Genomic DNA, 115,343 nt, shown 5'->3' on the forward strand with positions numbered 1-115,343 from the left:
CCCGCGGGCGGGCGCCGGGCCGGTCCGCGGGCCGGGGGGGGGGGGGGCCCCCGGGCCCCCCCCCCGCGGGGGGCCGCGGGGGCCCCCCCCGCGTCCGTACCACTCGGCGTCCGCCGTGCCGGCGGGCCGCGCACTGTCGCTCGGCGTCCCGTCGTGCCGGGCGGGTCCGTCCGCGGGCGGGCGTCCATCACGTGCCCGCGGGCGCTCCGCGCCGCCGGGCCGCGGGCGGCACTCGCGTGCCGCTTCCTGTCGTGCCCGTGCCCGTGCCCGTGCCCGTGCCCGTGCCCGTGCCCGTGCCCGTGCCCGTGCCCGTGCCCGTGTCCGTGCTCGTGCCCGGCATCGGTGCGTCAGGGCCGGGGCCGTACGGTGCGCGGCCCCGTGACCTCCGCGCCCAGGTCGCCGACCCGTCGACGCAGTTCGCGGTCGGCCGTGACCACGAGGCACGGGCGGCCCCCGGCCCCGGCCACCAGTTCCACCATGCGGTCGTCGCCGCTGCCCGGTGCCTCGTCCACCCGTACCCCCGGAACGGAGCCGACCCCGCGCGCCGCGCCCTCGACCACCAGGACGATCTCCAGCGGGCCGGGCCGGCCGGGCAGACCACGCCCGGCGAACTCCGCCAACCGGTCCCTGAGCCGTTCGGCGGCACCGCGGCGGTCCCGCCACCAGCCGTCCGGTACGGACCCCACCACGTTGGCCCCGTCCACGACGAGCAGCGTCGGCACGTCCTGCGGAGCGGTCACGTCCTGTGGAGCGGTCACGTCCTGCGGAGCCGGTGTGTCCCCGGGGTCCGTCATGTCCTGCGGGTCCGTCATGCCCTCATCCTGCCGGAGCGCCGTCGGCCCAGCCCCGGGTGACGACCGAGACGGCCTCCGTCACCCGGGCCGCGCGCCGGGCGTCCGACCGAGGCCCCGGGGCGAACTCCACGTGCAGGAAGGGAACCCCCGCGGCGGCGGCCTCCCGCCCCTGCACGTTCTCGCGTCCGGCGAGCGGGCAGGCGCGGTCCCAGGCCCGGCACACGGCGAAGTGCCGCTCCCGCAGCGCGTCGGCGAGCCGGCGGCCGACGGGCTCGCCGGCCGTTCCGGCACCCGGCGAGGCGATCACGTCGTAGCGCGGAGCGGACTTCTGCGCGAACCCGTGCAGCTGGATGCCCGGTATCCGACGCTCGACGAGTTCGGAGCAGATCGCGGCGAAGACCGTGTCCCGGCGGTGCGCCACGTCCGAGGCGTTCCCGTCACCGGATTTGCGATGTGCTCCAGCGATGATCATGAAGCCGCCCGGGGCGCCTCGCATAACCCGTACGCCGAGCAGTTCCGTGTTCTCGTCCGCCACCGGATGGGGCACTTGCGCCGACCATCGGACGGGGTGGTCCAGGTCGATGAAGACACGGCCCCAGCCTCGTGGCGAGGGCCCTTGGTCGACGCGGTCGTAGACCTCGGTGAAACGGCGGCCGGTGGCGCTGTCGACGACGGTGCGTACGGCGAAATCGACTTCGGCGAGACGGCGTTCCGCCTGTTCGCGGTGGTTGTCGAGGAGTAGCCCTACCCCGTCCGCGACGGTCTGCCGTTCGGTGCGGGAGGGCGGCCGGAAGGCGCCGTCCGGCGAGAAGCGGGCGGTGTAGGCCGTGACGGAGCGGGCCAGATCCACGACCGGCGGAGCGGCCCCGTGGTGGTCGGCGGCCGTCTCTCCGGCGGTGTCGTGGGTGCCGCGTACGACCACCGCTCCCCATCCGGCCAGGACGGTGAGGAGCGAGAGAAGTATTGCGATCGTTATCGCTCTGGAGCGGTTTGCTCTCATGGTTGTATCAAGATATATCGGTGAACAGACGCCGTAGCCGCCCCACCCTTCCCACTCGCCTGGCCCCCGTCGCCCTCGTCGCGGCACTGGCGGGATGCGGCGTTGTCGGCGGAGTCCCGGGTTCGGCGCCGAAGGGGGGCGGGCGCTCGTTCACCGTGGCCGCGGCGGGCGACATCCTGATGCATCCTCAGCTGATCGACCAGGCGAGAGCGGATGCCCGGGAGACGGGCAGGGGAACCGCCGGCCTGGACTTCGGTCCGCTCATGGCCGGGATAAAGCCGGTGATCAGCAAGGCGGACCTGGCGATCTGCCACATGGAGCCGGTGATCGGCAAGCCGAACGGCCCCTTCGAGACCTACCCCGACTTCCTCGTGCCGCCCCAGATAGCCGGGACCGTCAAGGACATCGGCTACGACACCTGCTCGACGGCCTCCAACCACTCGCTCGACCACGGGTACACGGGCGTGAAGCGGACCCTGGACACGCTGGACGCCGCAGGCCTCGAGCACACCGGCTCCTTCCGCACGAAGAAGGACTCCCTCACCCCGCTGATCATGGACGTCAAGGGCGTCAAGGTCGCGCAGCTCTCCTTCGCCTTCGGCTTCAACGCCCACGAGCTGCCCAGGGACAAGCCCTGGCTGGTCAACCAGAACGACCTGGGCCGGATCGAGGCGGCCGAGAAGCGGGCCCGCGCGGCCGGTGCCGAGGTGGTGATCCTCTCCATCCACTGGGGCCGTGAACACCGCCCGAACCCCACGGTCCCGCAACTCGAGTTCGCCCGCCGGCTGGCGAGGGAGACCGACATCGACCTGGTGATCGGACATCACGGACATGTCGTGCAGCCGATGGAGAAGGTCGACGGCACCTGGATCGCGTACAGCCTCGGCAACCAGGTCGCGCGCCACGCCGTGCCGACGGGACTCACCGAGGAGGGCGTGATCGGCTGGTTCACCTTCACCGAGCGCGGCGGCACGTGGGATGTCGAGGCCCGGTACGAGCCGACCCTCCTGGAGATGCCGCCGGAAGCCCGGTCCGATGCGGACGGCGCCCCTGCCGAACCGGCGAAGGGGCAGGTCAAGGACTACCGGGTGGTGGACGTGGCCGCCGAGCTCGAGCGGGACGACCTGAGTGACCTGCAGCGCTCCCGTCTCCGGCTGGCCTTCGACCGGACGGAGGGCACCATGCTCAACCGCGGCGCGGCGAAGGACGGGCTGAAGCCCCTCGTGGAGCGGCCTGGATGAGGCCGTCCGGCACCCGGGCCGACGCCCGGGCCGGGCGCGGCACCTCGTCCGGGCCGGGCCGGGCCGGTCCGGAGCGGCGAAGAGCCCGCCCGGAGCGAGGAGCGCCGAAGTCGTGAAGGGCCCGCCCGGAGCTGAAATGCACCAAACGGTAATGAAAGTGGCCATCTTGGCCGTGCTGTTGTCCAGATCACTCTGAATCTGCACAACTTCTTACCGTTCTTGCCGGTCTCACACGCGCGGAGACTCACATTTCCCTTCTGTGACCCTGCGTCGCATCCACACCGTATGCACTCCGAGAGCAGATCGCCCTGCACTCGCTCGCCCGTACAACCGCTTGAGAGGACCGGTCCGTTGGCGTCATCGCCCCCGGCGCGGCAACACCGTGCTCGCCGCAGAGCTGATATGTCGCTGCTTGGCGGCATACGACCGCCGATAGCGGTCCTGTCGGCGCTGCTCCTCTCCCTCGCGGCCGTCACGGCACTCGTGCTCGGCCCGGGCGGTGACACAGGGCTGCCCAAGGCCGTGCAGACCTCGCAGCAGCACTTCGCGGAGGACGGCGCGATCGCCCTGAGGGCATCCATCGACGAGTCGATGACCGACCTCGACCGCTCCGCCGCCCTGTTCAGCGCCGGTGCGCCCGTGTCCGGCGACACCGTTCTCGACAAACTGGGCAACACGTACCAGAAGTGGATGGGTACGGCGGTCATCGAGATCCGGTCGGGCAAGCTCGTCGCGGCCCGGGGCGAGACCGTCCCGCTGACCTTCCTCAGCCGGTCCACGCTGAGCGACGAAGGCGGCCTCGCACCGCGCATGGTGCGCCTGGAGAACGGCGAGGTCCGGCTGCTGTCGCTCGCGCTGCTGTCCTGGCCGGGCAAGCCCCAGCTGCTTCTCGTGGCCTCCAACAGCCTCAAGTTCCCCGGCATCAGCCTCGGCCGGTTCCGCTCCGTCGCGGTCGTGGACCGCTCCGGGGCGATTCTCAGCAGCGACGGCATCCCCGATCCGGACCGGGACCTCACCGATCTCCAGCGCAGGGAAGCGGCCGCGTCGAAGGAGCAGCTCAAGTCCTTCGCGAAGACGGTGGCGGCCAAGGCCGGGAGCCACCCGCTCAGCACCAAGGAGCCTGGCTCCGGCGGCTACCCGGGTGTGAGCGGCAGTCTGCTCGGCGGCAGCTCCCTCGGCAACCGCTCGGTCGCCGGATACGCCACGCTCGCCGCGGCGCAGCCCGGCGAGACCACCACCGCGACCAGCCTCGGCCTCAGCGTGGTCGCTCTGGTGAACGTCGCCGAGGACCCCACCCGCTCCACCTCGCCCGCCTTCGGACTGCTCGCGGCCGGTGCCCTCCTGCTCATCGGCGGCATCGCCGTCGCCGTCCTCCTCGGCACCGTGCAGCGGCCGCTCATCCGGCTCTTCCTGGAGTCGCGCCGCCTCACCCGCGGTGACCTGATGCGCCCGGTGAACGTCCCCGGCTACGGCGAGGCCCGGCGCATCGGCACGGCCCTGGAGCGGCTGCGCGGCCAGCTGCTCGGCGAACCCGCCGAGCAGACCGGCACCCCCGCCCGGCCGCGCGGCCTGCGCCGCATCGGCACCCGGGGGCTCCTCTCCGTCTGCGCGGTCCTGCTGCTCGCCTGGTCGGCCCCGCTGCTGCTCCTCCTCAACCGCGCCGACGGCACCGTCGTCGTACCGCAGCAGCTCGTGAACGACCAGCGCGAACGCACCCACACACTGAGCGACCGGGTCCGCCGCGCGGTCAACGAAGGCGAGGCCGACCTCCAGTCCGTGGCCACGCTGATCGGCGACCGCACCACGCCCGCCGACATGACGAAGGTGCTGAACCGCACCCTCGAGCAGAACCCCCGGTACCAGTCGCTCTACGTCGTGGACGCCTCCGGTGGCGTCGTCGCCCGGGTCGGCGACGAGCCCCGTGAGGCCCGGCCCAAGCCGGCCACTGCCGACCCGGTCCGGCTCCTCGGCCAGGGCGGCAAGAAGCCGATCGTCGTCGGCACCGCCGAGATCCCCGGGCGCGACGGATCGGCGCTGGTGGGCGAGTTCCGGATCGACTTCCTCAACTCGGTTCTCAAGCGGCCCGGCCTCGGCGTCGTACGCCTCGTCGACGACAAGGGCGGCGTCATCGCGGGCAACACCGGCTACCTCGCCTTCCAGTCGCTGCCCGACGACCGTCTGAAGGACCTGGTCTCCGCGTCCGGCCAGAAGGCCGGCAAGTTCGCGCACGCCGCCGGTGTCCTCTACCGCAAGGACGGGGTGCAGATCGCCGCCGCGGCTCCCTTCGTGGGCGGCGGTCCGGCCAAGAAGCTCGGCTGGACCGTCGTCAGCTGGCAGCCCGCGGACCGGCTCGAGATCCCCGAGTACGACGTGCAGCACCGCACCGTGCTCGCCGGACTGCTCGGCGCCGCGGCGGCCGCCGCCTGCCTCGGCTGGATGCACATCGTCGTGGCCCGGTCGCTGCGCGCCCTGGCCGGACAGGCCGAGGCACTGGCCGACGGGGACCGCAAGACCGTCCTGTTCCCGCGCAACCACGACGAGGTCGGCGCGGTCACCCGCTCCCTGGAACTCGTCCGCCAGCAGCTCCAGGAACAGCGCAGACAGCAGCCGTCCGGGCGCCGGAACGCGCCGGGCACCGCTCACCAGCAGCACGTTAGGAACTGATCGGCAGTGCTCTTCCTCTACACCGTCCTGATGGTGGGCTGCGCGGTCCTGCTGGTGGCGGGCATCGTCGAACAGCGGCGGCACTTCACCAACCTGGACAACATCCCGACCCGGGTGCTGGTCAACGGCATCCGCGGCAAGTCGTCCATCACCCGGCTCTGCGCGGGCGCGCTGCGCGGCGGCGGGCTGACCACGGTCGCCAAGACCACCGGTACGGCGGCCCGGTTCATCCACCCCGACGCGACCGAGGAGCCGGTCTACCGCAAGTTCGGCATCGCCAACGTCGTCGAGCAGATCGGCATCGTCCGGCGGGCGGCCGCGTACAACCCGCACGCCATGGTCATCGAGTGCATGGCCGTCATGCCGGCCCTCCAGGAGATCAACCAGTCCAAGCTGATCCGCTCCACGATCGGCGTCCTGTGCAACGTCCGTGAGGACCACCTCGCCGAGATGGGCCCCACCCTGGACGACGTGGCCCGCTCCCTGTCCCGCTCCATGCCGGAGGGCGGCATCTGCGTCACCGCCGAGAAGGACCGGTTCGACATCCTCCAGGAGGAGGCCGACTCCCGTGACTGCGAGCTGATCTACGCCGACCCCGAGACCGTCACGGACGAGGAACTGCGCGGCTTCAGCTGGTTCACCTTCAAGGAGAACGTGGCGATCGCGCTGAAGGTCGCCGAACTCCTCGGAGTGGAGCGGCACACGGCCCTCCAGGGCATGTACGACGCGCCGCCGGACCCCGGTGTCCTGTCCGTCGAGCGGTATGTCACCGAGGAGGGCAAGAAGCTCCGCTTCGCCAATGTCTTCGCGGCCAACGACCCCGAGTCGACGCTGATGAACATCAACCAGCTGCTCGACCTCGGCGCGATCCACCGCCCGCTCAACGTGGTCATCAACTGCCGTCCCGACCGTGTCGAGCGCAACGGCCAGATGGGCGAGATCATCCCCGAGCTGGACCCCGACAAGGTGTTCGTGATCGGCCACCCGGCCAAGAGCGCCATCGACGCGATCCCCGCGGAGTACCGCTCCCGCGCGGTCGACCTCGGCGGCGACCGCCGTGACCCCGAGGAGTTCATGGGCCTGCTGCTCGCGGAACTCGGCGCGGACACCTCGCTGGTGGCCATCGGCAACATCCACGGCCAGGGCGAGCACCTGCTGGAGCACCTCGCCGAACTCTCCGCGGACGACAGCGAGGACGACGCGTACGTGCCCGGCGGAGACACCCGCGACGCCGGTGTCACGCCGGCCGAGGAGCCGCGGCGGGCGGCCGTGCGCGAACACGTCGAGACCGTCCAGCTGTACGCCCCGCGGATCGACCCCTACCAGCGGTACTCGGAGGCGTACGAGACGCGGTACGCGCCCCGGCCCGACGTCCCGGTGCAGCGCACGGCGGACGACCCGTACCCGCAGCAGGACCCCACGCGGCGGCCCAGCCCCGAGCAGCCGCAGCAGTCCCGGCAGCCCCGCCGACAGCAACCGCAACAGCCGCACCAGCACGCGTACCGGCCGGAGCAGCCGCACACGAACGTCATGCCGGAACAGCCGTACCGGCGCGTCACGCCGGAGCAGCCGTACCAGGGCGTCATGCCCGAGCAGCCGGGCACGAGCCACGTGCCGGAGCAGCCGCACACGAGCGGCCGGGCGGAGCAGGCGTACCGGACCGAGCCGGCCCGTGATCCCTGGCCGGACCTGCCGCGGGACTTCGCCGACACCCGTCCGCAGCCGCCCGAGCCCGGTGAACAGCCCATGACCCGGGGCCTGTTCGAACCCCGCGCCCCCTTCGCACAGCCCACCGACGACACCCAGCAGTGGCACAGCCCAGGAGAGCCCCGTTGATCCCCTCCGTCCTCACCCCCGAGATCGCCGCGATCGGCATCGGCCTGGGCCTGATGTTCTCGCTGATCTGCTACCTCACGACCAACCTCTCGCCCGGCGGCATGATCACCCCGGGCTGGCTGGCACTGACCCTGATCGAGGACCTCCAGCGCGCCGCGCTCGTCGTCGGCGTGACCGTGCTGACGTACGTCACCACGCTGCTGCTCCAGCGCTTCGTGATCCTCTACGGCAAGCGGCTGTTCGCGGCCGTCGTGCTGAGCGGCGTGCTGATCCAGGCCACCGTGATCATCGTGCTCCAGATGGAGTTCCCGCTGCTCTACGCCAACCAGACCCTGGGCTTCATCGTCCCCGGTCTCGTCGGCTACCAGCTGGTGCGTCAGCCCAAGGGGGCCACGCTGCTGTCGACCGGCACGGTCACGCTCGCCACCTACGTCGTGCTGACCGCCGGAATCCTCCTCGGCGCCATGCCCTCCGCCTGACTCCCCGTTCTTCCCGCACCCCTGGAGCCGTCACCATGCCGAAGCGCAAAGGCCGTCCCGTCCTCCACGCTGCCACGGTCATCGCGCTGCTCGCGGGCAGCGCGTACTTCACCTTCGAACTCCGCAAGGACGAGGACGCGAAGGTCCCGGCCGTGCAGGCCGTCACCGACAAGCCCGACCTCGAGAACTCCGGCAAGGCCACCGGCAAGCGGACCTGGGAGCGTCTGAACAACCCGACGCGCTCCGTGCTGCGCGGCGAGAACGGCGACATCCTCGCCACGTTCACGGACGGCGCCCGCACCGCGACCCTCCGGGGCCCCTCCCGCACCTTCACCGAGCCGGCCAACACCCAGACCCGTGTGATGACACAGGACTGGGTACGGCTGATGCCGGAGCCCTGGCGCCAGGGAGCCGAGAAGGAGAAGTGGTTCAAGGACTGGTTCAAGGAGTTCTACGGCAGCCAGGCCGACGACGTCTTCGCCATCGCCTTCCAGTACGTCGACGGCGCACCGGTGAAGAAGGACGACGAGGGTGTCCCCTACGCGGGCGACGCGGTCTTCGGCCCGTTCAAGGAGGACGGCGTCGACCGCCTCGAACAGAACGACTTCTACGACTACCTGGGCATCAACTACACCTTCCGCGACGGCACCACGATGGTGGCGCGCAAGGAGCGCTACCGCGCCCTGGACTGCTCCGGGTTCATGCGGATGGTCTGGGGCTACCGGACCCGCTATCCGCTGATGGCGACGAACACCTCCGGCGACGGGCTTCCGCGCAGCGCCGACGGCATGGCCCGCTCGAAGATCGGCGTCGACATCCTGAAGCTCTCCGGTCCGGCGCCCTGGTACACGCGCCCCAAGAACATCGACGTGGTCCAGCCCGGTGACCTCCTCTTCTTCAAGATGGACCACCGCACCGGCAACCACATCGACCACGTCGCCATGTACCTGGGAGTGGACACCGACGGCCACCGCGTCTTCATCTCCAGCCGCAAGGAGGTCAACGGGCCGACCATGGGCGACAAGGGCGGCGCCTCCCGCATCGACGGCAACGGCTTCTACGCCGGCCTGCTGCGCAGCGCCAAGCGCCTGTGAACGGCTGACGGGCGGGGCGGGGACGAGCTCCGGCGAACGGCCCGCCCCGGATCACCGCGAGAGCGGCCCGCCCCGGATCACCGGGAGAGCCGCCCGCGATTAAGGTGAAGCGGTGAACGTCGACTGGCTGATACGCGGCCGCGACGGCAGGCTCAGCGTGTACCTGCTGTCGGAGGCCACCGTCCACTGCCGGGCGGAGCGCGGACCCGGCGGCCCCTGGGACCCGCCACGCACCGTGGGAGGCGACCAGCGCCTGCACTCCGTACTGGCCCTGGGGCAGGGCCCCGACCGTTACACCCATCTGGTCTCCTGGCGCCCGACGGTCAAGGGCCAGTCGGGCCTCGTCCACTCGACCCACTTCCGGCCGGACCTCGCCGCCCTCGACTGGAACCCGATCGGTCACCCGAACCGCACCGGGGACCGGACGGGCAACCCCGTCGTCGCGGTCGACGCGCAGGGGCGCGCCCATGTCTTCGTGTGCAACGAGGGCGGTGGGGTCAGCATGATCGCCCAGAAGGAGAAGGGCGGCTGGGGGGCCTGGCACGACCTCAAGGGGCATGACGTCCGGGGGGACCTGGCGGCCGTGACCGGGACGTCCGGCCGTATCGAGCTGTACGCGGCCGTGGAGGGCGGCGTTCTGCACTGGCGCCAGGAGGAGGCGGGCGCGGTCCCCGCCCTGGACGAGGCGCTGGAGGCACCGGTCCGTCCGGACACCCTGCAGGCGCTCGCGACCTCCGCCGGCTCCACCACGCTCTTCTTCACCGACGACGCGGGCGACGTGTGCGCCTGGCGCCCCGGAACCAGGCCCGTGGCCCTGCTGGCCTCGGCCGGCCCGGGTCCCGTCCGCGTCATCCGCTGTGAACTCGACGGCCACGACTGCACGTTGCTCGCTCAGCGCGCGGCGAGCGGCCGGGTGGCCTTCGCCGCCTATCCGACCGAGGACGAGTCGGCGGGCGCCTGGTGGACGGAGTCGGGCCCCGAACTCCCCGCCGACGCCCTGCTGTCACTGGCGGAGGACGAGAAGGGCCGGGTGGTCGCCGCGACACTCTCCCCGGGAACCGGCGAACTCCGCGTCACCCGCCGCAAGGACGAGCTGGGGCTCGCCCTGGAGGCCTGGCGGGCGGTCTGACGCCGACTGCTCCGGCCTGATCCCGGCCGGAGCAGTACTCGACGTGTCAGGAACTCCCGCCGTGAGCGGGCGACTTCTTCGCCGACTCGGGGATCACCGAGTCGGCGCGCAGCGCCTTCCACAGCGTCGACGCCTGCGGTTCGGCCGCCACCACCCGGTTCGGGTCGACCTTGTCGTACGCCACCGGGAGCATGATCGTCTCCATGGTGGACGGGTCCACGCCGTTCATGCTCCGGCCGAACTCCGCCAGCGCCGGGAGTGAGGCGAGGTCGGAGTCGGTGGTGAGCGCCTGGGTCAGACTGTCGGCGATCTTGTACGTCTTCGTGGGGCTGCCCAGCAGGTCCTGCTTCTTGATCTCGGAGAGCAGCGCGGTCATGAACTGCTGCTGGAGGCCGATGCGTCCGAGGTCGCTGCCGTCGCCGATGCCGTGCCGGGTCCGTACGAACTCCAGGGACTGCGTGCCGTCCAGCCGGTGCGTTCCGGCGGTGAGGTCGAGGCCGCTGGAGCTGTCGTGGATGTCCTTGTCGACGGTGACCGTCACGCCGCCTATCGCGTCCACCAGGCCCTTGAAACCGGCGAAGTCGATCTCCATGTAGTGGTCCATGCGGATGCCGGTGATCTTCTCCACCGTCTTCACCACACAGGCCGAACCGACCTGGGAGTAGATGGAGTTGAACATGACGCGCTGTGCGGAGGGGACCTTGGAACCGTCCGCCCGGGCGCACTCGGGGCGGGTCACGAGGGTGTCGCGCGGGATGCTGACCGCGACGGCCTTCTTGCGGCCCTCGGGTATGTGCATCACCAGCGCGGTGTCGGAACGCGCCCCGGAGACATGGCCCGTCTTGAGCGCGGCGTTGGCACCGGCGCGCGAGTCCGACCCGAGGATCAGGATGTTCTGCCCGGAGGTGGGCAGCTTCTCCGGCCGGTCGTCACCGATCGCCTTGTCGAGGTCGATGCCCTTGATGTTGCTGTCGAGGTCGCTGTAGAGCCAGTAGCCGGTGCCGCCGGCCGCGAGGACGAGGACGGTCAGTCCCAGCAGGATCTTCCGGCCGATCCGACGGCTTCCCTTGCGACCGCGTTCGGTTCCTCCTGCGCCTGCGGGGTTCCCGGGCGGAGCGCTCGTGTCGTTCTGCGGCGTCGAGACATGGCTCATCCTGTGTCGGGTCCTCGTCGGTCTGGCCCTGAAGGGCGGCTTCTTGTGGCGCGAGGACTCGGTGGGGGAGGAGCGGTCCACGTGCTGCGATCGATTTCGCACCATCGCGCGGTGATCGCTTGATCCTGAACGAGAAGTGATGGTCTTGTAAAGGCGACCCCTCGGCGCCGCCCTTTGTGCAGGAGCCGGATGTCAACAGCAGCCGGTAGAGGCCTGTTTCAGCCATGAGGCGACGTTCCGATGTGGTGACTTGTCCCGCCTGAGGGTGTGTTGAAATGCATCAAAACGGTCAACCGGCAGATGGTTGTACGTTAAATTTGTGATCAACGTCGCTACCGTGTTCAGGTGAACAGGGGGCTACTCCCAGTTGAACCGTTGTTATGGTTCGGCTCGAACATGTGGTGCTCTTGTGAAGGCGCAGGTCCGCCCGTGTTCCCCCCGAGGTGCATCTCGATGCCGTGGGGCATCCTGTCCGGTCTCGCACGTTCTCTGAGGGGTTATGGCCACGCTGTCGCTGAGGGCTGTCCAGAAACTGACCTGCAAGAAGCGTGACGCCTGGTGGACGGTCCTCCTGGTCGACCCGGTGGCGACCCGGCTGCTGATGGTTGTGGCCCGCTTCCGCTTCATCACGCCCAACGGAGTCACATGGGCGGCTCTGTTCGTCGGCCTCGCCTCGGGCGGCTTCTTCTTCCAGGGCGACAGCAGGTCCCTGCTCATCGGCGCGCTGCTGTACCACGTCAGCTTCATCCTCGACTGCGTCGACGGAAAGCTGGCCCGCCTCAAGGGCAACGGCTCCGTCTTCGGCGGCTGGCTCGACTACGTCTTCGACCGCATTCGGGTGCTTTGCTGCGCTCTTGCCCTGATGGGGGGCCAGTACCTGCGGACCCAGGACGAACGCTTCCTGCTGGCCGCCCTCGCGGTTGTCTTCTTCGACATGCTGCGGTACGTCGACGCCCTGCAGATCTACAAGATGCGCTTGGGCATGCGGACCAAGATCGAGCAGGTTGCCACGGAGCGGGCCGAGGCCGAGTACTCGACCCCGTACCGCGATGGCGACGCCCCTGTGGTCTTCATGGAAGACCTGCTGCGCGAGAACCCCGCCGCCCAGGCGGAGGCGCTGCGTGCGGAAGCCGGCGTCGCGCAGGTGGTCGACCTGCATCAGCAGTTCCGCGGCCAGTTCCCCTGGTATTCCCGGTTCCGGCGGGCGCTCGTGCGCACCCGGATCCGTCCGCACCTGGTGAGCGGCATCGAGTTCCAGATGTTCGTGTTCATCGTCGGCCCGCTGATCGGCCGCGTCCTGTGGACCACCGCGGTGTCGACCGCGCTGCTCCTGTGCTTCGAGCTGATCATCATGTACAAGTTCTGGCTCTCCACCCGTGACTTCACCCGTGTCATGCGAGAACTGAGCACCGATCCGGACGTCGCCGCCGTCGCCCCGCAGTTCCACGGCGGACGGGGGCACCAGGCCGCCGACTGGGGTACGTCGCACGGCGAGCAGTACCCCTACCACCAAGAACCCGAGCCGACAGCCGCGTACGACTTCTGGTCACGTCCCCCGCGGCCGTACCGGTACGAGGTAGCCATGTCGCAGTACCAGCCGGGTCACAACAGCCACCCGCAGCACCCGCAAGCACTCTGGGAGAACGGAGGATCCGGACGATGAACGAGCCGAACACAGCCACCGGCACCGACTGGGGATCCGTCGCGGACCCGACTGCTTCCGAGCTCTCCTTTCGCGAGGCGGACTCCCGTGCTGACCTCTTCCCCGACATCGACGCGGACTTCCCGGTCGATGCCTCCGCCTGCACCGTCACGATTGCGATCGCCGCGTACAACGCGAGTGCCACACTCGACCGGGCACTGCGTTCCGCGCTGAGCCAGACCCATCGCGACCTCGAAGTGCTGGTGCTGGACGACGCCTCCACCGACGGAACCGTGGCGGTCGCCCAGCGGTACGCGGAGCAGGACCCACGCGTCCAGGTCGTGATCCGTTCCAGCAACAGCGGTGGTGTGGGATCCCCCCGCAACCGGGGCATCGACAGCGCGACCGGCCGGTACATCATGTTCCTGGACGCCGATGACGAACTGCCCCACAAGGCGTGCGAAACGCTCCTGTCCTCCGCTCTCGCCACAGGGGCCGACATCACCGCGGGGCGCGCCCTTCGGATCAACCTGGCCAAGGGCGAGACCACGGTCTGGCAGCAGCAGCTGTACGGCGAGGACCGGATCATCGAGGGCGGCCTGAGCGCCGTGCCCGAGCTGTTCGAGGACCCGATTGCCGCGGCCAAGCTGTACCGCCTCGACTTCCTGCACGAGCACGGCATCCGCTTTCCCCAGGGCGTCCACTTCGAGGACACCTACTTCTCCACGGTCGCCTACTACTTCGCGGACACGATCAGCGTGCTCGCCGCACCCGTCTACCGGTGGATGTGGGAGCAGGAGTCGGACAACCCGTCCATCACCAACCGGCGCGGCGAACTGCGCAGCATCCGCGACCGGGTGCAGGTGCACCAGTGGACCGACGACTTCCTCGCCCGGCACGGCGCGCACGAACTCATCGCCCGCAAGGCCGCCAAGTTCCTCTCGCACGACCTCGGGCTGTACATGTCCGCGCTTCGGGTAGGTGACGACGCATACCGGGGCGGTTTCCTCCGCACCACTGCCCCGTACCTGCGGACGCTTCCGGAAGACAGCTACGACCTGTGCGGACCGCTGGAGCGGGTACGGGCCTTCGGCCTCATGCAGGGCAGGGCCGATGTGGCGCTGTCTGTCGCGGACTTCACCCAGCGGCGCCCCGTGCTCAGCTCCGACCTCGAAGAACGCGAGGGCAAGGTCTACTGGTCCGGTTCGCTGCTCGGCCGCCCGGACGCCGAGCGCTTTCTCGACGTCACCGACCTGGACCTGGCCGGCACCGGTCTGGCCGACGCACGGCTGTTCAACCAGGCGACCCACGTGGAGATCGTCGACGGCGAACTCCATCTGACCGGTTTCATCCGGAACCAGTTCGGCAGGGTCGCACCGAAGGACAAGGTCGAACTGACGGTCGTCCTGCGCTGCCGCAGCCCGAGGACCGACCACACCTTCCCCGTCACCGGCGTCGAGATCGACAAGGACCACATCCGGTACCACGCGACCGTCAGCCTGGACGAGACCCTGGGCGAGTCCGGGCGGTCGGCGGTGTGGAACCTCTTCGTCCAGCTCCGCCACGCCGGGGAGCGGGCCACCACGGCAGTCTGCGTGCGGGGTATGGACATCGAGGCGGGGAGGTACACCGGTGGCGGCACGACGTACGAGATGTACGAGACCGTCAGCGGTAACCTCGCGCTGCGCCCGGAGACCAGGGACCAGCAGGTCGGCACCGAGCGCCCGGACACACCGTGGCTGTGGTGGAAGGACGAGAAGCTCCCGGAGCCGTTTCTGAGGCGCGAGCGCTACGGGGCTGCCGTGGTCGTGCACTGCCACAACGACGAGTACAACCTGCCCGAGTTCCTCGGCTCGCTCGACACCCAGCGGAATTTCCCGGGCACACAGGTGATCCTCGTCGACGACGGGTCGACCGACGCCACCGCGGAGCAGCTTGCCGACTTCGCCGCCCACTACCCCAACACCACCGTCGTGTCCCAGGTCGCTCTGGGGATGCGGGCCGCGTTCGATCATGGCCTGCGCCATGTGACCGCGCCGTACGTCATGTTCGCCCGTGCCCGTGATGTCCTCGGCCGGGACAGTGTCGACCGTCTCCTGGACACCGCACGCGCGGCCAAGGCGGATGTCGTCGTCGGCCGTCCGGACAACTTCCCTGGACCGAGCCGGATTTCCAGCGAGCCCTGGCTGCGCTACTTCGGTAAGGAACCCACCGAGGTGACACGGCTGCGGGACGCGCCGTACCTCGTGTTCTCCACGAGCCTGGGCGCCAAGCTGCTGCGGACCAGCCTGGTGCGCGAGCAGCGACTGCACTGTGGGCAGGGTCCGGGTTTCGAGGACGCCTGGATCACCGTACCGGCCCTGCTGCACGCGCGCCGGGTGGCCATCGAGCCGCAGGCCATCTGCTACGAGCGGGACCGGGAACGATACAACTCGCTGTTCGACCTGCCGTGGAACGACCCGGTCACGACCGAGGAACTGATCCGGCTCTGCCGGAACGTCCTCCGGCGGGCCGCCGCGCTGGACGCCCGTACGCTCCGCCTCGCGCAGCGCTTCGTCGTACGCACCTTCCAGCCTTACCTGCGCAACATGCACCGCATCATGAGCCGTACGGAACTGGCGTCCGTCTTTCCCGCGCTGCACGAGGTCTACGCGGGCATTCCGGACGACCTGATCCTGCAGTACGCCACAGCCTCGCTCTCGCGGAGGCAGCACCATGCCGTGCGCACCGCGAACCTGGACCTGTTCTGCGAGCCGTACAAGCGGCCCGAGTACCGGGCTCACCTCCATCTGGACGACCAGGGCCTGTACCGCAGGCTCACCGCGGACCGGTTCGACACTTCGCTGCTGCGCGTGGACCGGCGCCGGATCGTGCTCGAGACGTGTCACGTCGACGTGGAACGCATCGTCTTCGAGGGTCTGATGGTGCTGGCGGGTGCCGACATCAGCCACCTCTTCGACAACCGGATCGAACTCATCCTCTCCGACGGCCGTACGGAGCGCGCCCTCCCTGTCGAACAGGTGTATCGGCGTGACCGGTGGCGCACGCGCAAGGAGCAGGACTGGTACAGCGGCTGGCGGGCGATCGCCACGCCCGAGGACTTCGCGTCGCTGAACAACCGGGACCTCGCGCTCACCCTGCGTATCCATGACGGTGACCGGCACCTGGACAGTCCGGTGGATCCCCGTCAGATGCTGCACCGCTTCAAGGGCGTGCACCGTGCGGGCCAGGCCACCGTGATCCTGGGCATCGGTTCCGATGAGGTGATCACGCTGCGTCGGGTCGCCGGCCTCACCAAGAGGGTCGGACACAAGGTAAAACGTTTCTTCAAGGAATTCCGCTCGTCTCTTCCCGGCCGGCCGGGCTGGCGCACCAGACTGCTGTACTGGCTCTACCACCCCTGGCTGCGCGGCAAGGACATCTGGATCATCGGCGAGCGCGAGGACACCGCACAGGACAACTCGTACCACTTGTTCAACTGGATCCGGCGCAATCAGCCGCGGCGCAAGGTGTACTACGCCATCAACGGCGACGCTGCCGACCGAGCCAAGGTCGCTCCGCTGGGCCGGGTGATCGACCGTCTGTCGTGGAAGTACCGCGTGTACCTGCTGCACGCCAGCAGACTCGTCAACGCCTACGACCTGGAGGCGTACCTGGGCTTCCCCGGTCTGTCCAAGCGGGCCTTCCTCACCGGCTACGGCGACCTCCTGCGCTACAAGCGGGTGTTCCTCCAGCACGGTGTGGTCTACAACGACGTCGCGCCTTCCATCCACGCGCAGGTGACCAACGTCGACATGGTGCTCACCACCGGGCGCAGCGAACGCGCCTACTACGCCGAGCACTGCGGCTACGGCTATGACCGCGTCGCCGCCACCGGCCTGCCGCGCTTCGACGCGCTGGAGCCGGTGACGGGACCGCGCCGCATCCTGGTCATGCCGACGTGGCGGCGCGACATCGTGGCGCCCTCGTACAACAAGGCGGCCAAGCCGGAGATCCCGTTCGCCGCCTCCGAGTACTACCGCTTCTTCTCGGCGCTGCTGCGCGACGACCGGCTGCTGTCGGCGCTGCGACGCCACAGCGTCCAGTTGGAGTTCATGCCGCACTACGAGATCCGGCCCTACCTCAAGCATTTCCGTATCGACGACCCGTCCATCACGGTCTCCACCACCGGACGCGACGTGCAGCTGGCCATGCGTGAGTGCTCGATGCTCGTCACCGACTACTCGTCGGTCTTCTTCGACGTCGCCTACATGGCCAAGCCAGTCGTCTACACGAACTTCGACGACGAGAGCTTCTACAGCAAGCACTACAAGCGCGGCTACTTCGACCTGGCGAGGGACGGTTTCGGGCCCACCTGCGCCACTGTCGACCAAGCAGTGCGGGAGATCGTTGCCGCCATCGAGCGGGGCTTCACGGTCGAGCCGAAGTATCAGGGCCGCGCGGAGGACTTCTTCGTTTTGCGGGACACCAACAACTGCAAGCGCGCCTTCGAGGTGATCGACACCATGGATGCCTCCGTGGTGGGCGATCCCGGACTGCCCGCGGGACCGCTGGTCATGGGACGGCCCGAGGCGCAGCAGGCGGGGAAGGGGTGACGTGATGCGGCCCAGGATCTTCCTCGCCGACGACTCCGGCATGGCGAGCAGACCTCGCGTCGCGGTTCCGCCGGTCGGCTGGGGACAGGCGCTGGAGGTGTTCGGCCGAACATCTCACCGGACAGCCCATGGCCGAGGCGGCGGCTGGCGTGGGCGGCGGGAAATCACGATGACCGGCCGTCATCCGATCGCGCTCGCCCACGTCACCGTTCCCGGAGCCCAGGACGCTGATGGAGGCCTTGAACTCCGCTCGGACGTCGGCCCGGTCCTGCTGCTTGCACCCGGCATCCGCCACCCGGGTCAGAGCCTGCTGTCCGGCAGCCGGTTCGCGACCTGTACCTTGGACGCCGCTCCGCGCACCGTCGGTCGTCTGCTGCGGGTCGACCGGCTGATCTCCTCCGCTGCCGTCTTGGACGCGGTCCTCCGGGTACGGAGGCGCCAGCTTCCCGGTCGGTTCGTGACTCTGCGGCCGGGCGGCCGGGCCGTCCTGCCCGCCGGGCACGCACCCGAGCCCGACTTCGACGACGAGGCCGATGGATGTGTCTGGTCCGACGTGACCGTGTTCATCGGGGACCTCGGCATGTCACCGGGCGCTCTGGCCGTGCGTGGCTAGCCGCCGTGCCCCCGGGTGGCCGGCGGCCGTCCCGCTCGCGCTCTGCCTGATCCTGGCCGGCTGTACCACATCCGCCCCTGTCCACCGGGCGCGGTCGAACGTCCCCACGGCCGCGCCCGGTTCTGCCGCGCCTTCCCCGGACTCCTCCGGTTCCACCGCTCCTTCCACGGCGGCGTCGGCCCTTCCCGTCGGCTTCGCCTACCAGCAGTTCACCCGGAGCCTCGGCCCCGGCGCTCCCGTGCGGCTGACCGTTCTGAGCGTCGCGCCGGATGCCGGAGTGCGGGTCATCGGCGTGCACGGCAGCAGCATGACCAAGGCCGAGACCGTCCGCTCTCTGGCACGTCGGGCCGGTGCGCTTGCGGCGATCAACGGCACCTACTTCGACATCCGCACCGGGCATCACCACTCGGGCTACGAGGGTGATCCCATCGGGCTGTACGCCGAGAAAGGCACGGTGCTGAGCGAAGCTCTCGACGGTCGACCCGCCCTTCTGCTCGGGTACGCGGGCGGACGCCTGCGCACACGCGTCGCCGAGGTGTCCACCGTCGGGCGGCTGAGGGCTGCCGACGGAGCGTTGCGCGAACTGGACGGCGTCGGACGGCTCCCCGGCCGGATTCTCGGTTGTGGCGGAGTCGGCGGCGATCGCCTCGTTACCACTGGCCGGTTTCAGGCCGGACCGCACGACGGGCTGTGCATTGACGCGGACGAAGTCGTGTCCTTCGGCCCGCAGTGGGGTGGAGACACCCCGCCCGGTGGCCCGGGGAGCGTAGAGGCGCTGCTCTCGGCGGAGGGCGAGGTTCTCGCGCTGCGCACCCCCGCTGGCGGTCCGCTGTCCAGGGGTGGCAGCTCGCTCTACGGCATCGGGTCCGGTGCCGCATGGCTGCGGGCGCACGCCGTGCCCGGCACCCGTCCGGTGGTGTCGGAGCGGATCACCGACCCGGCCGGACGTGCCCTGCTCACGCCGGTGGAGACCGCGGTGGGAGGTAGCGCGCGTCTGCTCCGCGACGGGGTGCCCGACCCGGACGCCACCCGGTTCCTCGGTCCCGGCCGCGCGGCGCGCACCGTGGCCGCGGTGAGGGCCGACGGCACTCTTCTCCTCATCGCTGTCGACGGCCGGTCGCGGGGCCACAGTGTCGGGGCGACCCCGGCCGAGACGGCGGCGCTCGTGCGGTCCCTGGGAGCGGTGGACGCCGTCAACCTGGACGGCGGGGGTTCCAGCACCGTGGTGTTCCGGAATCGCCTGCGCAACAGTCCGCGCGAGGCGGCGGACGGCGTGGTGCGCGAACGCCCCGTCGCCGACGCGATTGCGATTCTGCCTGAATGACGGCTTGCGATCGCGTCGGCGACGGGGCGGCGGCCGTTCATCAGGGAATGGTGACGGTGCCGGCCGCAGCGGAGAACAGGGCGCCGCCCGTGCTCATCGAGACGAACATCTCGTATTCACCGGACGCGGTGTTCGGAAGGGCGACACCCTTGTAGCCCGAGGTGGCGAAGTAGGCGTAGTCATACGTGCCGAAGTCGCCGCGCCTGACATGGGGGCTGACCTCCTCCGGCCGGTAGGACTTGCCGAGCCGGAAGGAAAGGGTGGACTTTGTGCCGCGCAGCACCAGGTAGTACGTGCTGTGCTTCGGAGAGTTCGCCTCTACACCGTGCACGAAGAACACTCCTTCGACGTGTAGGTTCCGGTTCTCCAGCCAACTCTCCTCCATGGAGAACACAGCTTCCTTGGAGAAATGCCCGATGATGGGCCGACGCATCAGCCGTACCCGCTTCTCGTCCCCGACGAGCGATATCTCGTGTCCGCCGTGCGGCCGCCGAACACCGAAGGGCCGTCGTGCCACGAGGGTAGTTCGACGGTCGATCCCTTCGACGGGGCTTACCACCCGAACCGAGAGGTCGTAGGCACCGCTCGGAATCTCACGCAGTGAAATACCGGCCGATGCCTTCGGTTCGAATCCGCCGTCCGCGTAGTCGCGTGCGAACCGGTCGAAATAACGGCTGTAGGTGTACTTCGCTCCGGTCGTCGCCAGCGGGAACTCCCAGTGGTTCGCGTCCCCTTCGACGATCAGGCTCTTGGTGGTCGGGAAGTCGCCGTAGAGGGACTGTCCCGGGATGAACGCCTCGCCGCTCATCAGCAGGTTGCTGCCACGGATCTCGTGCTTGACGAGGACGGCGGTCAGTGCGTCGGAGGCGCGCAACTCGGCCAGGTGACGCCGCCGTTCTGTGGCGTCCGTCTGGGTGTCACCGTTCTCGAGGAGGCCCAGGCGAGGTTCGGCGCCCTCGGACAGCGCGGACAGGACGCCCACGATGAGCGGGAGATTGTAGCCGGAGACCTCTCCGTGCTGCCGTACGAGTTCCGATTGGGTCCGGATCAGGTTGAAGTTCTCGCAGGCCCAAAAATGGTCGAGATGGGGACTGATCTCCGTCGCGTACTGCACGTCGGCTTCGGAGGTGAACAGATAGATGTTGTGCCCTTGCCCGCCCTGCTCTCTGAGCATCCCGGGTATGGCGTCGTCGAGCGCGTCCACGTGGTCCTGGGGCATGTCCTCGCCGAGGATGTACCGGCCCGTCAACTCCTGGTTCCGGACGTAGCTTCCGACCAGGAACTGCGGAACGACGGCCAGGATGTTCCGGTAGCCGTACTTCAAACCGTAGTAGAGAGCCGCGCTGCCGCCCTTGGAAACACCCAGAAGGCTTACCTGATCCCGGGTCAGACCGAGGTCAGTCATGGTCTTCTCGATGAGCCGGTGAACAGATGCCTCGATGTCGAAGTTCATCGCGCGGCACATGTAGTAGCTGTAATGCCCGTCGAAATCGTCCTTGATCCACAGGACGTTGGCACGCAGTCCGGCCGTCGATTTACCCGCGTAGTGGTAGCCGTTGGGTGCGGCAAGTCCCGAGAAGATCACGACCAGATGACGGGTATCGCCCTCTGCGGCACGAAAGCGATACTCCACCGGAACGGCACCGGATGTGTCGGTTTCGTTCACCATGGTTCGCCGGTCCGCAGTGGCGAGGTTCGGTGAAAGTTTGGGAAGTGCCGTGTCCATGAAGAGCCTTGCTCGCTTCTGTGCCAATGCCGACCCGACTTCCTTGTCGGGGAGTTGAGGAGATTGTAACTGGCCGCGTCGATCAAGTGAACGTCGGGTGGAGGTCTTGTGAAGAGATGTGTATCCGGAATCAAAAAAGGGAGCCTCTGCGCGAATTGCGCAGAGGCTCCCTCGGTGTGCCGAAGGTGTTACTCCGGAACCGAAGCCAGTCCCGGCTGCAGGAACCGCTTGCCCGTCGCGCGTTCCGAGACGCCCTCGCGGTCCAGGTACGGCGTGATGCCGCCCAGGTGGAAGGGCCAGCCCGCGCCGGTGATCAGGCAGAGGTCGATGTCCTGGGCCTCGGCGACGACGCCCTCGTCGAGCATGAGCCCGATCTCCTGGGCGACCGCGTCGAGGACCCGGTCCCGCACCTGCTCCTCGGTCAGGACGACGTCGCCCTGCTTGAGGAGGGCGGCGACCTCGGGGTCCAGCTCCGGCTTGCCGGAGTCGTAGACGTAGAAGCCGCGCTTGCCCGCCTTGACGACGGCCGCGAGGTTCGGGGAGACCGTGAAGCGGTCGGGGAAGGCCCGGTTGAGGGTCTCCGAGACGTGCAGACCGATCGCGGGACCGACCAGTTCGAGCAGGACCAGCGGGGACATCGGCAGGCCGAGCGGCTCCACCGCCTTCTCCGCGACCTCGACCGGGGTGCCCTCGTCGATGACGTTCTGGATCTCGCCCATGAAGCGGGTCAGGATGCGGTTCACGACGAACGCCGGGGCGTCCTTGGTGAGGACCGCGGTCTTCTTCAGCTTCTTGGCGACGGCGAACGCCGTGGCCAGCGAGGCGTCGTCCGTCTTCTCGCCGCGCACGATCTCGAGCAGCGGGAGGATCGCGACCGGGTTGAAGAAGTGGAAGCCGACGACCCGCTCGGGGTTCTTCAGCTTCGACGCCATCTCCGACACGGAGAGGGACGAGGTGTTGGTCGCGAGGATCGCGTGCGCCGGGGCGACCGCCTCGACCTCCGCGAACACCTGCTGCTTGACGCCGATCTCCTCGAAGACGGCCTCGATGATGAAGTCCGCGTCGGAGAAGCCCTCGGCCTTGTCCAGGACACCGGAGACCAGGGCCTTGAGGCGGTTGGCCTTGTCCTGGTTGACGCGGCCCTTGAGCAGCAGCTTGTCGATCTCGGAGTGGACGTAGCCCACACCCTTGTCGACGCGCTCCTGGTCGATGTCCGTGAGGACGACCGGGACCTCGAGGCGGCGCAGGAAGAGCAGGGCGAGCTGGCTGGCCATCAGGCCCGCGCCGACGACGCCGACCTTGGTGACCGGACGCGCGAGGGACTTGTCCGGCGCGCCGGCCGGGCGCTTGCCGCGCTTCTGGACCAGGTTGAAGGCGTAGATGCCGGAGCGCAGTTCGCCACCCATGATCAGGTCGGCGAGCGCCACGTCCTCGGCGTCGTAGCCCTTCTGCAGGTCGCCGTCCTTGGCCGCGGCGATGATGTCCAGCGCGCGGTAGGCGGCCGGGGCGGCGCCGTGCACCTTGCTGTCGGCGATGAAGCGGCCACGCGCGACGGCCTGGTCCCAGGCCTCGCCGCGGTCGATCTCCGGACGCTCGACGGCGATCTCGCCCTTGAGGACGGAGGCCGTCCACAGCAGCGACTGCTCCAGGAAGTCCGCACCCTCGAAGAGCGCGTCGGCGATGCCGAGGTCGTGGACCTGAGCGCCCTTGAGCTGCTTGTTCTGGTTGAGCGAGTTCTCGATGATCACCGAGACGGCCTTGTCCGCGCCGATCAGGTTCGGCAGGATCGTGCAGCCGCCCCAGCCGGGGACCAGACCGAGGAAGACCTCGGGCAGCGAGAACGCCGGCAGGGCCGCGGAGACGGTCCGGTACGAGCAGTGCAGACCGACCTCGACGCCACCGCCCATCGCCGCGCCGTTGTAGTACGCGAAGGTCGGGACCGCGAGGCCCGACAGGCGCTTGAAGACCTCGTGGCCGCCCTTGCCGATGGCGAGCGCGTCGTCGTGGTTCTTCAGCAGCTCGACACCCTTGAGGTCGGCGCCGACCGCGAAGATGAACGGCTTGCCCGTGACACCGATACCGACGATCTCGCCGGCCGCGGCCTCCCGCTCGACCTGGTCGATGGCGGTGTCCAGGTTCGCCAGCGACGCGGGGCCGAAGGTGGTCGGCTTGGTGTGGTCGAAGCCGTTGTCGAGGGTGATGAGCGCGAAGCGCCCGGCACCGAACGGCAGGTCGAGGTGGCGTACGTTCGCCGAGGTCACGACCTCGTCGGGGAACAGCTCGGCCGCTCCCTTGAGGAGTTCAGCGGTGCTCACTTGTCGCCTCCGGCGTCCTTGTGGTGCGGGTTCTCCCAGATCACCGTGGCGCCCATGCCGAAGCCGACGCACATGGTGGTGAGGCCGTAACGGACCTCCGGGTGCTCCTCGAACTGGCGGGCCAGCTGCGTCATCAGACGGACGCCGGAGGAGGCGAGGGGGTGGCCGTAGGCGATGGCGCCGCCGTACTGGTTGACGCGCGCGTCGTCGTCGGCGATGCCGTAGTGCTCCAGGAAGGCGAGCACCTGGACGGCGAAGGCCTCGTTGATCTCGAAGAGGTTGATGTCCTCGATCGACAGACCGGCCTGGGCGAGGGCCTTCTCGGTGGCGGGGATCGGGCCGTAGCCCATGACCTCCGGCTCGACGCCCGCGAAGGCGTACGAGACCAGGCGCATCTTGACCGGCAGGTTGTTCTCGCGGGCGAAGTCCTCGGACGCGATGATCGAGGCGGTCGCACCGTCGTTCAGACCGGCCGCGTTGCCGGCGGTGACCCGGCCGTGGACGCGGAACGGGGTCTTCAGGCCGGCCAGGTTCTCCAGCGTGGTGCCCGGACGCATCGGCTCGTCGGCGGTGACCAGGCCCCAGCCCGTCTCACCGGCGGCGGGGTTGGTGTTGCGCACCGAGATCGGCACCAGGTCCTGCTGGATCTTGCCGTCGGCGTACGCCTTGGCGGCCTTCTCCTGCGAGCGCACGGCGTACTCGTCGGCGCGCTGCTTGGTGATGGTCGGGTAGCGGTCGTGCAGGTTCTCGGCGGTCATGCCCATGAACAGGGCGGACTCGTCGACCAGCTTCTCGCTGACGAACCGCGGGTTCGGGTCCACGCCCTCGCCCATGGGGTGACGGCCCATGTGCTCGACACCGCCGGCGATGACGACGTCGTACGCGCCGAAGCCGATGGAGCCCGCGACGCTGGTGACGGCGGTCAGCGCGCCCGCGCACATACGGTCGATGGAGTAACCCGGGACCGACTGCGGCAGTCCGGCAAGGAGGCCGGCCGTGCGGCCCAGGGTCAGACCCTGGTCACCGATCTGCGTGGTCGCGGCGATGGCGACCTCGTCGATCTTCTTGGGGTCAAGACCGGGGTTGCGGCGCAGCAGCTCCCGGATGGCCTTCACGACGAGGTCGTCGGCGCGGGTCTCGTGGTAGATGCCCTTCGGGCCCGCCTTGCCGAACGGGGTGCGGACGCCGTCGACGAAGACGACGTCCCTGACGGTACGAGGCACGATGGCTCTCCTCCAGATGCGGGATGGCACTGCTGCGCGACACACGCCTGAGCGCGCGCTCAGCACCCATGCTACTTACGAGTAACCAACCTGCCCAGTCCCGGGCGCGGGAGCGGCGAAGGTCACATCCGGAAGGCCTGCGTGTTCCGGCCCGGCCGCGCGGGCGCGGGCGTCCGGCACCGGCCCGCCGCCCCGGGCCCGGCCGTGACGGCTGTCGCGGCGGGCAGTCCGCCCGGGGCCGTCCGGCCTGCCGCGACGGCGCTGCGCGAGGGCCCGGCGCGCGGGGAGCGGGTCGCGCCGGGGCGGCCCCGATCTTGGCGTGATCTCGTCGCCCGTTCGGCGGGTCGGACCCGCTCCGGGAACCCGTTCGGCGCAACCCGCCCGCCGTGGACCGGCGCGTCGGGGGCGGGAGACGCCCCCGGGACGCCGAACGCGCGGGGGTACGAGGAACACGCGGGGCGTGCGGAACGGCCCGGGCGTGGGAGTGCCGGGGGGCGGCTGGAGTGCCCAAAAGCACCGGAAGCACCGGGAGCACCGGAAGCACCGGAAGCGCCCGAAGGAAGCTGTACGCGCGGCGTGCGCGCCGCATACGGACGCATCCCGCCGCACTGATATGCCGAGCCGAGGGGAAGCCCGCGGCCCCGGCAAGGGCTGCCCAGGGGAGCGCCGCCCGGCGGGGGCGCCGCCCTGGAAACTGTCGCCCTGGGGAGGGCCGCCCGGCGGGGGCGCCGCCCGGGGGAAGGCTGCCCTGGAGAGGGAGGTCCCGGAGACCGCCGCCCCGGCGAAGGCTGCCCGGTCCGTTCCGGATTCCGGCCGCTCCGGGCGTCGCGCTCCTTGCCGGGGTGGTGGTCCGGACGGGTGAGGGGCCTAGGCCGCCTTCACCGACAGTGCGGTCACCAGAGCCGGAGTGACCAGCTCGACCTGCCAGGGGCGCGCCCCGCAGGCGGTGAGCGCCGCGCCCACGGACTCCGTGTCGGGCGTCTTGGGCGGCTCCCAGCACACGCGCCGCACGGTGTCCGGGGTGATCAGGTTCTCCTGCGGCATGTTCAGCCGCTCGGCCAGCGCCGACACCGCGGCCCGCGCGGCGGAGAGCCGGGCGGCGGCCGCCGGGTCCTTGTCGGCCCAGGCCCGCGGCGGCGGCGGACCGGTCACCGGCTGTCCGGGCTGCGGCAGCTCGGCGTCCGGCAGTTCCTTCGCGCGGTCGACCGCGGCCTGCCACTGCTCCAGCTGGCGCCGGCCCATGCGGTGCCCGAAGCCGTTCAGGGCGGCCAGGGCGTGCAGGTTGGCGGGCACGGCCAGCGCCGCCTCGACGATCGCCGCGTCCCCGAGCACCTTGCCGGGCGAGATGTCCCGGCGCTGGGCGATCCGGTCCCGGGTCTCCCACAGCTCCCGGACGACGGCCATCTGGCGGCGGCGGCGCACCTTGTGCATCCCGGACGTACGGCGCCAGGGATCCTTGCGCGGCGGCGCGGGCTCGGCCTGGGCGATGGCGTCGAACTCCTGCCGGGCCCAGTCCAGCTTGCCCTGCCGGTCGAGCTCCTTCTCCAGGGCGTCGCGCAGGTCGACCAGCAGCTCCACGTCGAGCGCGGCGTAGCGCAGCCAGGGCTCGGGCAGCGGGCGCGTCGACCAGTCGACGGCGGAGTGCCCCTTCTCCAGGACGAAGCCGAGGACGCTCTCGACCATCGCGCCGAGGCCCACCCGGGGGAACCCGGCCAGGCGCCCGGCCAGCTCGGTGTCGAAGAGGCTGGTGGGGATCATGCCTATCCCGCGCAGGCAGGGCAGGTCCTGGGTGGCGGCGTGCAGGACCCATTCGGCTCCGGAGACGGCCTCGCCTAGGCCGGACAGGTCGGGGCAGGCGACGGGGTCGATGAGCGCGCTGCCCGCGCCCTCGCGGCGCAGCTGCACCAGATAGGCGCGCTGGCCGTAGCGGTACCCGGAGGCGCGCTCGGCGTCGACGGCCACCGGGCCGGTGCCGGCGGCGAAGGCGGCGATCACCTCGGCGAGGGCGGCGTCGTCGGCGATCACCGGGGGGATGCCTTCCCGGGGCTCGAGCAAGGGGGTCGGCGCCGGTTCGACGTCGTCCGGAGGGGCGCCTCCGGTGGTTCGCAGTGAGCTGTCTGCTGCGGTCTCTTGGGCGTCGGTCACCTGTCAAGGGTATCCGTGCATGGACGACGCCCGTCGACGGAACGTTCCGTCGACGGGCGTCGGATGGTCGTAAACCAGTCAGGTCGGCGCAAGGCGCGGTTCACGCGCGGGGGGAAGCGGTCCGGGGCCGGGAGGCGGGGAGGGGCCGGGCCGGTGTCGGGGGGCAGGGCATCGGGGGAGGGGTCAGTGGATGATTCCGGTCCGCAGGGCCACCGCGACCATCCCGGCACGGTCGCCCGTGCCGAGCTTGCGGGCGATGCGGGCGAGGTGGCTCTTGACGGTCAGCGCGGACAGGCCCATGGAGACGCCGATGGCCTTGTTCGACTGGCCCTCCGCGACCAGTCGCAGGACCTCGACCTCGCGTCCGGACAGTTCGCGGTAGCCGCCCGGGTGGCTCGGGGCACCCGGGGGGCGGCGGTGCATACGGGCGGCGGCCGAGCCGATGGGCGCGGCGCCGGGCCGGGCGGGGAGCCCGACGTTCGTACGGGTGCCGGTGACGACGTAGCCCTTGACGCCGCCCGCGAGGGCGTTGCGCACGGCGCCGATGTCGTCGGCGGCGGAGAGGGCGAGGCCGTTGGGCCAGCCCGCGGCTCGGGTCTCGGAAAGGAGGGTGAGGCCGGAACCGTCCGGCAGGTGGACGTCGGCGACGCAGATGTCACGCGGGTTGCCGATTCGGGGACGGGCCTCCGCGACGGACGACGCCTCGATGACGTCGCGCACTCCGAGCGCCCACAGATGGCGGGTGACGGTGGAGCGGACCCTGGGGTCGGCCACGACCACCATGGCGGTCGGTTTGTTCGGGCGGTAGGCGACCAGGCTTGCGGGCTGCTCGAGGAGAACGGACACCAGGCCTCCTGGGGTGCGGGACGGGACCGGCTCTGGGGGCGAGCCAGGACGAACCGTGCTTTCAAGGTCACAGACGTCTTCGGCATCAAACCTGTCGACCTTTAGGGAATGATCACGATGGGGTGAGTAACAATCCGTGCAATTCGGACACGCGATCGATCATCCGAAGATCGAACCGAGTCGTTCCGCGTCGATACGCGGCCGAAAGTGGCCGGATCGATGTTCGCCCGGTAAGGAAACGGCCGGATCGGCGTCCGCCCGGTAAGGAAACGGAAAGGGCGCGCGCGTCGGCGCGCGCCCTCGAGGGGGTCAGCGGGACTGTGGTCCCCGGCGCTGCGGCAGGGTGACCACCGAGGCGTCGCCCGGAGTCACCGGCGGCAGTCCGGCGACCTGGCACAGCAGGTCGCACCAGCCGGCGAGGTGCGCGGCGGTGTCCGGTACGCCGCCGAGCCCCTCCCGGGGCGTCCAGGACGCGCGGATCTCGATCTGCGAGGCGGCCGGGCGCTCCGCGAGCCCGCCGAAATAGTGCGAGCTCGCGCGGGTCACGGTGCCGCTCGGCTCGCCGTACGAGAGGCCGCGGGCCTGGAGCGCGCCGGTCAGCCACGACCAGCAGACCTCGGGGAGCAGCGGGTCGGCGGCCATCTCCGGTTCCAGCTCCGCGCGGACCAGGGTCACCAGACGGAAGGAGCCCTGCCAGGCGTCGTGCCCGGCCGGGTCGTGCAGCAGGACGAGGCGGCCGTCGGCCAGGTCCTCGTCGTCGGCGACGACCGCGGCCTCCAGCGCGTACGAGTACGGAGCCAGGCGCTGTGGTGGTCGTGTCGGGTCGATCTCGATGTCCGGCCGCAGCCGGGCGGCCTTCAGCGCGTCGACGGCCGCCCGGAAGGGCAACGGGGCCGTCTCCGCCGCATTCCTGTCCTCCTCCTTCTTCTCCCTCGCGTCGTCCATTCCGCCAGCGCCGTCCGACAGTCGTCCCTGAGCCGCAGCCATGCCGGGAAGATTAAGGGGAACGGAGCCCGCGCGCAGGGAGAGACACCCGTGCGTGGGACCCCTGTCCGGATCACGCCACGCGGGCGCCGCAGGCCGGGCGGGCCGTCCGCGGGGCCGGAGCGGGGGCAAAGGGCGCATCGGAGCCCGGGGCGGCGGTGCCCGCGCGGCGTGGGAGACTTTCCGTCGTGAGCGCCAACCACAGCCCCGCCGGGCAGCAGCCGACAGCCACGTACGAGTCCGCCTTCCTCAAGGCGTGCAGGCGCGAGCCCGTGCCGCACACGCCCGTGTGGTTCATGCGGCAGGCCGGCCGTTCGCTGCCCGAGTACCTCAAGGTGCGCGAGGGCATCCCCATGCTGGAGTCCTGCACGCGGCCCGAGCTGGTCGCCGAGATCACGCTCCAGCCGGTCCGCCGGCACCACGTGGACGCCGCGATCTACTACAGCGACATCGTGGTCCCGCTGAAGGCCATCGGCGTCGACCTGGACATCAAGCCGGGCGTCGGCCCGGTCGTCCAGAACCCGATCCGCAGCCGTGCCGACCTGGCCCAGCTGCGTGATCTGACCCCCGAGGACGTCTGGTACGTCACCGAGGCGATCGGGCTCCTGACGGCCGAACTCGGCGAGACCCCGCTCATCGGTTTCGCGGGCGCGCCTTTCACCCTCGCGAGTTACCTCGTGGAGGGCGGTCCGTCCAAGAACCACGAGCACACCAAGGCGCTGATGTACAGCGACCCGCAGCTGTGGGCCGATCTGCTCGACCGTCTCGCCGAGATCACCTCCGCCTTCCTGAAGGTGCAGATCGAGGCCGGCGCGAGCGCCGTCCAGCTCTTCGACTCCTGGGTCGGCGCCCTGGCCCCCGCCGACTACCGCCGCTCCGTGATGCCCGCCTCCGCCAAGGTCTTCGACGCCGTCGCCTCCTACGGCGTGCCGCGCATCCACTTCGGCGTCGGCACCGGCGAGCTGCTCGGCCTCATGGGTGAGGCCGGCGCGGACGTCGTCGGCGTCGACTGGCGCGTCCCGCTCGACGAGGCCGCCCGCCGCGTCGGCCCCGGCAAGGCGCTCCAGGGCAACCTCGACCCCGCGGTCCTGTACGCCTCCACCGAGGCGATCGAGGCGAAGACCCGCGAGGTGCTCGACGCCGCCGCCGGTCTGGAGGGCCACGTCTTCAACCTCGGGCACGGCGTCATGCCGAGCATGGACCCCGACGTGCTGAGCCGTCTGGTGGAGTACGTCCACACGCAGACCGCCCGCTAGAGCCACACGCGGACGGCCCGCTGGAGCCCGCCGCCAGAGCCCGTCACCGGCCGGTCCGCGGACCGGCCGGCGCCTTTTCCCCGGACGCCGGACGAGGCACCCGGCCGGTTCACCAGCCGTGCCGCGCCTGTCTGCCCCACAGCAGGCGGCGCGGTTCGGGCGGAGGCGGGGTGCCCGGACGCAGCGGCCAGGCCAGAAGCATGCCGGCCAGGAAACCGACGACGTGCGCCGCGTACGCCACGGTGCCCGCGGTGGGCACGGCGGCGCCGGACGAGTACGCCGCCTGGAGCACGAACCAGAAGCCCAGCACGAGCCACGCGGGCAGCCGGAGCGGCAGGAACACCAGGAACGGGACGAGGACCCAGACCCTGGCTCTCGGATACAGCACCAGATACGCGCCGAGAACCCCGGCGATCGCCCCCGAGGCGCCGATCAGCGGGTCGCCCGAGTCGTCGTTCACCAGGGCGAAGCCGTACGCCGCCGCGAAACCGCAGGCCACGTAGAACAGTGTGAAGCGCACATGGCCGAGCCGGTCCTCGATGTTGTTGCCGAAGATCAGCAGGAAGAGCATGTTGCCCAGCAGGTGCAGCCAGCTCCCGTGCAGGAACATCGCCGTGAGCACCGACAGCGGCGGCGACTTGGTGTAGCCCGGCGGGCCCAGCACGCAGCCCGACCCGTGCGGACCGCCGCCGACCTCGCCGGTGGGCACCAGACGCGGCATCTGATGATGGATCAGTTCCCTTGGTATGGCGGCGTAGTGGTCCATGAACGCGTGCAGATGACACAGCTGCGACAGGGCGCTGTCGCCCGCCACCGATCCGGCGAGACCGGGGGTGTAGAGGAAGACGAGCACGTTGGCGGCGATCAGCGCGTACGTCACACAAGGCGTGCGCCGCACCGGGTTCACGTCATGGACGGGAATGACCACGAGGAACTACTGCCCTCGAAGCGCGGGGTGAATCCGCGCCGCACCGGGCTCGGCCGGGCACCCGGCCGGCCTGGCCGCCGGGGCGGTTCCCACCGCGCGCACTGAACACATGTGCCCCCGCGGCCGTATGACTCCTCAGCCCCTCGCGTCGCGCCCACGACGTGAGGGGTACGACGACGTGAAGACGTGAGGACACAGGCCATGAGCGACCGAGTTACTCCTCCGATGCATGCTCTGCCCGACGGCGAGGCGGAAATCGCCCTGGTGCTGCACCTCCCCTGGGAGGACGTCGCCGCGCTCGGCCAGGAGGCCGGACGGCTCGCGGCCCGGATGCAGCGGCCCGTGACCCTGGACGAGGCCGTCAGCCATCGCCTGCGGTCCTCCCGGCCGGCGGCACACGCGAAGCCGGCCCAGACCCCGCCCGCGGTCACCGCGGCCGGCTCGGTCTCCTCCCTGCCGCCCCGCCCGGCGGCGGAGCAGGCCCGCCAGGCGATAGACCGCATCAACGGGTCGGCCGGGAACGAGTCCGCCTGACGGACACGCGGCCCGCCGGATCCCGCCCCGGCCCGCCGGGTGCTGTCCCGGCGGGCACCGGGCCTGTCCGGCGCCGACCGGGGTACGGCCACCGGCCCGCCGGCCGGGTACGCGGTGCGCCGCCCGTCACCGGGACGGTGGGCCTGCCGCCCGTCACCGGGACGGCAGGGCGCCGTGCGTGTCACCGGGACGGCGGGTGCACCGCGCGTCACCTCGACGGCCCGGGTGCCGGGCGTGTCACCGGGCTCCCCGGCGGACCTTCGTCACCGCCTTGCGGGCCGCCACCAGGACGGGGTCCCAGACCGGGGAGAACGGCGGCGCGTAGCCGAGGTCCAGCATCGTCATCTGTTCCACCGTCATGCCCGCGGTCAGCGCCACCGCCGCGATGTCCACGCGCTTCGCCGCGCCCTCCCGGCCGACGATCTGCACGCCGAGCAGCCGTCCCGTGCGGTGCTCCGCGAGCATCTTCACCGTCATGAGGGCGGCGTTCGGGTAGTAGCCCGCACGGCTCGTCGACTCGATGGTGACGGTCTCGAACTTCAGGCCCGCCCGGCGCGCGTCCTTCTCGCGCAGCCCGGTGCGGGCGATCTCCAGATCGCAGACCTTGCTCACCGCCGTGCCGACGACGCCGGGGAACGTGGCGTATCCGCCGGCCACGTTGGAGCCGATGACCTGGCCGTGCTTGTTCGCGTGGGTGCCCAGCGCGATGTGCCTCTCGCGCCCCGAGACCAGGTCGAGCACCTCGACGCAGTCGCCGCCCGCCCAGATGTCCTCGTGCCCGCGCACCCGCATCGACAGATCCGTGAGCAGGCCGCCGTGTTCCCCGAGCGGCAGCCCGGCGGCGCGGGCCAGCGACGTCTCGGGGCGGACGCCGATGCCGAGCACCACCACGTCCGCCGGGTACGTGGCGTCCTCGGTGACGACCGCGCGGACCCGGCCGTCGTCACCGGTGAGGAACCCGGTGACCCCGGTGTCCCCGACCATGGTGATCCCGAGGCCCTCCATGGCGGTGTGCACCAGGCGGCCCATGTCCGGGTCGAGGGTGGCCATGGGTTCCTTGCCGCGGTTGACCACGGTCACCTCGTACCCGCGGTTGATGAGGGCCTCGGCCATCTCCACGCCGATGTAGCCCGCGCCGACGACCACGGCCCGGCGGCCTTCGGTCCTCGCGAGCGTGTCGAGCAGGGCCTGCCCGTCGTCGAGGGTCTGCACGCCGTGCACGCCCGGCGCGTCGGCGCCCGGCAGTTCGGGGCGGACCGGACGCGCGCCGGTCGCGATGACGAGCCTGTCGTACGGCGTCCACTCCTCGGCCCCGGTCTCGAGGTCCCGGGAGCGCACCCGGGCGCCCGCGACGTCGATCTCGGTGACCTCCGTCCGCATCCGCAGGTCGATGGAGCGCTCCCGGTGTTCCTTGGGGGTCCGCGCGATCAGCCGGTCGCGGTCGGGGACGTCGCCGCCCACCCAGTACGGGATGCCGCACGCCGAGTACGACGTGAAGTGCCCCCGCTCGAACGCCACGATCTCCAGCTCGTCAGGACCGCGCAGCCGGCGGGCCTGTGACGCGGCGGACATGCCCGCCGCGTCACCCCCGATCACGACCAGTCGTTCCCGGGCACCGCGCCCACCGCCCGCACCGCTCGTCCCACTCGTACCACCGGTGTCGATCGCGCCGCTCGGGCTGCTCATGCTCATGCGAACACGCTACGGGGGCCCGGCACTTCAGTCTTCCTCCCCGCCCTTCGAAGCGGCGCCGGCCGCCGGAGCGGACGCCTGGCCGGAGGGTGCCGCGGAGGCAGGTCCGGAAGCCGGGCGTGCGGCCGGAACAGGGGCCGGCAGCGCACCTTCGGCCGGTCCGTCGGCCGGTCCCGAAGCCACCGCCGGGGCCTGGCGGCGGCGCAGCCGCGGACTCACCCCGCGCGTCCACACCAGGGCGATCAGGCCCAGGACCACCGCGAAGGGGAGCACCGCCCCGATGGCCAGGGCCAGCCAGCGCACCACGGTGACCAGCACGTTCCAGCCGCCCGAGAGCGCGTCGAGGAAGCCCGGGTCGGACTCCTTCTTCTCGGCCTTCTTCACCGGCGTCTCGGACAGCGTGAGCGTGATCGTGGCCAGGCTCGTGCGGTCCTTCAGCGACGCCTGCTGGGCGAGCAGCGCCTCCAGATCGGACTCACGGGTGCTCAACTCCCCTTCCAGAGCCACCACATCACTGAGCTTGGTCGCCTTGTCCATCAGTTCGCGGACCCGGGCCACGCTGGCGCGCTGCGACTTGACGCGGCTGTCCACGTCCACGACCTGATCGGTGACGTCCTGCGCCTTGGCCGTCCGCTCGACGACCTTGCCGGCACCCTCCAGATCGGCGAGCACCTGGTCGTACCGCTCGGAGGGCACCCGCAGGACGACCCGCGTGCGCTCGTGGTCGTGCCCGTCACGGGTGGTGGTCTCGTCGCCGACGTAGCCGCCGGCGCTCTCGGCCGCCGTGCGGGCGTCGTCCAGTGCCCCGGGAACGTCCTTGACCACGACGGTCAGCGAGGCGGTACGGATGATGCTGTTCACGGTCACCTTGGGCGGGGCGGCCGTCTTGCGGCCGTTCGACGCCCCGCTGCCCGCCGCCCCCGAGTCCGCCCGCTCCGCGGGAGCGGCGTTCGCGTCCCCGGCGCTCCGCGCGACCGCCTTGTCGCTCGAGCTCCCCGCGTCGTCGGCGGCGCCGCACCCGGCCAGCGCGAGCGAGGCGACGAGGAACATCCCCGCCATGACCCGGCCGGCACGCACCGGCGACACGGACGAGGCGGACGGCGTGGACGAGACGGGCCGGACGGGTGACATGGGCCGGACCGGACGTCCGGAACTGTGTGTGCGCATGTGGGCCTACCCCCAGGGTGGTGACGACTGACGGTTCTTCGACGCCGGAGGGGTGCGGGACGTTGGCGGGTTCCGGTCCCGATGCGGTCACGGTCGGGACTCGAAGGGGCCGCATGGCCCTGGCGGGAGGGCCGGTGGGGTCTGAGAGGGTGGAGTCATGAGCGCATCGGGTACGGGGCACGTCGTCGTCATCGGGGCCGGCATCGCCGGGCTGGCCGCCGCGCACCGATTGCTCGGGCGCGGCGCACGCGTGACCGTCGTCGAGGCCTCGGACCGGGTCGGCGGCAAGCTGCTTCCCGGCGAGATCGCGAGCGTCCGGGTCGACCTGGGCGCCGAGTCCATGCTGGCGCGCCGCCCGGAGGCGGTGGACCTGGCGCGGGAGGTGGGCCTGGCCGACAGCCTGCGGCCGCCGGCCACCGCCACGGCCTCGATCTGGACCCGGGGTGCGTTGCGCCCGATGCCCAAGGGCCATGTGATGGGCGTACCGGGCACCTCCGCCGCCCTGGCCGGTGTCCTGTCGGACGAGGGCCTCGCCCGCATCGAGCGCGACGCCGAACTGCCCCGTACCGAGGTCGGCGACGACGTGGCCGTCGGGGAGTACGTGGCGGCCCGTCTCGGCCGCGAGGTCGTCGACCGTCTGGTCGAGCCGCTCCTGGGCGGCGTCTACGCGGGCGACGCGTACCGCATCTCGATGCGCTCCGCCGTCCCGCAGCTCTTCCAGGCCGCGCGGACCCACGACTCGCTGACGGAGGCGGTCCGGGAGATCCAGGCCAAGGCGGCCGCGAGCGGGCAGACCGGGCCGGTCTTCATGGGCATCGAGGGCGGCGTGGGCCGGCTGCCGCTCGCCGTGGCGCGTTCGGTCGCGGCCCGCGGCGGCGAGATCCTCACCGGCACACCGGTGACGGAACTGCGCCGGACGGCGCCCACGGGCTGGCAGGTGGTCGCCGGTGAGCGCGTCCTGCGTGCCGACGCGGTGGTCGTCGCCGTCCCCGCCCCGGTCGCGGCCGCGCTGCTGGGCGCCGAGTCGCCCGCGGCCGCCGCCGAACTCCGCACGGTCGAGTACGCCTCCATGGCCCTGGTCACCCTCGCCTACCGCCGGACCGGCGTCTCCCTGCCCGAGGGCAGCGGCTTCCTGGTGCCGCCGGTCGACGGCCGCACGATCAAGGCGTCGACCTTCGCCTCCCGCAAATGGGGCTGGATCGCCGACGAGGACCCGGACGTGCTGGTGCTGCGCACCTCCGTGGGACGGTACGGCGAGACGGAGATCCTGGAGCGGGAGGACGCCCACCTCGTCGACGTCTCCCGGCACGACCTGCGCGAGGCCACCGGCCTGGACGCCGAGCCGCTCCGGACCCGCGTCACCCGCTGGGACGACGGCCTGCCGCAGTACCCGGTCGGCCACCACGCGCGCGTGGCCCGCATCCGTGACGAGGTCGCCAAGCTGCCGGGCCTCGCGGTGTGCGGCGCGCAGTACGACGGCGTCGGCATCCCGGCCTGCATCGCGAGCGCGTACGCCGCGGTGGACCGGCTGGGCGGAGACACGCGCGGTGTGCAGGAGCTCACCGCGAACCCGGTGCAGAGTCTGCACGGCGGAGCAGGAGAATAGGAACCATGAGTGACGACGCCCCCACCACCGAGTCCGGCAGGGTCCCGAACAAGGGCAAGCTGGCCAAGGACCTGAACGAGGTCATCCGCTACACCCTGTGGTCGGTCTTCAAGCTGAAGGACGTGCTCCCCGAGGACCGCACCGGCTACGCCGACGAGGTCCAGGAGCTGTTCGACCAGCTCGCCGCCAAGGACGTGACGATCCGCGGCACCTACGACGTCTCGGGGCTGCGCGCCGACGCCGACGTCATGATCTGGTGGCACGCCGAGACCAGCGACCAGCTGCAGGAGGCGTACAACCTCTTCCGCCGCACGAAGCTGGGCCGCGCCCTGGAGCCGGTCTGGTCGAACATGGCGCTGCACCGGCCCGCCGAGTTCAACCGCTCGCACATCCCGGCGTTCCTCGCCGACGAGACGCCGCGCAACTACGTCAGCGTCTACCCCTTCGTGCGCTCCTACGACTGGTACCTGCTGCCCGACGAGGACCGTCGCCGCATGCTCGCCGACCACGGCAAGATGGCCCGCGGCTACCCGGACGTGCGCGCCAACACGGTCGCCTCGTTCTCCCTGGGGGACTACGAGTGGGTCCTGGCCTTCGAGGCCGACGAGCTCTACCGCATCGTCGACCTCATGCGCCACCTGCGCGCCTCCGAGGCCCGTATGCACGTCCGCGAGGAGGTCCCGTTCTTCACCGGCCGTCGCAAGGACGTCGCCGACCTGGTCGCGGGCCTCGCCTGACGGTCCCGGCACAACACGAGGCGGGCGCCCCCGAGAGGGGACGCCCGCCTTCATGTTTCCGCGCTCCGCGTCAGGTGGCCCGCCGTCCCTCGCCGCCCTTGCCGCCCTTCGTGTTCCGGGCACGGCTGTCGGGTGCCTGCGGCACCGGCTCCCGGTGCGGGGCGCACCCGGCGTTGCGCTCGGGCAGCCGGCCCTCCAGCAGATAGGCGTCGAGATAGCCGTTGACGCACTTGTTGGGGCCGCCCGCGATCCCATGGGTACCGGCGCCGTTCTCGGTCACCAGCACCGAGCCCCCCAGCCGTCGCTGCAGCTCCTCGGCACCCTCGTGCGGCGTCGCCGCATCCCGCTCGGCGGCGAGGATCAGCGTCGGCGGCAGCTCGCCCGGCAGGGCCCGTACGTCGAGCGGCTTCTGCCGGGGCGCGGACCAGTACGCGCACGGCAGGTTCATCCACACGTTGTCCCAGGTCTCGAACGGGGCGACCCGCGCGAGACGGGTGTTGTCACGGTCCCAGGTGCGCCAGTCGGTCGGCCAGGGCGCGTCGTTGCACTCCACGGCCGTGTAGACCGCGTTGCCGTTCTCCTGCTCGGCGGCGGCCTCCGGATGCGGTCCCGCCACCTGGATCAGCGGCTTCGGGTCACCCTTCAGATAGGCGGACAGCGCCAGCGCGCGCTGCGGCCAGTAGTCGTCGTAGTACCCGGCCTGCAGGAACGCGCCCTGCAGTTGGGCGGGCCCCACCGTGCCGCCCGCGGGCGAGGCGGCGAGCCGGGCCCGCGCCCTGTCGTAGGAGCGCTGCACCTCCTGGGGGGTGCGGCCCAGCTCGTACACCTTGTCGTACCGGGCCGTCCACGCGCGGAAGTCCGCCCAGCGGCCCTCGAACGCGGCCGACTGGTCGAGGTTGTTCCGGTACCAGATCTTCTCGGGGGCGGGGTTCACCGCCGAGTCGAAGACCATCCGGCGTACGTGCGAGGGGAACAGCGTCGCGTACAGGGCGCCGAAGTACGTCCCGTACGAGGCACCCATGAAGGTCAGCTTCCGCTCGCCGAGCGCGGCGCGCAGCACGTCCAGGTCGCGGGCGTTGTCGAGCGAGGTGTAGTGGCGCAGGGCGGAGCCCGAACGCCGGGCGCAGCCGCGGGCGTACGCCTTCGCCTCCGCGATCCGCGCCTTCTTGAACGCCTCCGAGGGGACGGCCGGGGACTGCAGGAGCGGCTTCGGCGGGTGCTCGGGGTCCCGGCAGGACAGCGGCGCCGACCGGCCGACACCGCGCGGGGCGTAGCCGACGAGGTCGTAGGCGCCTCCGATCCGCTTCCACTCGGGCAGGTAGCCGATCAGCGGGAAGAACATGCCGGAGGCGCCGGGACCGCCGGGGTTGTAGACGAGGGCGCCCTGGCGCGGCACCCTGTGCTTCGCGTTGTGCGGGTCCTTGCCGGTGGCCCTGATGCGGCTGACGGTCAGTCTGATCCGTTTGCCGTCGGGGAGGGCGTAGTCGAGGGGCACGGTGACCGTGCCGCACCGCAGGCTGGAGGGCAGATGCTCCTCCTTGGGGCACGCGCCGAAGCGGATGCCCGCGGCGGCGGCGCGCCGGGCGGCGACGACGGTGCCCCGCGCCTCGGCGGAGCCGACCGCTCCGGGCCAGGCCGGGGCGCTGCCCGCCGGAGCGGCGACGAGGCCGGTCAGGAGCAAGGACCCGGCGGTTCCGTGGAGGACGGCAGCTCTCATCGCGAATCCCTTCGGCGCACGGCAGCGACAGAAGGATGCTTCGTTCGGCGGCGGGCGAAGTAAAGCACCGCCTGCCGGTGTCGGCGCCAATGACCCCGATGCGCCCCCCCGGGCGCGCACTTCACCCCCCGGCTCGCCCTCGGCCGGTGAGCCTCCCGTCAGGCCGTGTTGCGGTCCCGGTGGGCCAGGGCCGCCCGCAGTTCCGGCTCGCCGATCGCGCGGATGCCGCGTACGGCGACGGACGTGAGGTACGTACGGTCGTCACCGGACGCGTCGGAGTGCCCGGCCAGGGTGCCGAGCAGCCGCTGCCCGGCGGGGGAGGCCCAGCGGGTGCAGGGGTGCACCTCGATCCGGGCTATGGCGAGACAGCTCACCGTCAGGATGAGCGGGAGCAGGAACCAGACGGCCACCGGGACGTCGCTGCCCGGGGTCTGACCCGGCAGCAGCAGGGCGGTGGCGCCCAGGACGAGGACGGCGGCAGCGGCGGCCCGGACCTGTCGGACGGCCCCCGCGACGGTGGTACGGGCTCCGTCGGGGACGGCGAGGCCGGCGGCGACCAGGCGGTCCGCGAGACGGCGTACCGAGTCGGCGGCCGCGGTGGCCGCGCGCAGCGGTGCTATCCGGGACTGGCCCTCGGGGCCGATGGCTCCGATGACCGAACGCTCCATGTCGTCGCGCCCGCGCGGGTCGACGACCGTGGCCCAGCCCGTGTGCGCGAGCAGCAGGCGGCGCTGACGGGCCATCGACACCAGGGTCAGGTCGGCCACCCGGGCCGGGCCGCCGGACAGGAACGCGGCTTCGTACAGCGTGAGATCGTGCCCGCGCCCGGCGTCGGCGTCGAGTTCGGCCGCGTGGACCGCGGCCAGGCACAGGCGGGCGCAGGAGACACCGGCGGCCACCCAGGCCAGGAGCAGGAGAAGAACCCAGAACATGGCGTTTTTCTATGCGACGGGCCGGGTGGGCGCCATGCTCCACCCACTATGTGGGACGGAGCCGTTGCCGGTATGTGACATTCCGTTTTCTCGGGTGCGGTGATGCGGTGGTGCGACGGGACGGGCGGTGCGACGGGGCGGGTGCCGCGGCGGGTCCGGCACGGTGCGGCGGCGGGCACCCGTTCGGCACGCCGTTCAGCGGCGCAGCAGTGTCCTGCGGGTGGCGCGGGCCAGTCGGGCCAGGGGGTGCCCCGGGAGCGGGGCCGGGCCGGACCGCTCCAGCCACCAGTCGCGCAACCGCCGCGTCCGGGCGCCTTCCGGGAGCCCCGCGAGCAGAAGGTGTTCGGCGAAGTCCAGGGCGTCGCGGCGGTAGCCGCCGGTCATGGGCCGCCGCTGCGCGTACGCGAGGAACGCGGGGCGGTAGCCGTCGGCCAGGATCTCCGGCAGCTCCGGGGCCACCTTCGCCACGACGTCGGCCCGCTTGGCGGCGAGGGCGCGTGCCTGCACCCCGAGGCGGGTGCGGTCGAAGCCCTCGGGAGCGGGGGTCCCGGCGACGAGCGCGGACAGCAGAGCGGCCTGCGCCAGCGCCACGCGCTGCCGAGGGGCACTCCCGGTGCCGGCGCGCGGGTCAGTGCCGGGCGTCCCGCCCGGCACTGACCCGGCGTCGTCCGGTGTCCGGGACGCCGGTGCGGTGGTCGGGGGAGCGGCCGGAGGGCCGCCCGGGTCCGGGGCCGGTGCGGCGCCCGTCTCCCCGGCGGCCGTCGGAGAGACGCCCCGGCCGCCCGCCGGGGCGGGCGTACCGTGCCCGGCCGCCCGGGCCGTGGCCCCCGCCTTCTCCAGCGTCCCCCGGATCGCGGTCAGCTCCCGCTCCAGTTCGGCCGGTTCGGGGAAGTTCTCGTCCCGTTCCAGGAGGACCCCCGGCGGGGTCACCCGGGACGCGAGGTCGGCGAGGATGTCGAGCACGGGCTGTGCGACGGGATGGGCGTGACTGTCGTGCCATACGCCGTCACGCTCGAAGCCTCCGGCGACGTGGACGTACGCGATCGCCTCGACGGGCAGTTCGCCGAGCGCCTTGGCGGGGTCCTCGCCGCGGTTGACGTGGTTGGTGTGCAGGTTGGCCACGTCGATGAGCAGCCGGACGCCGGTGCGGTCGACCAGGTCGTAGAGGAACTGACCCTCGGTCATCTCCTCGCCGGGCCAGGAGATCAGCGCGGCGATGTTCTCCACGGCGAGGGGGACGGGCAGCGCGGCCTGGGCCGCGCGGACGTTCTCGCACAGGACGTGCAGCGCGTCCCGGGTGCGCGGGACCGGCAGCAGGTGCCCGGCCTCCAGCTGCGGTGACGCGGTGAGCGGGCCGCCCGCCCGGACGAACGCGATGTGTTCCGTGACGAGCGGGGAGCCCAGCGCCTCGGCGCGCTCGGCGAGGGCAGTCAGCCGCGTCTCGTCGGGCCGGTCCGCGCCGCCGAGGCCCAGGGAGACCCCGTGCGGCACCACCGTGACGCCCCGCTCGCGCAGCCGCAGCAGGGACGCCGGGAGGTGGCCGGGGCACACGTTCTCCGCGACCGCCTCCACCCAGTCGATGCCGGGCATGTTCTCCACGGCCTCGGCGATCTCGGGCCGCCATCCGATTCCCGTGCCCAGTCGTATCGGCTCGCGCATGTCCCCTCCTCCGTCACGGCCTCGGCCGCGCCTGCCCGTGCGTCGCTCCCCACGACGGCCGGTGCCCCGGCGTGACCAGGTCATGGCCCCGGGAGCCGGGAGCGAACCCACCGGGGCGGACGTTCAGAGCAACATTTGAGGTTTCGGCGCCGGGTCCGGGGCCGGGCCGGCCCCGGGGCCTCGCGGTGCCGGGCCCGCCGGGTGCGACCACCGGGGCCGGTCAGACGGCGAAGAGCAGACCGGCGCTGACGAGGACGAGCACGGCGGTGGCGAAGTGGATGCCGAAGGCGACGGCCTTCGTACCGCCGTGGCGCAGCACGATCATCGTGTCGCCGAGCGGTATCAGGGCCACGGTCAGCATGAACCAGGCCTCGGCGCCGGCACCGGCGAAGGCCAGCAGGGCCAGGGCCATGACCCCGAGGGTGGTGTCGCGCAACCCCTTGATCTCCAGGTAGGCGGCGTCGCCGTCCTGCTTGGCCGGGACCCCGTAACCGGCGGCGGCCGCCCGCGGCCGGACCAGGAACCGTGCACCGATGAACAGGACGAGGAGGTCGAGCGCGATGGCCAGTCCGTAAGCCGTGTGGGTGAGCATGTCGGATCTCCTTACTAGCGGCGCTAGGAATAGGAGCGAAGCTAGCATAGCGTCGACATGAACGCTAGCAATGCTAGAATCATGGTCATGTCGATCCAGACGCGCCGAGAGCGCGAGCGGGCGGAGCGCGAGCGGCTGATCGTGACGGCCGCCCGCGAACTGGCCGAGAGCGAGGGCTGGGACGCGGTGACGACGCGTCGGCTGGCCGCCGAGATCGAGTACAGCCAGCCGGTGCTCTACAGCCACTTCGAGAGCAAGGACGCCATCGTGGCGGCGGTCGCGGTCCAGGGCTTCGCCGAACTGGCGCGGGAGCTGCGGGCCGCGCGCACGGCGACAGTCGGCCCGGCCGAGGCACTGGCCGCCGTCGGCGCGGCCTACGCCGACTTCGGCGGGCGCCGCCCCGCGCTGTACGACGCGATGTTCACGCATGCCGTCGACCTGTCCTCCGCGACCTCGCAGGCGCCGTCCGCCCTGCGGGGCGCGTTCGGTGAACTGCCGACGGCGATCCTGCCGCCGGCCGGGGGTGACGACCCGGCGCTCGCCGAGACCTTCTGGGGCGGTCTGCACGGTCTGGTCACGCTGACGCGCAGCGGACGGCTGCCCCGCGCGGGGCACGACCGGCGGTTGTCCCTGCTGATCGGCCATTTCGCGCCACGACGGTGAACGAGGGGCCGGGGTTGGCCGGAAAGCCCTCCCGCGTCCGTCGTTCGGGGGCTGGCAATGCCAACTTCCGTTTCCCTAGGATGGTTTGCCGGTCGGGCCGGTCGGGCCGGCCGACACCGATCTGGGGGAACGATGCAGCCTGGCGAGCAGTTGTCCACGTCGATCGACGCCACGGTGCCCACGGCCGCGCGCATGTACGACCACTACCTCGGCGGCAAGGACAACTACGCCGCCGACCGGGCGGCCTGCGAAGAGCTGGACAAGGTCGTGCCGAGCACGCGGGCGCTCGCGCTGAACAACCGGCGTTTCCTCCAGCGGGTGGTCCGGACGCTCGCGGACGGATACGGGATCCGGCAGTTCCTCGACCACGGATCCGGCCTGCCCACGCAGAACAACGTGCACCAGGTCGCCCAGGCGATCGACGAGACCTCACGGGTGGTCTACGTCGACAGCGACCCGATGGTGCTGGTGCACGGCAGGGCCCTGCTGGACCAGAACGAGCGGACCGCCGTCATCCACGCCGACCTGCGGCACACGGAGGAGATCTTCTCCCACCCCGACACCCGGCGGCTGATCGACCTCTCGCAGCCGGTGGCCGTGCTGTTCAACTCGGTGTTCCACTGCATCCCGGACAGCGAGACCGACGGTCCCGTCCCCGTGATCCGCCGCGTCGCCGAACGGCTGGCGCCCGGCAGCTTCATGGTGATGTGCCAGCTGGTCAGCGAGGACGCCGAGGTCCGTGACTTCGTCACCGGCTTCATGGACACCGCGACGCAGGGGCACTGGGGCCGGGTCCGCCAGGAGAAGGACGTGGAGCAGTTCTTCGACGGCATGGACATCCTCGAGCCGGGACTCGTCGAGGTGTCCACCTGGCGTCCGGACACCGACGTCGTGCCGCGCCAGCTCACGCAGGAGTGGATCGAGTTCGGCGGGGTCGGACGGATCCGTTAGGGGGCCGTTCGCCACGGACCGGAACCGATCCGGGCGATGTGCTCCGCTCCGTCAGCGGGACGCGCTGTAGCGCTGTTCCACCGTGTCGCGCAGCAGCGCCAGCGACGCGCGAGGGCTGAGCGCCTCGTCGGCGAGCCGGTCCAGTACCACCCGGTACTCCTCCGTCTCGTCGCGGTCCTCCAGGAAGTTGGCGCTCCTGATGTGCTCCAGATAGACGATGTCGGGCAGTTCGACACCGCCGAAGCGCAGATACGTGACGGGGATGGCCGGCGCCGAGGCGTTCGTGACGTCCAACGGCACGACCTGCACGATCACATGGGGACGCTGGGCCATCTCGATGAGGTGCTCCAGCTGGGCGCGCATCACCTCGCGGCTGCCCAGGACGCGCAGCAGCACGGACTCGTCGACGACGGCCCACAGGTGAGGGGCGTCCACCCGGTTCAGCAGTTCCCGTCGGCGCATGCGCAGTTCGACCCGGCGCTGCACCTCGGCGGCGGGCGCCGTGGGCAGCCCGCGTTCCACCACGGCCCGGGTGTAGTCGGGGGTCTGCAACAGGCCCGGGACGTACTGGATCTCGAAGGTGCGGATGGTGGTGGCCGCCTCCTGGAGTCCGACCAGCCGGTCGAACCACTCGGGCATCAGCCGCTTGTCGTAGCGCTGCCACCATCCCGGCTCGCCCGCCCGCTTGAGCAGTCTGAGCAGGACCGAGACCTCGTAGTCCTCGGTCCCGTACAGTTCGAGCAGGGCGCGGACGTCGCCCTCCGTGGGCGGCCGACGGCCCTTGCCCGCCTCCATGCGCGACAGCTTCGCCGCACTGAACCCCAGGGAGCGCGCCGCCTGTTCCTGCGAGAGCCCCGCGTCCTCGCGGGCGCCCGCCAGCTGCACGCCGACCAGCATCTTCAGCAGAGTGGGAGCGGGCTCCTCCCGGCTCAGATACGGTTCGAGGCGGGAGGCGCGGGGTGACTCGACGGACATCCTGACTCCCTGTCGACCGGCAGAAGGCACCCAAAATTATCGCACTGCTCCGGACCCTGCCGCAGCGGGAGAGGGAAGTGGGCAACCACCCTTCCGTTTCAACGGAGTTCGGGGCGCCGGAGAGCGCCGCGGACCGGCCGGAACGCCGGGTCTCAGAGCAGGTGGTCGAACTCCCCGTCCTTCGCCCCGGCCAGGAACGCGGCCACTTCCGCCGGGGTGTAGACGAGGGCGGGACCGTCGGGGTCGCGGGAGTTGCGCAGCGCGATGCCGCCGTCGCCCAGGGAGGCCACCTCGACGCAGTTGCCCTCGGCATTGCTGTGCCCGCTCTTGATCCAGGAGGCGCCCAGCGAGCTGGCCCGCACTCCGTTCGGCACTGATGGCACCAACGCACTCTCCTTGCTGACGTTCCACCAGGTGTGAGCCCGGCCGGTCGCCCGGTCACGGGCTTCGGGCCGGACCTCACGTGGCCCATGCCTCTCTCCGTCTTCGTGCAATTTCTCGTGCAATTGCACGAAGACGCTGTCAGCGTGGATAATAGCCGTGGCGTCAACCTCGTTGCCAGAGGCCTGTGCTGACGTCGGTTCAGCCGCTTCCCCCGGGGAGCGTGATCGTCCGGGACGGGCCGGTGGCCCCCCGCGCACCTGTCACTGTCCGACGCCTCCGGAGGGAGCGGAAATGGCAACACCACTCGGAAACCTGGAACGCGTGTCGTGGGACGGGATCAAGGACTCCAAGGGATCGGCGGAGGCCATCCCCTTCCTGCTCAACACCGTCGCCTGGGGTGACGCGGCCACGGCCAGGGCGGCGCTGCAGGACCTGCGGGAACGAATCTGCCAGTTCGGATTCGTCGTGGAGCAGGCGACGGCCGCGACCGTCCCCTTCCTCTGGGAACTCGCCGAACTCCCCCAGGTCACCTGCCGCGTTCAGATCATCCAGCTCCTGAGAGACATCGCGGAGGCCCGGCAGTGGGAACGCACGGCCGCCGCCTACCCCAAACTCCTCAACCGCCGTGAGAACTGGGTGGGCTGGGAGCGCGAAGCCCGTCAGGCCGTGCGCGACCACCGCGGCACGCTCAAGCACCTGCTCGCCGAACCGGACACCGAACTCGTCCGGGTCACCGCGGAACTGGCCACCACGCTGGCCGACTGAGGCGGCCCGCCGTCAGTCCGACGTATCCGGGGAGCGCTTCGCCAGGGCGCCGACGCGGTCGTGCCCCTCGACGGCGACGGTCAGTCCGGGAGCGATCTCCGTGAACCCCGCGTCACGGACCAACGGAATCTCGGAGACACTGAGTTCACGCCAGTGGGCCGGGTCGGCGGTGCGCACGGAGAGGGCGAAGCCCGCCTCGCGCCAGGCGATCCGCTCCTTCTCCGACAGCTCCCACCAGGCCAGTTGGGCCCCATGGCCCGTCTGCGCCATCGTCTTGCCGGCCGACATGTCGAGTTCCGGGTTCAGCCACAGCACGGGCGCCGCCGGATCGGCCGGTGCGGGCGGCTCCGGATCGTCGAGATCCGTGCCGGACACCTGGAGCCGGGCCAGGTCCTTCGGCCAGCCGTCCAGCGGCACCGGCGGGAAGACCCGTACCTCCGCGGACCGACCGGTCACGGTGATACCGGGCAGCGCCTCGGCCCGCCGCCACTCGGCCCCCCGCGCCCGCCGCACGACCTTGCGGATCCGGGCGTCCTGCCAGTCCCGCATCGCCTGCGCCCAGACGCCGTCCCCGAGCGAACGTTCGTCGCTCAGGATCGTCAGCACGGCCCGCGCGGAGGTCTCCAGCGCATCGGTGCGCGCCGGGGGCGCGTCCTTCTCGATGTGCACCACCAGCGGCAGCACGAACTGCCGTGCCGTGTCGCGCTCGGTGGGCTCGTCGCGGAACGGGTCGGCGTCGGCGGGGGTCGGGTCGTCGCTGCTCACGCCCCCAGTCTGCCAGGCGGAAGATCCGTTCCGGACGGACGGTCCGGCTCCGGTGACGCCCGTCCCGCCCGCCGGCGTCCGTCCCGCGGACCGACGCCGGTCGGCGCGACGGCGTTCGTCCTGCCGCCGGCATCCGCTCCGGTCAGCCCGAACACGCGGTGCGCTGTGCCTCCTGCCAGTCGCAGACGGGGCACAGAGTGATCCCCTTGTGCGACTCCGGGTACTCGGTCGGCTCACGGCACAGCACACACTCCGCGTACGGCGGCCCGCCCCGCCCCGCCGCGCCGAGGGCTTCGCCGGACTCCCGGGCCGGCGCTTCCGTGCCGGTCGCGCCACAGTCGTCGTTCATGCCCCCAGCCTACGAGGAGCGGCGGACCGGACCCGGCCGAGGACCCGTCGCACGACGGCGCCCGGGGTCCGCCCCCCGCCGCGCGCTCAGCCGGCCGGGTCGAGCAGGCCGGCGCCGCGGGACGCGACCTGTTGTCCGATCCGGTGCAGGACCTCGGCGGCCGGCCGGGGATCGAGACGGCGTCCGTCGCGCAGGCGCAGGGCGACCAGACCGGCGGACGCCTCCCGGGGGCCGATCACCGCCTGGTACGGAACCAGGCGGGCGGCGCGCACCCGGGCGCCCAGGGTGCCCGCGTCCGGGGCGGCGAGCTCGGCCCGCAGACCCTGGTCGCGGCAGCGGCGCACCAGCTGATGTGCCTGCTCGGTCTCGGCCTCGGAGACCGGCAGGACCGCCACCTGGGTGGGGGCGAGCCAGGCCGGGAAGGCTCCCCCGTGCACCTCGATGAGATGGGCGACGGCCCGTTCCAGACTGCCGATCACGCTGCGGTGCACCATGACCGGCCGGTGTCCGCCGCCGTCGGCGCCGACGTAGTGCAGACCGAAGCGCTCGGGCTGGTGGAAGTCGACCTGGACGGTGGAGAGGGTGGACTCGCGTCCCGCCGGATCGGCGATCTGGACGTCGATCTTGGGCCCGTAGAACGCGGCCTCGCCCTCGACGGCCTCGTACGCCAGGCCGGAACCGTCGAGGACCTCGCGCAGCAGCGCGGCCGATCTGCGCCACAGCTCCGGATCGGCCACGTACTTCCCTCCCGGGCCCGGCAGCGACAGCCGGTAGCGGGACGCCTCGATGCCCATGGCGTCGTACGCGGCACGGATCAGTCCGAGGGCGGCCGAAGCCTCTTCGGCGACCTGGTCCGGGGTGCAGAAGACGTGCGCGTCGTTGAGCTGGATGGCGCACACCCGGGTCAGGCCGCCCAGCACACCCGACAGCTCGGAGCGGTACATGGCGCCCAACTCGGCCATCCGCAGCGGCAGTTCGCGGTAGCTGTGGGGACGGGATCGATAGATCAGTGCGTGGTGGGGGCACAGGCTCGGGCGCAACAGCACCTGTTCTCCGCCGAGTTCCATCGGCGGGAACATGTCGTCACCGTAGTGCGACCAGTGCCCGGAGATCTCGTACAGCTCCTTCTTGCCCAGCACCGGTGAGTACACGTGCCGGTAGCCCGCCCGACGTTCGGCGTCACGGACGTACTCCTCCAGGGCGTGCCGCACGGCGGCGCCGTCCGGCAGCCAGTACGGAAGTCCGGCGCCCATCAGGGGATCGGTGTCGAACAGGCCGAGTTCACGGCCGAGTCGGCGGTGGTCGTTCATGGCGGTCTCCTCGCTCGTGGAGGGCGAGTGACCGCACGGCGAAGCCCCGGGGCACTCGCCCCGGGGCTTCGACTCGGATCAGCGGTCAGCGCGCCGGGACACTCTCCGGCGTCGTCGTGTTCATCGCGGCACGCTTCATGGCGACCACGCTAGCAACGGGTTCCGGGGCGGGCACGCGATTTGTGCGGGGGCACGTGCGGGGTCGCCCGGTGCGCTTCACCCAGCGGGCGCTTCCGGCTCCGCGCGCTCCTCCGCGTTCCCGGACCGGTCCGCTTCGTTCCCGGACTCGTCCACGCCCCCGAACCCGTCCGGATGTCCGGAGCCGTCCGGTCCCTCCGGCTCCATCGGCACCCTGGGCTCACCCAGGATTCCGAACGTGTCCGGGATGCCGAGCCCGTCCGTGTCCGTGAACGCCTCCGGGAGACCGAGCGCGCCCAGCGTCCCGTCGAGCCGGTCCGGCGCGAGAGGAGGCTCGACGGGATCGACCCCGGGCTGCCGATCCACCGCGGGCGGCGCGTCCGCCGGCCGCTCCGGGTGGGGCTGAACCACTGGCGACTGTCCGGACTGGGCCCGTTCCAGGAAGCGCAGGAGTTCGACCGGGAAGGGCAGGACGAGGGTGGAGTTCTTCTCGGCGGCGACGGCCACCACCGTCTGCAGCAGGCGCAGTTGGAGCGCGGCCGGCTGTTCCGACATCACCTCGGCGGCCTGTGCCAGCTTCTTGGAGGCCTGGAGTTCCGCGTCCGCGTTGATGATCCGGGCACGCCGCTCGCGGTCGGCCTCGGCCTGGCGGGCCATGGACCGCTTCATCGTCTCCGGCAGCGACACGTCCTTGATCTCGACCCGGTCGATCTGCACGCCCCAGCCGATCGCCGGGCTGTCGATCATCAACTCCATCCCCTGGTTGAGCATTTCGCGGTTGGAGAGCAGGTCGTCCAGGTCGCTCTTGCCGATGATCGAGCGCAGCGAGGTCTGTGCCATCTGGGAGACCGCGAAGCGGTAGTCCTCGACCTGGATGACCGCGTTCGCCGCGTCCACCACCTTGAAGTAGACGACCGCGTCCACCCTGACCGTGACGTTGTCCCGGGTGATGCCTTCCTGGGCCGGCACGGACAGGGTCACGATCTGCATGTTGACTTTGCGCAGCCGGTCCACGAACGGCACGATCATGGTGAAGCCGGGGTGGCGGACCTCTCCCGCGAGCCGTCCGAGACGGAGGACGACTCCGCGTTCGTACTGTTTGATGACCCGGGCGCTGGCCGCGACGTAGACCAGGGAGGCGGACCCGGCCGCCACGATCCCCACGATGACTTCCTGGATCATGACGACCCCCTTCCGGGGTGCCCGTTCTGCCCGACATCTCCACTTTACGTCGTGGGGGTGCGGTTGTTGCCGGGTCCGCCCGCTCGGAAGCGGGCGGACGGAGTGCCTGGAAGCAGGGGGTGCCCGGAAGGGAGGTCCTAGGCTCCCCGGCTCTCCACCAGCCCCTTCGCGTCGCGGGCGAGGGCGGTCAGACGGGAGATCGCACGGAAGTACTTCTTGCGGTAGCCGCCGTTCAGCATCTCCTCGCTGAACAGCCGGTCGAAGGGCATTCCGGAGGCGAGGACCGGCACCTCGCGGTCGTACAGCCGGTCGGCGAGCACGACGAGCCGCAGCGCCGTCGACTGGTCCGGGACGGGCTGGACATCGGTGAGGCAGACCGCCTCGACCCCGTCGGTCAGGGCGCCGTACCGGCTGGGGTGGACGCGGGCGAGGTGGTCGAGCAGGTGCGGGAAGTCGTCCAGGGACGCGCCGGCGGTCGCGTACGCGGCCTTGGTGACCTGCTCGTCGGAGAACGGGGCGGGCGCCTCGGGCAGCCCGCGGTGGCGGTAGTCCTCGCCGTCGATGCGCAGTGGACGGAAGCGCGCGGACAGGCCCTGGATCTCCCGCAGGAAGTCGGCGGCGGCGAACCGGCCCTCGCCGAGCTTGCCCGGAAGTGTGTTCGAGGTGGCGGCGAGCGCCACGCCCGCGTCGACCAGTTTGCCGAGCAGGGTCGAGACGAGGACGGTGTCCCCCGGGTCGTCGAGCTCGAACTCGTCGATGCACAGGAGGCGGTGCCCGGAGAGGGTCTGCACGGTCTTCTGGAAGCCGAGCGCGCCGACCAGGTTCGTCAGCTCCACGAAGGTGCCGAACGCCTTGAGCGAGGGCTCCGCGGGGGTCGCGTGCCACAGGGAGGCGAGCAGGTGGGTCTTGCCGACGCCGTAGCCGCCGTCCAGGTAGACACCGCGGGGGCCGGCCGGCGTCTTCGGGACCTTGCCGCGCCCGAACAGCCTCCGCTTGGGCGTACCCACGGCGTGCGCCCCGCCGAGTCCCGCGGCGAACCCCTCGAGGATGCCCACGGCCTCGGTCTGGCTGGGCTGGTTCGGGTCCGGGATGTACGTGGCGAAGCGGACCGAGTCGAAGCGCGGCGGCGGCACCATCTCGGCGACGAGCCGGTCGGCGGGGACGTGCGGCTCGCGGGCGCACAGGGACAGCGGGGCCGCTTCGGCTATCGGGTCGATCGCGGAGGCGGTGGAGGTGGACGACACGGTTCCCCACTCTATGCGCCGTGCCACACTGCACGTCATGCGACGCCTGTTCCCTGTGACCTATGAAACAGCTGACCAGCCCTCCGTCGGGGCCCCCGGGACGGATGGGGCGGGGCGCGAGTGGGAGCTCGGGGAACTGGCCGAGGCGTACGCCTACCCCGTGGTCCAGGGGCCCTGGCTGCGGGCCAACATGGTGTCCACGCTCGACGGCGCCGCCCAGCACGACGGGCGCTCGCAGCCCATCTCGAACGCCACCGACATGAGGATCTTCGGTGTCCTCAGGGGGCTCGCGGACGTCGTGGTCGCCGGCGCGGAGACGGTGCGGCAGGAGGGCTACCGGCCGGCACGCGCGCGTGAGGCCTTCGCGGCCCTGCGGGAGGCCGCCGGGCAGGGCCCCGCGCCCGCGATCGCGGTGGTCACGGCGAGCCTCGACCTGGACTTCTCGCTGCCGCTGTTCACCTCGCCCCTGGTGCCCACGCTGGTGCTGACCGGTGCCGCGGCGCCCGCGGACCGGATCGCCGAGGCCGAGCGGGCGGGCGCGCGGGTGGTGATCGCCGGGGACGGCCGCGGGGTCGACCCCGCCCGTGCCGTACGCGCCCTGGGCGGCCTCGGGCACACCCGGCTGCTGACCGAGGGCGGGCCCAGGCTGCTCGGCCAGTTCATCGCGGCCGGCGTCCTGGACGAGATGTGCGTGACGCTGTCCCCGATGCTCGCCGCGGGCGACGCCCAGCGGATCGCCGGAGGGCCCTCGGTGCCGGTCCCGCAGCGGTTCGAACTGGTGTCCCTGCTGGAAGAGGCGGGGTTCCTGTACGGCCGATACCGTCGACCCGGCCAACGGTCGGAATAGTAGATTCCGTTTCTCTTCGGCCGGGCACACTAATTCGCGCAGTACCCGTGCTGTCACGGGGCAGGATGGTTTCCGCAGGGGGCCGGGACGGCCCACGGACGAGAAGGGCGCCTGTCGTGTTCACGAGCGTATTGATGATCGAGAAGGCCCTGACGTCCGCCGACGTGGAGTTCGTCACCACCTTGCACGGTGACGAGGCGGTCGCCTTCCACGTGCTGCTCCAGCCCCGGGGAGACCAGGCGGACCGGTTGCTGCGGGCCATCGACGACGTCGCGATGGGCGAGATCGACGAAGCGGCCCGCGAGGGCAGGACGCCGGAGGGTGAGGAGGCGGCCAGTCAGGGCGAGCGGGCGCTGGAGGTGTCGCTGCTGGCGCTGCGCGGGGCCGGCAGGACGGCCGAGGGCCGGCTGATCGAGGACCATCCCCTCGACGCGCTGAAGGGCCTGGTCGACCAGGTGGAGGCCGACGAGGTCATCGTGCTGACCGACCCCCACTACGTGGAGGAGTTCTTCCACCGTGACTGGGCCTCCCGGGCCCGCCACAAGGTGGGCGTTCCGGTCCTGAAGCTGTTCTCGCACAGCAAGGCGTGAGCGGGCCCGCTGTTCCCTCACGGGCGTGAGCGGGCTCCGGGGTCTCTCGCGGGGCGGGGTGCGAGCGGGCTCCGGGTCGCCTCGTAGGGCGGGGCATGAGCGGGCCCCAGGCTGCCTCGTAGAGCGGGGTGTGAGTGGCCCGAGACCGCTGCGTACGGCGGGGTATGAGCGGACCGGGAGGCACCTCGTACGGCGGGGCACGAGCGGGTCCGGGTTCCCGCCCCGGGGTGCCCCGGAGCGCCGCGTCCGCGTCCGCCGGTGTCCCTTGTGAGGCGCTGTCCGCCGTACCCAATAGGCTGGGCCCGCGTTCCCCTCGGGAGAGCGCGCCCACCTTCGTACCGGATCTTGGGGAGAAACACGCATGGCACCCGGCCTTCCTACCGCGATGGACCGACCGCACTTCATCGGCATCGGCGGCGCCGGGATGTCGGGCATCGCGAAGATCCTCGCCCAGCGCGGAGCCGTGGTGGCGGGCAGCGACGCCAAGGAGTCCGCCACCGCCGAGGCGCTGCGCGCGCTGGGCGCGACGGTCCACATCGGCCACGCGGCCGACCACCTCGCCCCGGACGCCACCTGCGTCGTGGTCTCCTCCGCGATCCGCGCCGACAACCCGGAGCTCGCCCGCGCGGCCGAGCTCGGCATCCCGGTCGTCCACCGCTCGGACGCCCTCGCCCGCCTGATGGACGGACTGCGCCCGATCGCGGTCGCCGGCACCCACGGCAAGACGACCACCACCTCGATGCTGGCGGTGTCCCTGTCGACGCTGGGCCTCGCCCCGTCGTACGCCATCGGCGGCGACCTCGACGCCCCCGGTTCGAACGCCCTGCACGGCGAGGGCGACATCTTCGTCGCCGAGGCCGACGAGTCCGACCGCAGCTTCCACAAGTACGCGCCCGAGGTCGCGATCATCCTCAACGTCGAACTCGACCACCACGCCAACTACGCGTCGATGGAAGAGATCTACGAGTCCTTCGAGACGTTCGTGGACCGCGTCGCCGAGGGCGGCACGCTGGTGATCTCGGCGGACCACGAGGGCGCCCGCGAACTGACCCGGCGCCTCGCCGGCCGTGCCGTGCGCGTGGTGACCTACGGCGACGCCGCCGACGCGGACGTGCGGGTGCTGTCCGTGGTCCCGCAGGGCCTGAAGAGCGAGGTGACGGTCCTGCTGGACGGCGCCGAGCTCACCTTCGCGGTGTCCGTCCCCGGCCGTCACTACGCGCACAACGCGGTGGCGGCGCTCGCCGCGGGCGTCGCCCTCGGCATCCCGGCGGCCGAGCTGGCCCCCGCGCTCGCCTCCTACACCGGCGTGAAGCGCCGCCTCCAGCTGAAGGGCGAGGCGGCCGGCGTCCAGGTCGTCGACTCCTACGCGCACCACCCGACCGAGATGACCGCCGACCTGGAGGCCATGCGGGCCGGGGCCTCGGGCCGCATCCTCGTGGTCTTCCAGCCGCACCTGTTCTCCCGCACCCAGGAGCTGGGCAGGGAGATGGGCGAGGCACTGTCCCTGGCGGACGCCTCGGTCGTCCTGGACATCTACCCGGCCCGCGAGGACCCGATCCCCGGTGTCACCAGCGAGCTGATCATCCAGGCCGCCCGGACCGCGGGCGCCGAGGTGACCCCGGTCCACGACAAGACCGAGGTCCCGTCCGTCGTCGCGGGAATGACGAAGCCCGGTGATCTCGTTCTCACCATGGGCGCGGGTGACGTGACGGATCTCGGACCGGAGATCCTCGCCCGCCTCGCCGAATGACCATGGCCCCCAGCGGGCCTCCTTGAGAGCGAGGGGTTGAGCTTCATGTCGTACGACATCGAAAAGCCGGACGAGCAGTGGCGCGCGGAGCTGACCCCGGCCGAGTACACGGTGCTGCGCAAGGCGGGCACCGAGCCCGCCTTCACCGGCGAGTACACCGACACCAAGGCGAAGGGCGTCTACTCCTGCCGCGCCTGCGGCGCCGAACTCTTCACCTCCACGGAGAAGTTCGAGTCGCACTGCGGCTGGCCGTCCTTCTACGACCCGAAGGACTCCGACGCCGTCGAGCTGATCCAGGACCGGTCGCACGGCATGGTGCGCACGGAGGTGCGCTGCGCCCGCTGCGGTTCGCACCTCGGCCACGTCTTCGACGGCGAGGGCTATCCGACGCCGACGGACCAGCGGTACTGCATCAACAGCATCTCGCTGCGGCTGACGCCGGACGAGGGCTGACCACGGAGAGCGTCCCCCCGGCCCACGGGCCGAGGGGGGCATCGACCGCATGACCGCAGCCGGGCGGGGGAACGATCCGCGGTCTGACCGAGGCGAGCCTCAAGCAGCCGGCCGGTGCCCGTTCCTTCGAACGCGGCCTCGGGTACCTCGACGCGGTGTCCGGAGTCGAGGTCGGTGACGGCTGGGTCACCGCGACCGTTCACGGCACCGAACGGTACGAGGTGGAACCGACCCTGGACGGTCCCGGAGGACTGGGCGGCGGGTGCGACTGCCCGTTCGGCCTGGAGGGCAACTCCTGCAAGCACCTGGTCGCCCTCGGCCTGAGCATGCTCGCCCGGCGGGAGAGCCTGCCGGGGCAGCGGAAGGCGGCCCGGGAGCGCGCGCGGGGTCTCGACGGATGGCTGTCCGCCCTGTCCAAGGACGAGTTGCTCGCCGTGCTGCGGGAACAGATCGAGAAGGACCGGCAGTTGCGGCGGCGCCTGGAACTGCGGGCCGCGAGCGTGCACGGGGACCTTGCCGCCGTCCGGGCCCGCATCCGCGATCTGCTCGACATCGGCCCCTTCGCGCAGTACGGCCACGTCGAGTACGCCGATGCCCGCGCCTATGCGGACCAGGCCGGACAGGCGGTCTCCGCGATCAGGACACTGATCGGTTCAGGCCGGGCCGCCGACGCGATCACCCTGGCACAGGAGGCGGTGCGGCTGTCGGCCGAGGCCGTGGGGAGCGTCGACGACTCGGACGGCCGGCTCGGGCAGACCGGCGCGGACCTCGCCGACGCCCACCTCGAAGCGTGCCGGGCGGCACCCCCCGACCCCGAAGAGCTCGCGCGCCGGCTGGTCGGCCATGTGCTCGGTGACGTCGACGACGGCCTGACGGACATCGACCCGATCGATTACGAGGATGCCCTCGGTGAAGAGGGAACGGCAGCCCTGCGCCAGTCGGCCGTCGAGGCGTGGCGCGGCAATCGTCGCGGCTGGGCGGAGAAGCACCTGATGGAGCGCGTGGCCAAGGCGGGAGGCGATGTCGACACGGTGATCGCCGTCCACGCGGCCGACCTCGCGCCGAACGGCCACACGCACCTGATCATCGCCCGCGAACTGGACACCGCCCGGCGCTGCGACGAGGCCCTGCACTGGGCGGAACGCGGCATCCGGGAATCCCGGGACCTCTCCGCCGTCGACACCGCCCTCGCCGACCAGGCACGTGCCGGCCGTCCGGCCGACGCGCTCGGCGTCTACCTGCGCCTGGCCGAGCCACTGACCACGCAGACCGGCAACACGGTCTACGGGCAGTTCGTCGCCCTGCTGCTGAACATCCGCGACTGCCACCGCCGCCCGGGCACGGAGGACGAGTTCGCCGCATACGTCACGGCCCTGCGCGCCGCCCGGAAACGCGAGCGGAACCTGCTGCGCCTGATGGACGAGCACGGCATGTGAACCGGACGGTGTCATCGGGCTGATCGCGTTGTCAGACCCCTCTGCCATCATCTCGCCATGTTCGACGACGCTTCGGTGGCCGGAGCCGACGACGCCAGGGCTTTCCCGACGCTCGATGAGAGGGGAAGCCCGATGGACCTCACAGCCCGGCTCATGCGCGCGCTGACCGATCCGGACTTCGCACTCGACGAGTGGGACGGGTACCCGGATCTGGCGCAGGTCTCCGACGAGGAGCTCGGCAGCCTGCTCGTGACGGCCTATCGGGTGGGCATCTCGGCCCCGCGTCCGATGGCGACGGCCCGCTTCGCGGTCGAGCGCGCGGCCGAGAAACGGCCGCCGCGCTATACGCCCGACGCGTGCCGCCGGATGTTCGAGGCACTCGCCGAAAAATGCGCGGAGCATGGCTGGGTGGACCTCAACAGAGGCCTGGACACGCTGGAGCGATGTACGGGGCCGCTGCCCGACCTGTCCGGACCGGCCCGCGCCCTGGTCGGGTTGTGGCTGGAGAAGGACACCGTGCGTCAGCCGTACGCGCTGCTCGCGGTCGCGGGGCTCGCCGGCGAGGGGACGCTGCGCGCGGCCGTGGAGCGACTGTCCCGCGATGTGGGCCCCATCCTGGCGGACGAGACCGCCGTCGTCGCCGGTCTCGGCCCGGCCGGACGGGCGTTGCTGTCCGCGATCACCCGGGACCACAGATTCCTCTCGACGCCTGCGCACGCATGGCACGCGTTGGCCGACATTCCCGCCTACGTGGCGTTCGCCCGTCGCGCGCTGGACGCGGCAGCCGACCGCACCGACGCGATCCGGGCGGGCGAGATCCCCTACCGGGCGGACAAGGCGTTCACCGAGCGCGAGATCACCACGCTCGGACAGGCCCTGCGGGTGGCGTTGCTGCGCGACGAGCCCTGGCTGCCGGAGCTGTTCGAGCGACTGCTGCCCGGCGTCGCCCTCGCCCCGACGACGGCGAGGACACTTCCGTCGCAAGCCCTGTTGTACGAGGTGGTGCGCGCCGCGCAGGACTTCCCGACGCCCGAGTCGGTGTCCGCGATCCGCACCGTGCGCCGGACCGTCCGGCACGCCGGGGTGCCCAGACAACTCGACAGGATGCTCAAGAAGGCCGACACGGCCCTGGCCGAGCGCACCGAGGTGGCGCTACGGCTGCCGCGGCTGGATTTCGACACCGAACCCGTCGGCGACTCCGCCGCGGGCGGCGTCCTGCGCCGACCGGCCGGGGGCTATCGGGCCGTCGTCACGGTCACCGACACCGCCACGTTGACCTGGGAGAAGGAGGGCAGTCCGCTGCGCGGTGTCCCGGCGCCGGTCCGCCGCGATCACGCCGACCTGGTCAAGGAACTGCGCGACCTGGTGAAACGGGTGAACGCCCACCTCCGCACCCTCGTACGCGCGCTGGAGGGCGGCTTCACCGTCGACGCCGTCCATCCCTACGGCCGGTGGCGCACCGAGTTGGCCGGGCACCCCCTCGCCCGGACCCTCGTACGTCGGCTGATCTGGGAGATCGAGGTCGCCCCCGGCGCGTGGCGGGCCGTACTGCCCGAAACGGACGAAGGCCTCCCCGATGCGCCCGACGACGCCTCGGTACGGCTCTGGCACCCCATCCGCTCCGAGCCGGACACCGTGCGGGCCTGGCGGGATCTCCTCCTCGAACGGAGGATCCGGCAGCCGTTCAAACAGGCCTTCCGCGAGATCTACCTCCTCACCCCCGCCGAGGAGCGGACCCGCGTCCACTCCAACCGCTTCGCCGCGCACCTCGTCCACTACCGCACGATGTTCGCCCTGTTCAGGGCCCGTGGATGGAAGAGCGACCTGCTCGGCCCCTGGGACGGCGGGGACGCCGACGAGGCCGAGCGCACCCTGGCGGCCGGGGAGTGGCGGGTCCGCTTCTTCCACACCTGGGCCGACCGGTCCGGCGACGGCGAACTGGCCTCGACCGATCAGGTGCGCTTCGACCGCCGGGTGGCGGGCGCCTGGCAGGAGGCGCCGCTCGCGGACGTGCCGCCCCTGGTGTTCAGCGAGGCGATGCGGGACGTGGACCTCTTCGTCGGCGTGAGCTCGATCGCCACCGACCCCGACTGGACCGACGCCGGCCCCCGGCGCGCCTACTGGGAGCGGGCCTCCTTCGCCGAACTGACCGAGAGCGCCGAGGCGCGCCGCGACGTCCTGGAGCGGATCCTGCCCCGCCTGGGAGTCGCCGACCGGTGCACGCTCGACGGCCGCTTCCTGATCGTCCGCGGCGATCTGCGCACGTACAAGATCCATCTGGGGTCGGCCAACATCCTGATGGAACCGGACGACAGCTACCTGTGCATCGTCCCGGCACGGAGCCCGGGGAACGGCAAGGTCTTCCTGCCGTTCGAGGACGACCGGCTGTCGCTGATCCTCAGCAAGGCGCTGCTGCTCGCGGCCGACAGCGAGATCACCGACGAGGCCATCCTCACGCAGATCGAGCGAGGCGCCTGACGGTGCGTCATGAGACCTGTTCCAGATGCCGGGTGATCCGGTTGAGGGCCTCCCGGCCGCGGGGGTCGGTGCCGTCGCCGAGGGGGTAGTGGAGCGCGGGCCTGGCCCCAGGGCCGAGTTGGGTGGGCCGGACGTCGACGGGGGGCCGGCGGGCGTGCGTGAGACCGATGCCGGCGACGTCGTCGGGCCCCAGGGTGAGGGAGTGGGGGACGGGCGGCGCTTCGAGGCGTGGGGGCGTGGTGAGGTCGCGGCGGGCCCGGCGCAGCGAGGTGAGCATCGTGGCCAGGCCGTGGTCGGTGACCAGTGTCTCGGCGAGCGCCTCGACGGCCGCGAGCGGTGGGGTCTCGTCCGCGCGGTAGCCGAGGGTGAGTCTGACGTCCTCCTCCACGCCCGCCGCCGTGCGGATCACGCGCATCGTGGCGATCGCCGGGCGGTCGGGGTGGCCGACGGCGATCACCTGCGTGGGCTCCGGAGCCCGGTCGCGGGCGAGGCCGGTCAACTGGCGCGGTGACCAGGGCAGGCCGACAGGCTCTGCCGTGCCCCAGCCCGCGGGGGGAGCCCCGGTCAGGGTCTTCCAGACCGTTTCGAGTGCGCGGCCGAGAACCAGGTGCTCGTCCGCGGGACGCACGGTGCGCAGCGCCACGACGACCTGCTGTTCGGTGGACGGCGACACGTCGGCGAACGCCTCGGCCACGGTCGGTCTGCCGTCCGTGGTGAGGGCGGGCGCGAAGGTGCCGTTCTGCCAGCGCAGTACGGCACCGGACAGACCGTCGTAGTAGCCGCAGTCCGGGTCCTGGACGACCCAGCGGTTGGGGATCCGGGCGAGTGTGGTGTGGGCGGGCAGGCTCAGCCGCACGTGGGGCGGGGTGACGATCTGCAGGGCGCGGCCCGCCGAGGACGTCGCGCGCAGGACGGCCGAGAGCCATGAGGTCAGGGCGACCACGGGCCGGTCGATCAGGACGACGGCCGTGCTGTCGGTCAGTACGTCCACGGCGGGCTGTCCGTCGGCCGGTGCGGGAACGGCGGAGACGTCGACGACCTCGGTGGTGGCCGTGCCGGGTGGCCAGGTGGTTCCGCCCAGCAACGAGCTGAGGCGCCCACACACGGAACCGGCAAGGCGCTCGGCCTCGGGAACGGCGGTGGAGGCACGGGCCTCGGTCCACCAGAAGGGCACGGGGGCATCGCTGCCGAGGAGCCGGAGGGCCTCGCCGGGCACCTGTACGAGAACCGGCGCCTCGACGGACACGAGGGGGCGTCCGCCGGGCCCGCAGAGCTGGACGACCGCGCCGTCGGCCGCCGTCGCGATGTCCACCCCGGGGCCGCCCGCGTACAACCCGGCCAGCAGGGCCCAGGTGTCGGGCATCTTCGGGGTGAGGGCGATGACGTCCTTGGTCATGACTGCTCGGCCTCTTCGTCGGTCAGCGCGGTCTGGATGAGCTGGTGGTGGCGGCCCCGGCGGACGAGGGTGCCGCGGCCGGGCGGTTGAGCGGAGGCGTACAGGCCGGGGAAGAGCTGGCCCTCGGTGCGGTCGCCGGTCATGAGGAGGGCGGTGGTGCCGGTCTCGCGCAGGGTGGTCAGCAGGGGTTCGTACAGGGCACGGGAGGACCCGGCGGTGCGGCGGGCGATGACGAAGTGGAGGCCGATGTCCTGGGCGGAGGAGACGTACGGCAGGAAGGGGGCGAGGGGTTGCAGGCCGGCGGTCGTGAGGACGTCGTAGTCGTCGACCAGGATCACGATCCGCGGTCCGGTGAACGAGGGCTCCGTATCGGCCGCGTCCGGGTCCGCGGTCTCCGGCAGGCGTTTCTCCAGCTCGGCCGCGATGCCGGTGGCCAGGGCGGCGGCCAGCTTCGCGTTGTGGGCGTAGCCGCCGCGGTACGGCTCCGGGACCACGCCGCGCAGACCGCGGCGTGGGTCGAAGACGCCGAAGACCAGTTCGTCGTCGCCGTATCGGTCGACGAGTTGGCGGGTTATCAGTTTCAGCAGGTTGGTCTTTCCGCACTCGTTGTCGCCCAGGACCAGCAGGTGCTGGTCGCTCCCGAAGAGGTCCAGCAGGGCGGGGGCCAGGGCGTCCTGGTCGACGCCGAGCGGCACGCGCCGGGGCTCGGCGGCCAGGGACGGCAGCTGTGCCGCGCGCAGTCGGGTCGGCAACACCCGTACAGGAGAGGCGAGTTCACCGTGCCAGGTGGCGTGGATCGTTCGCGCGGCCTCTTCCAGCGCCGGGCCGAGGCCGCCCGTGGACGGAGACGAGTCGACACGGGGCAGCGCGACCTGGGCGAACAGCCTGCCGTCGGTCAGGACGCGGCCCGGGGTGTCGGGGGAAAGCGTCTGGGACAGTTTGCGGTCGATGGAGGAGTCGGCCGGGTCGTTGAGCCGGAGTTCGACGCGGGTGCCGAAGAGGGACTGGGTGGCGATACGGACGTCGTTCCAGCGCAGCATCCCGGCGACGACGTGGATGCCGTAGCCCCCGCCGCGCTTGAGAAGGTCGGCCACGGCGTCGTCGAGCGCGGCGAACTCGTCGCGCAGCGCGCCGAATCCGTCGATGAGGAGCACGATGTCGGTGGAGCCGAGCTCGGACAGTCGTCCCTTGCCGCGCAGGTGGCGCAGCTGGTCGACGGAGTCGATGCCGTGCGTGCGGAAGATCTCCTCACGCTCGTTGAGCATGGTGCGGACCTCGGCGACGGTCCGGGCGGCCCGTTCGTGGTCGGCGCGCCCGGCGATACCGCCGACGTGCGGCAGACCGGCCAGCGCCGACAGGCCGCCGCCGACCAGGTCGAGGCCGTAGACGGCGACGTCGTACGGGGTGTGGGTCGTGGCCAGCGACAGTGCGAGGGTGCGCAGGAGGGTGGTCTTGCCCGACTGCGGGCCGCCGATGACCGCCGCGTGACCGCCCGCGACCGTCAGGTCCAGCAGCCACCGGCCCTGCCACTGACTGGCCGGATCGTCGAGGATGCCCAGGGGAGCCTGCATCGCCGCCGCCCGTCCGGCGAGGTGCAGCCCGCGCTCCGACACCTGTACCGGCCCCGCGGCGGCGTCCAGTGTGATGGCGGAGGGCAGCGGCGGAAGCCAGATTCTCCGCACCGGCGGTGCGGCGGTGGCGAGTTGGCCGACCATGACCGACATCACGCTCGGCCCGGTCTCCCTCTTGGCCGCCGTGGGTTCCTCCGCGGCGGCCGCCTGGGATCCGTCGAGCGCGTTGAAGGCGGGGTAGAGCCGGGCGAGCGGCTCGTCGCCCTCGTCCTCCAGGAGCGCCGGGCCGCGGTGGGCGCCGGAGACGTACCCCGCCTTGAACCGTTCGTACGTGGAGGTGTCGACCTTCAGATAGCCGAAGCCCGGCAGCGGCGGCAGGTGGAAGGCGTCGGTGGTGTCCAGGACGGTGCGCGACTCGTCGGCGGAGAAGGTGCGCAGACCCAGCCTGTACGACAGGTACGTGTCCAGACCCTTGAGTTTGCCGCCCTCGATGCGCTGGCTGGACAGCAGCAGATGGACGCCGATCGAGCGGCCGATGCGGCCGATCGACAGGAACAGATCGATGAAGTCCGGCTTGGCGGTGATCAGTTCGCCGAACTCGTCGATGACGACGAACAGGTGCGGCAGCGCTTCGAGGTCGGGGCGCCCGGTGGCGCGCAGGGCGGCGTAGTGGCCGATGTCGGCGACGTTGCCGGCGTCCTTGAGGACCTGCTGGCGGCGCTTGACCTCACCGGCGAGGCTGCTGTGGACGCGTTCGACGAGTCCGGCCTGGTTCTCCAGGTTGGTGATCACGCCGGCAACGTGCGGGAGTTCGGTGAACGGGGCGAAGGTGGCGCCGCCCTTGTAGTCGACCAGGACGAGGGACAGGTCCTCGGGGGAGTGGGTGGCGGTGAGCGCGAGGACGAGGGTGCGCAGCAGTTCGCTCTTGCCGGAGCCGGTCGCGCCCACGCAGAGCCCGTGCGGGCCCATGCCGAGTTCGGAGGACTCCTTCAGGTCCAGCAGCACCGGCCCGTGACTGTCCGTCAAGCCGATGGGCACGCGCAGGAAATCGCGCTCGCCGCGCGGCGCCCACAGCCGGGGCATGTCCAGGGCGGCCGGGTCCTCGATGCCCAGCAGGCCGGGGAAGTCCACCGGTCCGGAGACGGGGGTTCCCTCGGCCGCGGACTCCGCCGACAGTCTCAGCGGCGTCAGCAGACGCGCGATCCCTTCGGCGCCCGGGGCGCTGACCGCGTCCGACGTCCCGTGGGCGACGGCTGCCGAACGCAGGTCCTCGACGGCGATCCGGTCGCCGTCGACGGTGATGCGGATCGTCACCCGATCCGGCTCGTGCACCTGCCGTTCCAGCAGGTGCAGCACGGTGACGCCCATGTCCGGCAGGTCGACGGCCGCGTCCGGGCGGGGCAGTTCGGCCGCCGTCTCCCCGTACTCGTCGCTGACGACCAGCAGTCGGCCGGCCAGCCGCAGCGAGTCCCGGTCCGACAGTCCGAGCCGCACCTCCGCCGCGTACGAGGCACGCTGCCGCAGATCCCGGCGGCACAGTGCCGCCAACTGGACGAGGTCGGGGGTGATCCGGCGGGCGGCGACCGGACCGTCGCGCTCTGACGGATCGAGTACGTGGGGCAGCCATTTGGCCCACTCCCACTCGGCCAGACGCTCACCGGGTACGCCGAGCGCGACGGCGACGTCGTCCGGGGCGTGCGTGACGGCGGTCTGGATCAGCAGCGCGCGGGCGACCCGCAGCACGCCCTCACGGTCCCCGACGACGCTGACGTCGCCGGCCCGGTCCAGCGGCACGGTGAGCGGGAAGTCCGTCGCCGTGGCGAACCGGTTCCGCAGTGCACGGGCCTCGTTGAGCATGAACGGGTCCGGCGGGGTCAGTGCCCCGCCCGTACTGTTCTCCCCGACCACCAGATCCTGTACCGGTACGTCCCCGGTACCCACCCTCACCCGAAGGAAGTCCGTGTCCTGGCGGCGCCGTTCCCACAACCGCGCCGGATCGCGGGCGAGGTCGTACAGGGCCTCCGGGGGAGGGTCGAGGACCCGGGACCGGCGGCGCAGCTCCCGCTCGCCCGTGCCGAACTCCTCGCGGAGCTCCTCGAGGTAGTCCAGATACCGTTCGCGCTGGGTGCGGCGGGTGCGCTGGGCCTTGCCCCGCTGGGACAGGAACAGCGCGACCGCGCCCAGGAGCGCGAAGACCAGCACGAGCGCGCCGAGGGCGGCGAACTGGCTGTTGCGGATGATGGTCATCATCACGACGGAGCTGATGACTCCGGCCATGGGCAGCAGCGCGGTCGCCGCGTTGCCCGTCCTGCCCTCCGGCAGGTTGGGCGGCGGTTCGATCGTGCGCGGCCGGGCGGGGGCGAGGGGCCGGGTGGAGCGCGCGGGCCGGTGGATGAGGCGCTGGGTCACGGACGGACCCTTTCTCGTACGGGTCCTGAAGCCTGGTGTGCGGTCATCGCACCCTCACCGCACGCCGCATCGCCTCCGCGGCGAGCCGGACCGCGGCGTCGCGGGTGGCCTCGCCGAGCATGTCGGTGAGGATGGGGCCGCCTCCGGCCAGATGACGGTCGTAGGGGAGCGGTACGACGGTGACTCCCGTCTCCCGCAGATGCGCGGCGGCTGCCTTCGCGTCGAGGATCAGGTCGGGTGAGTTGGCGGTGAGGGCGACCACGGTCGAGGTCAGGGCCGAGTGCGGCAGCTGGGCCAGCCAGTCCAGGACCAGACGAGTGCCGTTCACGCCTTCGGCGGTCGTCGGAGCCACGACCACCCGGGCGTGGGCGGTGTCCATGGCCGTACGCGCCACGTCACCGGGCAGGCATTCGCAGTCCACCACCGTCACCGCGAAATAGCGCCGCAGTGCCAGCGTGACCGTGCGGTAGGTGCGTACGTCCAGCGGGGCGCCGACGCGTCCCCGGCTCGCGGGCAGCAGCCAGCCCCCGCCGGCCACCGGTGCCAAGTAGCCGGTGACCTCGTTGAGTTGCATCGAGGGAGTGAGGATCCGTGCCAGATCGGCGCAGGACCAGCGCACCGACTCGGCGCCCATCCGCACGGGGAGGGTGCCGAGGGCGGTATCGGCCTCCAGCGTGAGTACCGGATCGTGCCGGTAGTGGTTGAAGGTCCGGCCCAGCAGGGCGGAGACGGTCGACTTGCCCACTCCGCCCCGGATCGATGTCACCGCGATCACTCGTCCCGTGGTGACCGGCTGCTGCAACTCCTCCGCGATCCATGTCTGTTCGGCCACCCTCTGGGCCGCCGACGCGGTGAGCTTGCGCAGCGAGCGGCCCGTGCGCCGCGTCATGGAGTCCCCGTGCTGGGGGCGGCCCAGGGCGTGGGCGAGGCGCGGGTCGATGGTGGGGACGGATTCCGGGGTGGGCAGGGGGACACGAGGGTCCTGCGGAGCGCGCACCGCGGGCCGCGGCTCGGGGGCGGGGCCCGGGGGCCGGGCCGGGAGATCCGGGTGCTGCCCCGATGCCACGTCGGCACGGCCGGGACGCGGACCGGCGGGTGGAGCGGGGGGTACGAGCGGTGGCCGCGGCTCCGTCCGGCGGACCGGGCCGTCGGGCTGCCCCAACTCGCTCAGCACGTCCCGCTGCCAGTCTCCTTCCTGTGCCATGTCCGCCCCCTAGACGAAGGTGTCGAGCAGTCGCCCGTACACGCCGAACACCCCGAGGAGCAGCGGGAACAGGGCGATCACACCGACGGACTCGATCGCGTCACCGGCGCGCCGCAGCCGTACGCGCACGTGCTCGGCCGGCTGCACCGCGAGTACCGCCAACGGCAGCACCGCCAGCGCGGCGAGGACCGCCAGCGGCCCCGTCGCGGTGGACCGCTCCAGCCACACCGAGATCAGCCGCACGGCGAGCACGGCTCCGGTCGCGAGGAGTGCCACGACCTCGGCGACCAGCGGAAAGGCGCGTGCCCGCATCGCGAGCACCACGGCCGTGACGGCGGCGAGCAGCACCGTCCACACCGACGGGGACCGCAGCGCGAGCACGCCGGCCACGGCCGCCGACACGGCCATCGTGATCGTGGCGAGTGCCAGCCCCCGGTGTGTGGCGGCGAGGGCCGCGGACACCTGGTACCTGCTCACCGAGACACCGCTCGACCGCCGGTCGTCGAGACCGGACAGCCCCGAGGCCATCAGGGCCAGCCGCGGCAGCACGCCCAGTACCACCACCGAGACGACCACGACGAGCGCCCCGGCGCGGGCCTGTCCGGCCGCGGTCCCCGCACCCGACTGCAGCGCCGCGGCGGCCTGCCAGCACAGGGTGCATCCGGTCACGGCCGCGGCACCGACCAGCCCGCCGCGTCCCAAAGGCGTGAACCGGCCGAGCAGGAGGAGCGTCACGACGACGGCCACGGCCGTGGCCGTCAGCCGCGTCGTGCCCGGCCAGGAGTGCGCGTCGGCCAGCGTCCACGCGCCGAGCACGCCCAGCACGCCGTTGACGGCGATCAGGGTGGTGGCCAGACCGTGCCGCCCGGCGCGCCCGAGCAGGGCGCCGGCGAGTGCCGACACCGCGGCGAGGGCGAGCAGCACCCCGCCGACGACCGCGTGCGCGTACGCGTCCCGGGCGAAGAGCCCGCCGGCCGCCGCCCATCCGACGCTCGCGAGCCCCGCCACGATCCGCCGTGAGGCCGGCCGCCACCGCCAGGCGCGTACATCGAGATCCCCGGCCACCTCGTCGGTGACGTCGTGCACCATGGGCGCCGAGGGCGCGTCCTCCGCCCGTACCAGCCGCAGCACCGCGCCGTCCGGGACACCGGCCGACTCCAGCGTGCTGTCGTGCGCGAGCGCGGAACCGCCCGCGGTCAGGAGATGCCGCAGCTCGGGGGTGCCCGCCACCCGGTCGTCCAACAACCGCATGACTTCCGGCAGCAGCAGCCCGACCGGCTCCTGGGACGGCAGCACGAGGTCGACCCGCCGCCGCTCCCCGACCAGCGTGACCCGGCTCAACGCCGTACGCCCACCGGTCGTCGTACGACTCGTGGCCCCCGCAGATATCACGCGTTCGAACCTATCATCGAGAAGAAGAGGGTACGGAGGGCGAAGAAGGCTGCACCGAGGCTCCCGGCGAGGGCTGCACCGAACTCCCGTACGGGCTCTTCCCGATCACCCGGTGCGACACGAACGACCACCCGACACACCCGGCGCACAACACGGCCGCGATCACGACTCCGGCGAACACCTTCCCCAGCCGTTCGTCCACCGATCGCCGCTGCCGCTGTGTCCCGAACAGCAGGGCGTCCCTGAGCCGTCGGCGTCGTACCGAAACCGACTCCAGCAGTTGGCTGTCGTAGTCCTGTGCCGTCATGTCACGTCTCGAACTCGCCGAGCCAGCTGCGGTCGAGAAGGTTCTCGGGGAGGTACTCGGACTCCACCTCGACGGGGCGTCCGGCGTCGAAGGCGAGACAGGCGATGGCCAGGGGGGCGAGCGCGACGTCGCCGGTGAGGCTCCCGTCGTCCTCCTGCGCCGTCCAGTAGGCCTTGTGCAGCTCGACCGCCTGCACCAGTGCCTGGTTGAACTTGTCCGGGTCCTGGTCGATGAACCGGTAGAAGAGGTTGAGCGGCGGATACAGGACCTTGAGCATCATGTCGCGGTCGACGAACCGGAGGGTGTCGGGGTCGGTCCCGTCGAACGCGGCGACGAGCTTCTCACCGAGGCCGGGGCGCTCCAGCCAGTACGTCTGGAGCGCGTCCACCCAGTCGTAGATGTAATCCTCGAACACCGCGCCCGAGGCGCGCAGCAACTCGAGGGGCACATTGCAGAGTTGGGTCATCCGGGCCTGGTCGCGGCAGATGACCGCCAGCCAGAAGGCCTCCAGCCACGTCCCGGCGTTCGCGAAGTGCTTCACCCCGCAGGCGGGGATCGTCCGCCTCTTGTGCGCGATCATGCACTCGACCGTCGTCCCTTCGGGCGCGGTGGCCGAGGCGAAGAGGGCGGAGCCGACCTGCATGGCGGCCACCCAGGCCTCCCAGGTCTCGCTCTTGTTCGCGGTGGGGTCGTAGAGGCAGTGGAGCTGGGCGGTGCTCTGGGCGCTGCTGAAGGCCGTGTCGAAGCCGTCCGGGTACTCCTCCAGGTCGTCGATGCGCTTGAGGGCACGGCCATCGGCCCATTGCAGGTGCCACACCGGGTCCGGGTGCGCCTCGAACGGAGGCCTGGAGATTGTCGTCGGCATTGACCGCTTCCTCATGAGATGTCGAACTGCTTCATCTGGTACCCAGCGTACTTAGGGCCGTCGGACTGCGCCTTGACCAGGATGTAGTCGACCTTGCCCCTCGTGAGGGCCGTGTCGAGCTCCTCGGCCAGCGCTGCTTCGGCTGGGTCGCTCTTCCGGACCGCTCTCTTGTCCATCTCCTTCAAGATGGTCTGGAAGTACTCCTTGGTCCCCTGCGTGACCAGCTGTCCGCTGCGTCCCTTGCGGACGCCGAGGCTCGCCCTCTCGGACCCCTTCGCCTCGACGACCACATAGCGTCCGTCCTTGGTCTTGTAGACCTGGTCGAACCGGTTGTTCCCGAGTGCTCCGTCGTCAAGACGCTCGGCGCCGGGGTAGTGCTCGGGTATCGCGTGGTGTTCGGCGACGTTCTCGCCGAACATCTCGCTCTGGCGGCTCATGTCGCCGTGCAGAGGCGAATGTGCCGCATCCGCGCGCTCCATGGCGTCGGCCAGGTCCTGCGTGGGGTGGGCCGCGTACGCCTTCTCCGCGGCCTTCAGCCGGTCCTCCGCGGCTGTGTCCGCCGCGATGGCGTTGTCACGCTTGGCGGCCTGTTCGTCGAGGTGCTTCAGGGCGTCGGCGCCCGCCGCCGACCTGTGCCCGAGGATGGGCTTGGAGTGCAGGTACTTCTCCGCGATCGCCGGTGGCAGGTCGCTGGACGCGATCCACTTGCCCGGGTGGTAGGGGTCGGGGACCAGTTGCGGCAGCCGCTGCCCGTAGCCGCCGTCGGCCTTGGAGATGCGCCGGTAGCCGTTGGAGCGGAAGTGCTTCTTGAACCAGCCGGGATCGTTGTTGGCGCGCTCCACCTGGCGCTGTGTGATCTCCTTCGGGCTGGGCGGCGGCTCGTGACCGTGCGGCGCCTGCCCGTCGTGCCCTCCGCCCGTGCCGGACCCGGAGCCCCCGTGCTGTGCGGGAACGTGGCCGCCGTCACCGCCGGCGCCACCGGATCCGTGGTCGCCGCCGGTCGCGTGTCCCCCGTGCTGGGGTGCCGTCGTGTGGTCGCCGGTGTGGGTGGTCCCGCCGGTGTGGCCGCCTGTGTGCGTGGCCTCGCCGGCGTGCGCGGTCGCGTTGTCCCCGGCCCCGACGAGGCTCGGCTCGCGGTGGGCGAGGTTGTTCTCGAGCATGGCCCGGTCGGCGGCCGACAGTTCGACGTGGGCCGCGGCCTTGGTGCCGTCCGCCTTGACGACGGAACCGTCGTCGAGGTTGAGACGGGTGCCGTCCGGCCATTCGATGTGATGTCCGACCACGACCGGAACGTTCTCGGCGGTCTTGAGGATGCTGCCGTCGGGCTGGACCTTGCCCGCGCCGGTGATGACGTCGGTGTACGCGCCGGTGTGGACGTTCTTGAGGCTGGTGAAGAGGTCGGCGACCTTCACGGTGCCGAACTTGGCGGCCTTGCCGATGTAGGTGATCGGGTCGACGAGCCTGCCGGCCTTGCCGAGGACGGAGAGGGTACGGGCCGCGGCGCCGCCCTTGGCGGCGGCTCCCGCGCCGTCGGTGAAGATGGCGGTGAGGACGTTGAAGGTGACGGCGCCGGAGGCGCGGGCCGGGTTCTTGCCCCACTCGTCGTAGGCGACCAGTGCCTTGCCCGTCTCCTTCACGGCGTTGCGGGAGTCCCGTAGATAGGAGGGGAGTACGTCGTCGGGAGCCATCCAATAGGCGGTCGCGAGCGGCGTGGTGCTGATGGCGAGGCCCGTGGCCAGCTTGCCCAGCCCGTCCCAGGCCTGGCCCATGGCGTCCAGTCCGTCGAAACCGACCAGCGTGCCCAGTCCCTTGACGGTGCCCCACACGCCGTCGACGACGAAGCCCTTGCCGAACTCCCAGGCCTGATGGCCGAGCCAGTCCAGTCCGTGGCGCTCCTTCTCGACCGTCTTGCCCCAGGGCAGGTCCTCGGACTGGTCGAGGACATCCGCCGTGAAGCCGTACAGGGACTGGTCCCGGTGCAGCAACCGCTTGGCGGCGCCGTCCTCCATGATCAGCGTGGAGCCGCCGACCAGGGCGGTGATCTTGTTGTGGCAGGTGATCTCGGCCTGCCAGAACGCTGCCGTGGTGGTGCTGACGTCGTGCACCAGATCGTTGTTGAGGGAGACGTTGTCGTCGTCCTCGCGCCAGTGGTCGTCGCCCGAGATGTCCGCCCGGAAGGCGGTGGCCCGCTCCTGGAGGCTCTTGAGCTTGGTCACCAGCGGCCGGATCTCGTCCTGGTAGGCGCTCAGAGCGGCGCCCACCTTCTCCAGGTCGTCCGCGAACGCGTCCGACTTGGTGGCCACGGGAGCGGTGGTGGCGAACAACTGGTCCGCCTCGGGCGCCGCGTAGAACGCCGACAGCCCCTGGAACGTGGAGTGCACGTTCGCCCCGGACACCCGGAAGACGGACGCCTCGGCGCCCAGGACCACCGCGTCCAGGCCCAACTGCTCCACGTCGCCGGTGAACTGGGGGATCCCGGACGGATCTATCAGATCCGAGCTCACTTCGCCCCCTGCTTCCCGCCCGCCCCGGGCAGGTCGATCCGGGGCTCCTTGAGTGCCTCCTGCTGGGCCTGCGCGGCCATCTCCAGGTCGCCCGTGATGTAGTGGTTGGTGGCCGTGGCCGCCCCGTTGATCGAGTTCGAGGTACGTTCCGCCACGTACATCAGGTCCTTCTGATACGCGTCGAAGAACTCACCCAGCGCCGCCGCCACCGGCCCCTGGGTCCCGCTCTTCTCCACGCCGCCCTGTTCGATGGTGCCCGCCGAACTCGCCGCGCTCGGCACGGTCTTCTCCAGTGCCTTACCGGTGTTCGACAGCCCCTCGGCCGCGGTGGCGGTGTTGGTGAGGACGCCCTTCACCCCCGAGGGAGAGATGTCCCAAGCCGTCACGAAAAGCCCCCGTATTCCCGTACGTCGAACCGCCGCCGGTCAACGGCGGCCTGATGCCCTTGCCGGTGCCGGTCAGCCGATGTTGTCGACGGCCGCCCGCGCCTTGGCCATGGTCGACTGCGCGGTGCCGTCGTTCTGCTCCAGCGTGGTGCGGACGAGGCGGATGATGTCGCGGACCTCGTTCGCGGCGCGGTTCCAGCGCATTTCCTTGCCGTGGTACTCGTCGGCGACACCGTCGGCCGTGAAGTCGGCCATCGCGGCCTTCACCGCGCGGTCGCGGTCGCCGAGGACGCGCTCCAACTGGCCGATGACACCCTGCAGACTGCCCTGCACCTCGGTGGAGGCACCGGTGTCGTACGAGCGGCGGTCCTGGTTCTGCCCCATGGTCGAGTTCCCCTCGTGTCTGTTCAGCGAGCGCCGAAGCGGGCGGCGTCGAAGTTGGACTGCCCCATGTTCTGGTGGGCGTTGTCCTCCTGCTCCAGATCGCCGGAGCCGAACGCGGTGTCCATGCCGCCCTGGCCGCCCAGAATCGCGCCCAGCGAACCGTTCAGCGCGCTCGTGATCTCGTCCGTGTGCGCCTTGAACGAGTCGAACGCGGCCTTGCCCGCCCCGTTGAACTTCCCCTCCAGCGGCTCCGCCGCCTGGACCAGCCACTGGATCAGTGTGCCCAGGTCCTCCGTCGAACCGACCGTGCTCTTGCCGAGATCCGCCAGGGTCGACGACCCCATGTCGAACTTCATTGACCCGCCCCCGTGTTCATCGTGTTTGCACGTCGCCACTCTTCGGCCGTTGCCAACGCTCGGACGTTCGACAGCGGAGACGCTCCCGTGTGCCGGAACAGTTCCCGCGTGTCACGTACGTCTCATGGCATATCGAACACCTTGTCGCACCGCACGTTGCAGGCGCAACGCGATAAGGCGTCAAGTGGCCTGTTCCACACCATGAGTTGGCTCACCGCGTGTCTGACCCGGCCGATCGCCCCGTCTCCGTTCCGGCTTTCGCTCACAGCACTTTGCGGTGCACCAGGGCCGAAAGGATCAGCGTGCCCGGGATCAGCGGGATCCAGACCGTCAGGACGCGGTAGGCGATGACGGTGGCCGTCGAGAGGCCCGTCGGGGCGCCCAGCGCGACCATGGTGAAGACCAGGGCCGCGTCCACCGGGCCGATGCCGCCCGGCGCGGGTACGGCGCCGGCGGCGGTACTGGCGAGCAGCAGCGCGAACACCACCTGCGCCCACGACAACGGCAGCCCGAGGGAGAAGCCGACCGAGGCGATCACGCTCCCCTGGAGCACCGGGGCGGCGGCCGACCCGCCCCAGAGGGCCAGGACCCGGCCGGGCCGGGTGTGCAGGATCCGTACATCGGTCAGCGCGGTGCGAAGGAAGTCGAGGGCCGGGCGGCGCAGCGGACGGACGACCGCCAGGAGCAGACAGGCGGCCGTGAGGGCGAGTGCCACGGTGCCCGCCGCCGACAGCAGTGTCGTGCGGTCCGGGGTCAGTCGGCCGAGCCCCCGGGTGTCTTCGAGGGCCAGGAGGAAGAAGATCAGCACCGGGATCCGCGCCACCGGCTTGACCAGCGAGTACAGGGCGAGCGACGCGGTGGCGCGGGCCAGCGGGATGCCTCGGCCCTGGAGGAAGCGCAGGGTGACGGCGTGGGCGCCGATGCTCGACGGAAGGACGAGGTTGGCGGCGCCGGCGGCGAGCTGCGACGCCAGCAGCAGCCCGGGCGGCAGCCTCTCCGGCAGGGCGCCCTGCCGGATGCACGCGGCGACCACCCAGCCCAGCAGGGTGAAGAGGATGCCTGCGAGCAGCCACCGGGGATCGGCGTCGGCCAGCCGCCCGGCGCCGTCACGCCAGGCGCTCCGGTCCAATGCCGCCCAGGTTCCGATGACCAGCAGGGGGAGCAGTGCGAGCACCAGGCGGGCGGGGCGGGTGAGGAACGTGAGGCGGGTCGCGGAGCCCGAACGGGTGACGCACGACGCGTCGCCGGGTGCGGGTGCGGGTGACGGTGTGGCTGTGGTGACGGCTGGTGTGGGGAGGCTGTCGAGCGGGGGCAGGGACACGGCGCACGTCGTCCTTCCGCGTCACGCCCGGGTACGGACGGACGGATCCGAGGCGATGCAACGGGGACGGGGAACACGTTCCCGTCCGGTGTGACGCCACGGTGTCCGGGAGTGGAAGCGGGACCACCGTGTGAGCGACACGGCCGGAGACGCCGGCCGCGTGACGAACGTACGACCCGAACGGTGACCGCGCGACCGCAGAATCCGGCCCCCGGAAGGTGAGGGTCCGGCCTCGGGGCGGCGAAGGCCTCCGGGGCGCGAAGGCTTCGGGGGGAAGGCTTCCGGGGCACGAAAGCCTCGGGGTGGTGAAGGTATGCGAGGTGCGTGGGCGCGGGGGGTGAAGGCCTCCGGGGCGCGAAGGCTTCGGGGTGGTGAAGCTTCGGCGTGGTGAAGGCCTCGGCGGGGCGGCGGGCGGGGATCCGGTCCGGTCTGTCGGCGGACGTCGTCGTGCGAAGCGTGGACCGCCGTCGCGGGTACGGCGAGTCGCCGTCCGTGACCCGCGCGCACCCCCGATCCTGGCCTGACGCGCGGCCCCGGACTCCCCGGCCGGGGGCCGTGCGCTCATCGCCGCCCCGTGCCGCCCCGGAACCTACGGAGAACCATGGACGCCGACAGCAACCACCCCGCGGACGACGGCGGCGGGGAGCCCCTGGGCAGATCGGGTGGTGGCGGAGACGCCCCGGGACCTGGTGATCACGGCACGCGCCCCGGCGGCCCCGGCGGCACGAATCGCGGCGGCGGCGCGAACGGCGGCGCGGGCGCGGACGGCCGCGGGGGTGTCTCCGGCGGAGGCGCGGCCGGTGCCCCCGTCCAGGCCCGCGCCGCGACGCTCCTGCGCCGTCCGAAGCTGTGGCTGGTGCCCACCGTGCTGACGGGGCTGCTCGCGCTGCTGCTGTCGCTGCTCTACATGGGCGGCATCGTCAACCCGAACGGGCATCTGCGTGATCTGCCGATCGGCCTGGTCAACGAGGACACCGGGAAACCGCCGCCCGGGCAGCGGCAGAACGTGGGCACCCAGGTCACCGCGGCCATCGCCGCGAGCGACACCGGCGGCGCGGCGCACTGGCGCAGACTCACCGGCGCGCAGGCCCAGGACCAGCTCTCCTCCGGCAAGATCTACGGAGCCCTCGTCGTCCCCGCGGACTTCACCGACTCCCTGACCGCCCTGACCACGGCGAACGCCACGGTCCGGCCCACGATGACGGTACTGACCAACCCCGGTACGGGCAGCCTCGGTTCGTCCATCGCCGCCCGGATCACCACGGCCGTGGCCCAGCAGACCTCCACGACCATCGGGAAACAGCTCACGGCGTCCCCGGTGACCGCGACGGCGGATTCCACCACCCGGCTGCTCCTCGCCGATCCCGTCCGGGTCGTCACCCGCATCGGGCACCCCATCGGCGCGCACAGCGGCCTCGGGCTCAGCGCGTTCTACTACACCCTGCTCCTGGTGCTCGCCGGGTTCCTCGGCGGCAACCTCATCAGCACCGGTGTCGACACGGCCCTCGGCTACGCCGACAACGAGATCGGCCCCTGGCACACCCGCCGCCCGACCGTGCCGATCAACCGCACCCAGACCCTGCTCCTGAAGATGGTCATGACCGCCGGGATCACCGTGCTCACGGTGTCCCTGGTCATGCTGGCCACCGTCGCGATCCTCGGTATGGACGCCACCCATCTGCCGCTGCTGTGGATCTACTCCTACTGTGCGAGCCTCGCCGTCGGACTGGGCGTCCAGGCGATCAACGCGGCGTTCGGCGGGATCGGGCAGCTCGTGTCCATGTTCGTGTTCATCGTGCTGGGCCTGCCGTCCTCGGGCGCCACCGTCCCGCTGCAGGCGGTCCCCGGCTTCTACCGGTTCCTGTCCGTCTTCGAGCCCATGCGCCAGCTCAGCGACGGGGTGCGCGCCATCCTCTTCTTCGACGCGCGGGCGGACGCCGGGCTCGGCCGCGCCTGGCTCATGATCGCCGTCGGTGCCGCGCTCGCCCTCGTCTTCGGCTTCGCGATGACCCGCTACTACGACCGCAAGGGCCTGGACCGGCTGACCCCCCAGCCGCCCGTCCGCCCGGCCGCCCCGCCCGCGGCCCCCGCCTGACCGGGCCGACGCACGCGGTGGAGGCCGTCCTCGGGTCATGTGCCGCGGGAGTTCAGGCCAGGTGCCGCAGGAGTGCGGCGACCGCGGGCGGGGCGTCGCCGCGGGGGCGGACCAGCATGATCTTCCAGTGCGGCGCGTGCCGGGCGAAGGCGTGGGTCCTGAGGCCGGGGAACCGTCCCGCGACCGAGGCGGGCAGGACGCAGACGCCCAGGTCGCCTCGGACGAGCTCGGCCGCGGCCAGGACGTCGTCGACCTCGAAGGCGCTCTCCCGCTCCACACCCGCGGCGCGGAAGGCCCGGTCCACGCAGAGGCGGATCGCCCGGCCCGGAGCGAAGTCCACCAGCGGCAGCCGGGCGGCCTCGGCGAGGGTGACCGTGCCGTCCTCCGGGCCGGTGCCGTCCTCCAGGCCGGTGTTGTCCTCCGGGCCGGTTCCGCCCTCCGGCCCGGTTCCGGTGAGCCCGCGCTGCGGGGCGGACACCAGCACCATCTCCTCGTACGACAGCAGCCGGGTCACCAGACCGCGCTGCCGCAGCCGGTCGAGCGCGACCACGGCCAGGTCGGCGGTGCCCTCGCGCAGCGCGTGCCGTATGTCGGCCGGGGACGACTGCCGCAGTCGCACCGTCACGCCCGGATGCTCGGCCCGCAGCGCGGCCAGCGGCCGGTGGAGGTCGGCCCACACGCCCTGCGACGTGGCGATCGTGATCGTGCCCCGCAGCTGCCCCTGGACCAGGCCGACGGCCGCCCGCGCCTGTTCCGCCGCCCGCAGCGCGGCGCGCGCCGCCGGGACGAAGACCTCGCCCGCCGGGGTCAGGAACACCCGGTGCGTGGTGCGGTCGAACAGCGGAGTGCCCAGCTCCCGCTCCAGCGTGAGGACGGTGCTCGACACGGCGGACTGCACGACGCGCAGCCGCTGGGCCGCCGCGGTGAAACCGCCCTCCTCGGCCACCGCGACCACGACCTCCATCTGCCGCAGATCCATCTCCACTCCCGGGGCAGCGGCCCGCTTCGGCCGGGTTCCCGTCCTCTACCGATTGTCCCAGGCCGTGATCGGCCGCGGGGTGCGGCGGCAAGGGGAACGGGCCGCGCGGTCACGTCCCGCGGACGCCGTTGCGCATTTCCCGGGGGCTCACCCCGAAGCGCTGCCGGAAGGCGGTGCTCAGGGCGCTCGCCGACGAGAACCCCGAGGCGTGGGCCAGGTCGGTGATTGTCAGGTGCTCGCAGTCGCCGCACCGGAGCCGTTCGCGGACCAGGCGCAGCCGCTCCTCGCGGATCAGGTCGCGGGGGGTGGTGCCCGCGCGCTGGAGGGCCAGCTGGACCTGGCGCAGCGACCAGCCGAGGGCACGGGCCATGGACGTACCGGTGAGGCCGGGGTCGGCGGCGTTCTCGCGGACGTGGCGGCGCACGACCGTCTCCACGTCGGTCAGGTGGCGGGCGCCGCCGGGACGGTCGTCGCCGGTCGTGAGCATGCACAGCAGCTCCACCACACGGTCGGACACGGCGTCGAACTGGGAGCCGGTCAGGTCGTCACGCTCGGTGTACAGCGTGTCGAGCATCGAGCGGACGACGCGGCCGAGGCCCCTGCTCAGGTCGAGGCCGGTGGCCAGCGGCGACTTGCGGTTCAGCGGGCCGTCCAGCTCACGGGCCGGGATGGTGAGGACGAACGCCTGCGTGGAGGCGTCCTGCAGACACTGGAACGGCGATCCGAACGAGACGAGCGTGCCCGTCCCCGGCGTCAGCCGTGCCTCGTGACCGTCCTGGCGCAGGACGATCTGTCCGGTCAGCGGCAGCAGTAACCGGTAGTCCCCGTCGGGATCCTCGCGGATCTGCCGCGCGGTCCTGCTGTACTCGATCTCCTCCGACCGGAACCTGACGAGCTGGTACGCCTGGGTGCGCTGACGGACCGTCCTCCCGCGGAAGTCGTCGGTGCGGCCGTACCGGTAGCCCATCCGGGACTGGTACGACCCGATGTGCTCGCTCCAGAAGTCGGCCCGCTCGGCCGGTTCCACCGCACCCGTCGAACGGGTTTCCACCAAGTAGGTCCCCGTGGGCCTGGCCACCATCGACTCCCGCGCGGGTGAGGGCAGTTACGCGGTGTCAGCCTAGTGCACACAGTCGGTGCGCATGGGGGCAACTTCCTTGCGCGCGGCGGAAAGCGCGAACACCCGCACGCGGCTACCGTCATCCGCCCCGCCAACTCGCGTCCCGTCCCTCACTTTTCCTGCTCCTGTCCCAGTAATGCTTCTTTGTACAAGAGGACTTGAGGACCATGACCGAACGGATACCGGAGGCCGCGTCCTGGTGCCTGGCCGCCGGCCTGCTCGCCGTCACCGTGCTGCTGCTGCGCCAGCGCGGGATCAGCGGGCGGCAGCGCAGGCGGGCCGACGAACTCACGGAGAACCTGCGGGCCCGCGACGAGGAGCTGCGCCATCTGGCCGAGGCCCGCCTGCCCGTCCTGGACGACGCCCCGCACCGGCACGCCGGCACGGACGTCCCGGCCGTCGGCCTGCTCGACGCCCGGCTGGCGGGCACGGACTTCGCGAAGCAGCTCGACACCGTCCTCGAACGCTTCTCGGAGGCGGTGGGACACGCGCAGGCGCGCGCCGACCGGTCCGCGAAGTCCGCGCTCAAGGCGTCGATGCGGTCGATCCAGGCCCTCGCCAACGAGCAGCAGGTGTCCATCGCCGAGATGCAGGACCGGCACGACCACCCCGACGTGCTGCGCGACCTCCTAGAGATCGACCACACCAACGCCCAGTTCGGCCGTCGGGCGCAGGCGATCGCCGTCCTGTGCGGCTCCTGGCCCGGACGCCAGCGCGGCACTTCCGCGCTGGTCGAGGTGGTGCGGGGCGCGACCTCCCGGGTTCGTGACTACCGGCGCGTCCGCGTCAACGGGCAGGTCGACCTCGCCGTCGAGAGCCGCGCCGTCGAACCGGTGGTCCTGGCCGTCGCCGAACTGCTGGACAACGCGGCACGCCACTCGCAGCCCGACACCACCGTCGAGGTCACCGTCCAGCCGGCGCACAACGGTGCCTGCGTGGTCGTCGACGACGCCGGTGTCGGCATGGACGGCGGGGCGGTCGAGCGGGCCGCCCGGCTGCTGACCGGCCGCGACCTGGTGGACGTGACCCGGCTCGACGACCCTCCGCAGTTCGGTTTCGCCGTCGTCGGTGTCCTCGCCGCGCGGTACGGGTTCAGCGTCTCGGTGGACACCCGGTCGCCGTACGGCGGTGTCCGGGCGGTGGTGTTCCTGCCCTCGGCCCTGCTCACGCATGTGGCCCCGGCCGTGGAGGTGCCCCCGCGGCCGGCCGGGAGGCCCGTGGGCGCGCGGGCGGCGTCCATGCCGCCGGTGCTTCCCACCCGGCGGGCGGCCGAGCCCGTCGGGACGACCACGGCCGGCGGTCTGCCGAAGCGGCGGCGCCGGGCCCCGCAGGAGACGGGCGGCGCGGGACGGCCCGCCGCCGGACGGCCCGCCGAGGTGCCCGCCGAGGACGTCAGCGCGCGGTCGGCCGAGGAGAACGCCCGGCGCATGGGCGCGTTCGCCCGCGGCACCCGCTTCGGCCGTACGGAACGGGACACCGCCGGAACCCCGGCCGCCCCGCGATCGCCCGATGCCGCCGGAACCGCCGCCGCCCCGCAGTCGCCGGTCGCCGCCCGGGAACCCGGTGCCGACCGGTCGGCCGACGGCCCTGTGACCTCGACGGACGCCCCCGCCCCCGCTCCTGCGGACCGGCCCGAGACGCCCGCGGACGCCCCCGCGACGTCGTACGGAACACCCCATCCGATCGAAGGGAGCACACAGGGATGACCGCGCCCATGACCAACGAGCTGGGGTGGATGCTCGACGAGGTCCTGAAGGTGCCGGAAGCGCGGCACGCGATCCTGCTGTCCGCCGACGGCATGCTCCGCGCCCACTCCGCGGACATCGGCCGGGACGACGCGGAACGGCTGGCCGCCGGTCTGTCCGGAGTGCAGTCGATCAGCCGCAGCACCGCCGAGTTCTGCGGCAGCCCGGACACGCCGTGGCGGCAGACCCTGATCGAGTTTGCGCACGGGTACGTCTTCCTCGTCGCCGCAGGCGAGGGCACCCACCTCGCGGTGTCCACGACCGAGGACGTCGACATGGAGGCGGTCACCTACCGCATGCACAAGATGGTCGACCGGCTCGGCAAGGAGCTGACCAGTCCCGCCCGGCAGGACACCGGCAGTCCGGCATGAGACCGCCCGGACGTCGCCCGGGGGAACGGCTGGTGCGGTCGTACGTCGTCACCGGCGGCCGCTCGCAGCCCTCGCGCAACACCCTCGACCTCGTCACCCTGCTGATCGCCGCCGAGGGCCCGCCGCGCACCGGGCTGAGCCCCGAGAAGCGGCGGCTGACGGAACTGTGCCGGCCCGGGGCCCTGTCCCTGGCCGAGGTGGCCGGACATCTGGAACTGCCCGTCAGCGTCACCAAGGTGCTGGTCGCCGATCTGATGGACAGCGGTCACCTCGTCACCCGCGCGCCGATCCCCTCCGCCGGGCCGCAGTCCGACACCCGTGTCCTCAAGGAGGTGCTCGATGGACTGCGCTCCCGCCTCTGAGGCCGCGTACCTGCCCGCGAGTGTGCGGACGGCCGTGAAGCTCCTGGTCGTGGGCCACTTCGCGGTCGGCAAGACGACGTTCGTCGGCGCCCTGTCCGAGATACGTCCGCTGCGCACCGAGGAGGTCATGACCCGGGCCGGGGCGTTCGTCGACGACGTGACGGGCGCGCGCGGCAAGGCCACCACCACGGTCGCCCTCGACTTCGGCCGCGTCACCCTCAACGACACGCTGGTCCTCTATCTGTTCGGCGCCCCGGGGCAGCGGCGCTTCACCCGGCTGTGGCGGGACCTGACCCGCGGAGCGCTCGGCGCCCTCGTCCTCGCCGACACCCGGCGCCTGGACCGGTCCTTCGAAGTCATGGGCCTGCTGGAGGAGTTGGAGCTGCCCTACGCCGTCGCCCTGAACGAGTTCGACGACACGCCCGGATACGGCCTCGACGAGGTGCGCGAGGCCCTCGACCTGCTGCCCTCCACGCCACTGCTGCGCTGCGACGCCCGCGACCGGGTCTCGGCGACCGGGACGCTGATCGCCCTCGTCACCCATCTGCTGGCCCGCACCGGCGAACCGGAGGAAGCGTGAACGCCGAACCGCCTCCCGGCTGCCCGGCCCACGAGCCCCTGTACGGGACGCGGTTCGCGGCCGATCCCGCCGCGGTGTACCGACGGCTGCGGGAGTCCGGACCGACCGCGCGCGTCGAACTCGCCCCCGGCGTCCGGGCCACCCTGGTCACCGGGTACGACGCGGCGCTGCACGTCCTGCGCAGCCCGGAGACCTTCTCCAAGGACCCGCGGCACTGGAGGGACCTCGCCGACGGCACCGTCCCGCCGGACAGCCCGGTCCTCCCGATGATGACGTACCGGCCCAGCGCCCTGTTCACCGACGGCGAGGAACACGGCCGGCTGCGGGGCGCCATCACCGACACGCTCGCCCGCGTCGAGGCCGGCACCCTGCGCGGCTACGCGGAGCGCAGCGCCGACACCCTCGTCGACCGGTTCGCGCCGCTCGGCACGGCGGATCTGCTCGGTGAGTACGCCCAGGTCCTGCCGCTGCTCGTCTTCGACCACCTCTTCGGCTGCCCCGCCGGGCACGGCGTCCGGCTGGTCGAGGGCATGTCCGGGATGTTCGACGGGGTGGACGCGGAGAAGGCGTACGCGCTGCTCACCGCCACCCTGGCCGACCTGATCGAGCTGAAGCGGCGGCGGCCGGCCGCGGACATGACGTCCTGGCTGATGGAGCACCCGGCCGCGCTGACCGACGAGGAACTGGTCCACACCCTCGCCGTGCTGATGGGCGCGGGCACCGAACCACAGCAGAACCTGATCGCGAACGCGCTGCGTCTGCTGCTGTCCGACGACCGCTTCGCGGGCGGTCTGTCCGGCGGCACCCTGCCGGTGGACGACGCCCTCGACGAGGTGCTCTGGACCGACCCGCCCATCGCGAACTACGCCGTGCACTACCCGCGCCACGACGCCGTGTACGAGGGCACACCGCTGCGCGCGGGCGAGCCGCTGGTGGTGAGCCTCGCCGCCGCGAACACCGACCCCGCGCTGACCGGCCGTCGACGCACGGGCAATCGGGCCCACCTGGCGTGGAGCGCGGGTCCGCACACCTGCCCCGCGCAGGGTCCGGCACGGCTGATCGCGTCCGTCGCGGTCGAAAAACTCCTGGACCGGATCCCCGACATCGCGCTGACGGTTCCCGTGGAGGAACTCCGGTGGCGTCCGGGCCCGTTCCACCGCGCGCTCGCCGAGCTGCCGGTGAGTTTCCCGCCCGCCCCGGCCGTCGGACGGTCCGGGAGCGGACGGCCGGACGGCCGGGGCGGGACCGGGCGGTCCGGTCCCGGACACGCCGGGGGTGCGGGGCGACCGTCGTCCGAGGTCTCCGCGCCGCCCGCCGTGGACCCGTGGGCCCCCGCGCCCGAGCGCCCGCGGAGCGCCTGGGCGCGGACGGCGGCCTGGTGGCGCGGGGAGTGACCGGGGCGGTGCGGCCGTTCGCTCCGTAGGGTGGCCCTCGTCGCCGGGGCCCGGAGAAGCGGGGCCCGGACCCGGAGAAGGAACGGCCAGGTCCGGCGGCCTAGGAGATCCGGACCGGCAGTGAGCGGTGGCCGTTGGAGATGAAGGAGTCCACCGGCGTCAACTCCTCCTGGGGGACGGCGAGCCGGAGGTCCGGGAAGCGCTCGAACAGGGCCGGAAGCGCGATCAGGGCCTCCAGGCGGCCCAGCGGGGCCCCCAGGCAGCGGTGCACACCGTGGCCGAAGGCGAGGTGCTCCTTGTCGGCACGGGTGACGTCGAACACGGCGGCGTCCTCGCCGTGGCGCCCGGGATCGCGCCCGGCGGCGGCGTACGCGGCGAGGATCGCCTCGCCCTCGGCGATCACGGCCCCCTCGGGGCCGCCGAGTTCGGCGAGGTCGATGTCCTCGACGGCGTAGCGCAGCGGGAGGCTCGCGACCGGCGCGTCCGCGCGCAGGGTCTCCTCGACCACGTCGTCCCAGCCGGCCCGGCCCTCGCGGACGTGCGCGAGCTGTTCGGGACGGGTGAGCAGGGCGTGCACGGCGTTGTCGAGGAGGTTGACCGTCGTCTCGTGGCCGGCGCTGACCATGAGGGTCAGGGTGTCCAGCAGTTCCTGCTCGCTGAGCGCGCCGCCGTTCTCGTCGTCGCGGGCCGCGATGAGCCCGGAGGTCAGGTCGTCGCCCGGTGACTTCCGCTTGGCGGCGACGAGTTCGGCCAGGACGTCCAGCATCCGGCCGTAGGCGGCGGTCATTTCGCCCGGGTCGGCGGAGGTGGCGAATATGCGGTCGACCAGCTCGCGCAGCTCGGGGCCCCGGTCCTCGGGCAGTCCGAACAGTTCGCTGATCACCTGGATCGGCAGCGGGTAGCAGAACTCCTCGCGCAGGTCGACGACCTCGGAGCCGCGTCCGGCCTTCTCCACGCGGTCCAGCAGCTCCCGGGTGATCTCCTCGATACGCGGCTGGAGCGCGGCCGTCCGGCGGGCGGTGAACGCCTTGGAGACCAGAGTGCGCAGGCGCCGGTGCTCACCGCCGTACGCGGTGAACATGTTCTCCACGGACACCCAGGTGAACAGCGGCCACTCGGGCGTGATCACGCCGTTCGCCATCAGGGGCCAGTGCTGCCGCGCGTCCTTGGACACCCGGGGATCGGTGAGCAGCCGCTTCAGCAGTTCGGGACCGCTCACCGCCCAGGCCTGCACCCCGCCGGGCAGCTCCACCAGGGCCACCGGTCCTCTCGCGCGGATCCGGGCGGCCTCTCCGTGGATGTCGCGTCCGGTCGTGTCGATCACCAAAGGACATGCGTTTCCCATCGGGAACCTCCCGGCCGTCGAACCTCTATTCGGCTTACGGCGCGTGACGCTACGCGAGGACCCGGGCACGTCGAGTTGTGCCCGGGTCCGGATGCGTGCGCTGCCAACTTCCGTGCGCGTACAGGCAATTCCGTCTTGCCTGTACGCGCGGGCAAGCCAGTGAGGGTTCGGATCCCGCCGCGGGGCCCCTCTCAGGCGTGCCCGCGACGCAACAGCCGCCTGCGCGGCTCCTGGTCGGGGAGCCAGCCGAAGGCGAGGCAGCTGCCGACGGCTCCGAGGAGCAGGCCGATGAAGAACCCGCCGAGGTTGGAGGTGACCCAGGTGCCGAGCGACAGCAGGATGCCCAGCAGGGAGTAGAACAGGCGCTGGGCCGGGTTGAAGAGGATCAGCAGGCCGCACAGCAGCATCGTGGTGGGAAGCAGATAGCCCGCCAGGCCCTGCATCCCGATGTGCAGGACGACCTTCAGCGACGCCTTCTCGGTGAGGAGGATCTCCGCCCCTCCCAGGGTGAGCAGCAGCCCGCCCCAGAACGGGCGGTTCGCGCGCCACCGCCGGAAGGTGTCCCTCAGGTCCAGGGATTCGTCCGGCTGCCTCAGGTCCCGGGTGTCGTCCGGCTGCGCTTCGGCACTCATCAGCAGCCTTGGTCGCTGAAGCGGAGCTTGAGGCCCGGGAGCTTGAACACCCCGGCCGTCGTCGCGTAGTTGGTCTGGCGCAGGTTGGCGATGCGCACGGTGTCGGCCTGCTGGCTGAACACGCCCTTGGGGCCCTGGACCCCGGCCTTGTTCAGGGTGCTGGCGTCGTTGCCGATCTCGATGTTGTTGAAGGAGGCGTTGCCGGACAGTTCCGTGGAGTCCGTGGTCAGGTCGGTCGCCTGGACCTTGTCCGACCCGCTGCCGGCCGTGATGAGCAGGTTCGTGCCCCCGAGGTCGACGCTCTGGCACAGGTGGTCGAGGGTCGCGTTCTTGATCGCCGAGGTGACGATGAGGACCTGGCCGCCGGTGTCGCCGGCGTTCGGGCTGCCGTCCGCCATGTTGTCGAGGCCGCCGAACTGCTCGAAGCCGGTGCCGTTCAGCTCGGTCGCGGTGACCGTGAACGGCATGCCGGAGATGGCGAACTGGACGCCGAGGGCGCCCTCGGCCGTCGCGATCATCAGCCCCGCGGCGACCATGGTCGCCGGTACCGCCATCACGGCGGCGCGGCGCAGCCGGACCCGCCCGCGTCTGTTCTGTCCGTCGGCGGCTGAACCGCTTTCCGGGTTCTCGGGCGTGGAACCGTTGGACGCCGTGGCGTCCGGGGACGAAGCCATGTCTGCTCCCTGGGCACGTTCGATGCTGATGTCGATGCGGGTGGGGCTCCAGTGGCGCGTTGTCCTGGCGCGGACAGCAGCTGCCGCGCACGCCTCCTCGCGCCTCCCGGCGGTTGCAAGGGCTTTCTCGTTACGCGGCAGTAGCCTTCGAGGAAGTTACCGATGGTTACACGCACGGTCAAGGAGCCTGTGGGAAAACCGTGCCAGTTGTGCCTCACCTGTGAACAGGGGTCGGACGCGGAGTCGCGCTGACCTCCAACTTCCTTGCTGTGCCTTGACGTTGACCATCCATCAGGTCTACAACTCTCCCTGTTTCCCGGATCCGTGGCGCCGGATCCGTCGGCCGACGCGCCCGTCACCTCCCGGACCCCGCTCTGCGGGGCGGTCATGGCGTGTTCCGGATCGGCCCTGGCGCGCACGCCGCAAAGGCGCGCCCCTCGGCCGTTCCCCGTTCCGTGGCACCGGTGCGGTCACCTTCCCCCCGAGGGCCGTACCGGTCGCCCGGCTGTCGTCGCCGGCCCGTGGCGTAAGGAGAAGGCGTCACGGACCGGCGGCGGTCACTCCTCGCACCGCTCCCGCGGGCGGGTTCCGGAAGTTCCGTCCCGCCGTCGCGCGCGGCCCGTTCCACCCCGCGCCACCTTCTCGACCCGCACCCCCGCGCCCCGGCGCGGCCAGGCACCCACACCCCCATCGGAGAAGAGGCACCCCCCAATGCGCACTCGATCCCTGCTCGCCCTCGCCGGCGTCGTCGCGGCCCTGACGGCGTCCGCCGTCGTCCCCGCCTCCGCGGACGACGTCGCGGTGCTCACCACCGGCAGCGCCGCGGGCACCCCCGTCGCCGTCGGCGACGTCCTCGCCGCCTCGCTGGCGAGCGGCACCAACGCCACGCTCTACTCCAGCAGCACCGGCACGAGCGGCGTCTCCTGTTCCGCGTCGACCTTCACCGCGACCGCCGCCGACAACCCGGCGTCCCCCGGCACGGCCACCGAGTCCCTCACCGGCCACACCTTCGACGCCAGTTCGTGCAGCAGCAACGTCGTCGGCGTTCTCGGCGTCACCAGCATCACGGTCGACAACCTGCCCTACAGCACCGCGGTGGGCTCCGACGGAAGCGTCACGGTCACCCCGGCCGCCGGCTCCACCATCCAGACCACGGTCAAGCTGCGCTCGCTGCTGGGCACGCTGACCTGCGTCTACCGGGCGGCCAGCCTGTCCGGCACGGCGAACAACGCCGACAACAGCATCACCTTCACCAGCCAGCAGTTCACCAAGTTCTCCGGCTCGTCCCTCTGCTTCGCGAACGGCTACTTCACCGCGAAGTACGCGCCCGTGACCGACACCAGCCAGGCGGGCAGCCCGGCGGTGTTCGTCAACTGACCCCCACGGGAACCCGGTTCACTGCCGGCGTCGCAGCACCACGGCGACGCCGGCAGTGAGCAGCAGCGCCGCCCCCGCTCCACCGGCGACCATGGGGAGGGCGGGGCCGCCGCCCGAGGTGCTCTCGGCGGCGGGCGCCAGGTGATCGGTGCCCGCCTTCTCGGCCGCCGAACTCGCCTCGGGAGAGGCCGGGTCGGCGGACGGCGACGCGGCCGTGGGGCTGGGGCTGGGGGCAGTGGTCGCCGAACGCGTCGCCTCGGGGGACTTCTTGGCGCCCTTGCCGGCGGAACCGCTCCCGGTGGTCCCCGAAGCCCTGGTCTTCTGCGTCGGCCCGGACGCCCCGCCCCCGCCGGAGAACACCACGTCCGAGCACGAGTAGTAGGTGTCGGGGGTGCTGGAGGTCTGCCAGATCGTGAACAGCATCTGGCGGCCCGTGCGGTCGGACGGCAGCGTCGCCTTGATGCGGTAGGCGCCGCCGACCAGTGCCGGGTCGGTGACCGTGGCGAACGGCTTGTCCGGCAGGTCCGACCACTTCAGCGGCCGCGTCGGGCTGTAACCCTGCTTGGTCAGATAGAGCTTGAAGGTCCCCGCGTGCGCGATCGTCGAGCTGTACTTCATGGTCAGGGACGCGCCGGCCGCAAGACGCGTCGCCGGGAAGTCGGCGCGGGCCAGGTCGAGCCCCTTGTAGGCGGGCAGGTTCCCGCTGCACAGCTTTCCGTCCGGGATCACCGAACGGTCCCGGCCGTTCACACCGGGTACCCGAAGGTTGTCCCACGCCGCGAACGACTGGCCGTTCGCCGCGATCGCCGCCCGGCAGGCCGCCGTACCCTGGCTGCCGCCGTCGGGCGAGCACGCGTACACCCGGCTGACCGGAGACGTCGGCGCTCCGTGCGCCGACGCTGTCCCCGCGGCCCACGTGGTGAGCAGCAGCGGAGCCGCCAGGGCGACAGCGGCCGCGGTGGCGGTGCGGTAGGCGGTCATCCGGAACGTCTCCTCGGTACGTGGGCGAAGCGGGGGCCACCGTGCGCGGCCGGGAGGCATTCCTCGCACGGGGCACGGTGGGATACGGATGTGGGGCACGGAGCGTTCAGCCGCTTCCGCGCCCGCGACCGGCGCACGACGGGACCACCTCACCCGGATCGCGCGGGTGGCATTCCCTAGGGCCGGACACCGGCCGGATCGAGGGTTTTCCCGCTATCCCCGCGCTCCGCCGCCCGCCTATCGTTCAGCGCGACCGCCGTCGGCGGCTGCGCACCCGTGTCCCGGACCGGGCCGCGCAGGACGCCGGGGGCGCACGACAGCTCGAAGCCGACCGACCTGGGCCGAACGCTGAGCTTTACGGGGGGAGGGGCCGCTCGGCGCGCATCGCGTCGGACGGCCCCTTCTGCTCAGCCGGTACGGTGAGCCGCATGCGCGATCCCGAGGCCCCCGACCACTTCGCCGCCACCCCTGACGACGCCCCGGTGGTCGTGAGCTCGCTGCGCGGCTCGTTCCCCTGGAGCGTGCTGGCCGAGCGGCATCCGGCGCTCATCCGGAAGGTGCGCGACGCCTTCCCGTACGGTCCCGAGCGGCGTCACGCGCTCGACGCCCTGCTGGAGAACTGCGTCGACGGGGTCGTCGAACCGCTCGCGGAGCCCGCCGCGGACCGCGGCCGGTGGGACGCCTGGGGCGGCCGGGAGTACTACGGCCGGTCCTGGTTCGACCTGCCCTTCCTGTGGTCCGAGAGCTACTTCTACCGCAAACTCCTCGAAGCCGTCGGCTACTTCGAGCCAGGCCCCTGGCAGGGCATCGATCCCTTCCGCCCGTTCAAGCTCGCCGAACTCGACACCCCGGAGACCGACGAGGAACTCGCCGCCCTGGACGACCTCGCGCGCCGGCCGGACGACGAACAGGAGGAGGCGCTGCTGCACGGCTCCCTGTGGGGCAACCGCGCCGACCTCGGGTTCGGACTGGCCAGCACGGGGGGCGCGGCGGCCGCCGCGCCCCAGCTCGTGGCCGACGACGCGGATCTGCTGCGGTCCCTGTTCACCGGCGGCACCCTCTGTCTGATCGCGGACAACGCGGGCCGGGAACTCATCCCCGACCTGCTCCTCGTCGACCATCTGCTCCGGCACGGACGGGTCGAGCGGGCCGTCCTGCACGTGAAGCCGTATCCGTACTACGTGTCCGACGCCACGGCGGCGGACGTGCTGGACGCCCTGCGCCGGCTGACCGCGGCGAAGGGAGCGGCCGGCGAGGCCGGGAACCGGCTGTGGGCGGCCCTGTCCGCGGGCCGGCTCACCGTCCGGACCCACCCCTTCGCCTGCGGCCCGCTGCCGTACGCCGAGCTGCCCGACGACCTCCGGCGGGAGTTCGCCGCGGCCGACGTGACCGTGCTGAAGGGCGACCTGAACTACCGCCGGCTCATCGGTGACCGGCTCCACCCCGCCACCACCCCGTTCACCGTCGCCACCGCCTCCTTCCCCGGGGCGGTGGCCGCGCTGCGGACGCTCAAGTCGGATGTCGTCGTCGGGCTCGACCCCGCCGTCGAGGCGGCCCTCGACGCCGCCGAGGACCACCGCTGGCGCACGGGCGGAACCCACGCGCTCATCCAGGCGAGACGCGGATGACCCCTCGCCGGAGCGGGGACCGAGCCGCGCGGTGACGGAGTGTCACTGTGGGGCTGTGGGGCTGTGGGGCTGTGATGGCGTCGCGCGGCGGCGCCGTGTGTCTGCCGGGCCGAGGCGAAGGCGCGCGGCGACGGGGTGTCGCCGTGGGCCCCGGTGAAGACGCGCGGTGGTGTCGAACCCGTGCCGCGTCGTCGTGTGCGGCTTTCGGGCCGGTTCACGCGATGGTGTGATCATGCCCTGGCCTGCGGATGTGCTCGCGGGGGCCTGGGTAGGGCCCGGCCATGACGCAGCCGTTCCGACTCCCGCACTTCTACATGCCGTACGCCGCCCGGCTGAACCCGCACCTGGACGAGGCGCGGGCCCACTCGGCCGAGTGGGCCCGCGCCATGGGCATGCTCGAGGGCTCGGGCATCTGGGAGCAGTCCGACCTCGACGCCCACGACTACGGCCTGTTGTGCGCCTACACCCACCCCGACTGCGACGGCCCGGCCCTCTCCCTCATCACCGACTGGTACGTGTGGGTGTTCTTCTTCGACGACCACTTCCTGGAGACCTTCAAGCGCAGCCAGGACCGCGCCGGCGGCAAGGCCTACCTCGACCGGCTCCCCCTCTTCATGCCGCTCGACCTGTCGACCCCCGTCCCCGAGCCGGAGAATCCCGTCGAGGCGGGACTCGCCGACCTGTGGGCGCGCACGGTGCCCTCGATGTCCACGGCATGGCGCGGACGGTTCGCCGTCTCCACCGAGCACCTGCTCAACGAGTCGATGTGGGAGCTGTCCAACATCGACGAGGGACGGATCGCCAACCCCGTCGAGTACATCGAGATGCGCCGCAAGGTGGGCGGAGCCCCCTGGTCGGCCGGGCTCGTCGAGTACGCGACCCGTGAAGTGCCCGCGTCCGTCGCGGAGTCGAGGCCGCTGCGCGTCCTGATGGAGACGTTCTCCGACGGAGTCCATCTGCGCAACGACCTCTTCTCCTACCAGCGGGAGGTCGAGGACGAGGGCGAGCTCAGCAACGGAGTCCTCGTCCTGGAGACGTTCTTCGGCTGCACGACCCAGCAGGCCGCCGAGACCGTCAACGACGTACTCACCTCACGGCTCCACCAGTTCGAGCACACCTCCCTCACCGAGGTGCCCGCGCTGGCCGTCGAGAAGGGGCTCACCCCCGCCGAGGTCGGCGCCGTCGCCGCGTACACGCAGGGCCTCCAGGACTGGCAGTCCGGCGGACACGAATGGCACATGCGCTCCAGCCGGTACATGAACAAGGGCGCCGTCGAGGAGGCGCGGCCCCTCGGCACGAGCGGGTTCGGCACGTCCGCCGCGGACATCGGGGCGCTGCTCTCCGCGGCCGGGGCCGAGCGGCTGCGCGCGTACACCCATGTCCCGTTCCGGAAGGTCGGACCCTCCCGGCTCCCCGACTTCCTCATGCCCTTCGAGGTCACCCTCAGCCCGCACCTCGCGGGAGCCCGCGACCGCCTCGGCACCTGGATGCACGCCATGGGCATGCTCCGGGAGGGCGTCTGGGACGAGGACAAGCTCATCGCCTACGACCTGCCGCTCTGCGCCGCCGGCATCCACCCCGACGCGACGGCCGACGCACTCGACCTCAGCTCGCAGTGGCTGGCCTGGGGGACCTACGGCGACGACTACTACCCGCTGTACTACGGCAACCGCCGCGACCTGGCCGCCGCCAAGGTGACGACCGCGCGGCTGTCCGCCTGCATGCCCGTCGCGGGCGAGGAGGTGCCCGTCCCGGTCAACGGCATGGAGCGGGGGCTGATCGACCTGTGGCGGCGCACCACCGCGGAGATGACCCCGGACGCCCGGAGCACCCTGCGCGCGGCGGTGGACGTGATGACGGAGAGCTGGCTGTGGGAGCTGTCCAACCAGATGCAGAACCGCATCCCGGACCCGGTCGACTACCTGGAGATGCGCCGGGCCACCTTCGGCTCCGAGCTCACCATGAGCCTGTGCCGCCTCGGACACGGCCGGAGCGTCCCGCCGGAGGTCTACCGCAGCGGCCCCGTCCGGTCACTGGAGAACGCGGCCATGGACTACGCGATGCTCCTGAACGACGTCTTCTCGTACCAGAAGGAGATCGAGTACGAGGGGGAGATCCACAACGGCATCCTCGTCGTGCAGAACTTCTTCGGCTGCGACTACCCGGCCGCGCTCGGCATCGTCCATGACCTGATGACCCGGCGCATGGAGCAGTTCCAGCATGTCGCCGAACATGAACTGCCCATCCTGTACGAGGACTTCAAGCTCTCGGAGGAGGCGCGCGGGATCATGCGGGGCTATGTGACGGAGCTGCAGAACTGGCTGGCCGGAATCCTGAAGTGGCACCAGGACTGCCGCCGTTACGGCGCAGCCGACCTGGCCCGGCGCGCCCACGGATTCGTACCGGACCGGGTGCCCGCGCCGCCCCTGGCCCGGCGCGCGCAGCCCGTGCCGCTCTGACGGACCGGGGCGGCGCGGACGTCAGCGCCGGACGCTGCGGCGGGCCGCCTCGGAGAGTTCGGACAGGAGGACCGCGGCGGCCTCGGTGACCTCGCGGGTCTCTTCGGGGAGACCGGGGTCGGCGGCGGCCGCGCGGGCGACCTCGTGGTGTTCGTCCACGACGAACACGCCGAGGTTCGTGTCCCGCCAGTGCTTCAACGACTCGTCGGGGGCGTCGGCCCTCCCGCCGCCCGGGGTCCCCGGTCCCGCCGTGAGCGTCTGTCTCAGCCGGGCCAGGGTCCGCGCGGCCTCGCGCGGCCGGCCCGACTCCCGCTCCAGCCGGGAGAGCGTCAGCAGCGCCGAGACCCGGCCCCGGCCGGTGTTCTGGAGCGCCGTGAACAGGCGCTGGGCGCGCAGGGCCTGGAACGTGTCGCCGAGGTCCATGAACGCGTGGGCGAGCCCGTGCATGTCGGACGCGTCCGAACCGGCCGGCCGCTGGGCGTAGGCCCGCCGGTCGACGTCGTCGAGCCGCCGGATCAGCGCCACGCGCGCGAGCTCGTCCAGCCCCTGCTCGCGGGCCAGGCGGGTCCACGTGGACTCCGGCGCGTCCCGCGGATCGGTCCCGAGGAACGAGTCGTCGAGGCCGCGCGCCCACTCCCGCAGCTCCTCGCCGCTCGCGCCCGCCTCCGGTATGCCGCCCAGCCCGCACCAGGTGTCGTACGTCGTCTCGCGGACCGTGTGCAGCAGCGGGAGGTCCTCGGCCAGGCCGTGCAGTCCCACGAGGACGGCGGCGAGCCGCAGTTCGTCGGTCGTCGAGGCCTCGGCCTCGTGCGCGAGGAGATGGCGCAGCAGCGGCAGGTCGGTGTCCTGCCGGTCGTACTGGGCGGCGCGCAGCGCGAGCGCGCGGCGGACCCGGTCGGTGGCCACCTCGTCCCAGGAGGTGCCCTGCCGCAGCAGCGCGAGGTCGGCCCGGCCCCGTTCGAGAACGGTGTCCCACAGGGGTGTCCGGGGGTGGCCGTCCAGCAGTGCGTAGGCCCCGCCCTCCTCCGTGTTGAGCAGCAGGAAGCCCGGCTCGGTGCGCAGCAGGGCCGCGTGCAGCATGCCGACCAGCTCCACCGGGGAACGCTCGGGCAGGTCCAGCGCCGCGCGGAGTTCGGCGCGCTCGGCGTCGATCCCGTAGCACTCCCGCATCTCCTCCTCGGTCTCGGCGACCGTCGCGAGGATCGCCTCGGGGCCGTCGCCGGGGGCCAGGTCCAGATGGTCGTGCCAGCCGGGCAGCCCGATCATCATCTCCATTGCCTCGTCGACGCTGTTCCCGATGATTCCGGCCGAGCCCTCGGAGTCGGCGTACAGCACCGAACCGTCCGCGCACACGAAGTACGTGCCGCCCGTGTCGTCTCCCGCCACCGGCTCCAGCGGGCCTCCCGAGGCGAGCCGGACCTCCTCCACGTGCCGGGCGCGGTCCAGGTCGAAGTTGAACGGGAAGGCCGCCAGTTCGGCCAGGTGCGGGGTCTCGCGGAGGAGCCGCAGGGCGTGGTCGCTCATGTCACCGAACGTAACAGCCGCCACTGACAAGGGACCTGGCCGCCTCCTCGAACGGGAGCCGCGGTCCTGCTTCTCGGCGGAACGGGCACGGCGGTCCTCCTTTCCTGGGAGCGGGCACCGCAGTCTCACTCGTTGGGGGATCGTCGCGCGCCGGAGCCAGGGGTAGAGGAAGAGCCGAAGGCGGCCCGTAGAACATCTGCCGGAGGCGACCCATGGAACCGACCGCGCTGCGCCCCAAGCCGATGCCCGGCCAGGACCCGGGCGGCCCCCGGCCGTCCGCCGCGATCCGGCGCCCGCACGTGTCGCGACGCCGCGGCAGGCGGCTGGCCACCCTGCTGCTCGGGGTGTCGGCCGGCGTGGTCCTCGTCCTGTCCGGCGTGGGGCTCGGCGCGGTGGGCGCGACCGTGATCGGCGTGAGCGGGCTGGTGGACCCGCAGAAGGAGGCCGGTGCGGCCGGGCGGCCCTCCGCCGGTCCCGAGGCCGGGCCGCCGGGCGGTTCCGAGACGCCACGGCCCGGAGCGCCACGGTCGGCCGGGCCGGCCGGAGCACCACGGTCCGCCGGGTCCGCCGGGCCGGCCGGGTCGCGGGCCGTCGGCTCCATGGCGGAGTCCGGCGGCGCTCCGGTCCGGCCGGGGGAGCCCGGGCGGCCGTCCGCGCGCGGCACCCTCGGGGTCGAGGCCGTGGACGCCCCCGGCGGCCGGGGCGCGCTCATCGTGGGGGTGCACCTCCCCGGCCCCGGCTACAGCGCGGGCCTGGTACGCGGCGACGTCCTGCTCGCCCTCGACGGGACGGCGATCAGCTCGGCCGCCGACCTCGCGCGCGCGGTGGCGGACGCCCGGCCGGGCCGGGCGGTCACCCTGAGCGTGCGCCACGCGAACGGCAGCCGCGGGCAGCTGTCCGCGCTCCCGGGCACCGCGACCTGAGGCCCCGGCTCCCGCGCGGGCACGGTCCGGAGGCACAGAGGGAAAAGGGCTGGTCAACGGAGCCGCGGCCCGTCACGATGGCCGCATGCTGAGCACCCTCGTCGCCTTCCTCGGCGCCTGCACCCTGATCGCGGCCTCGCCCGGACCGAGCACCGTGCTGATCATCAAACGCTCGCTGGGCAGCAGGCGTTCCGGCTTCATGACCGTGCTCGGCAACGAGACGGGCGTCTTCCTGTGGGGCGCCGTCGCCGCGTTCGGCCTCACCGCCCTGCTCGCCGCCTCCGAGATGGCGTACGACGTCATGCGCGTCGTCGGCGCCGTCGTGCTCGTCGGCTTCGGCGTCCAGACGCTGTGGCAGGCACGCCGCTCCAAGGGGGCCGCCGACGGCGGCTGGGAGGGCGCGGAGAGGAGCGCCTGGGCGTCCTACCGGGGCGGCCTGCTGCTCAACCTCGCGAACCCCAAGGCCGCCGTCTTCGCCATGTCCTTCCTGCCGCAGTTCGTACCCGAGGGCGCCCCGCACCTGCCCGCCATGCTCGGCCTCGCCGCGCTCTGGGCGGTCTACGAGGTGGGGTACTACGGCGTCTACGTGTGGTTCGTCGGCCGGATGAAGTCGGTGCTGTCCCGGACCGGCGTGCGCCGGCGCCTGGAGCAGGTCTCCGGGGGCGTCCTGCTGCTCCTGGGGGCCCGCCTCGCCCTGGAGGGCTGACCGGGGACGGACGCAACCGGCTCGCGCACACCCCACCGGAGGGGCAGGATGCTGCCGTAGCCCTCTGGGGGAACTCCGGACCATACGGAGGCATGGATGACCGCCGCCACACCCGCGCCCTTCACCGCCGACGACTACGAGGCCCGGATGCGGCGCGCCGCCGAGGCCGCGGCCGACGCCGGACTCGACGGCGTCCTGGTCGCCCCGGGGCCGGACCTGGTGTGGCTGACCGGGTACCGCCCGGTGGAGACCGAGCGGCTCACCCTGCTGGTGCTGCGGGCGGGACACGGCCCCGCCCTCGTCGTGCCCACCCTGGAGGCGCCCGACGCGGCCAAGTCGGCCGGCGCGCCCGCGCTGACCCTGCACGCCTGGACCGACGGCATGGACCCCTACGCGACGGCCGAGCCCCTCCTGGACCGCGCCGGCCGCTTCGGCATCAGCGACAACGGCTGGGCCCTGCATCTGCTCGGCCTTCAGCAGCGGCTCCCCGACACCCGCTACGCGGCCCTGACCGAGGCCCTCCCGATGCTCAGGGCCGTCAAGGACGCGGCCGAACTGGAGCGGCTCGCGGCCGCCGGAGCCGCCGCGGACGAGGCGTTCGAGGAGATCCGCAAGGTCCGCTTCGCCGACCGCAGGGAGTCGGAGGTCTCCCACGACCTCGCCGAACTGCTGCGCCGGTTCGGGCACTCCCAGGTGGACTTCACCATCGTCGCCTCGGGCCCCAACGGCGCCAACCCGCACCACGAGGCCGACGAACGCGTGATCGAGGACGGCGACATGGTGGTCCTGGACTTCGGCGGCCTCAAGGACGGCTACGGCTCCGACACCTCCCGCACGGTGCACGTCGGCGAGCCGGACGACGAGGAGCGCAAGGTCCACGACATCGTGCGCGAGGCCCAGGAGGCCGGCTTCCGTGCCGTCAGGCCCGGGGCCGCCTGCCAGGACGTCGACCGCGCGGCGCGGGCCGTCATCGAGGCCGCCGGGTACGGCGAGTACTTCATCCACCGCACCGGGCACGGCATCGGCGTCACCACCCACGAACCGCCCTACATGGTCGAGGGCGAGGAACAGCCCCTGGTCCCGGGCATGTGCTTCTCCGTGGAGCCGGGGATCTATCTGCCCGGCCGCTTCGGGGTCCGTATCGAGGACATCGTCACGGTGACCGAGGACGGCGGACGCCGGCTCAACAACACCTCCCGCGAGATGGTGATCGTCGACTGACATGCGCCCGCAGACCGCGCGGCCACCGCTTCGCCCCCGCCCCCGGACGACAAGGGCGCGACCATGAACCCGACACCGACACCGGAACCCGCGCCGGCACCGGCCCCCGAGGCCGTCCGACGGCTGGTCCGCTCCCTGCTCACCGACGACACCGCGCCCGGTCCGGGACCGGAGGTGGTGCCCGTCCGCGAGCGGGGCGGGCACTTCACCTGGTGGGTGGGCCGTCGCCATGTGCTGCGGCTCGCCCCGGACCGCGAGGCCTCCCTGCGCCAGCGCCGTGAACTGCGGCTGCGCGATCTGGTCCGCCCCTTCGTCGGCGGCGCCGTTCCGATGAGTGTCGCGCGGGGCGAGTGGACGGGCGGACTGAGCTACACCCTGGACACCAAGGTGCCCGGCGTCTCCGGTGAGGAGCACGCCGTCTCGGCACTCGGCGAGGCCGACCTGGCGGAGCTGCTGACCGGGCTGCGCGAGGTCCCCGTACGGCAGGCCGAGACGCTGGGGGTGCCCCGGACCCCGCCGCGCTCGCTGGAGGCGCTGCGGGCCGCCGCCGTACGGGCCGCCGGACGGCTTCCCGCGGAGGAGTTCGACCCCGCGCGGTTCGACCAGCTCGCCGCGCCCGCCGCCGTCCAGCTCGGTGTGCAGACCGGCGCCCCGGTCCTCGTGCACCACCGTCTCCTGGGCGAGCACCTCGTGGTCGGCCCCGACGGACGGGTGCGGGGCGTCCTCGACTGGACCGGCGCGGTGATCGGGGATCCGGCCGAGGACATCGCCGGGCTCGCCGTCGCCGTCGGCGCCCCCGCGGCCGTACGCGCCGCCACCCTCGCCGGCTACGGTGCCCGCCCCTGTCTGCGCGGCCTGTGGCTCGCCCGCTGCGACACCGTCATCCGGCTCGCCGAGGGCCTCCACGGCGGCGATGCCGGACAACTTCCTCTCCTGGAGTCCCAGTTGAGCCGCGCCTGGGAGTCGATCCTGCTGGAGCGGGTCACGGACCTGCGGGACGGGCCGGACGCGCCGTAGTGCCGCGGCAGGCGACGTTCGCCGGCCGCTGCACCGGAACCTCCTCACGCCTGGGCCAGCACCACGCACGACTCGCCCGGCACGTTCAGCATCCCGTCCGTGCCCGGCGCCTCGACCGGATCCCAGGACGCGAGGACGCGCGCGCGGCGGATGCCGAGGGGAATCGCCGCGGGATCCTTGCCGAGGTTCACGGCGACCCGGACGTCCCCGCGCCGTACGGCGATCCAGCGGGCTTCGGGATCGTGGGCGACCCTGACCGCCGCGAGGTCGGGGTCCGACAGGTCGGCCTGGGCGTGGCGCAGGGCGATCAGTTCGCGGTACCAGGCCAGCAGGCGCGCGTGCGGCGCCCTGTCGGGCTCCGACCAGTCGAGACAGGAGCGGTCCCGGGTCGCCGGGTCCTGCGGGTCCGGCACGTCCTCCTCGGCCCAGCCGTGCGCCGCGAACTCCCGCCGCCTGCCCCGCCGTACGGCGTCCGCGAGCTCGGGGTCGGTGTGGTCGGTGAAGAACTGCCAGGGTGTCGTGGCGCCCCACTCCTCGCCCATGAAGAGCATCGGCGTGAACGCCGCGGTGAGGGTCAGCGCGGCGGCGCAGGCCAGCAGTCCGGGGGACAGGGAGGCCGACAGCCGGTCCCCCTGGGCGCGGTTGCCGATCTGGTCGTGCGTCTGGGTGTAGCCGAGCAGGCGCTGCGCCGAGACGCGCGCACGGTCCAGCGGCCGGCCGTGATGCCGTCCGCGGAAGCTGGACCAGGTGCCGTTGTGGAAGAAGCCCGACGTCAGCGTCTTGCACAGGGCGGTGGGCGGGGCCTCGGCGAAGTCCGCGTAGTAGCCCTGCGCCTCGCCGGTCAGCGTGGTGTGCAGCGCGTGGTGGAAGTCGTCGTTCCACTGCGCGTGCAGCCCGAGACCGCCCTCCTCGCGGGAGGTGATGAGCCGCGGGTCGTTGAGGTCCGACTCGCCGATCAGGAAGAGCGGCCGGCCCAGGTCGCCGGCGAGCGCGTCCACGGCCGCCGACAGCTCCTCCAGGAAGTGCACCGCCCGGGTGTCCCGCAGAGCGTGCACCGCGTCGAGCCGCAGCCCGTCGAGCCGGTAGTCGCGCAGCCAGGCCAGCGCGCTGCCCACGAGGTAGGCGCGCACCTCGTCCGACCCGGGCGCGTCGAGGTTCACCGCGGAGCCCCAGGGCGTCTGGTGGGTGTCCGTGAAGTAGGGCCCGAACGCGGGCAGATGATTGCCGGACGGGCCGAGATGGTTGTGCACGACGTCGAGGACGACACCGAGGCCCAGCTCGTGCGCCCGGTCGACGAAGCGCTTCAGCGCCTCGGGACCGCCGTACGGCTCGTGCACGGCCCACAGGGACACACCCTCGTACCCCCAGCCGTGCCGACCGGGGAACGGGCACAGCGGCATCAACTCGACGTGTGTGATGCCCAGTTCGGCCAGATGCCCGAGCCGGTCCGCCGCCGCGTCCAACGTGCCCTCGGGGGTGTACGTGCCCACGTGCAGCTCGTAGAGGACCGCGCCCGGCAGCGGTCGTCCGGGCCAGTCGGCGCGCCAGGCGTACCCGCCCTGGTCGACCACCGCGCTCAGTCCGTCGGGGCCGTCCGGCTGGCGGCGCGAGCGGGGATCGGGCAGGACCGGACCGTCGTCCACCGCGAACCCGTACCGGGTCCCCTCCGCCGCCTCCGCCTCGCCCGTCCACCATCCGGCCCGCCCGGCGTCACGGTCCAACGGGCTCGTGACACCGGCGCAATGGAGCGTCATCCGGTCGGCCCGCGGTGCCCACACCTCGAATCGCATGGACGCTTCCCCCTTGTCGGCTCGCAGTGACCCAGCCCGTCCATGGTGCTCCACCGGAGATCAATTCGCTTACGGATCCACCCTTTTGCCGCGTGTCCGTCGCCCTTCCGACGCCCTTCCGTCGCGCGAACGGCGGCACCCGGCCCCACCAGCCGTTTCCGGGTCTTCTGGACACCCTGTCGTTACTGGCCGACAATCACGAGCGTGACGTCGTCCTTCGAGTTCCATCCGTACCCCGCGCGGCTGTCCGACGCGGAGCGCGACCGGGCGCTCAAGTCCCTCCGCGACGGCGTCGCCCTCGGCCGTCTGTCGCACGACACGTTCGTCCACCGCATGGAGCTGGCACTGTCCGCCCGCCGCTCCGAGGAACTCGCCGTGCTCACCGCCGACCTGCCCACCGGCGACGAGGCCGCCGGGCGCCGCTGGTCGAAGCGGGTGTTCGGCACGGTGGAGGCCGTCTCCGGCTTCACCGTCCGGCTGCGCCGGGCATGGCAGGCCGAGCGGCTGCCCAAACTGCAGCTGCCCGACCCGGGTGACGCCTACCCGCTGCGCATCGGCCGCGACCCGGCCAGCGGACTGCGCCTCAACCACGAGACGGTGTCCCGGGTGCACGCCGAACTGCGCCGCCAGGGCGGTGTGTGGGTGCTGCGCGACCTCGGCTCGACCAACGGAACGACCGTCAACGGACGGCGCGTCATCGGCGCGTCCGTCGTGAAGGACGGCGACCAGGTCGGCTTCGGCCGCATGCTGTTCCGCCTCGCCTCGGCCTGAACCACGGCACCGCACGGCATCGCACGGCGCGCGCGAGGAGTTCCCGCGCCCCGGCGACCGGACACGGACCGGGGCCCACCCGTCGCCCTCGCGCCAGGGACCACCCGGCGCCCCTTCGCGCGCTCCTTACCGCTCCCGCGGTGTTGACGTACCCTCGAGTCCGTGACTGACTGTGTGTACTTCGTGCACATCAGGTGAAACGACGGCACCGTACGAGTGGAGGTGTGCTCTGCCGCCACTGCGCCGCTACCCGACCGTGGACGAACTCGGCGTCCGCGCCGCCGCGCTCGTCGCCCGGTGCCCCGGCGACGCCCGGCTGCGCCGCGTGGGCACCTCCCGGGAGGGCACACCGATGCTGCTCCTGAGCGTCGGACACGGCAGTCGCCAGGTCCTCGTCGTCGCCGGACCGCACGCCAACGAACCCGTGGGCGGAGCGACCGCCCTCAGGCTGGCCGAACGGGCGCTCGCCGACCCCCGCCTCACCGAGGGCGCGGACGCCACCTGGAACCTGCTGCTCTGCCTCGACCCCGACGGCTCCCGCCGCAACGAGGCCTGGCTCCAAGGCCCTTACACACTCGGCCACTACTTCCGGCACTTCTTCCGGCCCGGCTTCCGCGAACAGCCGGAATGGCTGCCCGACGGCCCGGACGACGCCGCCCTGCCGGAGACCCGCGTCCTGCTCGGCCTCCAGGACGAACTGAGGCCGTTCCTGCAGTGCTCCCTGCACGGCGTCGACGTCGGCGGCGCCTTCGTCGAGCTGACCCGCGACCTGCCCGGCCTCTCCCGGCGTGTCGCGCACAGCGCCGCCCGCCTCGGCATCCCGCGCGAACTCGGCCCCTACGACACCCTGTACTGGCCGGCCCTCGGCCCCGCCGTCTACCGCGTCCCGCCGCCGGCCCGCACGGGAGACCTCGCCGCGGCCATCACGGAGGCAGCCGTCGACTCCACCTGGTTCCACCCCCAGCCGCACGGCACGGTCACCGCGATCGTCGAGGCACCCATGTGGGGTGTCGGCGCCGTCGAGGACCCGGCGCGCCCCGCCGATCCCGACGCGGTGCTGCGCTCGCTCAGCCGCACCCTGCGGCACGACACCCAGGTCCTGGAGGACATCCTGGTCCGGGTGCGCCCCGGCCTCGGCAGCTCACGCGACGCGGCCTGTCTGCTCGCCCCCGTCGACGACTATTTACTGGTCGGCCCCGGACTCGCCGACTCCTGGGACCCCGACGTGCGTGGCGCCGGGACGCGAGCCCTTCCGGAGCTCGACACCGCCCGGCTCACCGCCCTGCGCCTCGCCGGGCGCCGGGTCGCCCTGCGCACCGCCGGACTGCTGCACCAGCTGATCACCGCCTCCGGGCAGGACCCGTACGGCGCGCTGCCCGAACTCGACCGGCTGATCGACCTGTGGTGCGCCGACTACCGCGACGGCTGCGGCGCGCGCTGGATCCCCGTCGCACGCCAGGCCGAGTACCAGGCGCGCGTCGTCCTCGCCGCGTTCGAACTCGCCGGCCGCCGCACCGGAGCGCGTCCCCGTTCGGGTGACTCCGGCTGGACCGCGCGGGCCACGGTGCCGATGCACCGGGAATGACGACAACCCTTCGAGCGATCCGCGCCGGTCTGCTCGTCCCGCTCGCACTCCTTCTGGCGGGCACGGCCCCGGCGGCCCACGCGTCCCCCCGGCACGGTCCCGGCAACTGGCTCGGCCTCGCCGTCACTCGCGGCGACGCCCGCTCCGGCGACACCCGAGGCGTCCTGCTGCTCTGCGACCCGCCGCAGGGCCACGACCACGCGGCCGAGGCCTGCCGGCAACTCGCCGCCGCCCGGGGCGACATCGACCGCATCCCCCGCGAGACCGGCGCCATGTGCCCGATGCTGTACGCGCCGGTGACGGTGTCGGCGTACGGCCGGTGGGACGGCCGCCGGGTCGACTACCGGCACACGTTCTCCAACTCCTGCGTGATGAAGGCCGGGACGGGCGCGGTGTTCGATCTGCCGGGCTGAGTCAGGCGGCGCCCTCGCGCGCGTGGCGGGCGGCCGCCATCACCGTACGGGCCTGGTGCTCGACCTGGTTCTCCAGCGGCACCCAGCGTGCGCGGAAGCGTTCCGCGAAGGCGTCGCTCCAGCCGGCGACCAGCTGTTCGAGGCGTGGTGCCTCGCGGTCGTCGGCCTCCCGGAGCACGCGCAGCAGCATCGACGCCGCCCGCAGCGGGATCCGCCGGCCGAACGCGTCCACGCTGCCCACGTACGCCATCGTCGTGTCCACGGGGGGCGGCTGCGACCAGTCCGCGGCGAGCCCCGGCACCAGGTCCAGCGCCCACTTCGCGGCCCGCAGAAGGGGGCCGTCGGGTCCCCGCAGCCGTGGCAGGGCCCGCCCGAGCACCGCCTCCACCTGATCGGCGTCCGTCACCAGCCGGTGGGCCAGGCCTCGCATCGCCGCCGCGGGCGCGGGATGCGGCGCCGGATCGTCCACCAGGTCGCCGGCCCACATCGGCACCTCCACGACGGCCGTCAGACCGCCGTACCGGTGGGCGTGGTACCAGGTGCTGTGCCGGGCGTCGTCCGGCATGCTCGGGTACGCCGTGTCCGAGCCGGGCGCCGGCATCACATGCACCCCGGGCCCCGAGGCGGGCCAGCCCGCGGCGTCCGAGGCGGCCGTCTCGACCGGGATGCGCAGCTCCGCCGCGGACTTGGCGAACGGCTCGGCGAGGCCCGGGATGTCCTTGGTCAACTGCACCCAGCTGCCGCCCAGATCCGTTCCGTGCAGGGTGACCTGGAGGTAGGGCCGCACCTCGTCGATGACCCGGGTCAGTGCCCGGGTCTCCGGCGGGAGCCGGTCGGGCGGCAGGACGGAGGGCGCCCACTCCGGCTGCTCGGGCCCGGCCGGCCGGAAGAAGCCCAGGTGGTACTCGAGGAGGGTCCGCGGCGCGGGCGTCTGATGCAGGCTCGCCCCGTCGGGGTCCGCGCAGAGCAGAAAGTGCCATGCGGTGTCCCGGCGCAACTCCCTTCGGTACAGCACACGTTCGGCCAGGGACAGCAGGGTCGAACCGCCGGTCGGTTCGTTGGCGTGGGCGCCCGCCACCACGAGGACCGCGCGCCGGGCGTGGCCGACGGACAGCAGGTGGAGGGGTCTGCCCGCGCGGGAGGCGCCCACTTGCCGAAGGACGCACAGGTCGGGCCGGTGGGCCGTCAGCGCCGAGGCGGACGACACGATTTCGGTCACACTGGGGTAGCGCAACTCCGGCAGATCACTCACCCCCGACTTGTCCGGCCTGCGTCGCTTTTGGCAGTACTCCACGGTCTCGGAGAACTGTCAAGGACGCGTCGGCGGGGCCGCCGGGGACCCCAGGTGGCATTTTCCACCGGCAACGGGCAGCGGCGGGTGCGCTGCCTCCCCGGCCGGAGCCGACCGCGTCCCGCGGGCCTGCGGAGAACCGGAGCGGGCCGGACGGAGCGGGCGCCGGGGAGGCGGCGACCGGCGTACGCCCGCGCCACGGGCGGGTGAACCGGTGTGACGTACACGATTCACTCGTCCGGGTGTACGGGACCTGCGGTCGCGGCCGGGCGGTGGTCGACTCGGAACAACCGCGCGCGGGTCCGCGCGCAGACCCGAGGTGGTGGCCCGCGGTGCTGTGTCCACACGGCCTTCCCGGCGAAGGCGCCCCGACGGCGACCCCCACGCTCCCCCCGGCCCCGGCGCACCCGTCGGCGATTCCGTCCGCCCCCACCCCATCCGCCCCCACCCCGTCCGGTTCCCCGTCGGACGGGCCGTGCCGGCCGTACACGCCGCCGTGCGGGCCGTCCGCGCGCGCGGGCGCCCCCGCGAGCCTGCTCGACGCGGGGACCGAGCGTGATCCCCACCCGCTTTATCGCACCCTGCGCGGAGACTTCCCCCTGGTCCACGACGAGCCGTTCGGCGCCTGGCTGGTCAGCAGGTACGCCGATGTGCGTGCCGTGCTCGCGGACCCGCGCCTCGTCGCGCCGTCACCCGGACCCGTACCGGCCCACGGCGCGTACCGGGCCGTCGTGTCCCCGGCGCTGCGGGACCGGGTGCCGGCCGCGCTGCGAGCGGGCGCCGAGCGCACCGCGTACGTCCTCGCGAGCCGGCTGGCGTCCCGTCGGGAGGCCGATCTCGTCGCCGAGTTCTGCCAGTGGCTGCCCGCCGCCGCGGCCGTCGCCGCGCTCGGACTGCCGTACGAGGACACCGCGCGCGTCCACGCCTGGTGCCGCACCGGACTCGACCACCTCGGCGGCCGCCACCCCGGACTCGGCGCCTACCTGCGGCCCCACATCGTCCGCCGCCGCGCCCACCCCGGTGACGACCTGCTGTCCGAGCTGTGCGCGGCCCGCCCCGGCGGACGTCCCCTGCCGGACGAGGCCGTGACCGAACTCGCCGGGACCGTGCTGGGCGCGGCCGGCGAGACGACCGCGCGCGCCCTCGCGTCGTTCCTCGCCAACCTTCTCGACCATCCGGACCGGCTCGGCCTGATCCGTGCCCGCCCCGAACTGGCGGGCGCCGCCTGGGCCGAGTCGCTGCGCCGCGACCCGCCGCTGCAGATCGTGGCCCGCCGGGCGCTCGAACCGATCGGCCCGATCCCCGAGGGCGCCACCGTGGCGTGCCTGCTCGGCGCCGCGGGCCGCGACCCGGCACGGTTCGCCGACCCGGACCGCTACGACATCTTCCGTGCCGACCCGGGCGACCTCGCGTACGGCTGGGGACCGCACCACTGCCCGGGCGCCCGGCTGGCCCGGCTGACGGCGGAGGCCGGGCTGCGCGCCCTGCTGACCGTGCTGCCGGACCTGCGCGGGGCCCCCGGGCCCCGGCCGCGCCCCGAGGGACTGGTCAGCCGTTCTCCCCGGACCCTTCCGGTGTGTCCGCGCTGACGCGCTCCAGCAGCACGACGGGTGACCTCCCGAAGAGGTCCGCCACGCGCGCGCGGCCGGTGAACTCGCGCTGCGCGGAGCCGGGGGCAAGCACGTCCGTCCACCGCCCCGGGGGAAGCGCGAGCACGGTGTCCCGCCAGCCGCCCGCCTCGGCGAGAGCCAGCGACAGCCGGGTGACGGCCGTGACGACCTCTCCCGAGCGCACGAACGCCACGCAGTGTCCGGCCGCCGGGCCCTCGGCCCGCAGCGGCGTGTACGTCGCCGAGCAGCCGAAGACGTCGGGCCGCCGGGCTCGCAGACGCAGCACGGCGGCCGTCAGCGCGGGTTTCTCCGCGGCCGGGTCGCGCGGCGCGAACGCCTCCCTGTTGTCCGGGTCCACCAGGGCCCGGTACTCGTCCTCGGTGCCCTGGTACACGTCCGGCACCCCGGGCATCGTCAGATGGACCAGGGCGGCGCCCAGGACGTTCGCCCGCACGTGGGGGTCCAGTGAGGCCCGCAGGGCGGCCACACGCCGTCCAGGGGGCCCGCACGGCCCGTCGGTGACGAACTCCGCCACCGCGTCCTCGTACGCGGTGTCCCGCTCGGTCCAGGCGGTGCGCGTCCCGGCCTCCCTGACGTGCTTCAGCAGGGCTTCCCGGACCCGCTCCGCGTAGCCCCCGGATCCGGAGTCGGCCCCGGAGCCGGTCCCGGAGCCGGTCCCGGAGCCGGTCCCGGAGCCGGTCCCGTCCTCACCGGTGGCGGGGCCCAGGCCGAACACCGTCTGCCACGCGGCCCACGCCACCTGCGGGTCGGGCGTCCCGGGGCTCTCGCGGGTCACCTCCGCCAGGACCTCGGACCAGGTCTCGGGGCACTGGGTGAGCACGGAGACGGCGGCGCGCACGTCCGCGCTGCGTTTCGTGTCGTGGGTCGACAGGACGGTTCCGGTGGCGGGCCAGTCGCGCTGCACGCGCGCGCAGTGGGCGTGGAAGGCGTCCGGGGACACCGCGGGGCTGCCCGGGTCGCCGCCCACCTCGTTCGCCGACAGCAGCGGCACGTAGCGGTAGAACGCCGTGTCCTCCACCGATTTGGCCCGCAGCGCCGACGAGGTCTGCGCGAACCGGGCCCGGAAGGCGGCCTCCCCGGGCCCGTCGCCGTCCCGCGCGAGCAGCAGGTTCCGTACGAGATCCACGGCGTGCGCCTCCTCGGGCACCCGGAACGCCGACCTGGCCTCGGCGGCGGCCCGCTCGGTGAGCGCCCCGGCCGCGTCCGTGGACGGATAGGGCCGGTACACCTCCATCCGGACCAGGAGCTCGCGCAGCGCGGCGCCCAGGGCCCAGGGCGCGTGGTCGCGCGCGGCGGGGTCGGGGGAGGCGGCGCACAGCGCGCTCGCCTCGCGGGTGAGGCGTTCGGCCTCCGTGGCGAGTTCACGCGTGATCACCTCGTACGCCGCCCGGCGCACCGTGCTGTCCCAGTGGCCGCCCCGGTCGGCCTGGGGACCCGCGAACCGCCGGTAGCGGCCGAGCAGCCGGCTCGCGCCCGCCTCGTCCGTGAAGAGGCCGTCGACGTGCCGCAGCGCGTCGTAGCCGGTGGTGCCCGCCACGGGCCAGGCGGGCGGGAGCGGCTCGCCGTCGGCGAGGATCTTCTCGACCACGATCCAGCGTCCGCCGGTCGCCCCGTGCAGCCGGCGCAGATAGGCGTCCGGGTCCGCCAGCCCGTCCGGATGGTCGATCCGCAGTCCGTCGATCACCCCGTCGGCGACGAGCTCCAGGATCTTCGCGTGGGTCGCCGCGAACACCTCCGGGTCCTCGACGCGCACCCCGATGAGCTCCGAGATGCTGAAGAAGCGCCGGTAGTTGAGCTCGGTGCGGGCCAGCCGCCACCAGGCGGGGCGGTACCACTGGGCGTCCAGGAGCTCGGGCATCGGCAGTCCCGCGGTGCCCTCGCGCAGCGGGAACACGTGGTCGTAGTAGCGCAGTATGTCGCCGTCGACCTTCAGCTGGCCGATCTCGGCGCCGAGGCGGTCCCCGAGCACCGGCAGCAGCAGCCGCCCGCCCTGGGCCTCCCAGTCGATGTCGAACCAGCGCGCGTACGGCGACCGGGGGCCCTCGCGCAGCACCTCCCACAGGGCGTGGTTGTGGCGGGGGGCCATCGCCATGTGGTTCGGGACGATGTCCACGACGAGTCCGAGCCCGTGCTCCCGCGCGGTGCGCGCCAGGGAACGCAGCCCCTCCTCACCGCCCAGTTCGGCCCGCACGCGCGCGTGGTCCACCACGTCGTAGCCGTGCTTCGAACCGGGGACGGCCTCCAGGACGGGGGACAGGTGCAGGTGGGAGACGCCGAGCGAGGCCAGATAGGGCACGGCCGCCTCGGCGCGGCGGAAGGGGAACTCCGGCTGCAGCTGGAGCCGGTAGGTGGCGGTCGGCACGACGGGGACGGCCGGGCCGGGGACGACCGAGTCCGCGATCGCCGGTTCGGGGCGCTCAGGTGTCATGCGACTCTACGTACCCGTTCGGCCGCCTTTCTGTCACCAGCGCCCGCAGAAGGGCACGCACGGCCTCCCGCCCGGTCCGGCGGCACCAACGGCCTCCGCACCCGCAGAAGACCACGCACGGTCTCGGGCCCGGTCCGGCGGCACCAACGGCCTCCGGCACCGGCAGAAGACCACGCACGGTCTTGGGCTCGGTCCGGCGGTACCAACGGCCCCCCGCTCCGGCCGGCGGCACGCGGGGCCGACCGCCCCGGCCGTGCCGCGCGCGGCCTCCCGCCCGGCCGGCGGCACGCGCGGCCCCCGGCGGACGCCCACGCGCGCGTGCCCGCGCGTGCCCCGGGAGAGAGGGCCCGCCCTAGGCGGGCCGCTGAAGCACCGTCATGCTCCGGTCGACCAGGGGCAGCCGGTCGCCGGCCGTGACCTTCGCGCCCGTACCCGGCGCCACTCCCTCCGGGAGGGAGGTGTCGACGACGACCTGCCACTGGCGGCCGTGGTCGGCCGGCACGACGAATTCCAGCGGCCTCGGGGAGGCGTTGAACATCAGCAGGAAGGAGTCGTCGCAGATGCGCTCCCCGCGGGCCCCCGGTTCGGAGATCGCGTTGCCGTTCAGGAACACGGACAGCGCCCGGGCCTGCGCGGAGCCCCAGTCGCGCTGGGTCATCTCCTGGCCCTCCGGGGTGAACCACGCGATGTCGGAGAGCTCGTCGTGGGTGCCCTGGACCGGCCGCCCGTGGAAGAAGCGCCGCCGCCGGAAGACGGGATGGTCCCGGCGCAGCCACACCATCGCGCGCGTGAAGTCGAGGAGCTCGCAGTCCTCCTCCGGCCACGGCACCCAGGCCAGCTCGCTGTCCTGGCAGTAGGCGTTGTTGTTGCCGCCCTGGGAGCGCGCGAACTCGTCGCCGTGGCTGAGCATCGGCACGCCCTGGGAGAGCATGAGGGTGGCGATGAAGTTGCGCCGCTGCCGGGCCCGCAGCGCCAGCACGTCCGGGTCGTCGCTCTCGCCCTCGGCGCCGCAGTTCCAGGAGCGGTTGTGGCTCTCGCCGTCCCGGTTGTCCTCGCCGTTGGCCTGGTTGTGCTTGTCGTTGTACGACACGAGGTCGTTCAGGGTGAAGCCGTCGTGGCAGGTCACGAAGTTGATGGAGGCGAGCGGACGGCGGCCGTCGTCCTGGTAGAGGTCGGAGGAGCCGGTCAGCCGGGAGGCGAACTCGGCCAGCGTGCGCGGCTCACCGCGCCACAGGTCCCGCACGGTGTCGCGGTACTTGCCGTTCCACTCGGTCCACAGGGGCGGGAAGTTGCCCACCTGGTAGCCGCCCTCGCCGACGTCCCAGGGCTCGGCGATCAGTTTCACCTGGGAGACCACCGGGTCCTGCTGGACGAGGTCGAAGAACGACGACAGCCGGTCCACCTCGTGGAACTGCCGTGCCAGGGTGGCCGCGAGGTCGAAGCGGAAGCCGTCCACGTGCATGTCGGTGACCCAGTAGCGCAGCGAGTCCATGATCAGCTGGAGCACGTGCGGGGAGCGCATGAGCAGGGAGTTCCCCGTGCCCGTGGTGTCCGTGTAGTAGCGGGGGTCGTCCGCCAGACGGTAGTACGAGGCGTTGTCGAGGCCCCTGAAGGAGAGCGTCGGGCCCAGGTGGTTGCCCTCGGCCGTGTGGTTGTAGACCACGTCGAGGATGACCTCGATGCCGGCCTCGTGCAGCGCCCGGACGGCCGACTTGAACTCCAGCACCTGCTGGCCCCGGTCGCCCCAGGAGGCGTACGCGTTGTGCGGGGCGAAGAAGCCGATCGTGTTGTAGCCCCAGTAGTTGCAGAGGCCCATGTCGGCCAGCCGGTGGTCGTTCACGAACTGGTGCACGGGCATCAGTTCCAGCGCGGTGACGCCCAGTTCCGTCAGGTGTTCGATGACCGCCGGGTGCGCGAGGGCCGCGTAGGTGCCGCGCAGCTCGTCCGGGAGCGCCGGATGCAGCATCGTCAGGCCCTTCACGTGGGCCTCGTAGATCACCGTGTGGTGGTACTCCGTCCGGGGGCGCCGGTCGTCGCCCCAGTCGAAGTACGGGTTGACCACGACCGACGACATGGTGTGCGGGGCCGAGTCGAGGTCGTTGCGCCGGTCGGGTGAACCGAACGGATAGCCGTAGACCTCCTCGCCCCAGCTGACGGAGCCCGCGATCGCACGCGCGTACGGGTCGAGCAGCAGCTTCGCGGAATTGGCGCGCTGTCCGCGCTCGGGCGCGTACCGCCCGTGCACCCGGAAGCCGTACCGCTGCCCGGGCATGACGCCGGGCAGGTACGCGTGCCGCACGAACGCGTCGGTCTCCCGCAGTTCCACGGCCGTCTCCGAGCCGTCGTCGTGCAGAAGGCACAGCTCAATACGGTCGGCGGCCTCCGAGAAGACCGCGAAATTGGTGCCGGCGCCGTCGTACGTGGCACCGAGTGGATACGCCTCGCCAGGCCAGACCTGCATGGATATGACTCTTCCAGTAGTGCCGTGCCCCTGGGGGCGAGTCCGAGCCGAGTCTCCCCGAAAGTGATGGAACCTCACATGCCTTACATCCCTCTTACCCCGCGACCAGGCATATCTCGTATGCCGAACCAGTGGGACTCAAACGACTCCTGGGGATGTAGGGGGAGTAGGGGGAAATGTGCGCAAGATAGTGCACCGCCATCTGGGCAAGGTGGTGGCGGGTGCGGCCATCGCGGTGGCCGGGACGGCCGTGATGATCGGTGTCACCCTTCCGGGGTCGGCGGGGGCCGAGGAATCCGGCGGGGGACTCCGGGCCGACAAGGCCGCGCAGGCGGCGCAGGAGGGTCAGGACGCCCAGGGCGGCGTCGTACGGCCCGGAGTCGTCGAGCGGGCGCCCGCCGAGGGGCAGAAGGGCAAGGGCCGTGACCCGCTGACCGACGACGAGATGCGGCGCGCCGAACGGATCGCGGTGAACCGGCAGCTCTTCGACTCCAGCGAGAACGTCGAGGGCGCGCGCGGACCGCAGCGCATCGGAGTCGACCTGGCCGAACCCGATACGGCCGATCTGGACAACCCGAACGCGCCGCGCCGGGCCGACATCACGTTCTACGACTACAAGGACGACACGCTCGTCACCAAGACCGTCGACCTCGACACCGGGAAGGTCGAGCAGACGGGCGTCCAGCACGGCGTGCAGCCGCCGATCAGCCGGGACGAGATGACCGAGGCCGCCAAGCTGCTGATCGCCGATCCGCTCGGCGCGGGCCTCAAGGCCGACTTCAAGGACGCGACCGGCAAGGAACTCACCTCGCCCGACCAGCTGATGCTCAACAGCATGGTCTACCGCGCCACCCCCGGTGCCCAGCCCGCCGCCCTCGGCGCCTGCGGCGAGCACCGGTGCGTCCGGCTCTTCCCGAAGGTCAAGAACGGGCCCTGGATCGACAGCCGTGACCTGGTGATCGACCTGAGCGCCCGCAAGGTCGGCAAGCTCGGCTGAGCGCCGCCCTTCTGCCCTTCCCACCTTCACCGCTTTCCGCAAGGAGTCATCTCTTCATGCGCGTCAACAGAAACAGCCAGGCCCGCAGCCGGGCGGCCGTGGGTCTTTCGGCGCTCGCCCTGGCCGCCGGAGCGACGACGGCCGCGGGACCGGCCGTCGCCCAGCCCAGGTCCGCGCCCGCACCGGCGCCCGCGTGCAGCTCCGCGTTCCAGATCGAACAGAAGCTCTCCACCGGCACCACCTGGCGGATGTGCTGGCACTACGAGAGCGAGGCCGGGCTCGTCCTGGAGAACATCTCCTACCAGCCCCCCGGCGAGGCCGCCCCGATCAAGGTCCTCAGCACCGCCAAGCTCGCCCAGATCGACGTCCCCTACGACGACGGTTCGGTCGAGTACAGCGACCTGACCGGCGCCGGCTTCGGACAGGGGCTGGTCGACATGGTCCCGGCCGAGTGTCCCGGCGGTGCCATCAAGACGGTCAAGGTCCCCGACGCCTGGGACCCGAGCCACGCGAACGTCAAGGGCCTGTGCACCACGACCCGTTCACGCGGTCACGCCTACCGGATGGAGGCCGACACCGGGAACAAGGTCTTCCAGAAGCAGGGCAAGGACCTGCTGATCTACACCGTCAACAAGGTGGGCTGGTACGAGTACATCACCGAGTGGCGGTTCCAGGACGACGGCACGATCAACATGAACGTCGGCGCCACCGGCAGCCTCTCGCCCGGTGACTACGACGCCGGCGACGGCCGCGGCTGGCCGCTCGGCAAGGGTGCCAAGGACTACGCCACGAGCCACAGCCACAACATCTTCTGGCGGCTCAACTTCGGCCTGGACGGCTCGTCCAAGGCGAAGATCGAGCAGTACGACTCCGTGGTCAGCCCGCCCGCGCAGGGCCAGGAGGCCCCCAGCAACAAGACCACGGTCACCAAGGTCGGCAAGGAACTCGCCGGCGACGCCAAGAACATGCGCTGGTGGCGGGTCGTCAGCAACTCCGGCAAGAACAAGGACAATCACGCCCGCTCGTACGAGATCGTCCCGGGCGCGACCACCAAGTACCTCGGTCACGCCTTCACCAAGCACGACGTCTACTTCACCGAGTACAACAAGTGCGAGCAGTTCGCCAGCGACAACCTGCGCAACTGCGGTGCCGGACACGGCAAATCCGTCGACAAGTACGTCGACGGGCAGACGCTCACCCACCCCGTGGTCTGGGTCAACGTGGGTTTCCACCACATCGCCCGGGACGAGGACCAGCAGCCCATGCCGGTCCACTGGCAGGGATTCTCCATCGCCCCGCGTGACGTCACCGCTATGAATCCGCTCACTCCTCCGGAGCTGGCGGACCAGAACGGGCATGTCGAACCTAGGTAGTTGGGAAACGACCTGTCCATCGGGCTGCACCGCTCGCCGCTCCCGGAGTACCCTTCCTTGATCGTTGATTGGGGCTTGACCCCGGGGAGTGCTCGGGGGAGCGGAAGGCGGTGCGTGGGTGGGCTCGGGAGGGCTGGAGCTGCCTCCTGGTGACGAGGGTCACGAGGGGAACTCCACAGATGTCCCACCCGGCGCGGTGTCCCTGGCGCGGCCGATGGAAATGGGATCCATTGGACCGGAACTGGACTGGGGCGCCGACGCCTGGCGCGAGGTGCGTACGCGCGCCCAGCGGGCCGGGCGCGCCTACATCTGGCTGAACCTGGTCGAACAGCGGCTGCGCGCGGTCGTGGCCGCTGTTCTCCGGCCCATCTACGAGCCCGTCCACGGCGACGACTGGGTGGTCGCCGCCGCGGGACCGGCCGGACAGGAATGGGTGCAGCGCGCGGTCGCCGTGCGTGAAGTCAGCCGTCGCAAGGGGTACTTGCTCGACCCGGCCGACGACAACGTGCTGAGCTTCCTCACGCTGCCGCAGCTGCGCGAGCTGATGGTGCAGCACTGGCCGTGCTTCGAGCCCTATTTCGACGAACGCAGGGACGTCGAACTCGCCCTGGACGAACTGGAAGTGACCCGCAACGTCGTGTCACGCAACCGCGCCCTGTCCGAGGCCGTCCTGAACCAGGCCGAGCGGGCCGCGGCGAAGCTCCTGGAGATCCTCGGCGCCGGGAGCGACGTGCCCTCCGCCCGCCGGCTGCCCGTGGACGCCGTCGAGGACCTCGTGGGCGACCGCTACGCCGATGTCGTCGGTGTGCACTCCGACCGGGTGCGGCTGCTGCGCCAGTTCCCCGCCGAGGACCTCTTCGGCGGAGCCCGTCGGCTCGACGCGGTCGGCATCGGCCTGAATCTGCTGGTGCAGAACTTCTCCGGGCGCAGACTGGTCCGTCTCGCCGAGTCCGGCTGCCGCACCCGACTGCTGTTCCTGAATCCCGCGTCCAGCGCGGTCAAGCGGCGCGAGCGTGAACTCGGCATGAGACGCGGCGAGTTGAGCCGTTCGGTCGAGATGAACATCCTGCACATGCGGCGTGTGCGGTCCCGGCTGCGCGACCCGGGCGCCTTCGAGATCCAGGTGTACGACGAGACGCCCCGCTTCTCCGCGTACCTCGTCGACGGGGACGGCTCGGACGGCATCGCGGTCGTGCAGTCCTATCTGCGCCGCACGCGGGGCATGGAGGCGCCGGTCCTGGTGCTGCGCGGCGGAAGCCGAGTACTCAAACCGGACGAAATCGGTGAAGAGGGACTTTTCCCCACCTATCGTGAAGAATTCGAGGCGGCTTGGGTCGATTCGCGGCCGGTGTCCTGAAAGGTCCTCCCTCCGGCCCGGTGGAACGCGGTCCCCGGATTGTCAGTGGCCCGTGCGATCGTGGAGACCACTGGGGGAAAGCACCACGAAGAAGGGGGGCCGCCCATGGGCTGGCACCGGGAGCTGCTGATCGGCTTCGACCTGGAGACGACCGGGACCGATCCGCGCACCTCGCGCATCGTCACGGGAGCCGTGATAGAGGTCAGGGACGGAGAGCCGCTGGGCCGCCGCGAATGGCTGGCCGATCCGGGCGTGGAGATCCCGGTCGACGCGGTGGCGGTGCACGGCATCACCAATGAACGGGCGACGGCCGAGGGCCGTCCCGCGGACGAGGTCGCCGACGCCATCGCGGACGTCCTCGTCACCTACTGGCGCACCGGCGTCCCGGTCGTCGCGTACAACGCGGCCTTCGACCTCACGCTGCTCTCCGCCGAGCTGCGGCGCCACGGACTGCCGTCGCTGGGCGAACGGCTCGGCGGCATCGACCCGGCTCCGGTCATCGACCCGTACACGATCGACCGCTCCGTCGACCGCTACCGCCGGGGCAAGCGCAACCTGGAGGCGGTCTGCACGGAGTACGGGGTGGTCCTGGACTCCGCCCACGACGCCTCGGCCGACGCCCTCGCCGCCGCCCGGCTCGCCTGCGCGATAGCCGGCCGCCACCCCAAGGTCGCGGCCCTCGGTCCCGTCGAGCTGCACCGCCGGCAGATCGAGTGGTACGCGGAGTGGGCGGCGGACTTCCAGTCCTTCCTGCGCCGCAAGGGCGAGGCGGACGCGGTGGTGGACGGGACCTGGCCGCTGCGGGACCTGGCGGACGAACGGGTCTGACCCGAGCGGGGCTCGGGGCGCGGGCCCGTCGGGTGGCCTCGGGCTCTCCCGCCCCCGGGTGCCCGGCGCGATGCGGGCGCCCTTGGCGGGCACGCGGCATCCCGGCGGCCCCGGGCGGGCATCCGGTCTCCGGGCGGTCCGGAGCGGGCCTCGACGTCCGGGGGTGCTCCGGGCGGACACCGGGCATTCAGACGGCCCCTGGCGGGCACGCGGCATCCCGGTTGTCCCGGGCGGGCCTCCGGCCTCCGGGCGGTCCCTGGCACGCATCCGGCCTTCGGCTGGTCCGGGGCGGGCCCCGGCATCCGGGTGACCGTGGGCGGACACCGGTATTCGGACGGGCCCTGGACGAACACCGGGCATCCGGGCGGCCCCTGGCGGGCACGCGGCATCCCGGCTGCCCCGGGCGGACCACTTTGTCCCGGCGGGCACCCGCGTCAGGTCAGAACGGGTACCAGCGCACCGTCTCGTCGCCGTCCCGCAGTGACGCCACCCGGCGTTCGAACTCGGCCAGCGCCTCGGGGTTCGTCGGCGCGTGCTGGGCGACCCAGGCGCAGCTGGCGGTCTCGCGGGCGCCCCGGAGCACCGAGCAGCCCTCCCACGCCCGCACGTCCCAGCCGTACGTCTCGGTGAAGGAGTCGTAGGCCTCGGCGGGAAGACCGTAGCGGTCGCGGGACAGGGCCATGACCACCAGGTCGTGCTCCCGCAGATCCGCGGAGAAGGTCTCCAGGTCGACCAGGACCGGGCCGTCCGGGCCGACATGGACGTTGCGGGGCAGCGCGTCGCCGTGGATCGGACCCGGCGGCAGCTGCGGGATGAGCGCGGCCGCCGCCGCGGCGAAGCCGTCGCGGCGCTCCCGGAGATACGCCGCGTCCGCCGGGGCGATGGCGTCGCCCGCCAGACGCAGCCAGCGTTCCACGCCGCCCAGGAGCTCCCGGGGCGGCAGCGCGAAGGAGGGGGAGGGCAGCGCGTGCACCACCCGCAGCAGTCCGGCCAGATCACCGGGTTCCGCGGGGCGGACGGCATCGGGCAGCCGGTGCCACACCGTCACGGGATACCCGTCGACCAGCAGCGCCTCCGGTTCCGCGGCCCGTACCGCGGGGACGCCCGAGTCGGCGAGCCATGCGGCGACGGCCAGTTCCCGGCGCGCCCGGTCGTGGAGTTCCGCGTCGCGCCCCACCTTGACGACCAGGTCACCGGCTCCGAACACCGCGTTCTCGCCGAGGGCGAGGAGCGACGCGTCCCGCGCCGGCCCCGGCAGTACCTTCGCCGCGGCCAGTACGTCCCGCGCCCGTGCCTCGTCCATCGTCCGTCTCCGTGTTCTCGCCCGTAACGGCTCCGAGTGCATCCCGTCCATCGGCCAGTCTCCCATTCCCGCACGTCGGAACGGCGAAGGGCCTGTCGCCCCCTCCGGGAGGAGGGGGCGACAGGCCCTCGGCGCGCGAGGCCGTGGCGGTTACACCCCGGCCCGCTCGCCCCGCGGCAGCGGCGTCGCGACGGCCTCGGGGGCCTCGTCGTGGGTGAGGTCGGGCATCCGGTTCAGCCACTTCGGCAGGTACCAGTTGCGCTCGCCGAGCAGCGCCATCACCGCGGGGAGCAGGACACCCCGGATGATCGTCGCGTCGATGAGCACCGCGGCCGCCAGGCCCACACCCATCTGCTTCATGGACTGCATGGACAGCGTTCCGAAGATCGCGAAGACGGCGACCATGATGACGGCGGCGCTGGTGACGACACCGGCCGTGGTGACCACACCGTGCCGGATCGCGTCCTTGGTGCTGCGGCCCCGCAGCCGTGCCTCACGGATCCGGGACACCACGAACACGTGGTAGTCCATCGAGAGCCCGAAGAGGATCACGAAGAGGAACAGCGGCAGCCAGGTGACGATGGCGCCGACGCCCGCCGCGCCCACCAGCGACGCGCCCCAGCCGTGCTGGAAGACCGCGACCAGGATGCCGTAGGCGGCCGCCACCGAGAGGAGGTTGAGCATGATCGAGGTGACCGCGATCGTCAGGGAGCGGAAGGAGAGCAGCATCAGGACGAAGGCGAACACGACCACGAAGGCGAACACCGGGGTCACCGAGCCGATCAGCTGGTCGTTGAAGTCGTGCGACCCCGCGACCTGTCCGGTGACGGGCGCCTGCAGACCGTCGACCTTGCCCAGGGTCCGCGGGCGCACCGTGTCGCGCAGGAGCGCCAGGCTCTTCTCCGCCCTGGCCTGGTCGGAGCCGCCGACCAGCGGGACGAAGACGAAGGCGACGTTGTGCTCCGCGTGCACCTTGATGTCGACCGGACCGCGCGAGGCGCCCGAACTGACCGCCTCGGCACGGAAGTCGGCGAGCGCCGCCTTCACGTCGGCGGCGTTGATGTCCCGCGCCTTGACGACCACCTCGGCCGGCTCGGAGCCGCCGGGGAAGGCCTCGTTGACCCGGTTGTACGTGCCGACGATCGACAGCGAGTTGCCGAACTCCTTGTCCAGGGTGAGCTGCTGGGTCTTCATGCCGAGCGCCGGGGCGGCGATGGCGAGCAGCGCGCCCGTCGCGACGATCAGGGAGACGGCGGGCCTGGCGAGCACCACGCGCAGAACGGCGCCCCAGAACCGGCTGCCCTCGTCGGCCGGACGGCGGTTGCTCCGGCCGGCGCTCGCGGCGCGCCGCTTGGCCCGGTGCAGGAACGGGATGCGGCCCTTCTCGACGCGGTCGCCGAGCAGGGAGAGCAGTGCGGGCAGCACGGTGACCGAGCCGACCATGGCGACGGCGACGACCATCAGCGAGGCCAGGCCCATCGCCTCGAACTCGGCGAGCCCGGTGAACAGCATGCCCGCCATCGCCACGCACACGGTGACGCCGGAGACGATGATGGCGCGGCCACTGGTCGCGGCGGCGATCCGCAGCGCCGTACCGGCGTCACGGCCCGCCTCGCGCTCCTCGCGCTCCCGGCGCAGGTAGAACAGGCAGTAGTCGACGCCGACGGCCAGGCCCACCAGCAGCATCACGGAGTTGGCCGTGTCGCTCATCGGCATCAGATGGCTGACGATGCCCATCAGGCCCATCGTCGCCATGATGGCGGTGACCGCGAGCGCGACCGGGAGCAGTGCCGCCACCAGCGCGCCGAACGCGATCAGCAGGATGCCCAGCGCCACGGGGACGGCGGAGAGCTCGGCCTTCTGGAAGTCGTCGCCGAACGCGTCGTCGTACTGCTTCTTCATGCTCGCGCCGCCGATCTCCTCGATCCGCAGCCCGGCGTGGTCCTTCTGCACGCCCTTGACGGCGTCCAGCACGGGTGCGACG

91 protein-coding genes and 1 pseudogene (1 of these 92 running past the window's edge) are annotated in these 115,343 nt (G+C 72.1%); 45 read left to right on the top strand and 47 right to left on the bottom strand.

The genetic code is table 11. The features are described from left to right. Window positions 1-347: 347 nt before the first annotated feature. The gene (locus ACH4S8_RS14400; RefSeq protein ID WP_398393575.1) at window positions 348-812 is read right to left on the bottom strand and encodes an NTP pyrophosphohydrolase; all 465 of its coding nucleotides are present in this window, start codon (window positions 810-812) and stop codon (window positions 348-350) included. Window positions 813-816: 4 nt separating this feature from the next. Next, window positions 817-1,794, bottom strand: coding sequence for a hypothetical protein (locus tag ACH4S8_RS14405; RefSeq protein ID WP_398393577.1), 978 nt, complete (start codon window positions 1,792-1,794; stop codon window positions 817-819). A 20-nt stretch (window positions 1,795-1,814) separates the two neighbouring features. Between ACH4S8_RS14405 and ACH4S8_RS14410 the strand changes: the two genes are divergently transcribed. The 6 genes from ACH4S8_RS14410 to ACH4S8_RS14435 all read left to right on the top strand — a co-directional run bounded on the left by ACH4S8_RS14410 (window position 1,815) and on the right by ACH4S8_RS14435 (window position 10,237). Continuing rightward, window positions 1,815-3,035 (top strand): CapA family protein, encoded by a 1,221-nt coding sequence (locus tag ACH4S8_RS14410; protein ID WP_398393579.1) that lies wholly within the window; start codon window positions 1,815-1,817, stop codon window positions 3,033-3,035. A gap of 402 nt (window positions 3,036-3,437) precedes the next feature. After that, window positions 3,438-5,699, top strand: a complete 2,262-nt coding sequence (locus ACH4S8_RS14415; protein WP_398393581.1) for a cache and HAMP domain-containing protein — start codon at window positions 3,438-3,440, stop codon at window positions 5,697-5,699. 6 nt (window positions 5,700-5,705) lie between these two features. Next, window positions 5,706-7,535, top strand: a complete 1,830-nt coding sequence (pgsB, locus tag ACH4S8_RS14420; protein WP_398393583.1) for a poly-gamma-glutamate synthase PgsB — start codon at window positions 5,706-5,708, stop codon at window positions 7,533-7,535. Continuing rightward, window positions 7,532-8,014 carry a poly-gamma-glutamate biosynthesis protein PgsC/CapC gene (locus ACH4S8_RS14425; RefSeq protein WP_037621835.1) on the top strand — a complete coding sequence of 161 codons (483 nt, stop codon included), beginning with the start codon at window positions 7,532-7,534 and terminating at the stop codon, window positions 8,012-8,014. Before pgsB ends, ACH4S8_RS14425 begins: the two co-directional genes overlap by 4 nt. A 35-nt stretch (window positions 8,015-8,049) precedes the next feature. Continuing rightward, window positions 8,050-9,108, top strand: a complete 1,059-nt coding sequence (locus ACH4S8_RS14430; RefSeq protein ID WP_398393586.1) for an NlpC/P60 family protein — start codon at window positions 8,050-8,052, stop codon at window positions 9,106-9,108. A 112-nt stretch (window positions 9,109-9,220) separates the two neighbouring features. Further along, window positions 9,221-10,237, top strand: a complete 1,017-nt coding sequence (locus ACH4S8_RS14435; protein WP_398393588.1) for a hypothetical protein — start codon at window positions 9,221-9,223, stop codon at window positions 10,235-10,237. Window positions 10,238-10,283: 46 nt separating this feature from the next. Here the strand turns inward: ACH4S8_RS14435 and ACH4S8_RS14440 are convergent, their stop codons facing one another. Further along, window positions 10,284-11,390: an LCP family protein gene (locus ACH4S8_RS14440; protein ID WP_398393590.1), complete on the bottom strand. Its 1,107-nt coding sequence runs from the start codon at window positions 11,388-11,390 to the stop codon at window positions 10,284-10,286. A 499-nt stretch (window positions 11,391-11,889) separates the two neighbouring features. On the opposite strand from ACH4S8_RS14440, the gene ACH4S8_RS14445 reads away from it, so the two are divergent. The 4 genes from ACH4S8_RS14445 to ACH4S8_RS14460 all read left to right on the top strand — a co-directional run bounded on the left by ACH4S8_RS14445 (window position 11,890) and on the right by ACH4S8_RS14460 (window position 19,564). Then, the gene (locus ACH4S8_RS14445) at window positions 11,890-13,053 is read left to right on the top strand and encodes a CDP-alcohol phosphatidyltransferase family protein (RefSeq protein WP_398393592.1); all 1,164 of its coding nucleotides are present in this window, start codon (window positions 11,890-11,892) and stop codon (window positions 13,051-13,053) included. Continuing rightward, window positions 13,050-17,627, top strand: coding sequence for a glycosyltransferase (locus ACH4S8_RS14450; RefSeq protein WP_398393594.1), 4,578 nt, complete (start codon window positions 13,050-13,052; stop codon window positions 17,625-17,627). Before ACH4S8_RS14445 ends, ACH4S8_RS14450 begins: the two co-directional genes overlap by 4 nt. A gap of 169 nt (window positions 17,628-17,796) precedes the next feature. Next, window positions 17,797-18,240 carry a hypothetical protein gene (locus ACH4S8_RS14455; RefSeq protein WP_398393596.1) on the top strand — a complete coding sequence of 148 codons (444 nt, stop codon included), beginning with the start codon at window positions 17,797-17,799 and terminating at the stop codon, window positions 18,238-18,240. Then, window positions 18,233-19,564 carry a phosphodiester glycosidase family protein gene (locus ACH4S8_RS14460; RefSeq protein WP_398393598.1) on the top strand — a complete coding sequence of 444 codons (1,332 nt, stop codon included), beginning with the start codon at window positions 18,233-18,235 and terminating at the stop codon, window positions 19,562-19,564. The genes ACH4S8_RS14455 and ACH4S8_RS14460 overlap by 8 nt, the downstream gene beginning before the upstream one ends. Before the next feature lie 40 nt (window positions 19,565-19,604). Here ACH4S8_RS14460 and ACH4S8_RS14465 read toward each other — a convergent pair whose 3' ends face one another. The 6 genes from ACH4S8_RS14465 to ACH4S8_RS14490 all read right to left on the bottom strand — a co-directional run bounded on the left by ACH4S8_RS14465 (window position 19,605) and on the right by ACH4S8_RS14490 (window position 28,806). Continuing rightward, complete coding sequence (locus ACH4S8_RS14465; RefSeq protein WP_398393600.1) at window positions 19,605-21,197, bottom strand: hypothetical protein; 1,593 nt, start codon at window positions 21,195-21,197, stop codon at window positions 19,605-19,607. Between the two features lie 281 nt (window positions 21,198-21,478). Beyond that, window positions 21,479-23,605 (bottom strand): 3-hydroxyacyl-CoA dehydrogenase NAD-binding domain-containing protein, encoded by a 2,127-nt coding sequence (locus ACH4S8_RS14470; protein WP_398393602.1) that lies wholly within the window; start codon window positions 23,603-23,605, stop codon window positions 21,479-21,481. After that, window positions 23,602-24,828, bottom strand: a complete 1,227-nt coding sequence (locus tag ACH4S8_RS14475) for a thiolase family protein (RefSeq protein WP_398393604.1) — start codon at window positions 24,826-24,828, stop codon at window positions 23,602-23,604. Before ACH4S8_RS14475 ends, ACH4S8_RS14470 begins: the two co-directional genes overlap by 4 nt. Window positions 24,829-25,695: 867 nt before the next feature. Further along, window positions 25,696-26,973 carry a ribonuclease D gene (locus ACH4S8_RS14480; protein ID WP_398393606.1) on the bottom strand — a complete coding sequence of 426 codons (1,278 nt, stop codon included), beginning with the start codon at window positions 26,971-26,973 and terminating at the stop codon, window positions 25,696-25,698. Between the two features lie 183 nt (window positions 26,974-27,156). After that, complete coding sequence (locus ACH4S8_RS14485) at window positions 27,157-27,819, bottom strand: LuxR C-terminal-related transcriptional regulator (RefSeq protein ID WP_398393608.1); 663 nt, start codon at window positions 27,817-27,819, stop codon at window positions 27,157-27,159. A gap of 309 nt (window positions 27,820-28,128) precedes the next feature. Then, on the bottom strand, window positions 28,129-28,806 hold the full coding sequence (locus ACH4S8_RS14490; RefSeq protein ID WP_398393610.1) for a DUF3000 domain-containing protein: 678 nt from the start codon (window positions 28,804-28,806) through the stop codon (window positions 28,129-28,131). 185 nt (window positions 28,807-28,991) lie between these two features. Between ACH4S8_RS14490 and hemE the strand changes: the two genes are divergently transcribed. Further along, complete coding sequence (gene hemE / locus ACH4S8_RS14495; protein ID WP_398393613.1) at window positions 28,992-30,059, top strand: uroporphyrinogen decarboxylase; 1,068 nt, start codon at window positions 28,992-28,994, stop codon at window positions 30,057-30,059. A gap of 109 nt (window positions 30,060-30,168) precedes the next feature. Here hemE and ACH4S8_RS14500 read toward each other — a convergent pair whose 3' ends face one another. Beyond that, window positions 30,169-30,987 (bottom strand): rhomboid family intramembrane serine protease, encoded by an 819-nt coding sequence (locus ACH4S8_RS14500; RefSeq protein ID WP_398393615.1) that lies wholly within the window; start codon window positions 30,985-30,987, stop codon window positions 30,169-30,171. Window positions 30,988-31,188: 201 nt separating this feature from the next. On the opposite strand from ACH4S8_RS14500, the gene ACH4S8_RS14505 reads away from it, so the two are divergent. Continuing rightward, window positions 31,189-31,521: a hypothetical protein gene (locus ACH4S8_RS14505; protein WP_398393617.1), complete on the top strand. Its 333-nt coding sequence runs from the start codon at window positions 31,189-31,191 to the stop codon at window positions 31,519-31,521. 237 nt (window positions 31,522-31,758) lie between these two features. Here ACH4S8_RS14505 and ACH4S8_RS14510 read toward each other — a convergent pair whose 3' ends face one another. Together ACH4S8_RS14510 and ACH4S8_RS14515 are read right to left on the bottom strand one after the other, a co-directional pair. Beyond that, window positions 31,759-33,207 carry an FAD-dependent oxidoreductase gene (locus ACH4S8_RS14510; RefSeq protein WP_398394104.1) on the bottom strand — a complete coding sequence of 483 codons (1,449 nt, stop codon included), beginning with the start codon at window positions 33,205-33,207 and terminating at the stop codon, window positions 31,759-31,761. Between the two features lie 33 nt (window positions 33,208-33,240). Continuing rightward, on the bottom strand, window positions 33,241-34,272 hold the full coding sequence (locus ACH4S8_RS14515; RefSeq protein WP_398393619.1) for a DUF4349 domain-containing protein: 1,032 nt from the start codon (window positions 34,270-34,272) through the stop codon (window positions 33,241-33,243). Here ACH4S8_RS14515 and ACH4S8_RS14520 point away from each other — a divergent pair. The 3 genes from ACH4S8_RS14520 (at window position 34,271) to hemQ (ending at window position 36,723) form a co-directional block, all read left to right on the top strand. Continuing rightward, on the top strand, window positions 34,271-34,411 hold the full coding sequence (locus ACH4S8_RS14520; protein WP_398393621.1) for a hypothetical protein: 141 nt from the start codon (window positions 34,271-34,273) through the stop codon (window positions 34,409-34,411). The two genes, ACH4S8_RS14515 and ACH4S8_RS14520, sit on opposite strands and share 2 nt — an antisense overlap. A 126-nt stretch (window positions 34,412-34,537) precedes the next feature. Continuing rightward, complete coding sequence (gene hemG / locus ACH4S8_RS14525) at window positions 34,538-35,986, top strand: protoporphyrinogen oxidase (RefSeq protein ID WP_398393623.1); 1,449 nt, start codon at window positions 34,538-34,540, stop codon at window positions 35,984-35,986. A 5-nt stretch (window positions 35,987-35,991) separates the two neighbouring features. Next, entirely contained in the window at window positions 35,992-36,723 is a 732-nt protein-coding gene (gene hemQ, locus ACH4S8_RS14530) for a hydrogen peroxide-dependent heme synthase (RefSeq protein ID WP_398393625.1), read from the top strand. A 70-nt stretch (window positions 36,724-36,793) separates the two neighbouring features. On the opposite strand, the gene ACH4S8_RS14535 is transcribed toward hemQ, so the two are convergent. The 4 genes from ACH4S8_RS14535 to ACH4S8_RS14550 form a co-directional block, all read right to left on the bottom strand. Next, complete coding sequence (locus ACH4S8_RS14535) at window positions 36,794-38,440, bottom strand: alpha/beta hydrolase (RefSeq protein WP_398393627.1); 1,647 nt, start codon at window positions 38,438-38,440, stop codon at window positions 36,794-36,796. 158 nt (window positions 38,441-38,598) lie between these two features. Beyond that, on the bottom strand, window positions 38,599-39,372 hold the full coding sequence (locus ACH4S8_RS14540; protein ID WP_398393629.1) for a TIGR04222 domain-containing membrane protein: 774 nt from the start codon (window positions 39,370-39,372) through the stop codon (window positions 38,599-38,601). A gap of 195 nt (window positions 39,373-39,567) precedes the next feature. Beyond that, window positions 39,568-41,031: a DUF692 domain-containing protein gene (locus tag ACH4S8_RS14545; RefSeq protein ID WP_398393631.1), complete on the bottom strand. Its 1,464-nt coding sequence runs from the start codon at window positions 41,029-41,031 to the stop codon at window positions 39,568-39,570. Window positions 41,032-41,251: 220 nt separating this feature from the next. Then, on the bottom strand, window positions 41,252-41,623 hold the full coding sequence (locus ACH4S8_RS14550; RefSeq protein WP_398393633.1) for a DUF4267 domain-containing protein: 372 nt from the start codon (window positions 41,621-41,623) through the stop codon (window positions 41,252-41,254). 87 nt (window positions 41,624-41,710) lie between these two features. On the opposite strand from ACH4S8_RS14550, the gene ACH4S8_RS14555 reads away from it, so the two are divergent. Both ACH4S8_RS14555 and ACH4S8_RS14560 read left to right on the top strand, forming a co-directional pair. Next, window positions 41,711-42,286 (top strand): TetR/AcrR family transcriptional regulator, encoded by a 576-nt coding sequence (locus ACH4S8_RS14555; RefSeq protein WP_398393635.1) that lies wholly within the window; start codon window positions 41,711-41,713, stop codon window positions 42,284-42,286. A gap of 132 nt (window positions 42,287-42,418) precedes the next feature. Further along, window positions 42,419-43,237: an SAM-dependent methyltransferase gene (locus ACH4S8_RS14560; protein ID WP_398393638.1), complete on the top strand. Its 819-nt coding sequence runs from the start codon at window positions 42,419-42,421 to the stop codon at window positions 43,235-43,237. A gap of 51 nt (window positions 43,238-43,288) precedes the next feature. Here ACH4S8_RS14560 and ACH4S8_RS14565 read toward each other — a convergent pair whose 3' ends face one another. Both ACH4S8_RS14565 and ACH4S8_RS14570 read right to left on the bottom strand, forming a co-directional pair. Further along, complete coding sequence (locus tag ACH4S8_RS14565; protein WP_398393640.1) at window positions 43,289-44,212, bottom strand: helix-turn-helix domain-containing protein; 924 nt, start codon at window positions 44,210-44,212, stop codon at window positions 43,289-43,291. A gap of 152 nt (window positions 44,213-44,364) precedes the next feature. Beyond that, window positions 44,365-44,595 (bottom strand): DUF397 domain-containing protein, encoded by a 231-nt coding sequence (locus ACH4S8_RS14570; protein ID WP_398394106.1) that lies wholly within the window; start codon window positions 44,593-44,595, stop codon window positions 44,365-44,367. Window positions 44,596-44,887: 292 nt separating this feature from the next. Between ACH4S8_RS14570 and ACH4S8_RS14575 the strand changes: the two genes are divergently transcribed. Then, window positions 44,888-45,361, top strand: coding sequence for a hypothetical protein (locus ACH4S8_RS14575; protein WP_398393642.1), 474 nt, complete (start codon window positions 44,888-44,890; stop codon window positions 45,359-45,361). A gap of 12 nt (window positions 45,362-45,373) precedes the next feature. On the opposite strand, the gene ACH4S8_RS14580 is transcribed toward ACH4S8_RS14575, so the two are convergent. The 5 genes and pseudogenes from ACH4S8_RS14580 to zapE form a co-directional block, all read right to left on the bottom strand. Beyond that, on the bottom strand, window positions 45,374-46,126 hold the full coding sequence (locus ACH4S8_RS14580) for a peptidyl-tRNA hydrolase (protein WP_398393644.1): 753 nt from the start codon (window positions 46,124-46,126) through the stop codon (window positions 45,374-45,376). 142 nt (window positions 46,127-46,268) lie between these two features. Beyond that, window positions 46,269-46,475 carry a hypothetical protein gene (locus ACH4S8_RS14585; RefSeq protein WP_398393646.1) on the bottom strand — a complete coding sequence of 69 codons (207 nt, stop codon included), beginning with the start codon at window positions 46,473-46,475 and terminating at the stop codon, window positions 46,269-46,271. 86 nt (window positions 46,476-46,561) lie between these two features. Continuing rightward, a pseudogene (gene thrS / locus ACH4S8_RS14590) lies at window positions 46,562-47,851 on the bottom strand (threonine--tRNA ligase); the annotation flags it as partial. 150 nt (window positions 47,852-48,001) lie between these two features. Next, window positions 48,002-49,105, bottom strand: coding sequence for an SPFH domain-containing protein (locus ACH4S8_RS14595; RefSeq protein ID WP_398393648.1), 1,104 nt, complete (start codon window positions 49,103-49,105; stop codon window positions 48,002-48,004). 137 nt (window positions 49,106-49,242) lie between these two features. Beyond that, entirely contained in the window at window positions 49,243-50,388 is a 1,146-nt protein-coding gene (zapE, locus tag ACH4S8_RS14600; protein ID WP_398393650.1) for a cell division protein ZapE, read from the bottom strand. On the opposite strand from zapE, the gene ACH4S8_RS14605 reads away from it, so the two are divergent. The 6 genes from ACH4S8_RS14605 to ACH4S8_RS14630 all read left to right on the top strand — a co-directional run bounded on the left by ACH4S8_RS14605 (window position 50,387) and on the right by ACH4S8_RS14630 (window position 57,903). Then, window positions 50,387-51,196 (top strand): pyrimidine reductase family protein, encoded by an 810-nt coding sequence (locus tag ACH4S8_RS14605; RefSeq protein ID WP_398393652.1) that lies wholly within the window; start codon window positions 50,387-50,389, stop codon window positions 51,194-51,196. The genes zapE and ACH4S8_RS14605 overlap by 2 nt on opposite strands. Window positions 51,197-51,312: 116 nt before the next feature. After that, entirely contained in the window at window positions 51,313-51,786 is a 474-nt protein-coding gene (locus ACH4S8_RS14610) for an indole-3-glycerol phosphate synthase (protein ID WP_398393654.1), read from the top strand. 361 nt (window positions 51,787-52,147) lie between these two features. After that, window positions 52,148-53,536, top strand: a complete 1,389-nt coding sequence (murC, locus tag ACH4S8_RS14615; protein WP_398393656.1) for a UDP-N-acetylmuramate--L-alanine ligase — start codon at window positions 52,148-52,150, stop codon at window positions 53,534-53,536. A gap of 45 nt (window positions 53,537-53,581) precedes the next feature. Beyond that, window positions 53,582-53,989 (top strand): peptide-methionine (R)-S-oxide reductase MsrB, encoded by a 408-nt coding sequence (msrB, locus tag ACH4S8_RS14620; protein ID WP_398393658.1) that lies wholly within the window; start codon window positions 53,582-53,584, stop codon window positions 53,987-53,989. Between the two features lie 74 nt (window positions 53,990-54,063). Beyond that, complete coding sequence (locus ACH4S8_RS14625; RefSeq protein ID WP_398394108.1) at window positions 54,064-55,425, top strand: SWIM zinc finger domain-containing protein; 1,362 nt, start codon at window positions 54,064-54,066, stop codon at window positions 55,423-55,425. A 57-nt stretch (window positions 55,426-55,482) separates the two neighbouring features. Then, window positions 55,483-57,903, top strand: coding sequence for a DUF4132 domain-containing protein (locus ACH4S8_RS14630; RefSeq protein WP_398393660.1), 2,421 nt, complete (start codon window positions 55,483-55,485; stop codon window positions 57,901-57,903). 7 nt (window positions 57,904-57,910) lie between these two features. Here ACH4S8_RS14630 and ACH4S8_RS14635 read toward each other — a convergent pair whose 3' ends face one another. The 11 genes from ACH4S8_RS14635 to ACH4S8_RS14685 all read right to left on the bottom strand — a co-directional run bounded on the left by ACH4S8_RS14635 (window position 57,911) and on the right by ACH4S8_RS14685 (window position 71,998). Next, window positions 57,911-59,299, bottom strand: a complete 1,389-nt coding sequence (locus tag ACH4S8_RS14635; RefSeq protein ID WP_398393662.1) for a DUF6177 family protein — start codon at window positions 59,297-59,299, stop codon at window positions 57,911-57,913. After that, entirely contained in the window at window positions 59,296-63,279 is a 3,984-nt protein-coding gene (gene eccCa, locus ACH4S8_RS14640; protein ID WP_398393664.1) for a type VII secretion protein EccCa, read from the bottom strand. The genes ACH4S8_RS14635 and eccCa overlap by 4 nt, the downstream gene beginning before the upstream one ends. A 43-nt stretch (window positions 63,280-63,322) precedes the next feature. Then, a complete protein-coding gene (locus ACH4S8_RS14645; RefSeq protein ID WP_398393666.1) occupies window positions 63,323-64,483 on the bottom strand; it encodes a hypothetical protein in 1,161 nt (386 codons plus the stop codon). 9 nt (window positions 64,484-64,492) lie between these two features. Continuing rightward, window positions 64,493-65,875 (bottom strand): type VII secretion integral membrane protein EccD, encoded by a 1,383-nt coding sequence (gene eccD, locus ACH4S8_RS14650; RefSeq protein ID WP_398393668.1) that lies wholly within the window; start codon window positions 65,873-65,875, stop codon window positions 64,493-64,495. Between the two features lie 13 nt (window positions 65,876-65,888). Beyond that, window positions 65,889-66,182, bottom strand: coding sequence for a hypothetical protein (locus ACH4S8_RS14655; RefSeq protein WP_398393670.1), 294 nt, complete (start codon window positions 66,180-66,182; stop codon window positions 65,889-65,891). Between the two features lies 1 nt (window position 66,183). After that, window positions 66,184-67,047: an immunity 49 family protein gene (locus ACH4S8_RS14660; RefSeq protein ID WP_398393672.1), complete on the bottom strand. Its 864-nt coding sequence runs from the start codon at window positions 67,045-67,047 to the stop codon at window positions 66,184-66,186. 11 nt (window positions 67,048-67,058) lie between these two features. Continuing rightward, window positions 67,059-69,551 carry a hypothetical protein gene (locus ACH4S8_RS14665; RefSeq protein WP_398393674.1) on the bottom strand — a complete coding sequence of 831 codons (2,493 nt, stop codon included), beginning with the start codon at window positions 69,549-69,551 and terminating at the stop codon, window positions 67,059-67,061. Continuing rightward, complete coding sequence (locus tag ACH4S8_RS14670; protein WP_398393676.1) at window positions 69,548-69,937, bottom strand: DUF6507 family protein; 390 nt, start codon at window positions 69,935-69,937, stop codon at window positions 69,548-69,550. The genes ACH4S8_RS14665 and ACH4S8_RS14670 overlap by 4 nt, the downstream gene beginning before the upstream one ends. A gap of 72 nt (window positions 69,938-70,009) precedes the next feature. Continuing rightward, window positions 70,010-70,321: a pore-forming ESAT-6 family protein gene (locus tag ACH4S8_RS14675; protein WP_398393678.1), complete on the bottom strand. Its 312-nt coding sequence runs from the start codon at window positions 70,319-70,321 to the stop codon at window positions 70,010-70,012. A 23-nt stretch (window positions 70,322-70,344) separates the two neighbouring features. Then, window positions 70,345-70,677, bottom strand: coding sequence for a hypothetical protein (locus ACH4S8_RS14680; RefSeq protein ID WP_398393680.1), 333 nt, complete (start codon window positions 70,675-70,677; stop codon window positions 70,345-70,347). A gap of 262 nt (window positions 70,678-70,939) precedes the next feature. Then, a complete protein-coding gene (locus tag ACH4S8_RS14685) occupies window positions 70,940-71,998 on the bottom strand; it encodes a YbhN family protein (RefSeq protein ID WP_398393682.1) in 1,059 nt (352 codons plus the stop codon). 601 nt (window positions 71,999-72,599) lie between these two features. Between ACH4S8_RS14685 and ACH4S8_RS14690 the strand changes: the two genes are divergently transcribed. Further along, window positions 72,600-74,093: a YhgE/Pip domain-containing protein gene (locus ACH4S8_RS14690; RefSeq protein ID WP_398393684.1), complete on the top strand. Its 1,494-nt coding sequence runs from the start codon at window positions 72,600-72,602 to the stop codon at window positions 74,091-74,093. 52 nt (window positions 74,094-74,145) lie between these two features. Here the strand turns inward: ACH4S8_RS14690 and ACH4S8_RS14695 are convergent, their stop codons facing one another. Then, on the bottom strand, window positions 74,146-75,072 hold the full coding sequence (locus ACH4S8_RS14695; protein ID WP_398393686.1) for a LysR family transcriptional regulator: 927 nt from the start codon (window positions 75,070-75,072) through the stop codon (window positions 74,146-74,148). 109 nt (window positions 75,073-75,181) lie between these two features. Then, complete coding sequence (locus ACH4S8_RS14700) at window positions 75,182-76,123, bottom strand: helix-turn-helix domain-containing protein (protein ID WP_398393688.1); 942 nt, start codon at window positions 76,121-76,123, stop codon at window positions 75,182-75,184. Window positions 76,124-76,359: 236 nt separating this feature from the next. Between ACH4S8_RS14700 and ACH4S8_RS14705 the strand changes: the two genes are divergently transcribed. Genes ACH4S8_RS14705 through ACH4S8_RS14725 form a run of 5 tightly spaced genes read left to right on the top strand, consistent with a single transcriptional unit; the run spans window position 76,360 to window position 80,644 of the window. After that, complete coding sequence (locus ACH4S8_RS14705) at window positions 76,360-77,898, top strand: ATP-binding protein (protein WP_398393690.1); 1,539 nt, start codon at window positions 76,360-76,362, stop codon at window positions 77,896-77,898. After that, window positions 77,895-78,308, top strand: coding sequence for a roadblock/LC7 domain-containing protein (locus ACH4S8_RS14710; protein WP_355840032.1), 414 nt, complete (start codon window positions 77,895-77,897; stop codon window positions 78,306-78,308). The genes ACH4S8_RS14705 and ACH4S8_RS14710 overlap by 4 nt, the downstream gene beginning before the upstream one ends. After that, entirely contained in the window at window positions 78,305-78,670 is a 366-nt protein-coding gene (locus ACH4S8_RS14715; RefSeq protein WP_398393693.1) for a DUF742 domain-containing protein, read from the top strand. The genes ACH4S8_RS14710 and ACH4S8_RS14715 overlap by 4 nt, the downstream gene beginning before the upstream one ends. After that, entirely contained in the window at window positions 78,648-79,250 is a 603-nt protein-coding gene (locus ACH4S8_RS14720; protein ID WP_398393695.1) for a GTP-binding protein, read from the top strand. Before ACH4S8_RS14715 ends, ACH4S8_RS14720 begins: the two co-directional genes overlap by 23 nt. Continuing rightward, window positions 79,247-80,644, top strand: coding sequence for a cytochrome P450 (locus ACH4S8_RS14725; RefSeq protein WP_398393697.1), 1,398 nt, complete (start codon window positions 79,247-79,249; stop codon window positions 80,642-80,644). Before ACH4S8_RS14720 ends, ACH4S8_RS14725 begins: the two co-directional genes overlap by 4 nt. A 100-nt stretch (window positions 80,645-80,744) precedes the next feature. Here ACH4S8_RS14725 and ACH4S8_RS14730 read toward each other — a convergent pair whose 3' ends face one another. The 3 genes from ACH4S8_RS14730 to ACH4S8_RS14740 all read right to left on the bottom strand — a co-directional run bounded on the left by ACH4S8_RS14730 (window position 80,745) and on the right by ACH4S8_RS14740 (window position 83,295). Continuing rightward, on the bottom strand, window positions 80,745-81,989 hold the full coding sequence (locus ACH4S8_RS14730) for a cytochrome P450 (protein ID WP_398393699.1): 1,245 nt from the start codon (window positions 81,987-81,989) through the stop codon (window positions 80,745-80,747). Between the two features lie 191 nt (window positions 81,990-82,180). Beyond that, window positions 82,181-82,621, bottom strand: a complete 441-nt coding sequence (locus ACH4S8_RS14735; protein WP_398393701.1) for a DUF6114 domain-containing protein — start codon at window positions 82,619-82,621, stop codon at window positions 82,181-82,183. Continuing rightward, window positions 82,621-83,295: a DUF6230 family protein gene (locus tag ACH4S8_RS14740; protein WP_398393703.1), complete on the bottom strand. Its 675-nt coding sequence runs from the start codon at window positions 83,293-83,295 to the stop codon at window positions 82,621-82,623. The genes ACH4S8_RS14735 and ACH4S8_RS14740 overlap by 1 nt, the downstream gene beginning before the upstream one ends. A 711-nt stretch (window positions 83,296-84,006) precedes the next feature. Between ACH4S8_RS14740 and ACH4S8_RS14745 the strand changes: the two genes are divergently transcribed. Continuing rightward, window positions 84,007-84,672 carry a Tat pathway signal sequence domain protein gene (locus tag ACH4S8_RS14745; protein ID WP_398393705.1) on the top strand — a complete coding sequence of 222 codons (666 nt, stop codon included), beginning with the start codon at window positions 84,007-84,009 and terminating at the stop codon, window positions 84,670-84,672. Window positions 84,673-84,690: 18 nt separating this feature from the next. On the opposite strand, the gene ACH4S8_RS14750 is transcribed toward ACH4S8_RS14745, so the two are convergent. Further along, entirely contained in the window at window positions 84,691-85,653 is a 963-nt protein-coding gene (locus ACH4S8_RS14750; protein ID WP_398393707.1) for a lytic polysaccharide monooxygenase, read from the bottom strand. Window positions 85,654-86,081: 428 nt separating this feature from the next. Between ACH4S8_RS14750 and ACH4S8_RS14755 the strand changes: the two genes are divergently transcribed. Together ACH4S8_RS14755 and cyc2 are read left to right on the top strand one after the other, a co-directional pair. Continuing rightward, complete coding sequence (locus ACH4S8_RS14755; protein ID WP_398393709.1) at window positions 86,082-87,281, top strand: damage-control phosphatase ARMT1 family protein; 1,200 nt, start codon at window positions 86,082-86,084, stop codon at window positions 87,279-87,281. A gap of 281 nt (window positions 87,282-87,562) precedes the next feature. Then, entirely contained in the window at window positions 87,563-89,740 is a 2,178-nt protein-coding gene (cyc2, locus tag ACH4S8_RS14760; protein ID WP_398393711.1) for a germacradienol/geosmin synthase Cyc2, read from the top strand. Window positions 89,741-89,761: 21 nt separating this feature from the next. Here cyc2 and ACH4S8_RS14765 read toward each other — a convergent pair whose 3' ends face one another. Next, window positions 89,762-91,264 carry a hypothetical protein gene (locus ACH4S8_RS14765; RefSeq protein WP_398393713.1) on the bottom strand — a complete coding sequence of 501 codons (1,503 nt, stop codon included), beginning with the start codon at window positions 91,262-91,264 and terminating at the stop codon, window positions 89,762-89,764. 212 nt (window positions 91,265-91,476) lie between these two features. Here ACH4S8_RS14765 and ACH4S8_RS14770 point away from each other — a divergent pair, with 212 nt between their 5' ends. From ACH4S8_RS14770 to ACH4S8_RS14785, 4 genes are all read left to right on the top strand, one after another. Then, the gene (locus ACH4S8_RS14770; protein WP_398393715.1) at window positions 91,477-92,187 is read left to right on the top strand and encodes a PDZ domain-containing protein; all 711 of its coding nucleotides are present in this window, start codon (window positions 91,477-91,479) and stop codon (window positions 92,185-92,187) included. An 85-nt stretch (window positions 92,188-92,272) separates the two neighbouring features. Then, on the top strand, window positions 92,273-92,893 hold the full coding sequence (locus ACH4S8_RS14775) for a LysE family translocator (protein WP_398393717.1): 621 nt from the start codon (window positions 92,273-92,275) through the stop codon (window positions 92,891-92,893). A 96-nt stretch (window positions 92,894-92,989) separates the two neighbouring features. Then, entirely contained in the window at window positions 92,990-94,114 is a 1,125-nt protein-coding gene (locus ACH4S8_RS14780) for an aminopeptidase P family protein (protein ID WP_398393719.1), read from the top strand. A gap of 63 nt (window positions 94,115-94,177) precedes the next feature. Next, window positions 94,178-95,131, top strand: coding sequence for an aminoglycoside phosphotransferase family protein (locus ACH4S8_RS14785; RefSeq protein ID WP_398393721.1), 954 nt, complete (start codon window positions 94,178-94,180; stop codon window positions 95,129-95,131). Between the two features lie 44 nt (window positions 95,132-95,175). Here the strand turns inward: ACH4S8_RS14785 and treZ are convergent, their stop codons facing one another. Then, window positions 95,176-96,921 (bottom strand): malto-oligosyltrehalose trehalohydrolase, encoded by a 1,746-nt coding sequence (treZ, locus tag ACH4S8_RS14790; protein WP_398393723.1) that lies wholly within the window; start codon window positions 96,919-96,921, stop codon window positions 95,176-95,178. Between the two features lie 204 nt (window positions 96,922-97,125). Between treZ and ACH4S8_RS14795 the strand changes: the two genes are divergently transcribed. The 3 genes from ACH4S8_RS14795 to ACH4S8_RS14805 all read left to right on the top strand — a co-directional run bounded on the left by ACH4S8_RS14795 (window position 97,126) and on the right by ACH4S8_RS14805 (window position 99,690). Further along, entirely contained in the window at window positions 97,126-97,692 is a 567-nt protein-coding gene (locus ACH4S8_RS14795; RefSeq protein WP_398393725.1) for an FHA domain-containing protein, read from the top strand. A gap of 256 nt (window positions 97,693-97,948) precedes the next feature. Continuing rightward, window positions 97,949-99,277 carry a M14 family zinc carboxypeptidase gene (locus ACH4S8_RS14800; RefSeq protein WP_398393727.1) on the top strand — a complete coding sequence of 443 codons (1,329 nt, stop codon included), beginning with the start codon at window positions 97,949-97,951 and terminating at the stop codon, window positions 99,275-99,277. After that, on the top strand, window positions 99,274-99,690 hold the full coding sequence (locus ACH4S8_RS14805) for an SSI family serine proteinase inhibitor (protein ID WP_398393729.1): 417 nt from the start codon (window positions 99,274-99,276) through the stop codon (window positions 99,688-99,690). The genes ACH4S8_RS14800 and ACH4S8_RS14805 overlap by 4 nt, the downstream gene beginning before the upstream one ends. 1 nt (window position 99,691) lies before the next feature. On the opposite strand, the gene ACH4S8_RS14810 is transcribed toward ACH4S8_RS14805, so the two are convergent. Continuing rightward, entirely contained in the window at window positions 99,692-100,942 is a 1,251-nt protein-coding gene (locus ACH4S8_RS14810; RefSeq protein ID WP_398393731.1) for a M14 family zinc carboxypeptidase, read from the bottom strand. A gap of 371 nt (window positions 100,943-101,313) precedes the next feature. Here ACH4S8_RS14810 and ACH4S8_RS14815 point away from each other — a divergent pair, with 371 nt between their 5' ends. After that, window positions 101,314-102,570 carry a cytochrome P450 gene (locus tag ACH4S8_RS14815; protein WP_398393734.1) on the top strand — a complete coding sequence of 419 codons (1,257 nt, stop codon included), beginning with the start codon at window positions 101,314-101,316 and terminating at the stop codon, window positions 102,568-102,570. Here the strand turns inward: ACH4S8_RS14815 and treY are convergent. Then, entirely contained in the window at window positions 102,530-105,040 is a 2,511-nt protein-coding gene (gene treY / locus ACH4S8_RS14820) for a malto-oligosyltrehalose synthase (RefSeq protein WP_398393736.1), read from the bottom strand. The two genes, ACH4S8_RS14815 and treY, sit on opposite strands and share 41 nt — an antisense overlap. A 352-nt stretch (window positions 105,041-105,392) precedes the next feature. Beyond that, window positions 105,393-107,501 carry a glycogen debranching protein GlgX gene (glgX, locus tag ACH4S8_RS14825; RefSeq protein ID WP_398393738.1) on the bottom strand — a complete coding sequence of 703 codons (2,109 nt, stop codon included), beginning with the start codon at window positions 107,499-107,501 and terminating at the stop codon, window positions 105,393-105,395. A 178-nt stretch (window positions 107,502-107,679) separates the two neighbouring features. Between glgX and ACH4S8_RS14830 the strand changes: the two genes are divergently transcribed. The 4 genes from ACH4S8_RS14830 (at window position 107,680) to ACH4S8_RS14845 (ending at window position 112,056) form a co-directional block, all read left to right on the top strand. Continuing rightward, entirely contained in the window at window positions 107,680-108,498 is an 819-nt protein-coding gene (locus tag ACH4S8_RS14830; protein ID WP_398393740.1) for a Tat pathway signal sequence domain protein, read from the top strand. A gap of 56 nt (window positions 108,499-108,554) precedes the next feature. Then, a complete protein-coding gene (locus tag ACH4S8_RS14835; RefSeq protein WP_398393742.1) occupies window positions 108,555-109,871 on the top strand; it encodes a copper amine oxidase in 1,317 nt (438 codons plus the stop codon). A gap of 118 nt (window positions 109,872-109,989) precedes the next feature. Continuing rightward, window positions 109,990-111,228 (top strand): SAV2148 family HEPN domain-containing protein, encoded by a 1,239-nt coding sequence (locus ACH4S8_RS14840; RefSeq protein ID WP_398393744.1) that lies wholly within the window; start codon window positions 109,990-109,992, stop codon window positions 111,226-111,228. Window positions 111,229-111,333: 105 nt separating this feature from the next. Then, window positions 111,334-112,056 carry a 3'-5' exonuclease gene (locus tag ACH4S8_RS14845; protein WP_398393746.1) on the top strand — a complete coding sequence of 241 codons (723 nt, stop codon included), beginning with the start codon at window positions 111,334-111,336 and terminating at the stop codon, window positions 112,054-112,056. Between the two features lie 439 nt (window positions 112,057-112,495). Here ACH4S8_RS14845 and ACH4S8_RS14850 read toward each other — a convergent pair whose 3' ends face one another. After that, on the bottom strand, window positions 112,496-113,359 hold the full coding sequence (locus ACH4S8_RS14850) for a phosphotransferase enzyme family protein (protein WP_398393748.1): 864 nt from the start codon (window positions 113,357-113,359) through the stop codon (window positions 112,496-112,498). A gap of 150 nt (window positions 113,360-113,509) precedes the next feature. Next, window positions 113,510-115,343 carry the 3' portion of an MMPL family transporter gene (locus tag ACH4S8_RS14855; protein WP_398393750.1) on the bottom strand. The gene runs 440 nt beyond the window's last position, so only the last 1,834 of its 2,274 coding nucleotides appear in the window; its start codon lies off the right edge, out of view; the stop codon is at window positions 113,510-113,512.

Source organism: Streptomyces sp. NPDC021080 (assembly GCF_044333225.1).
Classification (GTDB): domain Bacteria; phylum Actinomycetota; class Actinomycetes; order Streptomycetales; family Streptomycetaceae; genus Streptomyces.

What these genes read in the sequence shown, in the direction of transcription:
- ACH4S8_RS14735 (WP_398393701.1), bottom strand. Translation starts at nt 82,621, where the DNA reads ATGAGTGCCGAAGCGCAGCCGGACGACACCCGGGACCTGAGGCAGCCG.
- ACH4S8_RS14755 (WP_398393709.1), top strand. Translation starts at nt 86,082, where the DNA reads ATGCGCGATCCCGAGGCCCCCGACCACTTCGCCGCCACCCCTGACGAC.
- ACH4S8_RS14415 (WP_398393581.1), top strand. Translation starts at nt 3,438, where the DNA reads ATGTCGCTGCTTGGCGGCATACGACCGCCGATAGCGGTCCTGTCGGCG.
- ACH4S8_RS14550 (WP_398393633.1), bottom strand. Translation starts at nt 41,623, where the DNA reads ATGCTCACCCACACGGCTTACGGACTGGCCATCGCGCTCGACCTCCTC.
- ACH4S8_RS14680 (WP_398393680.1), bottom strand. Translation starts at nt 70,677, where the DNA reads ATGAAGTTCGACATGGGGTCGTCGACCCTGGCGGATCTCGGCAAGAGC.
- ACH4S8_RS14505 (WP_398393617.1), top strand. Translation starts at nt 31,189, where the DNA reads ATGAGCGACCGAGTTACTCCTCCGATGCATGCTCTGCCCGACGGCGAG.
- ACH4S8_RS14540 (WP_398393629.1), bottom strand. Translation starts at nt 39,372, where the DNA reads ATGTTCTGGGTTCTTCTCCTGCTCCTGGCCTGGGTGGCCGCCGGTGTC.
- ACH4S8_RS14455 (WP_398393596.1), top strand. Translation starts at nt 17,797, where the DNA reads ATGACCGGCCGTCATCCGATCGCGCTCGCCCACGTCACCGTTCCCGGA.
- ACH4S8_RS14655 (WP_398393670.1), bottom strand. Translation starts at nt 66,182, where the DNA reads ATGACGGCACAGGACTACGACAGCCAACTGCTGGAGTCGGTTTCGGTA.
- treY (WP_398393736.1), bottom strand. Translation starts at nt 105,040, where the DNA reads ATGACACCTGAGCGCCCCGAACCGGCGATCGCGGACTCGGTCGTCCCC.
- ACH4S8_RS14780 (WP_398393719.1), top strand. Translation starts at nt 92,990, where the DNA reads ATGACCGCCGCCACACCCGCGCCCTTCACCGCCGACGACTACGAGGCC.
- treZ (WP_398393723.1), bottom strand. Translation starts at nt 96,921, where the DNA reads ATGCGATTCGAGGTGTGGGCACCGCGGGCCGACCGGATGACGCTCCAT.
- ACH4S8_RS14405 (WP_398393577.1), bottom strand. Translation starts at nt 1,794, where the DNA reads ATGAGAGCAAACCGCTCCAGAGCGATAACGATCGCAATACTTCTCTCG.
- ACH4S8_RS14635 (WP_398393662.1), bottom strand. Translation starts at nt 59,299, where the DNA reads ATGACCAAGGACGTCATCGCCCTCACCCCGAAGATGCCCGACACCTGG.
- ACH4S8_RS14675 (WP_398393678.1), bottom strand. Translation starts at nt 70,321, where the DNA reads ATGGGGCAGAACCAGGACCGCCGCTCGTACGACACCGGTGCCTCCACC.
- ACH4S8_RS14845 (WP_398393746.1), top strand. Translation starts at nt 111,334, where the DNA reads ATGGGCTGGCACCGGGAGCTGCTGATCGGCTTCGACCTGGAGACGACC.
- ACH4S8_RS14450 (WP_398393594.1), top strand. Translation starts at nt 13,050, where the DNA reads ATGAACGAGCCGAACACAGCCACCGGCACCGACTGGGGATCCGTCGCG.
- ACH4S8_RS14660 (WP_398393672.1), bottom strand. Translation starts at nt 67,047, where the DNA reads ATGCCGACGACAATCTCCAGGCCTCCGTTCGAGGCGCACCCGGACCCG.
- ACH4S8_RS14730 (WP_398393699.1), bottom strand. Translation starts at nt 81,989, where the DNA reads ATGGGAAACGCATGTCCTTTGGTGATCGACACGACCGGACGCGACATC.
- ACH4S8_RS14715 (WP_398393693.1), top strand. Translation starts at nt 78,305, where the DNA reads ATGAGACCGCCCGGACGTCGCCCGGGGGAACGGCTGGTGCGGTCGTAC.
- ACH4S8_RS14630 (WP_398393660.1), top strand. Translation starts at nt 55,483, where the DNA reads ATGTTCGACGACGCTTCGGTGGCCGGAGCCGACGACGCCAGGGCTTTC.
- zapE (WP_398393650.1), bottom strand. Translation starts at nt 50,388, where the DNA reads ATGACGTGCAGTGTGGCACGGCGCATAGAGTGGGGAACCGTGTCGTCC.
- ACH4S8_RS14575 (WP_398393642.1), top strand. Translation starts at nt 44,888, where the DNA reads ATGGCAACACCACTCGGAAACCTGGAACGCGTGTCGTGGGACGGGATC.
- ACH4S8_RS14720 (WP_398393695.1), top strand. Translation starts at nt 78,648, where the DNA reads ATGGACTGCGCTCCCGCCTCTGAGGCCGCGTACCTGCCCGCGAGTGTG.
- ACH4S8_RS14690 (WP_398393684.1), top strand. Translation starts at nt 72,600, where the DNA reads ATGGACGCCGACAGCAACCACCCCGCGGACGACGGCGGCGGGGAGCCC.
- ACH4S8_RS14750 (WP_398393707.1), bottom strand. Translation starts at nt 85,653, where the DNA reads ATGACCGCCTACCGCACCGCCACCGCGGCCGCTGTCGCCCTGGCGGCT.
- ACH4S8_RS14740 (WP_398393703.1), bottom strand. Translation starts at nt 83,295, where the DNA reads ATGGCTTCGTCCCCGGACGCCACGGCGTCCAACGGTTCCACGCCCGAG.
- ACH4S8_RS14805 (WP_398393729.1), top strand. Translation starts at nt 99,274, where the DNA reads ATGACGACAACCCTTCGAGCGATCCGCGCCGGTCTGCTCGTCCCGCTC.
- ACH4S8_RS14770 (WP_398393715.1), top strand. Translation starts at nt 91,477, where the DNA reads ATGGAACCGACCGCGCTGCGCCCCAAGCCGATGCCCGGCCAGGACCCG.
- ACH4S8_RS14775 (WP_398393717.1), top strand. Translation starts at nt 92,273, where the DNA reads ATGCTGAGCACCCTCGTCGCCTTCCTCGGCGCCTGCACCCTGATCGCG.
- ACH4S8_RS14705 (WP_398393690.1), top strand. Translation starts at nt 76,360, where the DNA reads ATGACCGAACGGATACCGGAGGCCGCGTCCTGGTGCCTGGCCGCCGGC.
- ACH4S8_RS14555 (WP_398393635.1), top strand. Translation starts at nt 41,711, where the DNA reads ATGTCGATCCAGACGCGCCGAGAGCGCGAGCGGGCGGAGCGCGAGCGG.
- ACH4S8_RS14400 (WP_398393575.1), bottom strand. Translation starts at nt 812, where the DNA reads ATGACGGACCCGCAGGACATGACGGACCCCGGGGACACACCGGCTCCG.
- ACH4S8_RS14595 (WP_398393648.1), bottom strand. Translation starts at nt 49,105, where the DNA reads ATGATCCAGGAAGTCATCGTGGGGATCGTGGCGGCCGGGTCCGCCTCC.
- ACH4S8_RS14545 (WP_398393631.1), bottom strand. Translation starts at nt 41,031, where the DNA reads ATGCGCGAGCCGATACGACTGGGCACGGGAATCGGATGGCGGCCCGAG.
- ACH4S8_RS14440 (WP_398393590.1), bottom strand. Translation starts at nt 11,390, where the DNA reads ATGAGCCATGTCTCGACGCCGCAGAACGACACGAGCGCTCCGCCCGGG.
- cyc2 (WP_398393711.1), top strand. Translation starts at nt 87,563, where the DNA reads ATGACGCAGCCGTTCCGACTCCCGCACTTCTACATGCCGTACGCCGCC.
- hemG (WP_398393623.1), top strand. Translation starts at nt 34,538, where the DNA reads ATGAGCGCATCGGGTACGGGGCACGTCGTCGTCATCGGGGCCGGCATC.
- ACH4S8_RS14535 (WP_398393627.1), bottom strand. Translation starts at nt 38,440, where the DNA reads ATGAGAGCTGCCGTCCTCCACGGAACCGCCGGGTCCTTGCTCCTGACC.
- ACH4S8_RS14785 (WP_398393721.1), top strand. Translation starts at nt 94,178, where the DNA reads ATGAACCCGACACCGACACCGGAACCCGCGCCGGCACCGGCCCCCGAG.
- ACH4S8_RS14695 (WP_398393686.1), bottom strand. Translation starts at nt 75,072, where the DNA reads ATGGATCTGCGGCAGATGGAGGTCGTGGTCGCGGTGGCCGAGGAGGGC.
- ACH4S8_RS14710 (WP_355840032.1), top strand. Translation starts at nt 77,895, where the DNA reads ATGACCGCGCCCATGACCAACGAGCTGGGGTGGATGCTCGACGAGGTC.
- ACH4S8_RS14565 (WP_398393640.1), bottom strand. Translation starts at nt 44,212, where the DNA reads ATGTCCGTCGAGTCACCCCGCGCCTCCCGCCTCGAACCGTATCTGAGC.
- msrB (WP_398393658.1), top strand. Translation starts at nt 53,582, where the DNA reads ATGTCGTACGACATCGAAAAGCCGGACGAGCAGTGGCGCGCGGAGCTG.
- murC (WP_398393656.1), top strand. Translation starts at nt 52,148, where the DNA reads ATGGCACCCGGCCTTCCTACCGCGATGGACCGACCGCACTTCATCGGC.
- ACH4S8_RS14745 (WP_398393705.1), top strand. Translation starts at nt 84,007, where the DNA reads ATGCGCACTCGATCCCTGCTCGCCCTCGCCGGCGTCGTCGCGGCCCTG.
- ACH4S8_RS14765 (WP_398393713.1), bottom strand. Translation starts at nt 91,264, where the DNA reads ATGAGCGACCACGCCCTGCGGCTCCTCCGCGAGACCCCGCACCTGGCC.
- ACH4S8_RS14835 (WP_398393742.1), top strand. Translation starts at nt 108,555, where the DNA reads ATGCGCGTCAACAGAAACAGCCAGGCCCGCAGCCGGGCGGCCGTGGGT.
- ACH4S8_RS14490 (WP_398393610.1), bottom strand. Translation starts at nt 28,806, where the DNA reads ATGGCTGCGGCTCAGGGACGACTGTCGGACGGCGCTGGCGGAATGGAC.
- ACH4S8_RS14430 (WP_398393586.1), top strand. Translation starts at nt 8,050, where the DNA reads ATGCCGAAGCGCAAAGGCCGTCCCGTCCTCCACGCTGCCACGGTCATC.
- ACH4S8_RS14510 (WP_398394104.1), bottom strand. Translation starts at nt 33,207, where the DNA reads ATGAGCAGCCCGAGCGGCGCGATCGACACCGGTGGTACGAGTGGGACG.
- ACH4S8_RS14560 (WP_398393638.1), top strand. Translation starts at nt 42,419, where the DNA reads ATGCAGCCTGGCGAGCAGTTGTCCACGTCGATCGACGCCACGGTGCCC.
- ACH4S8_RS14445 (WP_398393592.1), top strand. Translation starts at nt 11,890, where the DNA reads ATGGCCACGCTGTCGCTGAGGGCTGTCCAGAAACTGACCTGCAAGAAG.
- ACH4S8_RS14850 (WP_398393748.1), bottom strand. Translation starts at nt 113,359, where the DNA reads ATGGACGAGGCACGGGCGCGGGACGTACTGGCCGCGGCGAAGGTACTG.
- ACH4S8_RS14515 (WP_398393619.1), bottom strand. Translation starts at nt 34,272, where the DNA reads ATGGCGGGGATGTTCCTCGTCGCCTCGCTCGCGCTGGCCGGGTGCGGC.
- ACH4S8_RS14645 (WP_398393666.1), bottom strand. Translation starts at nt 64,483, where the DNA reads ATGGCACAGGAAGGAGACTGGCAGCGGGACGTGCTGAGCGAGTTGGGG.
- ACH4S8_RS14520 (WP_398393621.1), top strand. Translation starts at nt 34,271, where the DNA reads ATGACCCGGCCGGCACGCACCGGCGACACGGACGAGGCGGACGGCGTG.
- hemQ (WP_398393625.1), top strand. Translation starts at nt 35,992, where the DNA reads ATGAGTGACGACGCCCCCACCACCGAGTCCGGCAGGGTCCCGAACAAG.
- glgX (WP_398393738.1), bottom strand. Translation starts at nt 107,501, where the DNA reads ATGCAGGTCTGGCCTGGCGAGGCGTATCCACTCGGTGCCACGTACGAC.
- ACH4S8_RS14585 (WP_398393646.1), bottom strand. Translation starts at nt 46,475, where the DNA reads ATGAACGACGACTGTGGCGCGACCGGCACGGAAGCGCCGGCCCGGGAG.
- ACH4S8_RS14605 (WP_398393652.1), top strand. Translation starts at nt 50,387, where the DNA reads ATGCGACGCCTGTTCCCTGTGACCTATGAAACAGCTGACCAGCCCTCC.